Below are 115,343 nucleotides of genomic sequence, written 5' to 3'. Positions count from 1 at the left end.
GCTGCACAGCAAATCAAGCCTTTCCAACTGGAGAGCTTATATTAATGGCAAAAGCACCAAGGCGCTTGCTTCCGGAAGTCTATGGTCGCTTGCTATTCTCTCTTTCCTTGCTGTCTTTCGAGAGGGAACGGAAACCGTGCTCTTCTTTATCGGCATGGCTTCCTCCATTAGCCTGGTTAGTTTATTATCGGGTATTGCAATCGGGCTCTTGATTTTGATTGTTGTTGCATTCTTGATTATAAAAGTTGGCGTGAAAATTCCGATGAGACCTTTTTTCCTCGTCTCCAGCATTCTAGTATTTTACTTATGCTTCAAGTTTCTTGGCATGGGAATCCACGGACTGCAATTAGCAGGCGTATTGAAAGCTACGCACTCCGACAGTCTCCCGGTGGCCGATGTATTTGGCCTTTATCCAACTTGGGAAAATATCATTCCACAAGGTATCCTTCTGCTGGCTGCAATCCTTGTCGTTGTCTATAAACGAGTAAAAGAGTTAAAGATTCAACAGCAGACAAATATAAATCATATTTAATCGGGGGTTATTCATTTGAAAACGTTAAAAGGGTTAACAGTACTTATAAGTTTGGTTCTTGTTCTTGCAGCATGTTCGTCGAATTCGTCGAATTCGAGTTCTACCACAGACGGAGCAAAGAAAATGCAGGATACTTTAACGGAGATGCAGAAAAACGTGGAGGCGAACGATGCCGCAAAAGCAGCAAAGAACGCTGAAGAGCTTGAGTCGAGTTGGGAGAAGTTTGAAGATGATGTAAAGGCTAATCAAGCCGATGTATACGGTAAAGTTGAAGATCCATTGGGCGCGATTCAAACCGGAGTTAAAGAAACTCCGCTGGACCAAGCCGTGCTTAAAGAACAAATCGTCAAATTAAATGACGCCCTTAAAGAAATTAAATAATCAAAAAGGAGCCGGTTCCCGGCTCCTTTTTTTGCGTAATGGCTATAAATCTCCCCGATTCAATAGTCCATTATGCGCAAACGGTTGCTCATAATTTTATCGTTTCTGTCGAATAGTAAATTTCTTCTAACGGATTATTGACTGTAAAGCGTTTTCATAATAGGATGAGGGTAATGAACTTAAGCTGATAAATGCCTAATTTAAGGGCAATGCCTTCCGGTCTTTACTGCAAAAGCCGGAACAACCCCGCTATCTCTTCTAACCCAAGGGATAGCTTTTTTTATCAGCGGAAAGGAGCTTTTTTGCGTCTTGTTGTGCAATCGTTTGCCCAATTTAAAGGTACTAGGGAGGATTACGCGCATATGATGAAGCATGTGAGGAGCAGAAAACAGACAAGAGTATGGTCGCTGCTGCTGGCGATCATGATGGTTATTCAGGTGGTGGGGCTGATGCCCAAGCAGGTTCAAGCAAGCGCTGTCAGCGGAACCTATGCGGAGGGTAGCACGATTCATTTTGTTCTGCCGAGATCATCGGTCGGCATTACGGCCAAAGGCGATTTCAACGGCTGGAGCGATCCGGCCGTAACGCTTACCGATGGGGACGGTGACGGTACGTACACGGCAGAGGTGACGGGCGATGCGCCTAACAAGGCCTATGGCTACAAGTTTCTGGTGAACGGCAACTGGCTGGATAATCCGAACCTGAGCGTGACTTCGGACGAGAACAGCAAGATTCATCTAAGCTATACGCCGCATTTCAAGGTGGCGGGAAGCTTTGACGCGAATGCTTTTGACGATCAGCATGAAATGGTGCTAAGCGAGGGTAATTATACTTTTGCGGCTGAATCGCTAGCGGACGGGACTTATACGTATAAATTTATTTCGGCGGCTGACGGGCTGCCAAGCATTTGGTTCCAGGATCCTACGAATTCGGAAACGTCGAACGGAAACAGCAAGATTCTAGTTGGCGAACCTCCGGCAAACGCACCGGCCCGGGATGTATTCGCGAACCAGCCGGGAGGCAGCGCCAAATGGGTGGTTGCCGGTTCCTTCCAAGGATGGAATAACGCTTCGGCGGATACGCTCATGAGCCATCTCGTTGGCGAGTTTTACTCTTATTCGACCGTGCTGGACGCGGGCCATTACGAGTTCAAGCTGGTCCGACAAGGTACATGGGACGGTTATTCGGACAACGGCAATAACTTTGCTTTTGACCTGGCGGCTCCATCGAAAGTGAATTTCTATGTCAATGACGAGCTTGGCAAAGTTCGGATCAGCGTGCCGGGAGCAAGCGGCATTCCGCAATACACGCCGGTTCTTGACGCTGCGGAATGGCCGCGGCTTGTTGGCGACATTCAGACGCAGTTCGGCGAGGGCGCATGGGCGCCTGATCAAGCGAAGCAGCTCTTTGTCGATTACAACTTTGACGGCTCGGTCTATAAGCTGCAGCGTACGCTGCCTGCAGGCCGTTATGAGATGAAGGTGGTTCAGGGCGACGATTGGTCGGCGAATAATTACGGATCGGGCAATGACAATTTTATTTTGACGACACTGGATCCGGCCGACATCACGTTCAGCACCGTGCCTGCGGAGCGGACGATCGTGACGAATTACAAGCCGGCGGACAGCCAGTTTGACGGGATGATCAAGCGCGACAAGCTGCTGTTTGATTCCCGGTCGGTTACTTACAAGAAGCCGTTTGGCGCGATAAAAGAAGGCATAGAGGATGTAACGCTCCGCATCGCGACGGAAGCGGGCGACGCGCAGGTTGTACGGGTAGAGCTGAGCAATCCGGAAGGGCTTGCTTCGGCCTTTGATATGCACAAAGCGACTTCCTTTGACGACAAGGATTATTGGGAAGTGACGATCCCGGGCTCGACGTTCAAGGGCATCGGGGTATGGGGCTACAAATTTATCCTGATCGACGGAACGGCGAAGGTGGAATACGGCGATGACGGTTCGCGCGGCGGTACCGGCACAACGGCGGATGAAGGCGTGCTGCCTTACGATCTGACCGTTTACGATAAAGATTTTACGACGCCGGATTGGATGAAAAATGCGGTCGTGTATCAGATTTTCCCCGACCGGTTCTATGACGGCAACAAAGACAATAACCGGGCGAAGACGGAGGACGGCTACCGCGGTCCTGCCGATGGGGATGGCGCAACGGCCGGTGTGACTTCGAAGGGCGGCTATGAGCTGCAATATTTTGACGGCGGAGTGGCCAATGATCCAACGCCGGATCAGGTAGACGGAACCTGGTCGACCGTGCCGGAAAATCCGGACCGGATCTCGCCGGAGCAAAAGCCATACTTCCCGGATGCGAAATCGGACGGCGTATGGACGAACGAGTTCTACGGCGGCGATATTCAAGGGGCTTCGCAGAAGCTTGATTACCTGAAGTCCATTGGCGTAAACGTTATCTACTTCAACCCGGTTGCCTGGGCAGGCTCGAACCATAAGTACGATGCTACCGACTACGAGCATCTGGATCCGATGTTTGGCGAGCCGGTGTACAATACGCCCGGCGATCCAAGCTCCGGGCTGGATTACGAAGCGACGAGGGTAGCTTCCGACCGCATTTTCACCGAATTTGCGAAAAAAGCCCATCAGATGGGGATTATGCTCATTGTTGACGGTGTGTTTAACCATGTCGGCGATGATTCGATTTATTTTGACCGCTATGAGAAATACCCGGAGATCGGAGCTTACGAGTTCTGGGCAAAAGTGTACGACAAAGTAAATGACAATGGCCTGGCGCTTGATGTTGCGAAACAGCAGGTCATTGATTCCTTTACCGCCCAGATCAACCCGGCTACGGGCAAGCATTACGCGTATCCGGACGATTTTGATTTTACAACCTGGTTTACGGTAACCAATGAAAAGGTAGACGGCCACTACAAATACGAAGGCTGGTGGGGTTACGATTCCTTGCCTGTCATTGATGCGCCGACGCCTGCAGCCGGCGATACGGAAGGCCTTCCGGGCAACCATGAATGGAACGTTCAAGGTTACCGCGACCTCGTTATCGGCCATAATCTGACGGGCAAGACGGACGAAGAAGCTTCCGCGATGATGCAGAAGGCGAACTCGCAGCGCTGGGGCTGGATGGGGGCAAACGGCTGGCGGCTCGACGTTGCGCCGGATGTATCCGCGGGCACCTGGCAGAAGTTCCGCGAAGCGGTGAAGTCGACGGAAGGCCGCAAGGACAAGAGTGGCGAGACCATTCCGGAGCCGATTATTCTGGGCGAAGAGTGGGGCGTAGCAACGCGGTTCCTGCTTGGGGATCAGTTCGATTCGGTGATGAACTACCGTTTCCGCGGCGCGCTGCAAAGCTTTATCCTTGGCGGCAACGCCCAGCAGTTTAACGATGCGCTGGAGTCGATCCGCGAGGATTATCCGGCCGAGGCTTGGGAAGTGATGCTCAATCTGGTCGATTCCCATGATACGATCCGTTCGATAACGAAATACGATAAGCCGGAGTGGGAAGAGGAGCATTTGGCGATCGCGCCGGAGGCTTCGGACAAAGCGCTGAAGATGCAGGCGCTGACGGCCATTTTCCAAATGGGTTATCCGGGTGCGCCAACGATTTATTACGGGGATGAGGTTGGTCTTGCGGGTACAAAAGATCCCGACTCCCGCCGTACGTTCCCTTGGGAGCGCGTATCGGAATCCGGCGGAGAGTATACCGGGGTTGGGAAATATGCTTCTCTGTTCGACACGTATCAAAAGGCAGGCACTGTGCGCGAAAACAATGAAGTGTTCCGTACAGGCGAGCTGAAGACGGCTTATAATACGGGCGATGTCATTGCTTATGCCCGGAAAACGGGCAGCCAAGGCGGCCTTGTCGTGGTGAACCGAGGCTCTTCGGATGCGTCCATTCAAGCGGATGTGGCAGGCTTCCTGCCGGAAGGTCTGACGCTGAAAGACGAGCTTGGCAGCAATGTAGAAGCAGCCGTTGCCGGCGGTAAAGTGACGCTGACGATAAAAGCGATGAGCGGTCTCATGATGACGTCGACCTCGGAGCTGGTTCAGGTTCCGCAGGTGTTGAATATCCGTGCGACTGGCGGCAATGGGCAGGTAGCTTTGACTTGGGATGCGGTAGCCGGCGCTTCCGGCTATAACGTATACCGCGCGGCGATTGAAGGCGGGCAGTTGCAGCTGGCAGGACAGCCGGCAGACGCAAGCTGGACCGATACGAATGTCGTGAACGGCAAAAAATATTACTACACGGTGACGGCCGTGACGAAAGACGGTGAAAGCCCGCTCAGCGACTACGGCTCGGCTACGCCATCGTTCCCGGTCAGCAGCGTGGAAATTACGAAGCAGTCGGAGGAAGTAACGCTTGGCGTTGGCCATAAGACTTCCGATATTGAAGTAACGATTGATATTCCCGGTCTGACGGACAACGCGGCTTATGCCGGCAAGGAAGCGCCAAACGTCATCGGACGCCTTGCGTTCTATAAAGAGGGCACAGGCAAAGCAACGGCTGAGGATACCAAGCTTCGCTATAAATCCGATACGGAAGACGGCGGAAAGGTATACTGGGCTGCTTTTGAACCAACGGAAGCGGGCACGTATCATTATTTTGCGAGGGTATCTACGGATAACGGCGAGTCGTATACCGAATCGGCTGAGGCAGCGGTGCCTGTTCAGGCAGACAGCTCGGATACCGAGGCTCCGAAGGCTCCGGTGCTTGCGGAGATTGCGGTGGAATCCAACCGCGTGCTGCTGAACTGGACGGAGGATCCCGAGGAAACCACGGTGGATCATTACGAGATTTTCCGCAAGACGGCGGATTCGGGATTTGTGAAGATTGCAACGGCGGCCAAAACAGCTGTGTCTTATGTGGACTTTACGGTCAGCAACGATACGGCTTATACGTACAAGGTAGCTGCCGTAGACAGCGCGTATAACCGGGCTTACTCGGGCGAGCAATCGGTGACGCCAAAGCTTGTTATGGTTGATGTGAAGCTCCGCGTTCATTTGCCTAGCTATACGCCGGTTCAAGACGATATTTACTTGGCGGGCGATCTGAACGGCTGGAATTCGGCAGGCAACAAGCTGTCCGTTCCAAGCGGCGCCACAACCCGAGATGTGGTGGAATACAGCTTCAAAATGATGGCGGGCAAGTCCATTCAATACAAATATACCCGCGGCACCTGGGCGACAGAGGCATTTACCTCGCATGCCCGGCTGGCAAGCGATACCGTGGATGCCGGCAACTATGCGTACTCCTCGACGGATACGAATATGAGGCTGACGATTAAGAACCAGGGCGGCAATACGATGGTCGTCGACGATTACGTCCTGCGCTGGGTGGATATGCCGATGATCTTGACGATGCCGCGTATCTCTTACGGCGAGGATATCTCGTACGACACCAAGGAAGAGTCCTTTACGCTGCGTGCCAATGTGCCGTATGGCGTGGACTTTACGATTAACGATCAGCCGCTTGCTGACGGTGCAATGGATGCTTACGGCAACGTGTATGCGGACAATATTCCGCTTGAACCGGGCGAGAACCGCTTTACGCTTCACATTGAACCAAGCGCCGAAACCCTGGCGCAGGATTGGTACACGGATAAAGGCCGCGCCTCGCAAGCGACCAAAACGATGGAGCTTGTGATTACGAGAGACGGCGGCGATAGCGGAAACGGCAATGGTAACGGCAACGGAAATGGCAGTGGCAGCAGCGGCGGCGGAGTGACGCCGGGCAGCTCTTCGGTAACGGTGACCGAACAGCAGCTGAAGGATGCGGTTAAGCAAGCCGGCGACAGTAAAGTGACTGTTGCAGTTGAGGGTAAAACGGAAGTACTCCTGCCGGTGGGGGCTGCTGAGCTGTTGGGCAGCAAGCCGCTGGAGCTGAAGCAAGGAGATCTGACGCTGCTCATCCCAAGCGCGATGCTGCAAGAGCTGGTGAAGAAAGCGGGAGGCTCTGCGTCGAGTGCTGCTTCGCATATTGTCCTGCAGCTTAAGCCGCTTGATGCAGCGGCGCAGCAGGACTTGCTGAAAAAAGCTGCTGCATCAGACGGTGCGGAGTTAAGCCCGGGTTCCGCCGTAGTTGAATTCCGCCTGGCGCTAGTGGATGGCAATGGCAAGGAAGCGGCGGTATTAAGCAAGTTTGACGAGCCGCTGAAGCTGACATTTAAGCTGGATAGCGATGCCAACAAAAAGCTGACCGGTATTTACTATGTGGCAGACGAGGGCAAGCTGGAGTATGTCGGAGGAACGTTAAATGCAGACGGTACAATGACGGCAAATATTCAGCATTTCTCCAAGTATGCGGCATTGGAGTATGCGAAGACCTTTGGAGATGTTCCTGTGACTCATTGGGCATGGGAAATGATCAGAGAACTTGCATCTAAGCATGTTATAACTGGCGTAACGGCAGGCCGATTTGAGCCGGAACGCAGCGTGACCCGTGCTGAATTTGCAGCTCTGCTTGTTCGGGCAATGAGCCTGCAGGCGACCAAGCCGGCTGGCTTCGCGGATGTAGCAGCCAGCAGCTGGTATGCCGATAGCGTTGCAGCGGCGGCAGAAGCGGGCATAATCAAAGGGCGTACCGCTACAACCTTTGCGCCAAACGCAGTCATTACGCGCGAAGAGATGGCCGTTATGCTCATGCGCGCGTACGAAGCGAAAAGCGGCAAGAAAGTAGAGAGCAGCGTGGAGGGCAATACGGAAGGCAACACCTTCAATGATTCCGCCGCTATCCATGACTGGGCAAAAGCGTCCATTGATGCAGCCGTAAAGCTTGGCTTCATCAACGGCAAGGGCCAAGGCAAATTCGACCCGCAAGGCAACACTACCCGTGCCGAAAGCGCGAAGGTGATTTACAAGCTGCTAGGCTTGTAGCAGACGGAAAGCTGTCCCCAATGGGGCAGCTTTTTTGCGTCTTCATGGTGGAGCTGGGGCAATAGCAGGCAGAATGCCTGCTGCAAGAGATGGGAGGGGAAGCAGCCGGTTGCTGTTAGTTGAATAGCAGGCAAAAAGCCTGCTGCATGTGGAAAGATGAGAGGCAGCTGGCTGCTGGTGGTCCAGTAGCAGGCAAAAAGCCTGCTGCATGCGGAAGGATGAGAGGCAGCTGGCTGCTGGTGGTCCAGTAGCAGGCAAAAAGCCTGCTGCATGTGGAGAGACGAGAGGCAGCTGGCTGTTGGTAGTCCAGTAGCAGGCAAAAAGCCGGCTGCTCTAAGTTCAAAATAAGAGGAAAAAACCGACTTGCAGCGGATATGAGCTGGGATAGTAGGGTGCGAGAAGCGAAATAAGAGGAAAAACTCGACTTGCAGCGGATATGAGCTGGGATAGTAGGGCGCGATGAGCGAAATAAGAGGAAAAACCCGACTTGCAGAGGGAATGAGCTGGGATGGTAGGGTGCGATGAGGGAAGAGGCAATGAGCTGGGATAGCCGTATGCGAGGTTCTACCTCACATACGGATTCTGCCGGATCATCTGCACGAGGTTTATCGCCGAGGCGGGGAGCGGCTCGTTTTTGCGGGTGCAGATGGCGATGGTGTTCTTGAGCTCGATCCCTTCGACATAGACGCGGGCGAGCTCACCGCGTTCGACGTAATCGCGGACGACGAGGGAGGAGACGAAGTTGGCGCCGTAGCCTGCGATCACGGCAGTGATTGCTTCATGCAATCCGTTGAATTGCAGGGAGATGGTCGGAACCGCGGAATTGTAGGTGCGGCATAAGGACAGCAGGCGTTCGCGTGTCGAACTGCCTTCCTCGCGCATGACAAATGGCTCCTTCATCATCTCGGACAGCGTAACCTGCTGATTAGCATACCGGTGGCCTGGCGCTACAACAAACCATAATTCATCCTGAAACAATTCTTCCGCCTGAATCGTGTCCGGATAATTCTCGGCCATTCCGCCAAATATGGCGATATCGGCTTCGACGTCCAGCAGCAGCTGTAAGGCCCCGCTTGAGTTGGTTGTCGTGATATTCATTTCGACCTGCTCGAACTGCTGCTTGAACTTGGCGATCCAAGCCGGGATAAGGAAGTGGGCAGGCAAATAGGTAGCGGCAAGCCGGATGCTGCCGATAGTGCCGCTGCGGTAGTTCACGGCAAATTGCTCGATCTGATGCTCCACGGCAAACAGTCTTTTAGCCAGCACGGAAAGCTCCTCGCCTGCATCGGTTAACGCGATTCCTCTACCTTGAGGCTTGAAGAGATCGAGCATCAGCTCTTTCTCAAACTTCTTGATCTGGGCCGTAATCGCAGGCTGACTGATGTTCAGCAGCTCAGATGCGCGGGTTACGCTCCCCGCTGCGGCAATCGTATGAAACAAACGCAAGGCATGCAAATTCAAAACGCGGCTCCTCCAATCAATCTATATATGAAATATATAAGTTCAAGAAAAACATATATTATTCTTATCATTATAACTCGCTTACTATGGAAGCAGAAAGTCAATTCAAAGCGAGGAGAAGTGATTATGATGAGTACATTGCACACTTGGGAAAAAGTTGATGCCTACCTGACGGAGCAGCTCATTCAGCAGGACTCCATTCTGGAGCAGGTGCTGGCAAACAACAAAGAGGCCGATCTGCCCGCCATCGACGTGGCGCCGAATCAAGGGAAGCTGCTCAGCCTTTATGCTCAGATGATTGGCGCGGAACGGATATTGGAGATTGGTACGCTTGGCGGCTACAGCACGATCTGGATGGCAAGGGCACTGCCGGAGCACGGAAAGCTGATCACGCTGGAGCTTGATCCCCATCATGCGGTTGTCGCCGGTCAAAATATCGCATTAGCCGGACTTAGCGAAAAGGTAGAGATAAGGGTCGGTGAAGCGCTGGAGCAATTAGCAAAGCTGGAGGAGGAAGGGGCGGAGCCTTTTGACCTCATTTTCATTGATGCCGACAAACCGAATAACCCCCTTTATCTGCAATGGGCGCTGCGCCTCTCCCGTCCCGGCACGGTTATCGTTGGCGACAATGTCGTTCGCGAGGGAGAGGTAACAAACAGACACAGCACGGATCCCCGCGTTCAAGGCATACGCAAATTCATGGAACTGCTTGCTGAGGATCCGCGAATGACGGCAACGGCTATCCAGACGGTTGGAGCCAAAGGCTATGACGGCTTTGCGTTGGGCATCGTCAAGAGCTAATTAATCTTCCCCGATTTGGATGTGCCCTTCTCTTTCCGGTACAATGGAAGAAACGAAACCGAAGGAGTGGATGCAAGAATGGATCACTTCCGTGCTTTAGTAGCGGATAACAATGGGGAAGAAGCGCCAACGCTAACGATTAAAAATCTGACTACCGCCGATCTGCCCGAAGGAGAAGTAACCGTTCGAGTCGCCTACTCCAGCGTGAACTATAAAGACGGGATGGTTGGAATTTGGGGGCGAATGATAAAAAGCTATCCGCATATCCCGGGCATCGACCTTTCCGGCACCGTAACCGAATCTACGGATCCGCGTTATAAGCCGGGGGATGAAGTCATCGTAACAAGCTATGGTCTTGGCGTAACGCATTATGGGGGATACAGCGAGCTGGCACGGGTTCCCGCAAGCTGGGTTGTTCCTTTGCCAACCGGGCTTACGCAACGAGAGGCCATGATCCTGGGAACGGCGGGCTTTACGGCGGCGTTATCCGTTCAGCGGCTTGAGGATAACGGACTAACACCGGAGAAAGGTCCGGTCGTTGTCGCAGGTGCAAGCGGTGGGGTAGGCAGCGTTGCCGTCAACATACTTGCCAAACGGGGTTACGAGGTAACGGCCAGCACGGGAAGACTCAGCGAAGAGGCTTACTTGAAGGAGCTTGGCGCCAAGCATGTCATTCATAGGGATGAACTGACGGAAACGGAACAGAGGCCGATCCGGCGACCGCTCTGGGCGGCTGCCGTGGATCCGGTTGGGGGGAAAACACTTTCCTACCTGCTGAGCACGCTCCAATACGGAGGATCCGTTGCCACAAGCGGATTAACCGGCGGCGTTGAAGTTGAGACCTCGGTTTATCCTTTTATTCTTAGAGGGGTGAACTGGCTTGGCATCGACTCGGTGGAATGTCCGATGGAGCTCCGCAGCCGGGTTTGGGAGCGCCTCGCCTCAGACCTGAAGCCTACGATGCTAAGCAACACGATCGTAAACGAAATCCAGCTGGAGCAGCTGCCGGAGGAGCTTGCCCTTATTTTGCAAGGTCAAGTGCGCGGCCGGACAATCGTAAAGCTTGGATAAAAAGAAAACCCGCTTGCTTGCCGTATCGATTATAACGGCAGGCCAAGCGGGTTTCTTTTTGCGAAGACAACGATCATTTCCAGTTCTGCTCAATAAATTCGTCGCGTCCGGACTGGGCGCGGTCTTCTTTGTAATGCTTCGGATTCTTCTTGTGATAATCCTGATGATAATCCTCCGCCGGGTAGAACGTCTCCGCCTCCCGAATCTCCGTCACAATCGGCTTGTCGAAGCGACCGGATAACGCCAGCGCCTGCTTGGAAGCAAGGGCGAGATCCTTCTGCTCCTCGTTATAATAGAAGATTGCTGTGCGGTACTGGCTCCCGCGATCCTGGAACTGTCCTTCGTCATCGGTTGGGTCAATCTGCGGCCAGAATAGCTCAAGCAGGCGTTCATAAGGGAATACCGCCGGATCGAACGTAATCTGGACGACCTCGAGATGACCGGTTGTCCCTTTTTTAACCTCTTCGTAAGTCGGATTGGCCACATGGCCTCCCATATAACCGGATACGATCCCGTGAATGCCTGGAAGCTCCTCAAAAGGCGTAACCATACACCAGAAGCATCCTCCGGCAAAAGTTGCATGCGTAAGTGACATTTTACATAACCCTTTCTTTGCTTGCGTTGACTTGCCATTGTTTATTGTCTAAAAGTAACTTGTCCGGCGTAAGAAGTCAATTTCGCCGCTTCCGCACGCCAATAAGCCCCATAACCCTCCGCATACAGCCGGAAAGCAATGAGGCTTAAGATTTAAGCAATAGCTCCATCTCTAATATATAGGATTCGATCCGCGTACGAAGCTACCGCCTGATCATGGGTGATCAGGATAATCGTATGGCCTTCCGCATGCAGCTTGGTTAAAAGCGCCATGATTTCTTTTCCCGTATGCGAATCGAGCGCGCCCGTAGGTTCATCCGCGAGCAGTATCGAAGGATTTGTTGCAAGCGCTCTCGCAATTGCGACCCTTTGCTGCTGCCCCCCTGACAATTCCGCCGGGCGGTGGTGCAGATGTCCGCTCAGCCCAACCGATTCGAGCGTATCCAGCACCGCTTTTTTTCTCTGATGCCCGGGAATTCCCCGGTAGATTAACGGCAGCTCTACATTGTCGTAGGCCGACAAGGTTGGTATCAGATTATAGCTTTGAAAAATAAACCCGATCCTCCTGTTGCGCACATCCGCCAGTTGATTATCGTTCATTGCCGATACCCGTCTGCCCTCCAGCACATAAGTGCCGCTGTCGGCAGTGTCCAGGCAGCCCATGATATTCATGAGCGTAGATTTACCGGAGCCGGACGGCCCTTGAATGGCAACAAATTCGCCTTCCTGCACTTCCAGCGAAATATGCTGCAAGGCCGTGTAACGCTGCCCGCCCATGCGGTAATGCTTCGTAATCTGCTCCATTTGAACGATGGACATCCTGTTGAACCCTCCTCGTAAGCATTGGCTTAAGAAATCACAAGCAATTCTTGTTTTCGTAAGCATCGACCTACTATAGAAGTTATTCAAAAAGCTTGTTCAAAATATCAGAGCAAATAAGTTTTTCCTTGTTGCGCTTAAGTTCTGCGGGCATTCAATTTGCGCAAATGGAGAATGCGTTTGTACATTTTTAGCGTCGGGAGCTTCTTGAAGGGAATAGCCTCAGGGGTTGTATTCACTTCGAGAATCCAAGGATGCAGCTGCTGGTCCAGCGCAATGTCGAAGCCTAGCTCGGTCAAGAAGGGATACTGGGCTTTAAGTTGATGTGCGCATTCGATGCACATGCTATTCAACTGAGAAGCCACCTTGCGAACTAGCTCGGTCCCTCCATGCGATGCGATTACGGATCTAAAGGGGTAAACATCGGCGCCTTGCGCCCCGTTGGTTACGGCCATGCCTTGCTGGGCAACCCGGGCAAGCATGCCGGTAATCTGCCAGCGCCCGTACTCGTTTAATTGCACTTCGACCCGAAGGTCGTAAATCCGGTTTTTGAATCTGGACAAATGAATGCCGCGTTGAATAATGTACTTGGTGCCTTGGATTTTGTGCGTCAAGGAAGCGACAAGCTGCGCCCAGGTCAGATTGCTTCTCTTTTTTGCACCGAGCTGATAAGAATAGGTACCGTTCTTGTGTTCCACTCGCATAACCCCATCGCCGTGGGAGCCGGCATTTGGTTTGACATAAACCATTTGGTAGAGCCGCAGCATGCTCTTCAAAGATTTTTCGCTGAATAGGAGAGTATGCGGAACATGACTACGCGTTGAAGCTTTTCGGTTCAGAACAATGGTTTTGGCCCATTTGTTATATACGCCTCTTCTTTTTCTCATAGGGACACAATCTTCCTCCGTCTTCCTGACATGGTAGTCTTACAGAGTTAAGATATGCTTGCCTTTTCTGCTTCGAGTGGGCCTTATGCGGGGCGATTCTCTTTTGGGGCGCATAGGATGGTAGAATGATCGACTGAAATGGAGGATGCTTCATGCCTATTTCTATGAATTTACCTTCTCTACGCGCCAAATGGGAGGAAGTGAGACTGCTGTATCCTTGGTATAAAGAGATGACCGGGGATAATAAAAGCTTCAATTGGGAGGATGTTCCTCTTCTCACGCAGGACAGATTGCTGCCCTATTACGAGAGCGACGAGAAGGCTGTTCCGCTAGACTGGAATGTCTACCGGACTTCGGGTACAAGCGGCAATAAAAGAAAAGCTATCTATTATGATGCCAGCGACGAGGATGCTTATATTCAGTATAAAAAAGAAATGTTTGCACAGCTCCTCAAAAACTATGAAGTTTCCCGGGCATTAAGCGATATGGGGACGGGGCATGCGGAAGCTACGGCGGTGCAAATATTCGAAGAGCTAGGTCTTGCATGCGAATCGGTTCCATTTGGCTTGCCTGCAGCCGCCCATTTGATCCGTATTGCGGAGTATCAACCGGATGTGCTGTATACGATGCCTTCTCTGCTTGACGGGATGCTTCGCGTTGCGCCTCCGGATTTTAACTGGGGCGTGCGATGCGTCATTCTGGTTGGGGAGCCGGCACCGCCCGCGTGGCGTCAGCGGGTTGCGGAACGTCTTGGCATTACCGAACGGGACGTAATGGATACGCTGGGCAGCATCGAAATTGGAACAATTGCTTATTATGACCGGACGATCGAACGGTATGTGGTTATGGACGGCATTATAGCCGAGGGCGTGGAACCGGCTGAGGCAGGTCTGCCCGACGTCGAGCTTCCTGCCGGAGAGCAGCTCCTGGTGTTAACCTCGCTTGTGCGTCGGCGATTCCCGGCGCTTCGCTTCGTCACTTACGATGTTGTCCGCGATTTAAGGGTCGAAGAGCGGGACGGCAAGCGGATGACCACCTTTGATGCTATTGTGAAGCGGGTCGGACCGGAGCTCAAGCATGGGGAAAAAATCAGCATTTACGATATCGAAAATGCGATCTTCAAGCATGTCCGGCAGGCCGTAGTGAAGGTGCTTGTGAACGGCAATAAGCTGCAGGTCAACATTACGACTGCTGATGATTTAGATGAAGGTACGAGGACAGCGGTTCGCGATGAGCTGCATAGCACGATCCCCGCGATCGGCGCGATGATCCGGGGCGGTCTGCTGGAACAAATGGATGTTTTGTTTCTTGGCAAAGATACGGACTCCGCTATGCCGGAGGGAACGGGGAAAAAGCCGATTAAGCAGAAAAAGCTGTTTGTGCAGCAGGGCAGCGAAGGAAGGGATCATGGATGAGCGTTTACGATAATGTTGCGTCCATGATTGGCAATACCCCCATGGTGAAGCTTGGAAGACTGTTTGGTCATGCCGATTTTGAGGTATACGCGAAGCTGGAGATGCATAATCCCGGCGGAAGCGTAAAGGACCGTCCGGCAAAGGCTATGCTGGAGGCCGCGTTATTGGATGGCCGGATTAAACCCGGCTCCGTTATCGTGGAGTCCAGTTCGGGCAATCTCGCGGTAGGGCTTGCGCAGCTGTGCAACACGATGGGCTTTAAGTTTATATGCGTGGTAGATCCCAAAACAACGGAAGCGAATCTTCGCGTGCTCCGGGCTTACGGAGCAAGAATTGATCTGGTCGAGAAGCCTGATCCGGAGACGGGAGAATTCGTGCCCGCACGGCTTGCCCGCGTTCGCAGGTGGCTAAAGCGGCTGCCGGATGCTTTTTGGCCGAATCAATACGGCAACAAAAACAATGCCTTGTCCCATCAGCGGACGACTATGGCCGAGATGGCCGCCGATCTTCCCAAGTTGGATTATTTGTTCTGCGGCGTTAGCACCTGCGGAACGATTCGGGGCTGCGTGGACTACATCCGGGAAAACGGGCTGCAGACGAAGGTCATTGCGGTAGATGCGGAAGGCAGCATTATTTTTGGCGGGGAAAAGGGGAAGGTTACGCGTCTGCTGCCCGGACTTGGGGCAGGCATTAAGCCGGGGCTTTGTCCGGACGAGGGGATTCATGAGGTTGTACGCGTAAACGACCGAGATTGCATTGCCGGCTGCCGAAAGCTGGTTCGCATGGAATCCATTCTGGCCGGAGGCTCCTCTGGGGGAGTGATAGCGGCTGTAGAAAAATATAGTCCGTTCATCGAGCCCGGCTCAACCTGCGCGGTACTGCTGCCGGACCGGGGAGAACGCTATTTGAATACCGTTTATGACGATACGTGGGTAACACGGATATTCGGCGAAGCTTTTACGTCCGGACTGCATAAGTAAGGAGGAATCATTTCATGATTTATTTGAATGAACGAGATCTTGAGAGGATCGGCATTGACTGGCTGGCATTGGCCGAGCTTATTGGAGATGCGGCGGCTGCTTACGCCGCTGGCGAGTGCGCGCAGCCGATAAAGCCTTATCTGAAATACGGGGATGAGCGTAACCGGATCATTGCGATGCCTGCTTTTGTCAGCCGCCCGGTGCGTGCTGCCGGTCTCAAGTGGATTGCCAGCTTTCCGGGCAATATTGAGAATGGACTGCCGAGAGCAAACAGCGTTACGATTCTGAATGACCCGGATACCGGCGTTCCCGTTGCGATGGTGCAAGGCAGCCTCATTAGCGCTATCCGGACAGCGGCGGTGAGCGGTGCGATGCTGCGCAAGCTGGTTGCGGAGAAAGAGGTGCCGCTACAGGTGGCGTTGATCGGCATGGGGCCAATCGGGCGGATGCACGTGCATATGCTAAACGGCCTGCTTGGTGACCGGATCAGTCGAATTTCCGTTTTTGACCGTAGGGACATTGAGATTAATGAGTGGTTGGAGGGAGTGCCGGCCGTTATTCCGGTTGAGAAAGCAGCATCCTGGCAGGAGGCATACCGGGGAGCGGATGTGGTGTTTACTTGCACGGCTGCGCCGGAGCGCTATATCGATGAGCCTGCCAAGCCGGATGCGATTCTCATGCATGTTTCGCTGCGCGATTATCGATTGGAGGCATTATCTAACGTGGGCACTATTATTGTTGACAGCTGGGAGGAGATTTGCCGGGCGGATACGGATACGGAGCGTCTGCATTTGCATGCCGGCCTGCAGGCAGAAGATACGTTGACGCTGGCCGATGCACTGACGCTTCCTTTGGAGCAAATCATTCGACCTGCGGGACCAACGTTATTTACGCCAATGGGGCTTGCAATCTTTGATGTCGCCGTTGCGGCGCATTATGCCGAGGCTGCGGAGCGGCTTGTCGTGGGTCTGAGATTGGAATAGAAAGAAAAGGGCTGTTCCGGAAGGAACAGCCCTTTTTTCCGGAGCAGCGGAGTTTTAACGAAACGTCATATTCTTATTTGCGCTATAGAAGCGGATTCTGAGCTCTAATGAAACGTAGTATCGTTATTTAGATAGTTTGGGCTGATTTGGCAGGGGTTTTTCTTAAATAACGTTTCGATGTTTCGTTAGAATTTTGAAAGTCCTCTAATGAGCGGAATAAGAATATGAGGTTTCGTTAGAAATGGGGGTTAAAATACAGCAGCCCCGGAAAACTCTCCGGGGCTGCTGTATTTTATTATTTTACCGATCGCAGGTAGAAACGGCTCGAGTTCTCCCAAATGCCGCCCGGCTCCAGGCTGACGAGACCAATCTCATCGGCCGGCAGGTCAACGTTTGGCGCATTAACCAGGTTAAGCTGCGGCTCAGGGCAGAAGAAACCTTTAGTCGCGTTGTTATTCCATACCATCCATTGCTTGAAGGCTGTACCCGCGTCATACACGAGAGCAACCTGCTCGCGCGCATCCGTCAGCACCATTTGGTTGCGGCCGTTGCGTGGTTCTGCCGTGTAGTGGTTGTCCATCGCTTCCCAATAAGTAGGGACGCCAGTTGTTTGAATAGCCTGTTCGCCCTCGGAGAGCGGGAGGAACTGGCCGGTAGGCAGCATACGCTCGCTCATTTCCCAGCGCTTGCCGATCGTCAACGTGAAGGAGCAGTCCTCCGGCGTGCTGTTTGGCGCGAATGGCGCGTTAACCGCAGTATGGAAGGCAACCATGCAAGGCATGGCGTCTTGTCCTTCATTATGTACGGAAATATGCTGAAGAAGTCCGGTATCGTTCAAGGCGTAACGCAGACGAAGGGTAAACGCGTGCGGCAGGAATTCGAAGATCGGATGCTTCTCGTCTACCGACAGCTTCAGGGATACGTAGCTTTCCGTTTTGTTTACGCCGTAGTCCTCAACCGCCCAGACCGCCGTATGGGCAAAGCCGTGCAGATGGTTGCCTGTCTTAGGCTCGTTAATCGGGAACGTATACGTTTTGCCGCCCAACTCAAAGGTACCGTCTTCATAACGGTTCGGCGGGAACAATACCGGAATCCCGTGAACGCCGGGGTTTGCTTTAAACGCTTCCATTTCTTGCTCGGCTGGCTCGCGGAGAATATGATAGCCTTTGCTTGTGTCGCGGAATGCGATCAGATTCGCGCCAACGCCAGGAAGCACGGCCGCTTCGTAAGAGCCCCATTGCAGCCATACCGCAGGCTCGCCTTTATATTGTTCCTCGAATGCTTTTCCTTGCGTGCTCATTGATAATGCCTCCTTATAATCAACCTTCCCTTAGAATAACAGGATGAACTTGAACAGACAACCGCCGCATTCCAGGGCTGGAATGCGGCGGTTGTCCGTACAGGCAGAGCTTATGGTGTTATGCGCAGCTCGTTGTTAATCGTGCGTTGAGTGAAAAGCTGCTGCAGCACGTATTGTTTGCGCCTAGGTACCGGTACTTGCTTCGTCTCGTGATATTCCGAGCCAAAGTATACGACGCCGCCGGCAATGGACTTGATCTTGCCGATATTAATGTAGCAATTCGTATTCACCGGATAGAAGCTGCTATTTGCGGTGAGCTGCTGGATCTGTTCGGCAGTCATTCTCTTCTTTATGTTGTAGTTTCTGCCGTGGAAGCTGACTAGACCAAGAGTACCAAGCTTGAAGTAAAGCACATCCGATTCCAGTTCGAAATCCTCGTAGATATTTCGGCCGCTCAGCGTAGTATTCATCATTCCGATTCCCCCTTAGAAATGTGAACTACTGATTTGATAGCGCTTACATTATATCACGCCTATTCATGGTTGAAAAGACATTTTTTTATAGGCATCAGAATGTTTGTTTAAAAGCATTGTGAAGACGGATGGCTTATGCTATGTTCACTTTACTGTACTCTACCTAAAGAAAGGTTGTTGAGCAAATGAGCAAGAACCAGACTTTTGCTGGCATTTTATACGTTGGCTCTTATGGAGCCGCAACAGAACCGACGATTCGCGTATGTTCATTTGACGGCGCCGCGGGCAAAATTTCGGTCAAGCAGGAAGTGACTAAAGTTCAAAACGCATCCTATCTGGCCGTTGATTCGGCTGGCCGTCACTTGTATGCGGTAAGCGAAACGGGGCAGACCGGCGATGAAGCGGGAGGCTCGGTTGTATCCTTTGCGATTGAAGAAGGAAGCGGAGCGCTAACGGAGCTGAACCGCCAGCTGACGCATGGCGCGGATCCTTGTTACATAACGGTCGATTCCGCGAATAACGCTGTATTGGTTGCGAACTATACCGGAGGTAACGCAGCGCTTCTTCCTATTCATGAAGACGGCACGCTTGCGCCGGCATCTTCCGTAGTTCGGGAAGAGGCACCGCTTGGCTCAAACGCCGCGCGTCAGGAAGCACCTCATGCGCATGCCATTGTTGTAAACGGTAATTATGTTTATCTGAATGATCTTGGCACGGACCTGATCCATACCTTCCGGATCGAAGAAGGCAGCAAGCTTGTGATGAAAAGCTCCTGCAAGCTTCATTCGGGCGCCGGTCCGCGCCATATTGTATTTCATCAGAGCTTGTCCACGGCTTATGTTATGAATGAATTGGATTCGACGGTTACCTTGCTGAATGTATCGGCGAACGGGGAGCTAACGCCTGTTCAGACCGTATCCGCTCTGCCGGAGGGCTTCTCGGGCTACAATGATGCTGCGGATATTCATCTGTCGCCATGCGGCCGTTACCTGTACAGCTCGAACCGCGGTCATAACAGTATCGCTGTATTTTCGGTTGATCAAGCAGACGGAAGCTTAACGCTTCTGCAAAACGCTTCTTGCGAAGGCGATGCTCCGCGGAACTTCCTTGTTCTGCCGGATGGCAGCCAGCTGCTAGTCGCGAATCAGAAAACAGGCAATATCGTTTTGTTCTCCGTTAACGAAGAGACGGGTCATATCCACTCGGAAGGTACGATACTTGAAGTACCAAGTCCGGTGTGCATTCGTTTGGGTGCTGCCCGGTAAGCTTGGCATATAGAAAGAAGGAATCGGCATGTCCGGCAATTCGGCGAAAATTTCTCCGGCAGTCAAGCTGGGGACGGTATACTCTATTCTTTTTGCTATCAGCTCTGTCCATCTGCTTAACGATGCCATGCAATCGGTCGTATCGGCTTTATTCCCGATATTCGAGGATTCGCTTGGTTTAAAATTCGGCCAGATCGGCTGGATCGCTTTTACCCTTAATATGACGTCGTCGGTCCTGCAGCCTGCGGTAGGTTTATTATCGGACAAAAAGCCCGCGCCATGGATGCTCCCGGTGGGTATGGGATGCAGTCTGGTCGGGATGGTAGGCCTGGCTTACGCGCCAAGCTTCTGGATGCTGCTGCTTGCCGTCGTATTCGTAGGTTTTGGCTCGGCTGTCTTCCATCCGGAAGGCTCGCGCGTCGTATTTTTTGCCGCGGGCGAACGGCGCGGCCTTGCGCAATCGATCTATCAGGTTGGAGGCAACTTCGGCCAGGCGCTTGCTCCGCTGATGACGATTTATATTTTCGTCCCGCTTGGCCAACGCGGTGCCGTGCTTGGGACTTTCCTTGCGATAGCCGCTATTCTTGTGCTTCTCCGGGTTGTCCCTTGGTATGGAGCACAGCTGGCCGAGAAGGGTGCGCCGGTTAAGAAAAAAGCAGCCGGCAGCGCTCCGGCAGTATCGCCATACAACAAAAAAGTTATCGCGTTTGCCTTAACTTTGCTGCTTATTCTTGTTTTTGCACGCTCGTGGTATGCGGCGGGAATTGGAAGCTTTTATAATTTCTACATGCAGGACAAATACGGGTTATCTATCAAAGCAGCTCAAGTGCCGCTCTTTATCTTTATGGCGGCAGGCGTGCTGGGGACGTTCTTCGGCGGTATTCTGTCGGACCGGTTCGGCCGAAAGCGCATGATGCTGTTCTCGATAGCCGGCTCCGCGCCATTCGCTCTGCTGCTGCCGCATGTCTCGCTTGGCTGGGTGTATCCGGTTATTTTCGTGCTTGGATTTATCCTGCAGTCCGGCTTTTCGGTCAGCGTTGTTTACGCGCAGGAACTTCTGCCCGGCAAGGTAGGCATGGCATCCGGCTTGATTACGGGTCTTGCCTTTGGCATGGGCGGGCTTGGCTCGATTGTGCTTGGCACGGCAGCCGACCATTATGGCATTTTGGATACGATGGTGGCCTGCAGCTTCTTGCCTTTGATCGGATTGTTATCGGTTCTGCTTCCGAAGGACCGCAGAGAATAAGATGACAATAAATTGGCTTCAACTCAAAAATTCAGGTATTGCTTAAGATGCTTACCCGTTGATAAAGTTGCCTTAACGGCGCTTGCAACCGCTCTAATCCGGCGTGTGCAGGCGCTGTTTTTGTTTCTTGCGGCTGCCTTGGGAGGCATAATAAATCTTATTGGGGGAATGGAGATGGCTGGTCGATTAGGGGACGTATACGGATTCGTAAAACGCGCAGGTCAGAAAATCGTAAATGGAGCAGGCGATGAAATATTGCTGCGCGGTGTCGGATTCGGGAGCTGGCTGCTCCCTGAAGGATATATGTGGAAGTTTCCGGAAGCGGGTGACCGGCCAAGACGGATAGAGAAAATGGTACGCGAGCTGATCGGCGAGGAGAAGGCGGCTTCCTTTTGGGAGATCTATTATGATACATACATTGCTGAAGCAGATATCCGGCGCATTGCGGAGGAGGGCTTCAACTCGGTACGTTTTCCGATCAACTGGCGATTTCTGATGGCGGAAGGCACGGAGCAATATAATGAGAAGCATCTCGCGCTGCTGGACCGGGCGATTGGCTGGTGCCGGGAGCATAAGCTGTACGTCGTACTTGATTTGCATGGTGCTCCGGGCGGCCAGACCGGTGCCAATATCGACGACTCCGAGAACGATAAGCCCGAACTGTTCTTAAACGATGATTATAGGAAGTTAGCCATCGATATATGGCGCATGCTGGCGGAGCGTTACAAGGATGAGTGGATCGTAGCGGGATATGATCTCCTAAACGAGCCTCTGCCGGACTGGAATGCGCAATATAACGACAGGCTGATGCCATTGTATAAAGAGATGGCGGTGGCTATCCGCGAGGTTGATGAGCGGCATATGATTATTATAGAAGGCGCGCATTGGGCGACGGACTGGTCGGTATTTGACGAAGTGATCGACGATAATCTGATGCTGCAATTCCATAAGTATTGGAACAGCCCGGACACGGCAAGCATTCAGAAGTTTCTGGACAAGCGCGAAGAGCTGAACCTGCCGATCTATATGGGTGAAGGCGGAGAGAACAATATCGAATGGTACACGGGTGCATTCCGTCTGTATGAGGATCATAACATCTCCTGGAACTTCTGGACTTGGAAAAAGCTCGGCACAACCAATTCGCCATGCTCGGTTATGATGCCTGAAGGCTGGGATAAGCTTGTTGCATACTTGAACGGAGGCGAAAAGCCAAGCGCCGAAGAGGCGGAGCAGATCCTGTGGGCATATCTGGATAATCTAGCGTTTGACCGCTGCGTTTACCATCCGGAGGTTGTACGTTCGTTATTGTTCCGGACGCCAATCCGGATTCCGGCTATTTTCTACGGATACTACGGAGAAGGCATCAGCTATGGAGTAGGGGAACGAACCGTGCGGAAGCTGGGCTTCCGTGACGAGGACGGCACGGATATCCGCTTCACGGACAGCGAGCGGGAGACGGCGCATTTTCAGCATGGCGGAGGGCAGTCGTGGGAGCCGCAGGACTGGCTGCATGTGCGGTTGGCACCGGGGGATTGGCTGGTGTATGAGCTGTATTTGCCGGAGGGTACGGAATTAGAGCATGTCGTGACGGTACGCGCGAAGGCCATTGAAGGTGAGGCGGTGGCGGTTATCCGAGTGAATAACCATCTTGCGGGCATTTGTGCTTTTACCGGTACGGAGTGGCAGGAGACTGCCGCAATCGAACGCGTTACGCTGGCATCCGGCCGCTGTCGCGTAACCATTAAAGCCGAAGGCGGACCGCTTGCGGTAGAGTGGGTTAAGCTGGAATGTAATTAACGGAAACATTTGACAAAAAATGATATTTTACGATATTATAGAAATAATTTTTGAGCGAAGCACGCCAAAAGCCTTACGGGTTTTTTGTGTGCTTTTTTTCTATGCAAAATTGCGAATATGGGGGAAGCAGGCAAAAAACAGAGGCGTAATAGCGCTTAAAAATCATAGGGGAGATGATAGATTGTGAGGAAAAGATGGATTTCTATTGTTCTAGCTAGTGTCGTTACAGCAGGGAGTTTGGTTGGATTAGGATTAACCGGTAACGAGCGGAGTGTTGAAGCAGCTGCCAAACCTTCGTTCAAGGATATCGACGGGCATTGGGCGGAATCGTCCATTGAAACAGCGGTGCAGGCTGGGGTACTCAACGGTTATCCGGATGGATCGTTTAAGCCAAATAACACAATAACGAGGGCGGAGCTGCTCAAAGTTATGGCCATGACTTTCAAAATCGAAGTGGGCGCTGGCGGGTCCAATTGGTATGCGCCTTATCAGACTGCGCTGTCCAAGGCGGGCATTTACTTGGATGGGGATTATCCAGGCAACCTGAACAATCCCGCCACCCGCAACGAAATGGCGAAATTAGCGGTACGGGGCAAGTACGCGGAATATCGCGGGAAAAAGTTAAGCGCGGCGGAATTGATGTTCCGCGCGGTGAACAAAGGGATTTTGTCCCGTTCGGGGACAAAGGCGGAGACGATTAACACCGAAGGAACAACAACCCGAGCGGAGGCCGCAGTACTGGTGACAAGGCTGTTAAAGCTGGCTAATGGCGGAAAATTAACGGTTGACCAAGGGGCATCCAGCGCAGCGGAGATCGCTTGGCATCGGCATAATATGATTACGATGTTTGATCAGAATGATTTGGTGAAGCTGCCTTACTCCGTGGATATAAGCAAGAAGTATAACGTGACGATTGACAAGTTGATCATTTTGGATCCTGCGGATACGAAGGGGTTTTATGCGGAGTATTTGAGGGGGGCTAGTTATTATCCAGTTAATAAATCGGATAAGCCAAGTGATGGCTATGTATTTGCTTATAAAATTATCGGGAAAAGTTTAGTAGCAGACGGATCAGGTATTTCAATGAGTAGCAGCTTTTACACATATACAGAGGGGAATGCAGGTACGATTCTTCCTGCACCACAGTATATGTACGAAGATGGTAAATTAATTGAAAGAGAAGGCTTATTCTATAACCAAAAGGTTTTCACTTTTAATAAAATCAATAGCTTAGCACATAATTATCTGTTTGAACTGATGCCTAAAAAGTATATTCAATCTCAAATTGCAAAGTACGGTGGATTTCCAATACATTTAGTTCGGTATAATGTTCCATTTGGAAGTGGTGAACAAATCTACTTGACGGATGTGAAGGATCAATGGGCACATTAAACAAGATTTTGCCACAAATCCTTGTTTTCGCATTAGTATGTAGTCTATTTAGTTTTCAATATAAAGCAAGTGCAGCGACAGAATCGAACATTATCAAATCACAATCCATATCCTTCAAGGCTAGTGAAAAATATAATGAAGATTCCTCGTTATCTAATTTTTCTATGGATTTGAAGGTTCCATCCGGATATAAACCTAAGTTGTATCAGTTATGGATGATGGTTGCAGACAGTACTGGGAAATTAAAACTAACACAGCAATCAACAGGAGCTGTTACAAGTAGTAAGTTGCTGTTAAATAGAATTAATGGAACAAAAATAAAAGCTGTTGCTACTGGTGTGCAGTCAGATATGTATGCTGTAATAAATCGAAGATCTAATGGGAAACAGTGGGTGATCGAAGGTAACAGCGTTGGGCCATATAACGTAACGCCTAAATCGGTAGACGCTTGCTGGAGTGGAAATCTTTCTATATGTCCAGGACTCTTGTCAGGAAAAGATGATAATGGGGTAACAATTAACGGTAACCTTAAAGCAAGCGATGGATGGATTAAAGCTATTAGCGATGGAGTAGATGCCCCTGTTTACTTTACTTCACCAATTGATGGATCAAGTATTTATAAAACGGCTTTAATTCAATCCTCTGTCACTGTAACGAAGGCGACGCCTATCGGGATAGCTCAGCATAGAGTTGAAAGTAAAGGGAAAGGAATATCGGGTAAAGGTCAGTTGACTGTCGCTATACCTCCTGTTAAAGGTTCTATTCTTGATGAAGATGATTGTTTAGGATGCTCCGGAAATGCAATTGCGAAAAGATATACGATGCGGACAGCTTTAGATTGGTCTGCAGAGACTTATTATTACGAAGGAGAAGTCCGTGTAACGTATGAACCAATAGCTTCTCCTAATACGCCAACGGTTTCTTGCGATTGTTCTGCAGAACCAGACACTATCACCTTCGCTGACAAAGATGTCCCAGTCACAGCTATGCTGACTGCCTCTCTTTCAGGAAAAGGCACCAAAACCGTCAAGAACTGGACGATCTACGGCCGTGCCGATGATGGCAGCCAGTACACGACCTCAACCGTTGGGTATGGCTTGGACAAGATCGAGCAAAAGTTCAGCTTTACTATTCCCAAGGCTAAGTTAAATGGTATCGACAGCTACACCGAGACATGGGTCATGCGTGCCCGTGTAAACTTCACAGACGGTACTACGGCGGAGCAGCTAATAGAGTGTACAACAACGGTTACGAAGCCAGATGCCGCCACGCCGGATCCGGGAGGAACTCCAACTCCGCCTCCAGCCCCACCGGTCACCGCAGACGTTGAATTTATACCTAATACCATTATTACTGGCGATCAATCAACGCTGGATAACAATTCAGACGGATATACATCCATGAGTTGGACGTTTTCCAACAACTTGCAAGAATTAATACCGGATGATAGTCAATACCGCTACCCTAACTTAAAGTTTGATAAGCCAGGATTCTATCAAGCAAAAATCATGGTTACCAATGGATCAGAGACGAGATGGGATACGGCTTCCCTGCAAGTATTGGATCCTAAACCGGTTGCAGTGGTTACAGGGCCAACAAAGGTTATTCAAGGGAGAGATTTCTCAAACATCTTCCATCTGTATAATTCGTATACACCGCTTTCCGAGCGCGGGGTAACCGTTGATTTTACGAAGAATCAGACACGCTACAAAAAGGTTGAAGATTCTGAATATACGAATGGCTGGCCATCCAAGCGCCCAACAACTCTTGGTCAATACTCCGTAGAGGGCAAGGTTTTTGATTCACAGGGACGCGAGAGTGACTGGGGCACTCATATTTTTGAAGTGGTTCCCGATCAGCCGCCGATTGTAAGCATCATGAGCCCGGAACAGACCTATCGGTTTAACGAATCGATGATCTATATCGATGCTGCAAGCGTAGATGGCGATGTGCTTGCAAGCATGAAAATCGAAGAGCGTTACGATCATGATAATGACGGCAACTATGAAGAAGAGCCGTGGACAACCATTTACGAAGGGCCATTCAAGGATACGTATCCCGTTACTTATACAACCGTAGGGAAGAGGCAATACCGCGCAAGCGTGGCGGAGGATTACGGTCTAACGGCCATATCCGAAATTGCAGCAACCAACGTTCTCAACTATTCGCCATTTGTAAATTTTGATGTGTCTGGCCTGACGCAGCAGCCGGATCAGGGTGATGACAGCGCACCTGAGGATTTAGCTTACTCGGGCGAATCGATTATGCGTTCGTGGAAGCTAATTCAGCCATACACAACCAACACCAACAAAACGATAGGCTGGAAAACAAATAATGGAGCCCTACAAACCAAAAATGCAAAGATGGCTGACTTCTTTATTAAGTATCCGAACATGGGTTTAGGTGCCAATAGCCGCTCAAAATACGAAGTTGCTACAGATTTAACCAAGCTTCCTGTATGGGGGTTGCCCAAAAATGCGGTCGCAGTCCCATACATTTATGCCGGTCATCGCCTCTATTCACGCGAAGGCCAGGAAATGGTAGAACGCAGTGCAAAGAATGGTACGGAGATTAGCCGATTCTCTTTATCTGCAGTTAGTGGTTTAACTTATTTAGGCGCAGATAAGAACGAGAATTTTTATTATGGGGCTGGGTCATACGGAGCAACAAACTATGAGGTTAAAAAGATTAATAATCAAGGCCAACTCATAGGGAGCTATACCATACCGATATCAGGAGAAATGTCTTACATCATGTATTTCGAAGTTTCGGACGACGGACAAAATCTCTATATGGCCTACCGTGCAAGGACGGGGGCCTCTCAAGAATACTGGAACGTACATGCAGTAAAATATTCCGTTCAGGATAAGTCTGTGAAGTGGGATGTAAAAACACAAGATATAAGGTATAGCCCTACCTTCTTGCAGAATTATAAAGGAGTTATCGACTCTGACGGTGATTTATATTTAACATGGGCCACTCAAACCACTTATGATGGTTATGAGGTCTATGCGATGGCGGTTAATGGGGATACAGGAGTCATGGGTTATGGATCCAGAGGGGCTAGTAATTCCGATATCTCCTATATGACTGCGACGACAGAATATACTCGCGGCCGCACGGATAAATGGAAGACGCTATATTTCAATGTATCGGGCTATGTTCAATACTATAGTGGTGGAAGCAATATGAATACGACTATGTATGGATATCAATGGAATAGAACAACTGGTGCTCTTTCTAAAATCTTTTATGACAACATTAACGAACCTACGCAGTATGGCCTCGAATATTGGGAAACCTGTAAAACATGGTGTGACACAATGAGTTGGGAAGATACTTATGGTGTTGGTACCCCCATTATTTATCCAGACGGTACGGTATATGCAACAACTCGTTACCAAGGGGCAGAATATTACTTCGACCAGTATTTACAACAGATCAAACCAAAGGCAAGTGGAAATCTCGTTGCAAATACAAAGGCCTTTTTAATGCCTAGCGGGAATATCGCCTATCCAACGAATGGGGCCTTTGCGGATTATACAAATGCGATTTACAAGCCTTATGCTTCTATTGTTGTAAATGGAAGGGGCCCTATTGATCCCTATAATAACACCAAAGGCAGCATAAATTACTACAATGAAGTGACGGATACGAGCTATACGTGGACGAGTTCTTTCTTAAAAGATCCAACATTAAATACGAGCATATTACCGGATGGCTCTTTTTATGGATTCTCAGCGCCAGGTACGGCCTCGGGAATTCAATATGTCTTTCCGTTTGTGCCTTCTAGCGGTAGCGGCGATTATCCGAAAGTCATCGATGCTAATACCGTGGAAGTTGTTGACGCAACGTGGGCGGGATTATGGTACGATCCGGCAACTAAGCTGAAGAACGATCGTCTCTCCTTCAACGTCGCTGTTAACGATGCGGCTAACGATAAGCCGATTGGGGCTGCAATTCATATCCAGGACGGAAAAAAAATGTACGCAGCCGAGTGGACCAAGGACAAGCTTACGTTATTCAAAGTCGCAGCGGGTACGAAAACAGCTTTGCAATCGGTAGACTATCCGCGATCACCGTTTGTAACGTATCCCTTTGAGCTTGAAGCCAGTAACGGCACTTTGCGCGTCTATATCAACCATGCTAAATTGATTGAAATTTCAGACACTACGTACAGGCAAGGTTCAGTAGGCATCCTGTCTCTTGGCCAGCAGCAAGCTAAGTTTAGCGATGTAAAGGTTAAGAATTATGGGGATTATTATGTGGAAGAAACCCATCAATCCGTTCTGGTGGGAGAAGAGATCAAATACGAGACCATTTTTGACGATATCGAACAAGATCCCGAGTTGGCCGAAGAGTGGAGCTACCGTCATGATCCGAATTATTTTGCCAACTCGCTTGGGGAAAGTGCATTTGACGGCAAAGCCTTCGAGGTAAAGCTTCCATCGCTGGATAAGCCTGGCCTTTACAATATCACGTTTCGAGCAAAGGATAGTCCCGGCATGGATGAATATGAGTCGTGGTCGGAACCGGTAACCAAAGAACTTTATGTGCACCGCCGTCCAATTGCTCGGCCTGATGTCCGATTCACGGGTATTGTGTACCCCGAAGGGGAGACGCTTGATTATGCCGCATTTGACACCTCCTATGATCCGGATATCCCGGATTATTTGGCGGACCGCAAATTCCGGACCAGATGGGCCGATGAAACGGCGTGGACTGCCGGTAAGAGGGAGCTCTATACCCGCCCCGGGGTGGAACTTATTATTCAAGAGCAAGTGCAGGATGGCTTTGGCGTATGGTCCTACTGGGTAGAGACTCGCGTATACAAGGAAGCGCTCCCTGCTGCAAATCAACATAGGCCGCAGATGATTATCGCCTATCCGGGAGGAACTTTGGCTAGCCCGACTCTGCTTGGAGGAGAGCCAGTCTTGCGATGGACGTACAGCGATGCCGATCGAGATCCGCAAGAGAAGTTCTATCTGAAGGTCTCCTATGTTGATAATGGGACAGCCATTATGGAAGGGACTTTCCCCGGCAACGATACCTCGTTCATTCTTGATGAAGGAATCAAGCAGGGGCGAAAAGTAAAAGTGCAAGGCCGCGTCTATTCCAAAGGGTACTGGTCGGATGACAGCAATATCGTATATTTTATTTTGAACACGCCGCCAGTGACGCATCTGTTGTCTTTTAACGGGGCAAAAGCTTCTGAACCTATCTATACGAATAATAATCGCCCGCTGCTGAAAGTATCCGTTACCGATGTTGATAATCAGCCGGTGTCCAGGGTTGATTACGAGGTCTTTTACAACGCAGGTTCAGAGCTTGCGGTAGACACAAACAGTGCGGTTAGCGCAACCTCCTATACAACCCCGGCATTGCGGGAAGGACTTCATAACTGGAGGGCAAGAGCAAGCGACAGCTTTGCATGGGGCGGTTATTCAGAGAATGGCTATTTCTTTGTTGATACGGTTCCACCGAATGATACGAATGAGCAGCTTGAGATCAAGCCAACATCGGTAAAAGTTACGTTTAATCCGTTTAGTGATGCGGCACCGTCATCCGGTCATGCGTCTAGAGCCTTTTATATGCAAAAAGTGAATGAGGACGGTTCAACGACTAACATTGATTTGAACAACAACGGAACCGCGGAATACAGCATTTCTCTCTCTAATGCAACGACCAGCTACACGGTAGGAGGGCTGCTAGCTGGAGCGAAGTACCGGCTGATGGTGGTGGATTCGGACGTTGCAGGGAATATGGGCCAATACGAATATATTTATTTCTCAACGAACCGTCCGCCAACCGCAGATTTTGACTGGTCGCCAAAGCCGGTATACGAGGGGGATACGGTCGTGTTTACGACTGCCGCATCCGACCCGGATAACAATGATCTTGCTATAACGTATAAGCTGACTAGTCCAACCGGCGTAACCAGAACCTTCGCTTATAGCTTCAAAACACCTTATCCGTTAACGGGCCCAAGCCTGCGAATGACGGAAACGGGAGACTGGACGATGCTGCTCTCGGTCAGCGACGGCATGGAAACCGTTCAGACCGAGAAAAAGGTAAAGGTACTGGCGCTTGGATTAACGGGTTACGTGAAGCATACCGAGCAGTGGGATGAGAAACGGAAGGAATTCAACAAGAAGCAGAGCGGCAAGGAGGATTCGCCGCGGGGGTATAACGTATTTTGGGCCGGCGAGAAGTTCCTATTGTCAGCTTTAACGACAAACACCGGAACGGCAACAAAGGCAGACCGGGTCGAAGTTGCGATGAAAAGCTATTCCGCATCATTAACGTCTTCGAACAGTTCCCGTTCCGGCTGGCAAGGCGAGCTGTGGGAAAAAACATTCAACGATTTCAAGAAAGGGCCGCTAATCTTCGAGTTCACGGCTTATTACAATAATGGCATTGTGAAGCGGGATACGGTGACGGTACAGATTGAAGGCAATGTCTACGATATCGTAGGCGTTCATAGGGTGAAATAATACAAAAAGGCTGCCCATTCGAGGGCAGCCTTTCTTCGTTATCCGGTTTTGATTTTCGTAAAAAACTTGCTGATCGCATAATACGCGGCGCCTCGTACGGCCGACTGATCCTGCAGCTCTGCGAAAAGAATCCGAAGCCGCTCGCGATGGTAAGGCAATGTCCGGCGGGTAACGGAGGATTGCACCGCTTCCTCAAGCCATGTTTTTGCCCGGCTCATGCGATTGCCGATGATCACAACGTCGGGGTTGAACACGTTTACGATGTTCGAAATACCCGCACCCATATACTCGCCAATCTTATAGAATAACGCTCGAACCTCTTCGTTGCCAGCTTCCGCTGCGTCAAGAAGATCCTCTAAATTGTCGAAGCCAAGCGGAGCAGCTTGTTCAAGCAGCGCATTTTCGGAAGCATAAAGCTCCCAGCAGCCTTCATTGCCGCATCGGCAAGGCTTGCCGTTATATTCAATGGACAGATGCCCAAGCTCGCCGGAGAATCCGGTAGCCCCTTTATATAATTCTTTATTAAGAATGATCCCCGTACCGATACCAATCCCGACGCTGACATAGATCTGATGGGCGATGCCGCGGCCAATCCCGTATTTCTGCTCGCCTTGCGCGCCCGCGTTTGCTTCATTATCTATTGTAACCGGCAACTTGAACTCTTCCTCCAGCATGTGCTGAAGCTCGACATGCTGCCATTCCAGGTTCGGGGCAAACAGGATGGAGCCCTGGTCATCCACGATACCCGGTACGCCAATGCCAATTCCCACAATTCCATACGGACTGGCAGGCGCTTTGCCAATGAGTTCTTGTATACATTGAATCAGTTCCTTCAGGGTGAACTCAAGCTGATGCTTTTTGAGGCTTCGCTGAAGCTCGGCCACTACATTGCCCTCAAGGTCGGCAAGCACCCCGCGAATATAATTGACGCCAAGGTCGATGCCAACGGCATATCCGGCCATACCGTTAAACAAGAGCATAACCGGTTTGCGTCCGCCGCTTGATTCCCCGGGACCAATCTCTACCACAAGATCACTGTCGATCAAATCTTGAACCAAATTGGAGACAGTTGCTTTGTTCAGCCCCGTAAGCTCGGAAATTTGCGCTCTGGAGAGGGGGGCTTGTTTCAGCACGGCTTCCAGCACGATGGATGTATTTATTTTTTTAATAAGGGTCAAATCGCCTGTCGTAGTTACTTTCAACTGCAATTGCCTCCGTCCATGTCGTCCATTCAGCCTATTGTATCAGAATTTCCCCGTGTACGGCTGTAGTAAACATATTAACACAAAAACTTAGTTTGTTTAATATACAAACTAAGAGTGGGAGAAATGAAGATATAGATGTGGATTTGTGATTCGTCCATCGTTGGACAAACAGTAATGAGGTTATTAAACGATGCAGGGGAGAAAAAGGGGAAAGCCTGTTTGAGGTAAATTTGACTTCAAACCTACCTCTTATTTATGTTGACGCTTCGACAGGATAAAGCGTTTAAAAGCATTGATTTCATTTAATTCTTCCTCGGTCCAATCCTCGCCGTTTGTTTCTTCTTGATTAGGTTGAAACGTAAGATCCATTCCATTTTCTTCGATGAGATTACTCTTCTTGAGTCCAAATCTGTTCGCGATCTTCTCGATTGCGCCCATGCGAGGCTCTTTCAGGCCTGTCTCCCAGGCTGAAACAGCTTTATTCGTAACACCTGCAATATCAGCGAGATCCTGCTGCGTTAGGTCGTATTTTTCACGTAGCTTTTTTAAATTTGCGCTGATACTCAACGTAATCACTCCATACTTGTTTTAAGGTAATTGTACAAAAAAAGATCCATTAAGATCAACTTAAAGATAGATAAAACGGCAGTTCTAACATTGACAATCTACTTTAAGAAGAATATTATGGAAACACTTAGGCATACGAGAGGATGATGCAATTTGTAAAATGAATATCGCTGAAAGGAAGATATTTTTTTTGACTGCCAATCTACTTTAAGTAGATATATCCACTAATAGTGGATAATCAGTGTCTTAACCGGTAAAGCAGGGACTGCCTTGGGGTAGGAGCCAAGACAGTCTTAAGGCAAATCTAATTATTGATAGTATAGCAAATATTGCGAGATATGAAAGGTTCTAATCAAATATATATTAGGCCCGGCAAAGGAGAAATTGAGGATGAGTGAAAAAACAATGGAAGAAAAACAAGTTATTCATCAATTAAATAGATATAAGCAAATCCAGGCTAGAATCCAGGTTCTCGATCATTATCCGATAGGAGCCGGTTTGACGATGAGATGGCTTAATCAGGACGATAAGCTCCAGGCTTTGCATCAGAGATTGAGGGGAATGCCAAGTTATAAGTACTTAACGAAACACGAACAGAAATTGGAAAAAGCGGCAAACGCCTATTTGTCCAAACAACGGACTGGTCTCAAAAGTCAGCTTGCCGAGATTCCAAAGGAAGCGGAAAACGAAGAGGACGAGATGCTTCTGGCTGAGCTGCGCGGGAAAATCAAGAAGGTGATTGCCGCACGGGGATACGATGATACAAAAAATGATTTTGACGCCGTTCTTGATCGCATAACCGAGCTGCAGTATTTGCAGGAGGAGCTTAGTCAGATCGACACTATCCTTATGGCGCTCGAGTGCTATAAACCGAATTTATCCAAGCTTCTTCGCTTGAGGTATGTTGAGGGAGAAACGGTAGAAGAAACGATCAGCCTTCTGGGGATTGTGGAACGGACATATAAACGTTGGAGAAAGCAGGCGATTGAACAATATATTATTCTTTCGGCATAAAGTATAAAGTTGTCCCTAAGGTTGTCCCCTTGCATGTACTGTTTAGGCAAGTCAACCCGTGCTAATATGATAGTATCAAACGAAATGTTAACCAGTAGCCAGCCGCCCCCTAGGGCGGCTTTTTACTTGGATGCCAGGCTGCGGACAATAGTTCCGCAGCCTTTTATCGTAGGCTAACATTATCGGATGATGAAGGGGGAGGTTGATGCCATATGCGCTAACCAGCGGTTTGGGTAAAAATGAACTGGGAAGATTGGGCAAAGCTTTGCGAGAGCGCAGGGCTTTTTTTGTTGTCAGTAGAAATCGCGACTATGTCGAATTGATCGATTGGAGGCGAACGCAATGGAACAATCAGAAATTCTTCACCTGGCTGCCCTTGTGGCGGCTTTTGTTGGTGTAATTAAAGGTTATGGAGTCACGGCCAAGCATAGCTCAGTCATTGCAATTGGTATAGCTGCTATCTTGGTAATGGTACCTTCTGCTGTACGAGATACTATCGTTAACATTGCTACCATCGGGCTCACTGCATCTGGTGCCTACAGCTGCGTTAAAACGAAGAATAGTGGCAAGGATGCAAATTAAATCAGCCATTGACATAGAGAGGCTTTTTTTGAAATTATGCTGCTTATTCAGTATGGAGGTTTGTTTCGAACCCTATTTCCAAATTATTTTCAACTTGCAATAGGAACGTATGTTTGGTATATAATAGGAACACATGTTCTTATTAAATAGTCGGCCTATATAGAGCGAAGCGTATCGCTTGTTTTCTGGCATCTTCAAATATGAGGATCAGCTATTATCAGGAGGGTAGTGTGATTCGAGTGGTCTTTACATTTAAAGAAATTCGCCTTGCGAACCAACTGGAGGTTAGTGACGTTGCTGCACGAATAGGTGTTTCCAATGACTTGTTATTGGAGTACGAGAAGGACAGCCGCTTGATTCCATGCAGCATAGCCATGAGATTATGCGCTCTTTATCGCGTACCTACAATTGACCTGATTTATATCGGTAGGCTGCCGGACTAGAAATGGCAGTTTTTTATTTCCCTTTTACTTCAGTGTATTGAAGCAAACGAAGGGGAATATTACTCCTGAAAAAATGTTAAAAAATATCTTAGTTTGTTTAATAGACAAACTAAGTTACCCGTGCTATATTATTGGTGAGCGTTTTCAAAACACATTTAGCTAACGAGAAGATTGAACTTATACTCGTACATTTTAAAGGAGGATATTCATCTCATGACGTATTTCGCTAACATCGGCAAGATCCAATTCGAAGGCAAAGGCTCCGACAATCCGCTTGCATTCAAACACTACGATCCTAAACAAGTGGTTCTTGGCAAAACAATGGAAGAGCATCTTCGTTTCGCGGTTGCTTACTGGCACACTTTCAACGCTAACGGTACGGATCCGTTCGGTAACGCAACGATGGTCCGCGGCTGGGACAAATTCGACGGCCTGGACCGTTCGAAAGCTCGCGTAGAAGCTAACTTCGAATTCCTGGACAAAATCGGCGCGCCGTTCTATGCGTTCCATGACGTGGATATCGCTCCTGAAGGTGCTACGCTGCAAGAAACGAACAAAAACCTCGACGTTATCGTCGCTATGCTGAAAGACCAACAACAACAAACCGGCAAGAAATTGCTGTGGAATACGGTTAACATGTTCTCGAACCCGCGTTATGTACACGGCGCTGGCACAACTTGCAACGCTGACGTATACGCATACGCTGCTGCGCAACTGAAAAAAGGCCTTGAAGTCGGTAAAGAGCTGGGCGCTGAAAACTATGTATTCTGGGGCGGCCGCGAAGGCTACGAGAACCTTTTGAACACGGACATGGGCTTCGAGCTCGACAACCTTGCCCGTCTGTACCATATGGCTATCGCTTACGCGAAAGAAATCGGCTTCGACGCTCAATTCCTGATCGAGCCTAAGCCAAAAGAGCCAACTAAACACCAATACGACTTCGACTCTGCAACAACAATTGCATTCCTGCAAAAATACGGCCTGAAAGACTACTTCAAGCTGAACCTTGAAGCAAACCATGCAACGCTTGCCGGCCATACTTTCGAGCATGAAATCCGTACGGCTGCAATCAACGGCATGCTGGGCTCCCTTGACGCTAACCAAGGCGACCTGCTGCTCGGCTGGGATACCGACGAATTCCCAACTGACCTGTACTCGACTACACTGACGATGTTTGAAGTTCTGAAAGCCGGCGGTCTGACTCGCGGCGGTGTTAACTTCGACGCGAAAGTACGCCGTGGCTCGTTCGAAGATCAGGATCTCTTCCTGGCTCACATCGCTGGTATGGATTCCTTCGCTTGGGGTCTGAAAGCGGCTGCGAAGCTGATCGAAGAAAGAATCTTTGACCAAATCGTTGAAGACCGTTACAGCAGCTTTAAATCCGGCATCGGCGCTGACGTTGTTGCAGGTAAAGCTTCCCTGGCATCCCTTGAAGCTTACGCTTTGCAAAACAACCCGATCGTTAACAAATCCGGCAAGCAAGAGCGCATGAGACTGATGCTCAGCGAAGTTATTTTCAGCGTTTAATTAGCTGGGAAATAACTTAGGCAACGGGAGGATTATGTCAATGAGTTATGTAGTTGGTATAGATTTAGGCACAAGTGCCGTAAAGGCATTGCTCGTTGACAAGAACGGAACGGTAGCTGCGGAAGCATCCCGCAGCTATCCGCTGTTCCACGAGCATTCCGGCTGGAGCGAGCAAAAGCCGGAGGACTGGGTTCAAGCTACAATCGAAGCTTTAAACGAACTTGCTTCATCCAATGGCATCGCTGCCGACCAGATTGAAGGCATCAGCTTCTCCGGGCAGATGCATGGCCTTGTACTGCTGAACGCAGAGAACAAGCCTGTACGCAACGCAATCCTGTGGAACGATACGCGTACAACGGAGCAATGCCGCGAGATCGAGCGCACGCTTGGCGACAAGCTGCTTGGCATTACCCGCAACCCGGCGCTTGAAGGCTTCACGCTGCCGAAGATTCTGTGGGTTCGTCAATACGAGCCGCAAGCGTTCGAGCAAGCGAAGCTGTTTGTGCTGCCGAAGGACTATGTTCGTTATGCTCTGACTGGCGAGCTGCATATGGATTATTCCGATGCTGCGGGCACTTTGCTTCTTGATGTAGCGGGGAAAGAATGGAGTGGTGACGTGCTTGCCGCGTTTGGCCTTCCTTCTAGCTTCTGCCCGCCGCTGGTAGAATCCCATGGTCTCGTAGGCACTTTGCTGCCTGAGATTGCGGAACGCACCGGGCTTCAGTCCTCGACAAAAGTATTTGCCGGCGGCGCCGACAATGCTTGCGGAGCGATTGGCGCTGGCATCCTGTCCGAAGGACTCACATTGTCGAGTATTGGTACTTCGGGCGTTATTCTCGCTTACGAGAATGACAAGGACAAAGACTTCCAAGGCAAGGTCCATTTCTTCAATCACGGCAAAGAAAATTCCTTCTATGCGATGGGCGTAACGCTTGCTGCAGGCTACAGCCTGAGCTGGTTCAAGAAAACCTTCGCACCTAACGAATCGTTTGACGAAATGCTGCAGGGTGTAGGCGAAGTAAAACCGGGTGCGGGCGGATTGATCTTTACGCCTTACCTCGTTGGCGAGCGTACGCCTCATGCCGATCCGGCTATCCGCGCAAGCTTTATTGGCGTAGACGGCTCGCATGAACGCATTCATTTTGCCCGTGCGGTAATGGAAGGGATCACGTTCTCGCTTAACGAGTCCGTTGATCTGTTCCGCAGCGTTGGCAAAACGGTCGATAAAGTGGTTTCCATCGGCGGCGGCGCGCAAAATCCGGTATGGCTGCAAATGCAGGCTGATATCTTTAACGCAACGGTTGTTGCGCTTGAGAATGAACAAGGCCCGGGCCTTGGCGCGGCAATGCTCGCAGCTTACGGCTGCGGCTGGTTCGACAGCCTGGAAGCTTGCGCGGAGCAATTCGTGAAGCATGCGGCTTCGTATGAGCCTCAGCCTGAAGCGGTTGAGACGTACAAAGGTTTGTTCCGTATTTACCAGCAGGTTTACGCGCAGACGCGCGGCATGAACGAAGAGCTTGTTGCATACCGCGGTTAATTACCGCATCATATAACGCGAGTTGATACCGTTTCTTCCGGTTAACCGGGAGGAACGGTTCTTTTTTTGGTTTGGGACAAAAGAGAGGCCGTACCCGGTAGGAAGGGGTACGGCCTCTCTAAATGCTAGGACTTGCTCTCGGATACGACTTCTTCCTTCGTATCGGAGACAAGTTCTTTCGCCGACGACTTGAACTCGTGAAGAGTGCGGCCTACGGCCCGGCCTAGCTCAGGCAACTTGGAAGGACCAAAAATGATCAACACGACAACAAGAATCATCATAAGACCAGGGAATCCAACGTTTTGAAGCATACGATCATCTCCATTCTATTGTTATTTTGCATTTTAGCTCCAATAAAATTAGTCTTGGTTATGATTGCTTGGGTAAGCGGCAACGGCTTCGATCTCGATCAGCCAATCCGAGTTGACAAGGCTTGCGACACCAACGGTAGAACGCGCCGTTTTGACGGGGTTCTCTTTGGTATTGAAGTATTTGGCATAGGCTTTATTCCATCCGTCAAAGTCGAACTTGCCTCCTTTTGCGGCATCGGGCGCTATGTATACGCGCAGATACGTGACGTCCTTCATGGAGAGGCCTTGCTCTTTCAGCAGGGTCTCGATATTTTTAAGGACGCTGAGGCCTTGCTTTTCGGTATCGCCGTAACGATCGTAGATCGTTTTGCCTTCCTTGTTCACGACGGAAGGGACCGTGCCGCTTGTTTCGAACGTTGCCGTGCCTGCCGGCATCGCTACAGCGCTAGAGATCGCGGAAGAGGGATTGCCGTAAAATTCAGGCTCGTGAATAGGGGCGAGCGGGTATTTATTAGGCGTAACCGCCGCGTATACGCTGGCCGTTGCGGCGAGGCAGGAGATCACAATCGCCCCGGCGAGTACTTTCATTTTTCCAGTCATCTTCATTACAGGCTCCTCCTTTGTCTATTCCTTCATTACGCGCTCGTGAATGTCGGTAACAACCGAACGCGCGGATTCAATGCCGCCTGCCATCCAGGCCGTAATGTAGCTGATATGCTCGCCTGCCAGATAGACGCGGCGGTCAGGCTTGCAGAGCACCGGATAGTTGGTCTTGCGGTCGTCTTCCGAGTAGGAGACCCAGCTGCCTTCGTTGTATTTGATCGTTTTCCAGTTCACGGAGAACGAAGATTCAAATTCGTTATAGTATTGCGGGTGAATTTTACCGCCTTGTTCAAGCGCATGCGCTTCGCGTTCTTTGAAGGATAACGCGCCGATCTTGTCCGCGTTGGCGCCTTGGGCATAGTAGCCAAGCAGCAGACCCTTCTTCGCAAAATAATTCGTTGGCGGATAATAGATCGATGAGATATCCATATTCGTCAGCGTATTGCCGCCGTAGATTTGATCGTCTTCCTCCCAGAACCGCCGTTTGAACTGCAGACCGATTTTACCCGCGTTCGCATATTTCGTGTTGTTGATGGCCTTGGTCATCTCCGGAGACAAATCATGCTTGATGTTCTTCAGAACGGAGAGCGGAATCGTACAGATCAGGAAATCGCCTTCGATTTGCTTGGCTTCGCCGTTCAAGAGGTCGGTATAGGTCACCTGCACCTTATCTCCGACATGCTTGAACTCGGTTACTTCGGAGTGGAATTTAATCCGGTTGCCAAGCCTTTTCTCAAAAGCCTTCGGAATCGCGTCAATGCCGCCGACAGGATGGAACATCATCATTTGCTGATCATAGCTGTACTCGCTTGCGAAGAAGTTGCCGAAGCCGGAATTAATGATCGCCTTCATCTCGAATGGATCGCGGATAACGCCGGCATCAAGCCTTGAACCCGGTTCATCCTTATAGCCGCCGCGGGACGATCCCTTGTAGAAAAGATCGGCGTCGAGATTGCCTTCGGAGCGGAGATAAGCGACGATTTTCTCCTTTTCCTCCGTGGAAACCGGAAGGTCCAGTCCAGGCTGATTGATGGATTTGGCGAGCAGCTCGTTAACGTAGCCTCTTACATCGGCCTTTGCCGCCCGCTTGCGGACGCGGGTACCGGACAAAGCTCCGACGTTTTCATTGTAATAGTAGGCACTTTCGTTGACGTTGTTGAACGGCTCCATCGCAATGCCGAACTCGCGGCAGTAATCCATTGTGACGTGGAACTGCGGGATACGCATCGGACCCGCATTCAGGTACATACCGTCATCAAACCGCGCAACCTGCTTTTGTCCGCCAAGCTCAGTTACCGTCGTACCGCGGCGTACGGACCAGTTACGGCCCCCGGAACGGGCGCGGGCTTCAAGGATCGTACAATTATAGCCAGCTTTGCCGAGCTCATAAGCTGCTGTCAGGCCGGCGACGCCAGCGCCGAGGATAACGACTTTTTTGCCCGATCGGTTAGTGCCTTTCAGATCCCAGCTGGATGGAGGCTCATACTCCGCTGCTTTCAGCGTCTCCGGCGAAAATAACCCCATCGTCCCCATTACGCTAAACACGGCGGCGGCACCGCCGATTTTGCCGACCGTCGTCAGAAATTGTCTGCGCGACAGTTCATTTGGCGTCTCTTTTGTTTCCATGCCCGTCAACTCCTTCGCTTGATCGATTTGCTCGTCTCGGAAAGAAATGTAGCACGGTTTTTCAAGCCTTCGCCAACATTTTGTTAGAAACTCTTACATAAATAAAATTTATTACTAAGATAAAAATAATCAATCAAAAATAGATTATTAGGTAATTATAACCATTTATAGGTGCGAGCAGAGACTCCATATCTCATAAAAACGCAGGCTACTCCAGCATTTGAACACAAAGAATGTTCGTTTTGTTCGTTTGGGTTCATCTAATTCGAACAAGCATATCAGGGCTATCGGTCCCATTGACGAAGAAACAGACCGCTGATATATTTCGAATCAAAGAAGTTTATGTTAGAAAACATTACATAACCGTTAGGGAGGCGTGTGACGATGAAGGACAAAGTGATGGGTATTGGAATCGTTAGCGACTTAACTGGTTTGACGGAAAGACAAATTCGATATTACGAGGAGAAGCAGTTGGTTTTTCCGGTGAGGACCAAAGGCGGGGCACGGAAATATTCTTTTGACGATGTTGACCGCCTGAAGGAGATTAACGACAAGCTGAGGGACGGCTTCCATACCTTTGAGCTGAGAAAACCCGGAAGGTTGTGCAGCGAATGAAGGGAATTGAGGAGACTATGACGCTGCTTGGACATTTGACGGAGCTGCGCAGCCGGATCTGGAAGATTCTTATCGTGGTGCTGCTGTCGCTTGGAGGGGGACTATATCTATCGCCTAAAGTGCTTCGTTATTTGAAAAGCGTGCCGCCTGGCTCGGAAATGACATGGAACGTTTTCTCGCCATGGGACGGCATCCGCATGTATATGTCGGTTGCGCTCGTAATCGCCTTGGCGGTATCGCTGCCGTATATTTTGTACCAGCTGTGGGGCTTTGTGAAGCAGGGGCTCCATCCCGGAGAGCGGAACGCCGCTTTGCGGTATGTGCCGTACAGCGTGATCTGCTTCTTCACAGGGCTGGCCTTCGGTTACTTTGTGGTTTTCCCGATGAGCTTCTCCTTCACTTCCAAAATAACAAAAAGCATGGAGCTTGTAGAGACGTATGGGGTTGCTCAGTATTTCGGGTTTATGTTCAATATTGTGCTGCCGCTCGCTATTGCGTTCGAACTGCCGGTTATCGTTATGTTTCTGACCAAGATTGGAATCCTGACGCCCAAAGCTCTTCATAAAATGAGAAGATACGCGTATCTGGTGCTAGTCGTCGTAGCCAGCTTGATATCTCCGCCAGAGCTGATTTCCCATCTGCTGGTATTTGTTCCTCTGGTGGTTTTGTACGAGATTAGCGTTCTGCTCTCAAGAATGGTATACGGAAAAAGAAAGGCCGCGGCTCTTGCGGAAGTTTCCGGAGCATAAAGTTTATTCTATTGTTAACAGCCTTGGCTTATAGCCAAGGCTGTTTTTAATTCTAGAGCTTATAGGTTTTTATGAACATGGCTTAGAATCTTACCTTGTGCGGAAAAGATTAAAAGCTTTTGCTTTTTATCCGCTAATTGAACTGCCGCAGACAAAAAGCGAGCAAATACGGCAAAATCATGGATTTCCTGCATGCTTATGAAGTTGGTTGTTATTTACATGTAAGATATACTAACATCATAATCGAGCAAGTCCAGAGGAGGGCTTTATATGCCGCAAACATTCACAAACAAATGGAAGTGGAAAATCTCGGTAAGCCAGAGGCTGACGTTATCCTTCCTTGCAATCGTTATTATTTTGGCGGCGAACGGCGCGCTCAGCTTTAACCGGATGGGCAAGTTGACAAACAACGCGCAGGAGATCTCGCAGGTGTGGCTGGCTAATATCAAAAGCATTAACGAAATCAATTATCTGAACGAGCATATGCTGACCATCCAATACAAGATGGCGTGGGAAGGCAATCCGCTGAAGCGCAAGCTGCTGGAGGAAGACGGCGAATATACGATCGTTGTTCTGCAAAAGAAGCTGCAGGAATTTATGTCGCTTCCGAAATCGGGCGATGACATGAATTTGTCCCGTAATCTGGAGGGGGAGTGGAAGGCCTATCTGGCGTTATACCGGAATGTCATCCGTTACTCCAATCTGGAGGAGGAGAAGCAGGTCGGCGATTCCCTGATGTCATCGGAGCAGTCTTTCAGTACGATGCAGTCTTACATAAATACGCTTATCCGGATTAATGAGGAAGGGGCGAAGGCTGCCGAGCAATCCAGCGAAAAGATTAACCGCGAGGCGGTAGTGACCATTGCCATGAGTCTCGGTGCCGCGCTTGTTCTGGTTCTCGCCCTGCTCTATTACGTGCGCCGGACGATCTCCCTGCCAATCAAGCGCTCCTCGGATGTTATAGCCGAAGTGGCCAGGGGCTCGCTTTCGGTTGCTATTCCGAAGGTAAGGAACAGAGACGAGATAGGGGTTATGGTGCAAGCGCTGCAAGGGATGGTTGACTCTCTGCGGACCACGATGCAAAGCGTGCAGACGGCATCAACCAGCATCTCCGCGGCTTCGGAAGAGATGCTAGCGGCCTCCGAACTAAATGCTGGCACGGTCGAGCAAGCTTCCGCTATGTTCCGAGAAGCGGCATCGGGCTCGCAGGAGCAACTCCACAGCTTCGAGGAAATTTCCCGCTCAACGGAAGAGATGGCTCATGGAACGCAGCGAATTGCGGAAAGCAGTTCTATCGCGACAAAGCTGTCGGCAAATGCGGAACTGCAGGCGAAGGAAGGGGCGGAGGCAATAGGAGAAGCTGTCCGGACGATGACGGACATCGATGACACCGTTCAGTCAGCATCCGAGCATGTCGCGCTGCTCGAGAGCCGCATGAACAACATTGGCAGGATCACCGATTTTATCGGCTCTATATCCAAGCAGACTAATCTGCTCGCGCTTAATGCGGCAATCGAAGCGTCAAGAGCGGGTGAAGCGGGAAAAGGTTTTGCTGTTGTGGCGGAAGAGGTTCGCAAGCTGTCAGTCCAGACGGCGGCCTCCGTTTCCGATATTGCCGGTGCAATAGGCATGATCAAGGAAGATATGATCCTCACCGTTCAAAAAATGAGCGCGAGCCGAGCGGAAACGATAAAGGGTCTGGAAAAAGTAAACGCGGCGGGCCGCTCCTTCCGTCAAATTACGACCGCGGCAGGAGAAGTGTCCGGGAAAATCGGCGAGGTTGCGACCGCTGCCTTGCAGCTTGCCGCAAGCTCGGAGGAGGTGTCCGCCTCTATTGATCAACTGACCGAAATCGCGCGCCGTACCTACGATATTGCCAGGGAAGTAGCGCAAAGCGCGGACAAACAAACCGCCTCGGCTGAAGAAATTGCATCTGCCGCAGGCGGTTTGACCGGTATCGCTCAAGACTTGAACGACTTGGTTATGAAGTTCCGTTTCTAACGATCGTCTAATAACGTTTAAAGCCGCTCCATATCGATTCCGGCTTCACCCCCAGCTCTCCGGCTATCAATTCGGCCGTAAGACGCTGGGGCTTTTTGATTTTGCCATTGCGGATTTTGGAGATGGTCGTAAGCGAAATTAAGGTTGATTGCGCCAATGAGGTAGCCGTAATGTTTTTGCTCAGCATCAGCATGCGGAGCTTGTAGGCGGCATCCTCTTCCCGTACCGACTGAAGCGTGCCGGTCAGCAGAACGACATAACCCTTGAACTCTTTGTTTCCGTGGAAGAAGGGTTTGATAATAACGGTTGTCATCCGGAGCTGATCGCCGAGATACAGCCTCACATCGGTCTGCTCGGTAGTGCCGTGAGCACGCGCGTATTCCATGATGCGGCGGAGAGGTTTGCGGCTTTCGTCCGCGATATGGTCAAATACGGACTGATTCACCAGATTGATTGGTTTGAAGGGCGAATAATAGCGGGTTGCGTTTGTGATTCGGAACTGCTCGGATATTCCAACGCTCATCAGAACCTGGTTATCCATCGCGTATTCTTCGATGTATTTTTCCTCCGACAAATCCTTGCAGATTATAATGAAGCAAGTCTGTTCGCTTGAGGGCAGTCGGCGGCTGGTAAAGCGTACGGGAATGGGGGCGGTCGATTTGGAGATTAACTCCTGTTCGAGCGACTGTTCGTTATCCTCGCTAAGCTGGGTCATAAGTCCGCCGAAGGTAAAGCCTCTTCTTAACAGCCCGTCAGGGTCTGCATCGGTCAGCTCCGCTTTTTTGTATCCGGTCAATTTGGTAAAGGCATAATTAATGTCACGTATATACCATCGGTTATGCTCAAGCTCGACGATAAACATCGGATCAGCCAGCAAATAAAACACGTTCTCCATTATTTTGTCACCTTCCTGGGAGTTATTATGTGAATATTGTTTTAATGTGACGTATGGTGTAAATAAACCTAACGTATAAGAGTATAACTTAAATTATATAAAGTTTTGTTGAAATGACAACACCTTTCATTCATAAAAGTGGGGAATGTTAGGGAATCTTAATATATTGGAAGCCTATCGAAGGAGATGAGAAGATGAGTTCGGCTATTTTATTTGATTTCGCTGACTCCTTTAGCGCTGCGCTTGCGCGGGATACCCTGCAGGAGCTTGGATACGAGCCGTTAATGCACGAGGGAAACCGACTGCATATTCACGTGGACGGAAGCGACTTGACCTCGGCGTTGGAAATTGCCATGTCTCATGGCGGCCAGTTGGTGGATCAGTCTGCGATTCGGAACGAGGCTGTCACGGATACGGCTTATTCCCTGAATGCCATTACGATTCCGGCTCATATCGTGAATGAGGATTGGATTGGGGCAGAGGAAGCAACAGACCTGCACAACCGGGATGACGATGCGGATACGACCAATGAGTTTCTCCCGGATCCCGGGGAGTACAGTCATTTCTCCGGGGATGTGCATACGTAATAGAGGAGAAAAAGGAAAAGCGCGGCGTCAGCTGCTTAAAGCAGCCGATGCCGCGCTTGTTCCTGCGCTGTGGCCCGTAGTAAATGCGGCCGTAATATTGTAGCCTCCCGTGTAGCCGTGAATATCGAGCACTTCCCCGCAGAAGTAAAGCCCCTGGGCGAGCTTTGACTGCATCGTTTTTGGATCGATCTCCTTCAGATGCACCCCGCCGCCAGTAACGAATGCCTCTTCAATTGACAAAGTTCCGTTAACCGCAACAGGGAATTGCTTCATCCGTTTGGCCAGCTCGCGCCATGGTTCCTTCGGAATGTTGTCGTACGTGACATCGCCGTTAATCTCGCATTGGCGCAGAAGGAGCTCCAGCAATCTTTCCTGCACATAGCCTTTCAGCACGTTTTTGACAGCCTTCTTGGGATCAAGCTTGGCAAGCTTCAGCGTCTCGTCGAAGATTTCAGCCTCCGTACGACCCGGAAACAGATCGATGGTAACGAGAGCCGTCTGTCTGCTGCTCTCGGCTTCCGAAGCTTTCTTAAGTTCTTTAACGACAAACTGGCTGCAGCGCAGCGCCGCCGGTCCGGATAAACCGAAATGCGTAAAGATCATATCTCCTTCATGGGAAACAAGCTTTTTGTTCTTGGCATTCCATACGGTCAGTGTAACATCGCGGAGCGACAGGCCTTGCAGCTCCTTGCTGCGAATCCACGGCTCGGCCGAGGTGAGAGGCACTTCCGTCGGGTATAGATCGGTAATCGTATGCCCGGCTTTTTTCGCCCATGGGTAGCCGTCGCCCGTAGAACCCGTATGCGGAACGGATTTTCCGCCGGTAGCGACAACCACGGACTTGCTATGGATAATCTCGTTGGAAGCGAGTCTGATGCCGGTAACGGCGCCGTTCTCGTACAGCACTTCCTTCACCGGCATGTTCGTTCGGATCTCGACGCCTTGCTCCTTCACCTTCCGGATCAGAGCATCCACAACCGTCTTCGCCTTGTCCGATACCGGGAACATCCGTCCGCGGTCCTCTTCCTTCAAGGCAATGCCCATCCCTTCAAAGAAGGCGATGATCTCCCGGTTGCCGAATTGATTTAGAGCGCTGAACAGGAACCGCCCGTTTCCGGGAATATTACGGATCAGTTCATCCATTTCATTCGCGTTGGTTACGTTGCAGCGGCCTCCGCCGGAAATGCCCAGCTTGCGTCCAAGCTTGTCCCCTTTATCGATAAGCAGGGTAGACGCGCCAGCGCCGCTGGCGGCAACGGCAGCCATCAGACCGGACGGTCCGCCGCCGATAATAATTACATCAAACATCGTTACATTGCTCCTGACTCATACGTTTTCTTCTTTACGTATTGTAACATTCTTTTTCTTATTTATTGAAATATAATGAAGACAACTTTAAACCCATAAAGGAGCGAATAACGCATGGAGCGGACGGATTGGCGGTTCAGCGGGGCGAACGGCATCGAAATTTACGCAAGAGAATGGCTGCCGGATAACCGGGAGCCAAAAGCCGCGGTTTGCATTGTACACGGCATGGGAGAGCATGGAGAACGGTATTCGGCAGTTGCGGAGCGGCTGACAAGCGATGGTTATGCCGTGCTGGCTCACGACCAGGAGGGCCATGGCCGTTCCGAGGGGAAGCGCGGACATCTCTCTTCAATGGAAACAGCGGTCCGTAACACGGGACTGCTGCTTGAGCAGGCGAAAGAACGGCACCCGTTACTTCCTTGCTTTCTTTACGGCCACAGCATGGGCGGCAATGTAGCGCTCAATTCCGCGCTGCGCCTAAAACCTTCTATTGAAGGTCTCATTTTGAGCAGTCCGTGGCTGCGTCTTGCGAAAGGCCCCAATGCCGTTATGAAGGCACTGGCCAGACTGCTTGTAAGCATTATGCCCAAGCTGTCGCTGTCAACGGGGATCAGTCCTGATGATCTGTACCGCCCCGGTTATGATCAAGCGATAACGTTCCTCGGAGACCCTTTATGCCACAGCTCCATTACAATTAGGACCTTTCACATCATGACGGATGCCGGTGAATGGGCTATCATGCATAGTAACGAGCTTCAGGTTCCGGTATTGCTGGTGCACGGGACGGGAGATAAAGTGACCTCGTTCGAGGCAAGCAAAGAGGTTGCCGAGCGCCTCGGAGACCTCTGCAAATTCGTTAAATACGAGGGCGGATACCATGAATTGCATAACGATATTTACGCCGTTCATTTGTTAAATATTATTTCCAATTGGCTGGGAAGGCGATTGTAAAATAATGAGAGTTGTGATTTAATCGGACTATCAGGTGAATAGGTGAAGACAGGGTATTTTTTATAACATGACGTGTTTTCGTTGGGAGACTGATCGTTCGTGTTGAAAGAATTGCTGTTACAATTCTTTATTACGCTAGTACCTGCCTTTGCCTTTCAGTTATGGCATAATTCTAGCCGCCATTGGCGGAGAATTCCCGTTATTATAGGGCTGTCCAGCTGTATTGCGATGGCATTGTGCATGTTGTTTACGAAGGACTATTACGGCTGCGAACTTAATTTTCGGCTAATGCCTTTGTTAATCGGTTCTTTATACGGCGGACCATACTTTTTATTGCTGCTGAGCGGCGTATATACGGCACTAAGGATTGAATCACTCGACAGTATGGGAGAGACGGTTGTGTTTCTCTCCTTCATGCTTGTCTACGTTGTCTTTATGCCGTCCATTATAAAAGCGTTCCACCGGTCGGACCGGCGGCGCAAGATCAGCATCGTCATGAAGCTTATCGTGGGGATGTGCGCGTTTGTTATTTTGTCCTTCACGGTTGCCGTCATTACGGCGGGGATGCCGGTCGATCTTGAATTTGTGCTTCTGGCACTTCTTACTCTAGCGATGACGGTGTTTTCCTCTTGGATTTCGGTCTATACGATAGAGACGTTTAAAGAAAACGCTCAATTGCATTACGATGTGAAGCGGGTGTCGCAGAGCTACCGGCAGGAAGTGGAGAAGCTTGAGCAATTTATCAATCAGACGAAGATTGCGGTTGTTCTGGTTAACCAATACGGCAAAATCACGCATCTGAACGAGATGGGGGTTCAGATGCTCGCTGGCGGACAACATATCGTCGGCCAATATTTCTACGAGTTTTTTGATGACGGGATTGAGAACTCCAATGCGAAGCTGCTGCGCGAGGCGCTAAACGGGCAAAGTCTTGTTCATGAGTATCCGCAGGTGGAAAATGGAAGAACGCTGCTGAAGACCGCCTTTTGTATCCGGAACCTGCAAACGGATTCCATAACGGGGGCGGTCCTCACCGCGCATGACATAACGGAGCTGGCGCTGCTGCGCAGCGAGGTTGGGAGGATGGAACGGCTTAGCCTGATCGGGCAGATGGCGGCGAGCATTACGCACGAGATCCGTAATCCCATGGCGGTTATCCGCGGCTTTGTGCAACTGATGCGGGAACGGAGCCCGGATAATCAGCAGGCTTATTACGGTATCGTGATGGACGAGCTGGACCGGGCGAATACGATCATCAGCGATTTCCTGTCCTTGGCCCAGAACCGGGCGCTTACGATGGAAGCGGGTTCGCTGCATGATATTATCCGGGAAATGATTCCGTTATTAAATGCCGATGCCAATCTGCGGGGGCAGACGATCGAGGTTGAGCTGTGCGATTTTGTGCCTGCCATTCAACTGAACGAGAAGGAGATCAAGCAGCTGCTCCTGAATCTGGCCCGCAACGGGATGGAGGCGATGAGCGAGAAAGGCCGCTTGTCCATCCATACGGCATACATAGAAGAAAAAGAGGAGATCGTCCTTCGCATACAGGATCAAGGCGTGGGTATCTCCGACGAGCAGAAGCAGCGCATCTTTGATCCTTTCTTCTCGACCAAGACGCAGGGAACGGGCCTTGGTCTTCCTTTATGCGTCAGCATTGCGGAGCGCCATAACGGCCGCATCGACGTTGAATCCGAGCAGGGCGTCGGAACGACGTTTATCGTTTCGTTTTTCAAGCATTCGGCCTAAGGGAAGAGGAAACATAAAGCTTGTGCCGGACGCGCATACTATCGTAGTTCGTACAATCAGCTATACACGGGAGGACGACTACGATGGCGAAAAATAAACAAGGCAACTCGATAGAACAAACCCAGCAAGCAAGCAAAAATAAAGCCGGAGCAGCCGAACCTGGCGAAGCCGGCTACGATAAGAAGCTGGACGGGCCGAACCGCCCTTCGATCTAAAGGAACGAGCGATGGGCAAGGGCAAAGGGGACGATCCGTCGCTTGATCCGTTCGAAATCTCCTTTCTTCCGGAATTCCGCGAGGGAAGAGGCCCGCGCGAGCCGTTCGTCAATGAGCATGGCGTAGTGATTGGCGATCATGATTACGATTCGCCGAATTCGCCGCTTAATGAATGGAGCACCGATACGGATCCGGCCGTTATGGCCGGCGATCAATGGGTCCATCCTTTTAAGGATATCGGGTTTCTAACCGCCGAGAACCGGGACTATTTCGAACGGGGAATCGCGCCCCAGTCGGGGATCTTTATGCATCAGGACAAAAATAGCGCCTACCGTGCGGGGGAACCTGTTCCAGACTCGGAGGAAGCGCCGCAAAAGCAACCGGAGTGACATTTGCTCCGGTTGCTTTATTTTCATGGCGGGCGGTATAATAGTAACTAAATTTAGGTTATTACAAAGGAGAGTGTTTTCAAATGTCTATGTCATTTGAGAGATATATGTTGGATATGGTTCAACCTATGCGCGATGATCTGACCCGGATCGGGATTAAAGAGCTTCGCACGCCTGAGGAAGTTGCGGATGCGATTCCGGATGCAAAAGGAACTACGCTTGTCGTTGTTAACTCGGTTTGCGGCTGTGCGGCTGGTCAATGCCGTCCGGGCGTAGCCGAAGCGCTGCAGCACGATATTACGCCGGATCACCTGTATACCGTGTTTGCCGGTCAAGATAAAGAAGCAACGGCGAAAGCGCGCGAGTACTTTGCTCCGTATCCGCCGTCTTCGCCTTCTATTGCTCTGATGAAAGACGGCGAGTTGGTTCATTTCATCGAACGCCATCAAATCGAGAATCGTTCCGCTGCCGAAATCGCGGCTGATCTGACTGAAGCTTTTGACCGTTACTGCCGTTAATCGGCAGGTGGAGTAGGGGGAGCCTGGGCTATGAGTTTACAACAGGAAATAATCGAGCGTTTCGGCGTACAGCCGGAGATTGATCCCGCTGCGGAGATCCGCAAGCGCGTCGACTTCTTGAAGGAGTACGTGAAGAAGTCCGGTACAACGGGCCTTTTGATTGCGATCAGCGGCGGGATCGACAGCGCGGTTACGACTGGCCTCTGCAAGATGGCGACGGACGAATTGTCTGCCGAGACCGGCCGGGAGTATATGACGCTTGGCGTGTTTCAGCCTTACGGGGAGCAGGTCGATATAGAGGACAGTTATGCGACGGCGGAAGCGTTCCAGCTGAAGCATAAGGTGGAGACGAATATCGGCGAAGCGGTGGACGAAATCGCGCTGGAAACCGAGCATGCGCTTAAAGCGATCGGGATTCACCGCCATCTGAGTCGCGGCGGCAAAGGAAACGTAAAAGCCAGAACGCGGATGGTTGTCCAATACGCGCTTGCTTTTGATCTCAACCTGCTTGTTGTTGGCACGGACCATGCGTCTGAAGCCATCACCGGCTTCTTTACGAAATGGGGCGACGGCGCGGTTGACATTACGCCGCTCAGCTCGCTGAACAAGCGCCAGGTCCGCCAGCTTGCAGGCGTGCTTGGCGTGCCTCAGAGTATTCTGGATAAAGCGCCAACCGCCGGACTTTGGGAAGGGCAGACCGACGAATCGGAGCTTGGCATTCTGTATGACGAGAACAGCGCTTATCTCGAAGGCAAAGAGATCGGAGCGGAAGCGAAAGCGAAGCTCGAGAAGCAATATTTGCGTACCGAGCATAAGCGTTCCCCGATTCCGGGGATCTGATCCAAGCGATGATAGCAGGGGTCGGACATGATGTTACGGATATGGACCGGATCGAGGCACTGCTTGCGAGCAAAGCGGGAGCCCGGTTCCTAGACCGGATATTGACGAGTCGGGAGCGGGATCTGGCCGGCAGCTACGATGGCAAGCGTCTGGCGCAATTTGCGGCGGGGAGATTCGCGGCGAAAGAAGCCGTAGTGAAGGCTTTGGGCTGCGGGATCGGAGCCAAAGTCGGGTTTACCGATATCGATATTTTGCGCGGACCCGAAGGGAAGCCGGAGTGTACGTTGTCCGGCAGTGCTTGGGAGAGGCTTGAACTGACGCCGGAGAGGCATCGCATTCATATTACGATTACTCACGATCGCGCGATTGCGTCTGCGGTGGCGATTGTGGAACAGACGGCATAGAGGAATGAATAGAAAAGGCTGATCGGTATGCGGCTGTTTAAGCTGGATACCGGTTCAGCCTTTTCGTCTGCATGATTTACTCTTTTTTCTTGCCTGCCAGCCAGGCTGCGAGTCCCGCAATCTGCTCGTCCGTCAGACGATCCTCGAAAGGCGGCATCGAGGATCCCCCCTTCTTGATCTGCTCGACGATTTCGGGCTCGGTCATGCGTGCGCCTACCTGTTGAAGATTCGTTTGCGTTCCCATCCGCCCCTGCAGATCGGAGCCGTGACAGCTGACGCAGTTCGCTTTATATACAGCTCCGGTCTTCCCGGGAGCATCCATATGGCTGGTTGAGATCGCGGAGCCGGAACCGGAACCGCCGCTGCCGCAGGCAGCGAGAAGTACGGCGAGAACGGCGGATACAATTAATCCTTTTGCTAGCATGTTTTTCCTTCTTTCTTGTAACTTGGCTATAATGAATCCAACATAATGATAGAACTTCCAATATGATTTTATCTTTATTGCTTATATAATAGAGTAAATAATTTGCGAAAGCCAGACAACAGGGGTAGTCATGGATACGAAAATACAGATATTACAAAGACAATTCGATCATTTGAAGATCGACGTTATTATGGCTGCTTATTCGGAGAGGGAAGCCGGCTGGTTGAACAACAATGATGAAATCGATTATTACAGGGTTTTCTATTTAATGGAGGGACATGCCGTTCTCGAGACAAAGGGAGTAGGCTACGATCTGATACCGGGCAGAATTTACGTGCTTCGCCCAAAGCAGAAAGTTAGTTATAATATTGCTATCAAGCAAACGATTAAAGCGTATTGGTGCCATTTCCGTATTCGGAATGCCGACGATATGAAGTTTATGAAGCTTCCGAAGCTTCCTTTTTCCTCATCCGTTGCGATTCAGGACGAGTGTCATGTGGTTGGAATTATGCAAAAAATGATTCAGGCGCAAGAGTTTCCGACCGTATCGACCAATCTCAGGCTGCATTCCGGCATATTGGAGCTGATAGCGTATCTATTGGATCATAGCTCCTGGGATGATTTGAACGATGCTTATTTTATAGGCAATGAGGTTGGAAAAGAAAAATGGGATGATGTCCTCTTATACATCGAACAAAATTTGCATCATAACATTCAAATCGAGGATTTGGCTAAAGTCGCCTATCTTCATCCCAATTATTTGATTACCTCCTTCAAATCGATAATGGGCTGCTCGCCGATTCAATACGTGACCGAGCGGCGTCTTGAGCTGGCCAAAAAGCTGCTTAAGGAGACGGATTTGCCGATATCCGAAATTGCCGGCAAGGTAGGGATGCTGAATCATTACTTGCCAAGGCTGCTTAAGCGCCATACCGGAATAACGCCTAAGCAATACCGCCGGTTTATGAAGCTGGAGCTTCCGAAAGCTCTGGGGGCTGCCGAACACAAAGAGGTGAACAACTAGACAAATGGAAGCGATTTATAAGGAAGAGGCAAAGGCTTACTTCAGCCGCGAGCTGCTTACCTGGTACCGGAGAATCAAGAGGGACCTGCCGTGGCGGATGAATCAGGATCCATACCGCGTATGGGTATCGGAAATTATGCTGCAGCAGACCAGGGTGGACACGGTAATTCCTTACTACGAGCGGTTTATGAATAAATTCCCCACGGTACGCGCCCTTGCCGAAGCGCCGGAGCCGGAAGTGCTGAAGTGCTGGGAAGGACTCGGTTATTATTCGCGCGCCCGCAATTTGCAGGCCGGCGCACGCGAGGTCGTCGAGCGGTACGGCGGTGTTGTGCCGGATGACAAAGCGGCGGTGGCGGGACTTAAAGGCGTCGGCCCTTATACAACCGGCGCGATTATGAGCATTGCCTTTAACCGGCCGGAGCCTGCTGTAGACGGCAACGTCATGCGGGTTCTGTCGAGGTACTTCTGCCTGGAGGACGATATTGCGAAGCCTGCGACACGCGTTGGTATCGAAAAGCTTGCGGGATCGCTCATTCCGGAAGGGGCTGCCGGGGATTTCAACCAGGCGCTTATGGAGCTTGGGGCGCTTGTCTGTACGCCAAAAGCGCCAAGCTGCCTGCCATGTCCGGTAATGGAGCATTGCGAGGCGCGTCTTGCCGGCCGCGAAACGGAGCTGCCGATCAAGACGAAGGCGAAGCCACCTCGTCCGGAGAAGCGGGTTGCCGCGATTATCGCCGGTACGGGCGCGAATGAAGGCAAGATTCTGGTGCGTCAGCGTCCGGAGACCGGATTGCTCGCGCAGATGTGGGAGCTTCCTCATTTGCTTGTGCCGAAGGAACAGGAAAAAATCATTGATGCCGCTTCCGGGACAGACGGCAGTACGGCGGCTGCGGGCGAGTGGCTGACGCGGTCAATGGAAGAAGAGACGGGTCTCTTGATCCGACCGGAGCGCTGGTTTATGGATGCGGATCATGTATTCAGCCATATTCACTGGAAAATGAGAATTTACCTGGCTGACCTTGGTGCACTAGCGGGTGCGGCAGCTGCTGCTGCCGGTTCAAGCCTGGCTGCGGAGACTGCGGCCGCTTACGAAGCAGGCGGCAAGCAAGGCGAATACCGATGGATTGGTCCTGAGGATATGGACACATTGGCTTTTCCGAATTTATTCATTCGCATATTGCGGGAATATTGGACGTAAAGGGGACGGTTGAGATGAGTAAGATGCTGGATTTGCTGCTTGAGCACAAGATTGTGGCGATTTTGAGAGGCATTGAAGACCATCAAGCGGACGCTGCCGGACAAGCCATGATTGACGGCGGCATTCGTCTGATGGAAATTACGATGAACACGCCCGGCGCGGCCGTGATGATCGAGCGCTGGCGCAGCCGCTTTGACGGACAGGCTGCTGTAGGGGCGGGTACCGTGCTGGATGCGGAGATGGCGAAGACGGCCGTTGCCGCCGGCGCGCAATTCCTGATCTCGCCGAATCTGGATGAAGAAGTCATCGCCTACGGACAAGAAAGAGGAGTTTCGGTATGGCCGGGCGTTATGACCCCTACGGAAATCGTAAAAGCTTGGAAGGCAGGCGCCGAAGCGGTAAAGCTGTTCCCGATGGGAACGCTTGGTACCAAATACTTATCGGAAATCCGCGGACCGCTTGATTCCATACCGATTATGGCCACCGGCGGCGTAGATCTGCATAATATCGCCGATTATTTCGCCGCGGGTGCCAATGCCGTCGGAATGGGCGGCAAGCTGCTTAATCTCGACTGGGTGCGCGAGGGCAGATTCGATCTGATAACGGATCGCGCGCGCCAGTTTGTTGAGGCCGTAAGCAAGCTGTAGCCGCTGCCGAATATTAGTTTGCCCGAAGATGGCTGTCCAGCCATAGCTTGGCCTGCTCCAGCATCTTGAGCGTGATCTGATGGTTGACTCCGCCGTACTCGACCATACGGAGACGCTCGGGAGCGGCGCAGGCCTTTTTATCCATAAAATAACGCTGGCTGTGAATCGGTACCGTTGTATCCTCTTTTCCGTGCAGCAGCAACAATCCTCTCTCATCTTCAAAGGTTAATAAAGAGATCGGATCATGCTTCGCGAGAGCGGCGCGTTCTTCTTCGCTTAAGGCCGGCTTTCCGGCGTATTTCAGATACGATTCGTAAAATTCCGTCCACGCGCAGGAGCCGTTAATGACGACGGCTGCCGCAATATCCGTATTTTTCGCGAACGCTCCCGCTGCCACGAAACCTCCAGCCGAATGGCCAATAATGCCGATTTTGCCGCCGCTTGGCCCGCCAAGCTGTTCAGTCATTTCCACGGCTTCCTTGGAGCCTTGCAGAACAATCTCCAGGAAGGTCTGTTCGAGTACGGCGGGATCCGCGTAATTCAGAGTGCCCCGATAGCCGTGATGGAGGAGCTCCGGAACGATGACCGTATAACCCCAGCCCGAAACGATGGATGAGAAAAATAAATAGCTCTCCTGCGTGGAGCCCCATCCATGATATAAAAGGACGGTTCCGCCCGATTGCCCGATGGGATCAACCTGCAGACAGTCGACGCCTGCAAGACGGACTACCTTATGATTAGTGCCGCTCATTCTTTTACTGCCCCCGTTCTTATGTAAGCTCACCTCATTAGACTACCATGCTCTCCCTATAAAAACAAAGTGCCTGCGGCACGGGGCCGCAGGCTGCAAGAGAGAAATATAATAAAGGGGGGTCATGTCTATTAGTATAGATTGCGTAAATGAAAGGAGTCTGAGTGCAGTGTTACAAGAACATTACAATGCCGTGACTCTATGAGCATTTACTCAGACAGGGCCAAGAAAAAATAGATTTCTTTCATTTGGAAATAGATTTCTTTCATTTTCTAAGCGGCCAAGGATGGACGATCCGTTTTCCTTAACCGGAGGTTGCTGCCGACAATCCCGCTCAAAATAATGAAAACGCCAATCCACTGCGGCAAGCTAATCGGTTCCGCGAGCACGAAAGAGGAAAGAATAACGACAACCGGCAATTCGGATGCGGTCAGAATCGTTCCTAACCCCGAACCGACATGCGGCATGCCAATCGAGAACAAAAGGGGAGGAAGCACGACCCCGAATACGCCTAGCGCTAATCCGTAAGGGAACAGCCCCGTGACGATATGCCAATCCAATAAAAAGGTCGGCGGGAATACGATAAATATCGTGATAACGCCTCCCGTGGAAAGAAGCGCGCTTTTTAAGAGGGGAGGCGTTGATCTTTCGACCGTGCTGCTGAGAAACACAAAAGCTGAAAAGGTCAACGCGGCAAGCAATCCCCACAGGCATCCCGTCCATGACAGCAACATGTTCTCCTGAAACAGAATATTGGCGGCTAGAATGGAACCGAGCAACGTGAGCGTTATGGACAACAGCTTGTTTTTCGTCGGTTTTTTCTTAAGCAGCAGCCACTCCAGCAACGTTCCGATCCAGACGAATTGAAATAAAATGACGATAGCCAGCGAAGCATTAAGCGTCTGCAAGGCTTGATAATAAAAAATGCCCGTTAATCCAAAAGGTATTCCGGATAACATTAGTTTAAAGGTTTGTTTGCGGGTTGGCGCTTTCCTGTTAACGAGCAGTACGATCAGCCAGCTTAGGACCGCCCCGAAAAGATACTGGCCGCCGGTTACCGCGGAGACGGAAAAGCCTGCCGCATACGCCAGTTTTACAAAGGTGGACAAGACCCCGTAACAGCAGCCTCCCAAACATACGATTAACGCGTAATGCCATAATTTCATGATGATCCTCCTTTTTTGAACGCAAAAAACCACACAAATGACGCGTACCGGCAGTACGGGCCTTTGTGTGGCGAAAATAGAGATTGCTCTCCAGAAAAGTCCACAGCTTCCCTAATGAGTTTTAGTATTGACGTTTCGGTTACCAGTATAAAAACAGATCCCAAGCGTTGTCAATGTTTAATTCTTCCGAGGACGCGAAGCAGCAGGAATAGAGGCAGCCGCAGATTTTTCCGTTTCATGTGCGCGTACTTCCAAGCATGCTTATCGATTTGTTTGAGCTCCCAGCTTTTATGCTTCATCTGCTCTTCAAAGAAAAAAGGATGGTCTAACAACTCAGTCACTTCCCTTTACGATTAAGTTGATCGAACGAATGTTTCCATTATAAAAAAAGAAGTATGACAGCATCCTGTCACACTTCTTTATAACGGTTTAACATTTTTCCAATTTTTTCTTTGATTCGTTGCCTAAGCGCAGGCGGTTCCAGTACAAGGGCGTCCTCGCCAAAACCAAGCAGCTTCTCGATCAGCCAGTCCGTGTCGATTGCCTGAGTAATCGTCAGCGTAAGCGTGCCGTCATCGTTAAACTGCTTCTCGTCCAAATAAAACTCATCCAGCACCCTTGCAAGCGAACCGCCCGTAAAATGGATGATGGCATGGCTTATCTGCTCCTGCTCCTGACCGCCGCCGCCGGTGAGAACATCTTCGGTGTGGATGTTATGCTCACGCTGGAAGCCTTCCGGCAAGGTCAGCAGCTCCGACATTCTTGTTAGCTTAAACACCCGATAGTCATCCTTGGAGCGGCAGTAGCCGTACAAATACCAGGCGCCATATTTAAACAGGAGACTAACAGGCTCGACGACGCGGTTCTGACGTTCATCCTTCGCATTCGTATAATGGAATTGGACGAGCTGTCGGCCGTTTATGGCGGAGTGGAGCGCGCGAAGATGGGCCGCGTACGATCGCCAGCTGCCAAGATCCATCGTCAGGCTTGGAGCTCTGCCGTTATCGGTCTGAACAGTCTTCAGCCGATGAATCGTCTCATGGGCCCGCTCATCCTCGAATATGGTAGTCGTGCTCTTGAGAAGAGTAATTAGCGAGGCGATATCATCGGAGCTGAGCAGGCTTTTGTCCATCTTGTATTCCTTCATAATGCCGTATCCGCCGTTAACGCCCTGATAGGAGACAACGGGAATACCCGCCGCGCAGATCGCTTCGATGTCCCTGTAGATGGTTCTTTGCGAAACGCCGTATTTGCACGACAATTCCGAAGCGGACACGACTTCATTATTAAGCAGCATGTAGATGATCGATATCAATCTTTCCAGCTTCAAAACATACTCACCGCCCTATAGTATTGCGCTGTTAAGATCGTAGTGCACGGGGATTCGTTTGTCTATAAAAAATAGCCTCGGCCGGATAAAGGCCAAGGCTATTCGATTTAACGTTAGAAAGGAAGCTCGATGGCAACCTCGCGTTTGGCGGCAGAGGAGCGGAGCACTCCGTCGATAATGGCTTGCTGAATGACGATCTGCGAGCCCGGAATAGGGGCGGGACGTCCTTCGCGCACGGCTTCGGAGAAATCCCTCACCTTCTCGTTGAAGAGGTTAAGGTCGGTATTCGTAACCGGAATCGGCGTTTCAGTCTGTTTGCCCATAAAGTCATGGAACAGCTTCATCTCGCCGACGCGGCCATCCCATACGCCGGACCAATTGCCCGTTCCGTAAGGATTCACTTTCAGTCCGCCTTCCGTTCCGAGGAACATGGTGGAGCCAAGCGTATCCATATGCATAGCCCAAGAGATCTTGAATTGAAGCACCAGATCATTCTCGAAGCGTACAAGCGCTACTCCAAAATCCTCAACCTCGAATTTGCTCGCTTCCGGATGATGAACGGGATTCGTGCCGAAATAATTGGACGTATAAGCCGATACCGTAAGCGGCTTCGGATAACCAAGCGCATTAAGCGCCATATCGAGCGAGTAGCAGCCGATATCCGCCATAGCGCCGGCTCCGGCGAGCTGCTTGCTGATAAACGTGCCTCCCGGCATGCCGCGTCTGCGGCCGCCGCCGGTCTCCACGTAATAGACCTTGCCGAGCTTGCCGGATTGGACGATTTCGTTAACGACCTTCATGTTAGGGTCGTAACGGGGCTGAAAACCGATTGTCAGCATATTTCCCGTTTCGTTAGCGACTTGAACCATATCGATCGCTTCGTCCAAGGTAACGGACATCGGCTTTTCGAGCAGAACGTTTTTGCCTGCGCGCAGCGCGTCTACGGTGGTTACGTGATGGGAGGCATTTGGCGTGCAGATGCTGACCCCGTCCAGATCAAGCTCAAGGAGCCTGCGGTGATCATCGAAGCCGATGGCTCCCGGCAATTGCTCGCGCGTAACGAATTGATCCGCTTTGCCCGGAATGACATCGGCAACGGCGACAATCTCAACGTCGTGAAGCTGTTTGTAGGCTCTTACGTGAGCAGAAGCGATACCGCCGCTGCCGATAATTCCAATACGTTGCATTTTTGACATGAATCCAATCCCTGCCTTCTCATGAACTGTGTATCGGAAGCCTGATATTACTGCAGATTGATTTTTCTGATCTTCTCCATAGCAATCTTAGGCTCCCGGTTAATCGTAAGCAAGCCGTTAACCTCCTGCTGCACGTCCGTAATTTGCGTATAGCAGAATCCGCTTACATAATCGAGATTCTTGATTGCTTGGGTAATTCCTTCATAACGGGCCAAAAATTCTTCTTCATTTTTTACTTGGTTGCCGTAACCCCAGCCGGATTCGCTCGTAAATGCGATGCCGCCGTACTCGCTGATGATCACCGGCTGGCCTTTGTAGCTGTATCCGTTAGCGAACGGATAGCGGTGTTTGTCATGCGCGAAATCATTGCTGAGCAAGGCGTCCTTGTCCTTGTATCTGGCTTCGAGCACGGAGCCCAGCTCCTCGTAGTCATGTAGCGTAATAATATCCGAAATCGTATGCTCCCAGCCGTCGTTCACGACTACAGGCCTCATCTGATCGTAGGACTTGGTTAAATGATAGATCGATTCGGTGAATTGCTGCTGCTTCCGGTCGGTGAAGATTTGTCCGATTCCCCATGATTCGTTAAACGGAACCCACGTCACAATGGAAGGGTGGTTGTAATGCTGGCGGACAACCTCCATCCATTCCTTCGTGAACCGGTCTACGGCGTCGTCTCCGAATTCGTAAGTGGCGGCAATCTCCGACCAGACGAGAAAGCCCTTGCGGTCCGCCCAGTACAGGTATCTCGGATCCTCGAGCTTCTGGTGCTTGCGCACGCCGTTGAAGCCAAGCGCCAAGGTTTTATCGATATCCTCGATAATGGCTTCTTCGGAAGGCGGAGTCAGATGCGTATCTTCCCAATAGCCTTGATCGAGCAGAAGGCGTTGGTAGAGCGGCTGCTTGTTGAGCAGGATGCGGTCGCCTTTAATCTGAATGCGGCGCATGCCGAAGTAGGAGTATACGGTGTCTACCGGCTGGCCGTCTTTCTTCAGAACAACTTCCACATCGTACAGGTTCGGATGATTCGGATGCCAGGAATGAATTTTCCATTCGTTGACGTCGTTCATGACGCTTAGCTCCACTTTCAAGAACTTGCGGTCAACATTGGTTTCCGAGGAGCGGATCAGTTTCCCGTCGTAACGAATAACGGTCTGGAGCGTCAAGCCGTCGAAGGAACGTACCGTGCTGCCAAGCTCGTATTCGAACGTAACCGCTGCTTCTTCCAGCTTTGGCGTAATTTTAGCTCTGTTCACATGGTTGCCGTCGACATATTCCAGCCAGACGGACTGCCAGATGCCGGTTGTCTGCACGTACCAGCAGCCGTAGTTCTTCTCGATCCAGCGCTGCTTGCCGCGCGGCTGCATCGTGCTGTTGCTGTCTTCCACGCGGAGCGTGATGCGGTTTTCCCCGCCAATCTGCACGGCATCAGTAATATCAAAGGAGAATGCCGCATAACCGCCTTCATGCGAGCCGATATACACGCCGTTTACCCACAGCTTAGCCAAATAATCAACGGCCTGGAAATGGAGGATAACGCGTTTGTCTCCCGTTTCGGCCGGGATTGCAACATTCCGCTCATACCATACGCATGGATGGAAGGTTTCCTCGCCGATACCGCTGGCTTTGGTCTCATATGTAAACGGGACTTGAATCGTACGGTCCGCATCCAGCTTGCTGTACCATTTGCTGCGTTCGCCTTCAAACGAATCATCGAAGCGGAAGCCCCATTCGCCGTTTAACAATTGCCATTCGTCGCGTACCCACTGCGGACGCGGATAATCCTTCACATACTTGTGCGTACTAGCCATAATCTTCTTTTCTCTCCTTTTAGTTAACCGTTAGGTTAATTTAATAATGAAATTAAGATGATTCTAGTTCATATTATGTGGAAGGTTCGTTCTTATGTCAATACAAAGGTTAATTTATTAATGTTATAGTTAATTAATAATCCGATGTTGGTAGATAGATAAACTTTTACAAAATATGCTAGTATGAAAAAGGACTATCTTAAAGCGGAAGGAGACCCGAGTGATGATGAAACAACTTATTGTTGGGGATGCCGAACATGAACTGACGATTACGCGGCGTATTCTGGAGCGCTTGCCTGATGAGCATATGGCGTGGAAGCCGCATGAAAAATCAATGACATTGGGCGGACTTGCCACGCATTTGATCAACCTGTTGAACTGGCAGGCCGCTATTTTACATTCCCCGGAACTCGATATGTCCACTGTATCGGGGCGGCGGGAGGCTTTGCAAAAGCGCGAAGACGTGCTGTCGGAATACGATGCCAATGCGGCCAAGGTTATCGGGTTGATTACCGAATGCGACGAGAACAAGCTTAGCGAAGAATGGACGCTGCGAAACGGTGATTATATTATTCTGCGGCAGCCGCGGGCAATGGCGCTTCGCACCTTCGGATTAAGCCACATGATTCATCACCGTGCCCAGCTTGGGGTATATTTGCGGCTCCTGGATATTCCGGTTCCCGGCCTCTATGGCCCTTCGGCGGATGAATAAACCAACGGTTATTATAGTGAACGGATTCCCTGGAGCCGGAAAAACAACGCTCGCAGAGCGGCTGTCCAAGGATTTGAAGCTTCCCTTGCTGTCCCGGGACGGGATCTACGAGACTCTGTTTGACGCTTTGGATTGCAAGACGCACGGCTCTCCGCCGCTCTTGGCGCCGGCCGCTTTTACTTTTCTTTATTCCTTCGCGGGTAAGGTGCTGGCTGCCGGACAATCGCTTGTTATCGAAGGCTTCTTCGGCCGTCCGGAACTAAGAAGCGCGGAGTTTCTAAAGCTGAAGCGGGAGTACGACTTCGAGCCCTTCCAAATCATGTGCAGAGCCGATGGACGGGTGCTCTTGGAGCGCTATTATGCGCGTATGGGATCAGCGGATCGGCACAAGGGCCATAATGACAAGGAATGGATCGAACAGCAGGGCAACAAAGAACGGCTGTTGAACGAGACGCTTGCGCCATTGTCTATTGGCGGGACGGTCGTTGATATTGATACGGCGGCAGGGTTCGATTATGAAAGTTTGCTGAAGCAGATCCGCTCCGGATAAGAGAATAGAGGATCAAAAAGCCGCATGCATCGCATCGCGGCTTTTTTTTGCGTTCTTAACGGACACATCCGCAATAGTCGGTGTTACGGTTAAAAAAACGTTTTCTTATTTAAAGACTTTGCGTTAAAAATTCAATAAGATAGGTGTAACGAGTACTCGGAAATAGTTAAATCCCCTTTTCAAACGGAGGCTATTATGGAACGCAACATCGCCGGAATGGAGCGGCTATCGCCCTTTGTCCGCTCTGTAAAAATAACGAGATCGGACTACCTTGTGGGCGAATGGGTAGATTACGATCACGTGTATACCTATATCGAACAAGGAGAAGCCGAGATCCTGCTGGACGGCGTCCAGTATCGGTTAAAGGAAGGGGAAGCTATCCTTTTTCCGCCGATGAAGCTTCATTTTATCCGGTCAGCGTCCAGCGAGCCTTTGATTCAGTACATCTTTCATTTCGATTTATTCCATTGGGAGGATCAGAGCAAGTGGCAGGAGACCGGCGTTTCCAAAGGGCAGCAAGTCGAGATAAAGCCGGAAGAAGAGCTGTTATCGTCGCTGTATCCTATCTCGTTCATTCATCCGGCCCATAGACTAGAGGTGCACAAAAGATTTCATATCCTTCATCAGGAATTTCTGAGCAAACGCCCTTACCATCAGCTGTTTATGAAGTCGCTGGCGCTGGAGCTGCTCATTTACTTCTTAAGAAATCAGCACATGTCCTACGAAGGGAAAGGCAAGAAGACAAAAGGCTGGGCATCTATCGAAAAAGCCGTTCTTTATATTCAACAGGAGTTTGCCAATCCCCGTTTAGATCTGGAACAAATCAGCCTGCAGGCCGGGGTATCGACCAATCACTTATCGTATCTCTTTAAGGAGCAGCTTGGAGTTACTATTCATAAATACGTGACTTATGTTCGGATCGAGGAAGCAAAAAGAAAGCTGCTTGAGGGTAACCTCTCTATTACTCAAATATCGGAAGCGGCTGGCTTTGCATCCATCCATGCATTCAGCAGAACATTCAAAGCTATTGCCGGTTTGACAGCCAGCCAGTTTATTGAGGCATATTCGACAAGCGGCAGGGTAATGTCCAAGGAGGAGATTAATAATGAATAACAAGAAAATCGTCTTTACCGCCCCATGGCAGGTCGAGGTTCATGAGGATGCCTTCCATATAGCAAAGCTGGGGAAGCGCGAGTTATTGGTGAAGAAAAGATTTACCTTAATCAGTCCGGGAACGGAGCTGGCCTGTCTATCGGGTAATGAGGGATGGTTTGCCATGCCGGGAATTCCCGGTTATTCTTCCGTAAGCGAAGTCATCGAGATTGGCGAAGAGGTGCAGGGCTTTAAGCCGGGCGACTATGTGTTTCACTATGGAGACCATAGCTTGTACTCGGTCATTCCGTCAGGCGGAATACTTTTGAAAGCGCCGTCAGGCCTGCCCCTTCACTGGGTGCCGTTCACCCGAATGGCTTCCGTAGCGATAACGTCTATTCGGGTATCCGAGATTGAGCTTGGCGACTATGTGGCCGTAACCGGTTTAGGTCTAGTCGGGAATATGGCCGCGCAATTAGCCTCTCTGCAAGGCGCTTCCGTGATCGGAATCGATTTATCGGGACCGCGACTGGAGGCGGCGACAGCATCCGGAATCGGGCATGCATTGCCGTCAGACCCCAAGGTTCATGGGCATATAAACGAAATTACCGGCGGAAAAGGGGTATCAACGCTAATAGATGCCACAGGAATTCCAAAGGTCGTAACGGAAGGGCTGCCATGGGTTGCGAAATACGGAGAGGTTGTGCTGCTCGGAAGTCCGCGGGGCGAATATCAAGGGAATATTACGGAGCTGCTGAACTATATTCATTTGGACGGACAAGGCTGCCTAACGTTTAAAGGCGCTCACGAGTGGATATTCCCCGTTGAGCCTGACGCGTTTGTGAAGCATTCCTTAACCCGGAATTCCCAAATCATATTTGAGCTTATGAAACTCAAAAAACTGGCAATTGAGCCGTTAATCAGTCATATACTAAAGCCGGAACAAGCCGTTCAAGCCTATGAAGGGCTTAGAAACGACAAAGATCATTATCACGGGGTATTATTCGATTGGTCCTAAAAAGGATAGGAGGTTTGATAACGATGCCTAATCTTCCGGTCGCCGTACAGCCTTACACCGTCCGTGATCAACTGGACAAGGATTACAGGGGGACGTTAAGAAAAATAGCGGAGATTGGCTACAAAGCGATTGAGCTTGGGCCGCCTCCAGTGGGAATTACCGTTGCCGAGCAAAAATTGCTTCTGGACCAGCTTGGGTTAAAAGTGATCGGTTTTCACTCCTCGCTGGAGCAGCTTGAATCGGATCCGGAAAGCGTAGTTCAATATTTGGAAGAGGTAAATGCAGAAAAGTATGCAGCGTTGTCCCTCGGCTTCGAATCTAAGGAAGATTTGCTCGCGAAGGCCGGCAGGCTGAATGAGATAGGCGAACGATTGGGGCAAAGCGGCGTACAGCTTCTATACCATAATCATGATTGGGAATTCAGGAAATTCGACGGCGAATACATACTGGATATTTTGCTGCGGGAGACCGATCCTTCCTATGTGAAAATGGAGCTCGATACGTATTGGGTTCATCGCGGGGGCTTGAATCCGGCGGAATATCTGCTTAAGCTTCGCGGGCGTTGTCCGTTGCTGCATATCAAGGATGCGGAGGCTGGTGAAGAAGCGTTTTTTGCGGAGATTGGCGAGGGCGTATTGGATTTTGAAGCCATCTTCCAAGCGGCCGAGGAGATCGGGACAAAGTGGCTTGTGGTTGAGCAGGATTTGTGCCGCAGAGATCCGCTTGAAAGTCTGGCGATCAGTTACGGCAACCTGTATAAATAGTACGACGCGGGGAACAACGGCGAGCATCCGATGCTGCGGCATTTCGAAAGGGATCGTCACGATAAAGTGACGATCCCTTTGTTCGTTCATTTTGGCAATGGGGAAGCGATAATCACTTCTATATTGTGGTCTTGCAGCAGCTTATCGAAAGGAGCAGGCGGATTAACGTCCGTAATAAGCAGATCGATAGCGTCAAACGAGCATACGCGGTGATACAGGCTTTTATCGAATTTGGCCGAATCGGCCAGCATGATGACCTGATTCGCCCGTTTGATCATTTCCCGCTTGAGGTATGCTTCCTCCTCCGTTGGGGTGAACAACCCTTCGGACGTAAGGCCGCATGTGCCGAGAAAAAGCTTGTCTACCCGGATGTCGTTCAGCATCTCGACCGTACGCGGCCCAAAGGCGTACCGGTGCCAGGCATTAAGCATGCCGCCAAGCAAATGGATGGCGATTTGCGGCTTGTCGCAGAGCACGCCGGCAACGTCGATCGAGTTCGTGACAACCACATTTTCCGTTGTGGACATAAACTCGGCGACATATTGCGTTGTGGTTCCTGTATCCAGCATGACATGCTCTCCGTCCCGGATAAGGGAGGCGGCCGTCATCGCGATGGTACGCTTGCTTCCTGCTTCAGTTAATCGGTCTTTGTAGCTGCTCACCGATTTTGTCATGGTCGAGAGAATCGCTCCGCCCCTCACGCGGACAATCAGGCCATCGGCTTCCATCTTGACCAGATCGCGCCTTGCGGTATCGTAGGATACTTCGTATAAGGTACAGATATCCTCCATGCTAATTTTCCGGTTCAGCTTCATATAATCAACGATTGAGTTAATCCGTTCCTCTTGCGTCATCTTTTGCCCACCTTATTTGTCCATTCTTCTTCCATTATAAGCAACGGTACTTTTTAATGACAAGCAAAATACGGAGAATGTGCATGTTTCACTTGCTTAAAATCAGTTTATATAATTTTAATAATTATATTTATAAGTGAAATAATTAAATTGGCATTGAATTGCCGCATGTCATCTTTTATACTGGTTGAGACAGGACAGAGAACGGAGAGGGAGTGCAGAGCATGAGTAAGGTTAAGGTTGGATTGGTTGGCTTCGGATTATCAGGGCAAGTTTTCCACGCTCCACTTATACAATCGATTGAAGGAATGGAAATCGCAAAGGTCGTGTCCAGCAATCCCGAAAAGGTAGGACAATACTTGCCGGACACGGAGGTTATCGCCTCGCTTGCAGAGCTTCTCGCCGACGAAAGCATCGATCTGGTTGTGATTACATCGCCTAACCAGACGCATTATACCTTTGCGAAGCAAGCCTTGCTTGCGGGCAAGCATGTTGTTGTGGAGAAGCCGTTTGTTATTTCGTCGGAAGAAGCCGATGATTTGATCGAGACGGCACGGCAGCAAGACAAGCTGCTTAGCGTCTATCAGAACCGGAGATGGGATAACGACTTTCTTACCGTCAAGGGCCTTATCGAGGCTGGCGAGCTGGGAGAGATCGCATCCTACGAAGCGCATTATGACCGTTACCGTCCGGAAGTATCCAATAGATGGAGAGAAACGGCGGGTCCGGGCTCCGGCATGCTGTATGACTTAGGCTCGCATTTGATCGACCAGGCCCTGCATCTGTTCGGGAAGCCGGATACCGTATATGCCGATCTTATGGCGCAAAGGGCAGGCTCCGAGGTGACGGATTATTTCCACCTGATTCTGAGCTACGGCACGAAAAGAGTTATCCTGCACAGCGGTTCGCTTGTGTTGCAGCATGGTCCCAAATTCCAGGTGCATGGCAGCAAGGGCAGCTTTATCAAATACGGCCTGGATTCGCAGGAGGACATGCTGCGCAAGGGCGGCTTGCCGGGTCAGCCGGAGTGGGGCATGGATCGGGAAGAGCGGTACGGCGAGCTGACGGTAACGGTTGATGGCAAGACGGAGACCGGCAAGGTGAAGACGCTGCAGGGGAGCTATGAACGCTTTTACGAGGGAATGGTTCAGGCGATTACGGCGAATAAACCAGTACCCGTTGCGGCGGAAGATGCCAGAAACACGATTAAGATTATTGAGCTGGCCATTCAAAGCAGCGAGGAGAAGAAGGCTTTGCCTTTCCGGTAGAATTAAAAGTGCTTGGCATGAGATTGATCATGCCAAGCATTTTTTTTAGCGAATACATTGAAACCACTTTTTTACAAGATCGTATTGTAGTAAAGTAATTTTACCTATACTAGGAAGATAAGCACATAATGGAGGGAACTTTGTAAAGTGGAATCGGACAGGAATAAGGACAGTTTTTGGAGTTTATTGAAAAAAGGGAATACGTCTTCGGCAACGGCGGCAGTCGGGAATACGGCAGTGGCCATCGTAAAAGGCGTAGCTGCGGTGATGACGGGAAGCGGCGCGATGTTTGCCTCCACCATGCACTCCATTGCGGATGCGGTGAACCAAGGCTTCGTATTCGCGGGCAGCGTGCTTGCCGAGAAAAAGCCGACGCAAAGATTTCCGACCGGATTCGGCCGTGTAATTAACCTGTTTTGCATGATTGCGGTTATTGTCGTTACGGTTATGGCTTACGAAACGATCAGAGAGGGCTTTCACTTGCTGGCCCACCCGTCGGAATCGCATGGCTTCTGGATAAACTTTATTATCCTGCTTATCTCCATCGGCGTTGACGGCTTTGTTTTACATAAAGCAATGAAAGAAATTGTTCATGAATCGCGTTCGGAGGCGAAAGGTCTTGCCATTGTTGGGGCGGCGTTCAAGAATGTCGGACGGGCTGCACCTCCGACGCGCCTCGTATTTTATGAAGATCTGGTTGCCACGACCGGTGCGTTTCTTGCGCTGATTGCCGTCGTTGTCACCTCGCTTACCAGCTTCACGCTGCTGGATGGCGTGTCGACCATATTGATCGGGCTTCTTATGGTGGCGGTGGCGTTCCGCGTAGGCTACGATAACATGGTTGGCCTGATTGGCGTGGCCGCGCCGCGCGAAGTCGAAGAGAAGGTTGCGCAGTTGATTTTCTCCCATGGGGAAGTAACCGATCTTTATTCGATGCGAATTTTGCAGGAAGGCCGCTATTACCACGTTGAAGGTCTAATCGAGCTGAAGCCGGGGATGACGCTTGCGGAAGCCGATGATATCAAGTTTAAGGTGAGAGACACGCTTTTGCTTGATCCGGCGATCGCAGACGTTACGATAGGCATTATCGAAGATAACGGAGTCCGCAACTGGCAGCCGCAAGAGGCTGGCGTATAAACAATGGAAGGCGCTGTCCCGGGGGCAGCGTCTTTTTCTATACTCCTCTCTGGAGATAGGTAAGTTCGATCTGTTACAATAACCTCAAAGAGGTGAAGGCATGCTGGATTCCATCGATAATCATATTTTGCAGAGGCTGTCGCAGAACAGCCGGATTTCATATACCGATCTAGCCAAAGAAGTAGGGTTGTCGGGGGTGGCGGTGAAGGAGCGGATCGACAGGCTTGTGAATCAGGGCATTATCGAGCAGTTCTCGATTGTTATCAACGCTGAAAGACTGGGCAAAAAGATATCCGCTTACCTGGAGCTTGAGGTCGAGCCTGTCCATCTGGACGAGATTCTGGAATCGCTCAAGGCCAACGAACGCGTTGTTGTTCTTTACGAGATGACCGGTCCCTGCCTGCTTCACGTTCATTATCTAGTGGAAGATATGGACGAGGTGGACCGGTTCATGCACGAGTCGATCTATTCGCTAAAAGGGATACTGCGCGTTGAGAATCAGATTCTGCTCAAGCGCCATAAGAATCAGGACGGCCTTAATATTTAAGCTGCCGTGACAGGAAGAACCGCCGGGTGGCAGCCCGGCGGTTCTTTTTTCTGAGTAGAATAGGATGATGGCTTAATTGGTTTTGGACAGCTTGGATTGATAGAAGCTTGCGGAATAATCGCTGATGACCGCTGTTCCGCCTGACAGCTGCACGGGAGCGGTCAGCTTAATCTTTTCCCCGTTATAGGTTGCGGTTGTCTGGCCGATCGTCATGGCAAGTGTGTTGCCGTTATAGCTGATCGTTACGGTTTGCGTTGGCGTATTCCAGCGTACCTTGGCGCCAAAGCTTTCAAAGGCGCTTCGCAGTCCTACAGTCTTCTGCTCCGCTTCGCCGAACTGGCCTTTCGTAATGACGGCGTGAACGCCCCAGTTGCCGTCAACGACCTGCGTAATCCCAAAGTCGGTGGAGACTGACATTAGGGAGTAGGCTTCATCCTCCGTCAGATCCATTCCTTTCATCAGAAAATCCTTTGTTTTAAACGCGGCGTCCTTCATGGCCTTGTCGATCGAGGAATTGTTGTAGATATCCTTCTGGGCATTTGCTCCAAGCTCTGCCAGGTAGTTTGCGTAGCTGAAGCCGTGTACGACCCATTCATTCTCGCTCTCAAGGAGCGGGTAGCTGAGATTGTTCAGCTTCTTGTTCAAATCCGCTTTCTTGTGCAAAATCACTTGAATGTCGCCGGTCACGGATGTCTCGATGGCCGTTCCGTTAATTTCCGCATCCCCTTGGCCGGCATGCGGATCGCCAACCTGCAGCAGCGCGCCGGGTACGGATACCGGGTAATACATCGTAGCGCCTTCCGTTACGCGCCAGTCGTCGACATTGCCGCCGAAGTAGGACGGAGGGACGGAGTCAACAACGTCTGCTTCCTTTGGAGCAACGCCCATCGTGCCGAAATGGAGCCTGACCGGAACCTTGACGCCTTCCAGTACGTTGAAGTTCTCTTCGACGGTATCGTGGTCGACAATAACGCCCGGATAATCGATCGTTGGATGCACCTTACCGTCGGGATCGGTCTGCGGCGTCCACTTGAAGCTGTACAGCGCCGTAGCGTAATCCGTAACGCCGTCCGAACTCATCTCATAGATCGTGACGACTTCCCGTTTCTTTGGTTCCTCCGCCATATCTCCGTACAAGTAGCCCCAGTTGGCGGCAGCGTTGACGCCAAAGGTTTTGCCTGCGTATTTCTCGTTCCCGTTCGGCCGGAGCTTCATATCCAGTATTTTCACTTCCAGCACGTCGCCCGGTTCCGCTCCTTCAACCGCGATGGGTCCGGTCATAATATGTACGCCGGGTCCGCGCAGCGCTTCGTTCTTCTCGACATGATCCCAGTGGAAAATATCCTCTACACCCGCGTCGCCTTCAATCATTCTCTCGTAATCATCGCCGGAATGATGGGTAATAGCCTCGACCGTTACGATATCCCCGGAATTCACGGTAAGGACCGGATCCCCTTTCCCGATATTGCCCCAGCGTACATTCTCTGAATTTGCGGCAAGGTAATGCGTCTTGGGCTTCGCGTCAGCATTTGCAACATAAAGAGGCGAGCTAAACACCATCAAAGCAGATAAAGCTGTGCAAACCTTCCATGAAAATCGGTTTCTCATACTCATGTCTCCCTTTTGTTTTCTTTTGTGTAAGTTTTCCTAACATGTTAGTGAGACTGAGTATAGCAGAAGAATATGGGATTAACAATATAAAGTTTTTGTCTTATCTAAGTTTGATAATTTAAGTGGATTGTATTTTTCCATTTAAAAAGTTAATTGGCAGTCTGCAAGAGGGATAATTCCTGATCGTTATGGCAGTCCGAAATAAAGCACAATAGGTCAGTTCATAGCATGATAAGGGCTTATCAAGCCGCCTCTAGTACCGGATAATTGAAGCAAGAGCATGATACGCAGCAATTCTTCGAGGGGGACTAGCTCATGTCAGTAGAACAAGGGAAAAATCAGCCTTACGAGGCTTATCTGTTTGTGCATTTTACCGGCGAGCATGAGAATGGCGAGCAGGTTTATTTTTCGGTCAGCCGGGACGGGCTCCATTGGAATGATCTGAATGACAGCCAGCCGGTACTGCAATCCGGCATCGGCGAGAAGGGTGTGCGGGACCCGTTTATTATCCGCTCTCCGCTTGATAACAAGTTTTATATTATTGCGACGGATCTACGCATTGCGAATGACAAAGGCTGGGATACGGCGCAGCATCGCGGCAGCCGCTCGATTATCGTCTGGGAGTCTCCGGACCTGGTGAACTGGTCGAAGGAGAGAAGCGTGGAGATGGATCTTCCGGATGCGGGCTGCGTCTGGGCGCCGGAGTCGATCTTTGACGAGGAAGCGGGAGAGCATCTGATTTTCTGGGCTTCGATGACCAAGGAAGGAAATCAGGAGCCTAAGCAGATTATTTACAGCTCCCGGACGAAAGACTTTATTTCCTTCACGAAGCCGGAAAAATATATCGAACGCGGCAATCACGTAATCGATACGACGATTATCCGGGAAGGCAGCGCGTATTACCGTTATTCGAAGGACGAGACAACCAAATGCATAACGGTCGAGAGCAGCGATTCCTTATCCGCTTCTTCGTTCAGGGAGCTGCATTCGCCTGTATTGGAAGGACTGTTCGGAGTGGAAGGGCCGGAAGTATTCAAGTTCAACGACCGGAACGAATGGTGCCTGATGGTTGATCAGTATGCCGCCGGCAAGGGGTATCTGCCGCTTGTTACGGAAGACTTGTCCAGCGGACAGTTCCGTATTCTGAATGCGGAAGAGTATAACCTGGGGGCTGCGAAGAAGAGGCATGGATCGTTCCTGAATCTGACCGGAGCCGAATACGAGGCCTTGGCGGCAGTCTGGGGCACGCCCGGACAATAAGAGGGAAGCTTGGCATGGAGCCGTCCGTGCCAAGCTTTTTTATGTTGGAGTTGCCTTTATATTCTTTATCCATTACAATACTGAATAAATGTTCAGTATCGAAAATCGGTAGTTTAAGCGAGGTGAGTCGGGTGTGAACAAGAAGCAGCAGCAAACCGAGCATACAAAGAGAAAGATAGCGGATGCGGCGCGGAATTTGTTCGTGCAGAAGGGCTATAAAGCAACCTCCATCGAAGATATCGTCAAAGCGACAGGCTGCAGCGCCGGCAATATCTATTATCATTTCAAGAGCAAGGAAGGGCTGTTCCTGCATCTTATTGACGATTGGAATACGGAGTGGGAGGAAACTTGGCTGGCGAAGGAGCCGCAGTACAAGACCACCATCGAAAAACTGTACGGCATGGCCGAGCATCTGGCGCATGACCAGCTGAATCATCCGCTTACCAAAGCCGTTGACGAGTTCTTTAACAACGCCGAGAAAAATCCGGAAGTCGAGGAGCGCATTAACGAGATGGTTAAAGGTTATATTGACTTTAATCGGGATTTGCTGCAGCGGGGAATCGATAGCGGCGAATTCCAATCCTCGAATGTGACCGGCCTTGCGATTATATTGGACAGTCTGATGTACGGCCTGAATCAGCACACGCGAAGAATGGAACGGGAGGAAGCTCTGGCGGCTTACCGGCTGGCTATGGACGTGTTTTTGCACGGCATTGCCACACCGGCCCGCTAGGCCTTTTTTTCTGCAATAATCTAGAATGAATATTCAGTATTCGAACAGCTAGGAAATCGGGGGAATCATAAAATGACTTTATTGCTTAAAAATCGGGGTGCGCTGCTTATCCTGATGTTTAATTTGTTGCTAGTGTTCACGGGGATCGGGCTTGTTATCCCGATTATGCCGAAATTTATGGAGACGCTTGGCATTACGGGAGGGATTGTCGGCTTGCTCGTGGCGGCGTTCTCGCTGACGCAGCTTCTATTCTCGCCGCTTGCCGGGCGGTTGTCCGACAAATTCGGCAGGAAGAGGATGATCGTTATCGGCATGCTTGTGTTCGCCGTATCCGAGGCGATGTTCGGATTCGCGGAATCCTCGGTCCTATTATTCGTATCCAGGCTGCTTGGCGGGATTAGCGCCGCTATGATTATGCCGGCCGTTATGGCTTACGCGGCCGATATTACGACGAAGGAAGAGCGGGCTTCGGGCATGGGCTTTATTAACGCGGCCATTACGACCGGCTTTATTATCGGTCCCGGCATTGGCGGTTACATTGCCGAGTTCGGCATTCGGGCGCCGTTTTACGCTGCCGGCGCAGCGGGTGTCCTTGCAGCCGTGATCAATCTGATTATTCTTCCGGAGTCGAAGCCTGCGCAGGAAGACGCGGTTGAGACTGCGGCAGCAGCAGGGAAGGAACAACGCGGCTTTCTCACGCAGCTCCGTTATTCGTATCGCGAGCCGTATTTCCTGGCCTTGATTATCGTTTTTGTCATGTCGTTCGGGCTGGCCAACTTCGAGACGGTATTCGGATTGTTCGTCGATCACAAATTCGGCTATGAGCCGAAGGATATCGCCTTTATTATTACGTTTGGCTCCATTGCCGGCGCGGTCGTTCAGGTTACGATCTTCAGTTGGATTCTGAGGACGTTCGGCGAGCGGAGGGTCATATCCGTTTGTCTTCTGTTTGCCGGCTTGTTTATCGCATTGACGCTCTTTGTTCATAAGTTCTGGCTGGTGTTTGCCGTGACGTTTATTATCTTCCTGGCAATCGATATATTGCGCCCGGCAATCAGTACGCAAATGTCGATGGTGGCGAAGGACCAGCAGGGCTACGTGGCGGGTTTGAACTCGGCCTTTACGAGCCTTGGCAATATTGCCGGACCAATTATCGCCGGATTCCTGTTCGATGCGGATATTAATTACCCTTATACGCTTGCTTGCGTCGTTCTGCTTCTATGCTTCGTTTTGACGTTGAGCGAAAGAAAACGCGCCTTGCAGGAGGCCCGGACGTAATCGGGGAGGGCTTGATCAGCTGATGTCGGTTTTTTTTAACCGATGTCAGCTTTTTTATTTTAACGACATTATCAAAAAAAATAGGAACTTATCCCAAAAAAAGAGGCGCTTAACCGCAGTTTGGTAAGCGTTTACACTTTAAGTGTCGACAAGTTCAGCCGAGAGGGGGAGGGCTAACTGTTTCAAGCTTCGCCAGCAGCCTCCGTCAGTCACAATCAATTAATTGGGATGAATAGGATGGTGTCAGCATGGACAGTTCGAAGGGGATAAAAAGAAGAAAGACGGCTTCATTGTTGTTAGCCGGCACGCTGGTGTTCAGCAGTGTGGTGCAGATTCTTCCTAGCAAGGCATCGGCGGATGCATTAACCTTTCATACGCAGGTGGGAGGCATCTTTGACGGAATGCCTTTGTTTGACGGAGTGCCTTCTCACCTGGACGCTTTTGTGGATACTTATTTTAACTACGTCGGCCTTGAAGGTGCCGCGTTATATGCAACGGGCATCCGCGATAACTACACGTTTGTGATGGACGATAATCCGGTCAAAGGCAAGACGGTGCCGGGCGGCATCGCGGCGGCGGATAACGTATACGGCGTATCGACCGATTTTCCCGCTCTCGTAGGCCTTGGCCAATCCTGGAACAAGGAGCTGCTGACGCAGGTCGGGCAAGTGATGGGCAGCGAGAAAATAAGCCAGAACAATGTTAAGCAAGGCACGGCCAATATTCATAACGGTTCGAATGCATCCAAGCCGATCGCTTTTACCGCCTTGTCGGATTTGCGCATCAACCCGCTGAACGGACGTTTCCCGGAAGGATACGGGGAAGACCCTTATCTGTCGGCAACGATGATTGACAATATGGCGGCGGGGCTGTCCGGCACGGACCAGAACGAAAGCGACAACGGTTTCTGGATTCGGGCTATCGTGGGGACGAAGCACTTCTCCATGTACAATGCGGAATGGTTCCGGCAGTCCTCCAGCACCGCGGCGGGAGCAAGGGCGATTTACGAATACCAGACCTCGTCCGCGTTCAAAGGGCTGGAGTCCGGTTCCGTATCGGGTATTATGACTTCCTTCGGACGCACAAACGGCATTCCGAATATTATTTCTCCTTATATGATTCTGGGCGATAATGTTGCGCGCTACGGCATGTACTCGTCGCCGGACTTTAACGGGGAACAGCATCTGTACAACACAAGCTTTGGCAATGGCTACGACACGCAGTATACGCTCGACCGCAAGCATGCGCTGGCGCTTATGGTACTTGGTCATTCGGAATCCGTCCGCGCTTCCGGCACGGATAAAACGGATGTCGTGACGCTTGCTAACGCGGTAAAAGACGGCTTATACGGCATCACGCTGCAGGATGTGCGGGATGCGGGCAGACCGCTTGTTAATCAGCTGGTCCGCGTGGGGATTTTTAACGAAACGGACGTAAACGGCATTCCTAAATATTATCCGTTCGCCAGCCAGGCGAAGGATGTATCATCCAACCTTACAAGCTTCAGCACCGAGGCCCATCAGGAAGTAGCTCAGCAGGCCGCAAGGGAAACGGTTGTACTGCTGAAAAATACGGACGGCGCGCTGCCGCTCGACAAAACGAAAAAAGCAGCGGTTGTTGGAGCATACGCGGATATGCGCATGAAAGCCCAATATTCGGCAAGTACGCCAAGCCTTCCGGCTGCCGGCAAAACGCCGTTGTTCACCATTCTTAACACGATTGGCGCATCCAAGGTGCAGTTCAATACGGGCGGCGAAGTTATCGCGCTGAAGTCGAAGGTTAACGGCAAATACGTGACTGCCGGAACGACGGCAGGGGGGCAATTATGGGCGGACTATTCGACATCTGATAATACCTTCACTAACGCTCAGCTGTTCGAGGTCTATGATTGGGGCCAGCAGGCGGCAAGCCTTCTCTCCAAGGAAAACAGCCGGTGGGTTACCGCGCCAACAACGAATAATGCGGCAGTTGGCAATACCGCAACGGCAAACCTGCTGCTGACGGGTTTGGATTGGTCCAACCTGACGTCGGTCAGCAATAACAGCACGATTCCGGCTAAGCTGCGCATCGAAGGCAATTCGGACAATTCCGTCTCGATCATTTCCGGCGGCTTGGCATTCCAGACCGGCGTATACAGCGGCCGTTATGTCACTACGGCAGCGGACGGAAAGATTGCCACGGGAGCTGCGGCAATCGGCAATCTCGCGAACTATAACTCGCGCGGCACGGATGCCAAGTTTGAGAAAACAACGGTCAAGGAAGCCGGCGCGGATGCGGCAGCTTTGGCAGACACCCAGGATTATGCTCTCGTATTTATTGGCGCGCATCCAAGCAACAGCGCGGCGGAAGGCAATGACCGGGCAGACCTTTACTTAGGTGCCAACGACTACAAGCTGGTGAAAAACGTAGCAGCGGCTTTCGCAGCCAAGAACAAGAAAACAATCGTCGTTCTGCTAGCCAGCTCGCCGGTCATTATGGAAGAAATTCAGAATGATCCTAACGTATCGGCGATTGTGGAACAGCCTTATTCCGGCGAATTCGACGCGCAAGGGCTTACCGATGTGCTGTACGGCGACTATGCGCCAACCGGCAGATTGACTTCTACCTGGTACGCGGATATGTCGGCTTTGCCTGCAATCGATAAATACTCGATTCCGGAAGGCAGCGCAACAACGCTTAGCCAGATCGATCCGCGTTACACCGTGGATATGTCGAATGCCGATCCGGTAGAAACAAAGCTGACGTATATGTATACTTCGGCGCCTGTTACTTACCCGTTTGGCTACGGCTTGGGCTATGCGGACTTTACGTACAAGGATTTTTCGGCTCCATCAAGCGCAAGCAGCACTTCTCCGTTTAACGTATCCGTAGAGATTACAAACGAGGGCAGCATCGCAACTTCCGAGGTCGTGCAGCTGTATGCCCGGAAAAACGGCTCTGCTTACGGAGCCGAAGCTCCTCAGAAGAAGCTTATCGGCTATGAGAAAGTATCCCTTACGGCAGGCGAGCACAAGGTTGTTACCTTAACCGTCGATCCTAAGGATCTTGCGATCTGGGATGTGAACAAAGGCGATTACATCGTAGAGGATGGCTCGTATTCCCTGATGGTGGGTCATTCTTCAGACGATATCCGCTTTACGGGCAATATCGCAATCGGAGGCGACCAGCTTGCATCGCTCTCGGCGGTAAATAAGTTTAACGTTTTTGACCATGCGTTCGCGTCCAGCAATGTGGCGTATTCGGAAGCTTCCAAAGCCCGGACGGTGGCTAGCCTCAGCGAAGATAAGATCGCTGGCGAATACTACACCGTTAATTCGAAGAAGCAAGGAGCTTGGGTAGCTCTGCCTAAGACCGATTTTACGGGCGCCCAAAAGCTGGTTGCCAGCGTTGCAAGCAACGGCAGTGGCGGTCATATTACGCTTCGCGCGGATTCGCCGGAGAATGAGCCTTTTGCAACTATTGAAGTTCCCGTTACCTCCGTATCCACGTATACAATGCCAACCGCGGCGGATCAGACGGTACGCGAGCTTGGCTTTGCGGAGGTGGAAGAGGCGATTGATAACGCACCGGCCGGTCTTCATACGGTTTATGTGGTGTTTGATTCGCCGGATATCCGGATTGATACTTTGCAGGTTACAGAGAACGAGTTGACCATCAGCTCCCCGGCAGCGAATGCGGTGCTTCCAGGTGCGGAGGTAGGAACTCCTTATGAACAACAGTTGAATCTAAGCGCAATTGGCGGAACCAAACCTTACGCATGGAGCGTAACCGGGATGCCTGAGGGACTTTCCTTCGATCCTGATGCGGGCAAAATTACGGGTACGCCGGCGGAAGGAAGCAATAATGCCAGCCCGTATACCGTTACGATTACGGTAACCGATGCGAATAATACGGCAATTGCGGTGACCAACACTCTGGCCGTTCATAATGCGGGTGTCCTCACGGCATCCATTACGGGTGCGAGTCAGGTCTATTCCAATGCTCCGTTCAGCCTGACGGTTGGATTAAATCACGTATCCGTTCCGCTGCTCGCACAAGATATCCGGATCAGCTACGATTCCAGCGCCGTGGAATTCCTAAGCGCGGAATCGCTGGTAGAGGGAGTCAGCATTGTTGGCACAAACACGGATGAACCAGGCATCGTGCGCGTCCTTGTCGTCAGCGAAGGACCGGATCATGCGGTGACGGCTGCCGGCGACGTGATCAAGCTGAATATGAAAGCCAAGCAGGTATCGGGCAATAGGGCGGCGGTGTTTGCTATCGCCAGCGCGGAATTCTCCGATGCCGCAACCGAGATTACGGCTGAAGCGGGCGATGCCTTGAGTGTTCAAATTCTGTACGTGAATACGCAAGCCTTGCTGGATATCATCACCGAAGCGCAAGCCTTCCATGATGCGGCGGTTGAAGGTACGGCTGTTGGCCAATATCCGGCCGGATCCAAAGCTACCCTGCAAGCAGCCATTGACGCAGCGGCAACCGTTGCCGCCGGAGCGCCAACCGAGCAGCAGGTACAAGACGCGGCAGCGGCGCTTCATACGGCGCTTCAAGCGTTCAAGCAGCTTGTTATAACGCAGGTTGTCGGCGACGTCAACGGAGACAACAGAATCAGCGTGCTTGACCTTGCTCAAGTATCCGTCAATTACGGCAAAACTTCGCAATCCGCGGACTGGAGCTCCATTAAGCGGATGGACCTCAATAATGACGGCGTTATCGATATTTCCGATCTTGTTATCATTGCGCAAAAAATTCTGCATGCTTAATTAAAAATCATAGGCAAGCAGGAGGAGGGAAAGTCCCTTCTCCTGCTTTTATGGGGGAGAAGAAGGATGCTGCGGAAATGGTTCCTCTCGGCATTGGTATTAGGAATGTTGCTTGCCGGTTTGCCTGCTGCTTTAATGTCTGCCGCTGCGGCTTCTTACGAAATTAGCGCCGACCAGACAAGCGTTGGCGTGAATAAGGCGTTAACCGTGACAGTAAAAGCGACCGAGTTGAAAAACGTGTATGGTTACGAGATTGTTCTTTCATACGATACAACCAAGCTTTCCTTACAATCCGCAAATAACCTGCTGCCCAAAAACAGTGCTGCAGAACAAAACGGCTTTGCCATCTCTCCGATTAAATCCGGTAACAAAGTGACGTTTGCTTATACGAAAGTAGGCTCCGCTACAGGCTCGGAAGGGTCAAAAGCGCTGGCCGCGTTTACCTTTGGCGGCCTATCGGCGGGCAAAGCATCCGTCAAGATTGAATCGGTTAAGCTTGTCCGCACGGATCTGACTTCGGAGAAGCAAACGCCCGATAAATCGGTTCAGGTTTATGTTGTGAATGCGAGCAGAGAGTTTACGGATGTTACGGCCGGCTTCTGGGCGAGGGATGCCATTACGCGGGCTGCCCAAATGGGATTTGTGAACGGTTATCCGGACGGAACGTTTAAACCGCTCAAGCAGGTTACCCGGGCGGAGTTCGTAACGATGCTGGCGCGGGCTCTGGAGCTGCCAGTAGCGGAGCAGCAAGACACCGACTTCAAAGATAACGAAAGAATAGGCAATTGGGCGAAGCCTTCTATCGCAAGCGGAGTTGCCGCGGGCTGGATCAAGGGCTTCGAGGACGGGACCTTCCGTCCGGATCTTCCGATTACGCGGGCGGAGATGACGGTTATCGTCGTGCGTGCTCTTAAGCTGGATACGGTGCAGACTGGGCAGCTTGCATTCGCGGATGCCGCAAGCATTCCGTCATGGGCGAAGGATGCTGTAGCCGCGGCCGTAAAAGCAGGCCTCGTAAACGGACGGGGCAGCAACAAATTTGTTCCTGAGGATTCCGCCAACCGGGCGGAAGCGGTAACGTTGATCTTAAGAATGGTGGATGAGCGGAAATAACGCGCATTGATTTTCCGTTCCCCTTTGTCCCATAATAATAGCGGAAAGGGGAACGGAAGATGCGTTACCACTACGAGTTTGTCGAGACCCAGGACGATTTGCCGGTCCGGCTGTTTGTGAACAGCGTAAAGGACATCCGTTTTCATTGGCATAAAGAGATTGAGCTGATCTACGTTCTGCAGGGCGCCGTTACCGTCTATGTCGACCAGCGGCAATACCGCTTGGCCGAGGATGATATTATTGCAATTAACAGCATGTCCGTGCATAAGCTTGAATGCACGAACCTGGACAATGTCCTGCTGACGCTGCAGTTCGGACCGGAGCTGCTGGATGACGAGGGGACTTTGTTTGCGTGCAATTCCATGAGCCAGACGGAATACAACAGGTACCGCTATGACCGGCTCCGCCGTTGCCTTGCCCGGATGGTCTGGGAGTCGAACAAGAAAGGGCCCGGCCACCGCAATTATTCGATGGGAAGCCTGCAGACGCTCATTGGCCACCTGACCCGGTATTTCACTGCGGGAACCGGCGGCGGACCGCAGGAAAAAGGAAAAGACTATGACTATATGCGGCTTAACCGCATAATCCAATATGTAGACAAGCATTATAACGAGAAAATTACGCTTCAGACGATTGCCGACCAGGAGCACCTCAGCCTTCATTATTTTTCGCATTTTTTCAGCGATAAAATCGGCATTCCGTTTCAAAAGTATTTGACGCTTATCCGTCTGGAGAAAGCGGCAGCGCAGCTATCCGATACGGATAAAAGCATGACGCAAATTGCGCTGGATTGCGGCTTTGCGAATGTAAAGCTGTTCAACCAATACTTCAAAGGGAAATACGGAAGCACGCCGGGCGCTTACCGGGATACTCTCGCAAACGCCAAGATGCTGGACCCGGCTAGAAAGCCGCTGACGACGGAAGAGTCGTCGAGCGGCGACTACTACGAGACGGATACGATCTCGGCGATGGAGTCCTTGTACCGGTATTTGAACGACAGGGAAGGCAGTCCTCCGGTAGAGCATGATATGCCTTCCGATCAGCGGGATGTGGTCGACGTTCAGGCGGATGCCGGCATCCGGGAGGAGGCTTTCCTCAAGCATTGGAACCGGGTCACAACCGCGGGCCGCGCGGTGGAAGGGCTGCGGGAGGATTGGCGCCGGCAGTTTGCCGGCATGCAGGGTGAGTTTCCGTTTACCCATATCCGGTTTCACGGCATCTTTAATGACGAGATGATGGTGTATTCCGAGGATGAGGACGGCAAGCCCGTCTATAACTGGGCTTATGTAGACAAGCTGTACGATTTCCTGCTGCAGTCGGGCATTCATATTTTTGTCGAGCTCAGCTTTATGCCCGCGCTGCTGCGCCGTTCGAACGAGACGATCTTCTGGTGGAAGGGCGGCATCTCTCCTCCGGCGGATCAGGAGAAATGGAACGGGCTTGTCCGCGAATTCGTCAGGCATTGCGTGAACCGCTATGGTCTTGCGGAAGTAAAGAAGTGGTATTTCGAGGTGTGGAACGAACCGGATTTAACCGATGTCTGCTGGTCGGGGACGAAGGAAGAGTATTTCGCGTTCTATGAAGCGACGGCAAATACGATCAAGTCCGTCTCGCCGGCACTTACCGTAGGAGGGCCGGCGTTAGGCTATGGCTCGTTATGGAACGACAACTGGGCGGAGCAATTCATCGCGTATTGCCGCGACAGGGAAGTGCCGCTCGACTTTTTCTCGTTCCACGTGTATTCGGAGTATCCGTTCCAGAAGAAGGAGATCGGCAAGCTGACGACGATTATGCCGCCTTCTTATTTTTTGGACAGCATCAACCTGCTTAAGGAGAAGATCGGCTACGGTCAGCCGCATACGCCCAAGCTTCATATTACGGAATGGAATTTCTCGCTGTATGACCGCAATTTGCTGCATGATACGATGTTTATGGCGCCGTTTATCATTCATCATGCGCTGGCGACATTGGGAGCGGTGGATTCCATTGCTTATTGGTCGTTTACGGACGTATTCGAGGAAAGCCAAGTGCTGCCTTCGATGTTTTACGGCGGGTTTGGGCTCATAAATCGGGAAGGGCTTCGCAAGCCCGGCTATTACGCATTCCGACTGTTGTCCAGGCTGGGCAGCCGGATAATCGCGCAAGGGGATGGCTATATCGTTACGAAGAACGAGAATGAAGATGTGCAAATTTTGCTCTACCACTATGTTCACGTCGATTCGCTATACGCGAGCGGGGACAGAACCGGCTTAACCGAGCTGAACCGGTATTCGGTCTTTGAGGAGAAGGGGCATAAGCGGTTCCGGATTGCGCTGGAAGGCTTGTCGGGCAGCTACAAGCGGACCCGGCATGTGCTGGACCGGGAGCATGGCTCGGTATTCGACGAATGGATTCGCCTAGGCTCGCCGGCTTTTCCGACGGAGGAAGAGCTGAAGTACCTGCATAGCAGAAGTGGGCCGGCTATGCGGACGGACAGGCTGGAGCTCAGTGAGGGCTATGCGGAAGAGGCGGTTGTGCCTCCGCATGGGGTTCAGCTGATTATGCTGGAGAAGCAGTATCGATAAGGAGCTAATTACGCCCCCGGGGATTACCCGGGGGTGTTTTTTGTCGTATACGGAAGGCCTCCGGAGAACAAGATGGGAGTAAAGAAGGGGATACGGCAAGAAACAGACCTGATCCCGGCAAATAAGAACGCGAAAGCGTTTTGGATTGATTTTATACTAATAAAGCGGTTTCATAGACCGACTACAACGCAAGGGGGAGACAGAGATGGACCGGTTCATGAATTGGATGACCAAGAGGTTCGCTCCGAAGGTAGAAGCCTTCACCAAAAATATTTGGGTAGACTCGATCCAGTCCGCGATTATGGTAATTCTGCCTATGATCTTTATCGGCTCGCTCGTGACGCTCATTTCGATTCTGAATAATTACATCCCGGGCATGCCGGATTTGACGCCTTTTACGACTTTCAGCTTTGGACTGATCGGTATATTTATTGCCTTTCTTACGCCTTATTTCGTCATGCACAAGAAAGAACGCCACAACATCAAGCTGATTGCCGGCGCTACGGGCATATCGCTATTTCTGATGCTTCTTAAGCCAACAGTCGGCGATGACGGGACGATTAAGTTCATTCTGGAACGGTTCGGCCCGTCCGGCATGATTACCGCGCTGCTCGTCGGAGTTGGCGTAGCGGCGGTAATGAATTTGTTCCACCGCTTCTCGTTATTCAAGAAGGATACGAAGCTGCCGGATTTTATCGTCGAGTGGTTTGATTTTCTGGTTCCGATTGCTTTGTTGCTCGCGATTGGCTGGGTGCTGATCTATCAGCTGCACTTCGATATTTTCGAAATGATCGTCTCGGTGTTCGATCCGCTTAACGCGATCAGCCAAAGCCTGCTTGGCTTCGTTCTGTTCAACTTTATCGGGGTTGTCCTGTTTTCGTTTGGCGTCAGCCCGTGGGTCATGTCGCCGCTCTGGTATGCCATCTGGTTCCCGGCTATCGAGGAGAATGCCGCGCTGGTTGCCAAAGGTCTTGATCCGATCAACATCAATACGTTCGAAACCTTCTTCTCCGGCTGGGTAGGCGTGGGCGGCCTCGGCGCAACGCTGCCGCTAGTCGTGCTGTTCCTGTTCGCCAAATCGCAAAAGCTGAAATCCATCGGCAAAGCAACCATCGTGCCTTCGCTCTTCAACATTAACGAGCCGGTTGTGTACGGTGCGCCTGTTGCCTTCAACCCGATTCTGATGGTCCCGATGTGGATCAACGGCATCGTTATTCCGGTCATCGTCTATTTGGCGCTTGATTGGGGACTTGCCGCAATTCCGGCGCAGGTATTCCAGCTTTGGTATACGCCGCTTGGCTTGTCCACTTACCTGATCTCCGGCTTCAACGGGTTAATTCTGCTCGCCTTTGTATTGATCATTATGTTTATTATCTGGTTCCCGTTCTATAAGGTTTACGATCTGCAGGAGCTGAAGAAAGAGCAGCAACCGGAAGAGACTCCAAACGTTTAAACAAATTTGCACAGCAAGAAAAGGAGGTTTTCTACTCATGAAAACATCAGCGGAATTATTGTCTTTATTGACCTTGGAAGAAAAAGCTTCCCTTGTTGCAGGCTCGAATATGTGGATGACGAAAGGCATCGAACGCCTTGGCATCCCGGCGATTCATATGTACGACGGCACAAACGGCATCCGTAAAACGAACAGCGACGAAGAGATGGGGGTTACCGGGCAAAACCTTCCGGCCACCTGTTATCCGACAGGCTCGGCTATCGGCTCGTCCTGGAGCACGGAGCTGCTGCATGAGGTTGGCGTTGCGCTCGGCAAGGAAGGCCGGTCGATGGGCGTTGAGCTTTTGCTGGGCCCTGGCATTAACATGAAGCGCACGCCCCTTGGCGGCCGCAACTTCGAATATTATTCCGAAGATCCTTGCTTATCCGGGGAGCTTGGAGCCTCCTTCATCAACGGTCTGCAAAGCGAAGGCGTCGGCGCGTCGGTGAAGCATTTTGCCTGCAACAATCAGGAGTTCGAGAAGATGGTTACAAGCTCAGAGGTGGACGAGAGGACCCTGCGGGAAATTTACCTCAGCGCGTTCGAGCGGATCGTCAAAAAGGCGAAGCCTTGGACGCTCATGTGCTCTTACAATCTGCTTAACGGTTCGTATGCAAGCGAGAACGAGCATCTGCTTGATGATATTTTGCGCCGGGAGTGGGGTTACGACGGGGTTGTCATCTCCGACTGGACAGCCGTAAACGACCGGCTTCGCGGCCTCAAGGCGGGTCTCGATCTCGAGATGCCGGGACCTGCGGATTATAACACGAAAGCGATCGTTGAAGCGGTCAAAAAAGGTTCGCTGGAGGAAGCGGTATTGGATAGCAGCGTTCGCCGCATTCTTGACCTGGTTGCCAAAACAACGGAAGGCTCGGAGCAGGCAGCCGAGGCAGCGGACTATCATGAGCTTGCGCGCAAAGCCGCTGTTGAAAGCATCGTGCTGCTGAAGAACGATAACGGCATTCTTCCACTGGACCGGGAAACGCTTGGCAGCGTAGCGGTAATCGGCCGGTTCGCTAAGCAGCCGAGAATCCAAGGCGCCGGCAGCGCGAACGTTACGCCAACACGCGTAGATATTCCGTTTGATGAACTTGAGTCGCTTGCCGGATCCTCGGTCAAGCTGTCTTATGCCGAGGGCTATCCGCAGGAGGATATTATTGATGACCTTCTTATCGCGGAGAGCGTAGCGATTGCGGCGGCTTCCGAAGCAGCCATCCTGTTCGTGGGCCAGCCTGAATTCGCGGAATCGGAAATGCATGATCTGAAAGGCATTGAGCTGCCTGCTCATCAAGTGAAGCTGATTCAAGCGGTAGCCGCGGTTCAGCCCCGCTGTATCGTGGTGACCAGCAGCGGCAGCGCTTTGGCGATGCGGGCATGGGTGCAGCAGGTTCCGGGCGTTATCCACTCCTGGCTTGGCGGTCAAGGCAGCGGGAAAGCGATCGCCGACATTTTGCTTGGCGCGGCGAATCCTTCCGGCAAGCTGTCCGAGACGTTCCCGGTGAAGCTGTCGGACAATCCGTCCCATATGCGGATCCGCGGGGAGAACGGCAAGCTGCATTACCGGGAAGGCTTGTTCATCGGGTACCGGTATTACGATAAAAAAGAGCTGGCGCCCGAGTTCCCGTTCGGCCACGGCTTGTCGTACACTTCCTTTGCTTACTCCGGCTTGAAGACCGTTCAGCAGCCGGACGGCCAAGTAGCGGTAACGTTTACGGTTGCCAATACCGGTTCCGTTTCCGGCAAGGAAGTAGTGCAGCTGTACGTCCATGACGAGGAATGCAAGTGGACGCGGCCGGAGAAGGAACTAAAGGCTTTTGCCAAGGTTGAGCTGGCGCCGGGAGAGACGAAGGAAGTATCTTTTGTGCTGGAGGAACGCGACTTTGCTTATTACAACACGAAGTTCGGCAAATGGGTGGCCGAGACCGGGTACTTCCTGATTTCCGTGGGCAGCTCGTCGCGGGATATCCGGCTGCGCGGACGTCTGCATTGCGACTTTGGCGAAGAGAAAGCAACCTTCCATCCGTTCAGCTTGTTTATCGACTGGCTGAATGATCCCGTGGCGAAGAAGGTACTCGAGCGTTTCTTGGACGAGATGAACGCGAATATCGTGGACAAAATCCAGCTGAACGACGAGTTTGTCGGCTTCTGGGACGACTTCCCCGTCGTGAAGCTGATTCAGATGTTTGGCCAGAGCTGGCTTGGCGAACGCTCCCCGAATGAAGTCATCCAAGAGCTGATCGAACAGATTGAAGAGGAGCGCATGGCGCTAGGAAGCAAGTAAAGGTAAAGCCGCATTGCCGCGTTTGGCAATGCGGTTTTCTTTTTTACAGCAAGTCATTCAAATATAACCAAGCCATCATTGCAAATAAACGACCTCCTTGGCACAATGACGTTAATTGCGTTAGGGAAGAAGGCGTCTTTCATGAAGAGATTGATCAGGATATGGAAGAGTAAAGCATTTATTGTCATTGCGCTTGTTATCGTGCTCGTTTTTCTAAACAATACAACGTATTTCGCCAAACCGCTTGGCGGCGAGCCTTTGCTGCTTGCTCATCGCGGAATGGCGCAGATTTTTACGATGGAAGGCATTCAGAACGATACTTGCACCGCGGAGCGGATCTACGAGCCGGAATACCAGTACCTGGAAAATACGATTTCCTCGATGGAAGCCGCTTTCGAAGCCGGTGCGGATATCGTCGAGTTCGACGTGCATATCACGAAGGATGACCAATTTGCCGTGTTTCATGATTGGACTCTGGATTGCCGTACTAACGCCACGGGCGTTACCCGTGACTATACGATGGAGCAGTTAAAGCAGCTCGATATCGGTTACGGCTATACGGCCGACGGCGGAAAAACGTATCCTTTCCGTGGAAAAGGGGTTGGTCAAATGCCTTCGTTAACGGAGGTGTTGGAGCATTTTCCGGCTCAATCCCTTCTTATTGACGTTAAAAGCAATGATCCCGAGGAAGGAAGGCTGCTGGCGCAATATTTGTCTCAGCTTCCGGAAGAGAGAAGAAGTGATCTGGCCGTCTATGGAGGAGATGAACCGATTGCCGCTTTGAAGGAAGAGCTCCCGGACATGAGGGTGATGCCGAAGGCCACCCTGAAGAAATGCTTGATCCCTTACCTCGCCGTTGGATGGACAGGGTATGTGCCTTCGGCATGCAGCCATACGGAAGTGCATATACCCGAGAAGCTCGCTCCTTTCTTGTGGGGATGGCCGGACAAGTTTTTGGATCGCATGGCCAAGGCGGATAATCGCGTCGTGATCGTTGGCGGCGACGGCAGCGAATTTTCGAGCGGCTTTGACACGGTGGAAGATTTGAAACGCTTGCCTGAGGGATATTCGGGTGTCATCTGGACAAATCGGATTGACCGGATTGCTCCCCGATATAACCGGTAACGGTGGGATGATGAACAGCTTTGCTCTTTCGTTGAGCAGGGCTGTTTCTTTTTTTTGTATAATTCCGATTAATAAGGTTGGAAAAGGGAGAACAAGTTGAGCCCGGCTACATATGCTGATAGCAAGCAACACATTGTGGCAGCACGAGAGGGGCATGCGTACAGATGGGCAGAGAGTTTACAGCGCTGTTTGACGAATGGTCGGAATCTTATGATCGGACGGTTGCCGGGGAAGATGTGGAGTATCGGGAAGTATTCGCGGGATATGACCGCATCCTTGAAGCGGTAGCAGAGAGGGTTAGCGGCACGATTGTAGAGTTTGGTGTGGGCACGGGTAATTTGACGGAGAAGCTGCTTAAGCGGAGCGATAAAGTGTACGGCATTGAGCCCTCGGAAGGCATGCGCCGGGAGGTATCCAAGCGCGAACTGCCGATCCGGCTTCTGGACGGCGATTTCCTGGACTTTCCCGAGCTGCCGGAGCGGATGGACGCGATTGTCAGCACCTATGCTTTTCACCATTTGACGGATACGGAGAAGGACCAAGCGATTGCTTTGTATAGCCAATTGCTTGCGCCGGGCGGGCGCGTGGTGTTTGCGGATACGTCCTTTGCGAGCGCGGAAGAGCGTCATCAAATTGAGCAAACTGCCCTTGAAGCGGGCTTTCTAAATTTATATCAGGATTTGCGCACGGAGTATTATACCTCTCTCGATGTCTTGAATAAGCTGTTTACGAATCACGGTTTTACGGTCAGCTTCACCCGGCTCAACCGTTATGTCTGGCTGCTGGAAGCGGTCAAGCTGGCCTGAACCGATTGCACCTCTAGACGGGAACAGCAGAGGAGAGATGCTTGCATGGCTATTTATCGCAATGTCCGTGAGCTGATCGGAAATACGCCTATCGTTGAACTGACTCGTTTTCCGCTACCCGGAGGGGTCCGGTTATTTGCCAAGCTGGAGCTGATGAATCCCGGAGGGAGCGTCAAGGACCGCTTAGGTCTGGCGCTGCTGCGCGATGCGGCTGAGCGGGGCGAGCTGCAGCCCGGAGGAACCATTATCGAACCAACGGCAGGCAATACGGGGATTGGTCTCGCGCTTGCCGCGGTTGGAACGGACTATAAAGTCATATTTGTCGTACCTGAAAAATTCAGCATCGAAAAGCAGACGCTGATGCGCGCGCTTGGAGCGGAGGTCGTCAATACGCCTACCGAGGACGGAATGCTCGGGGCTATCCGCAAAGCGGAGGAGCTGGTGTCGTCTATTCCGGGAGCGTATTCACCGGCGCAATTCTCGAATCCGGCGAACCCTTTGGCTTATTATGACACGCTTGGTCCGGAGCTGTGGCAGGAGCTGGACGGGAGAGTGGATGTCTTTGTGGCGGGAGCGGGAACGGGCGGAACGTTTATGGGAACGGCGCGGTATTTGAAGGAGAAAAATCCGGCCGTAAAGACGGCAATCGTCGAGCCGGAGGGCTCGATATTGGCTGGCGGCAAGTCCGGACCGCACCGGACCGAAGGCATCGGCGTGGAGAAGCTGGCTCCGTTTATGGATCCTTCCTATTTCGATGCGATTCACACCATTACCGACGATATTGCGTTTGCCCGGGTGAAGGAGCTGGCAAGACTGGAAGGCCTGCTTGTCGGCAGCTCTTCCGGCGCGGCGCTTGAAGCTGCACTCCGGGAAGCGGAGCTTGCGCCATCGGGAAGCCGCATTGTGACGATATTCCCGGACGGAAGCGAGCGTTATCTGAGCAAGCAGATTTACGGGGGATAGAGGAGGCGGCTTGACGTTGAAGCGATTAACGAAGCTGATTCACGGAGGAACGCCGGTTGATCCGCATACCGGCGCCGTTAACGTACCGATCTACCAGACGAGTACGTATAAGCAGGATGATATTGGCGTACACCGCGGTTACGAGTATTCCCGCACGGGCAATCCGACAAGGCATGCACTGGAGGAGCTCATCAAGGAGCTCGAGGGAGGCGCGCGCGGACTGGCGTTCAGCTCCGGCATGGCGGCGATTCATACGGTGTTGTCACGCCTAGACAGCGGGGACCATCTGCTTGTGACCGACGATGTGTATGGCGGGACGTTCCGGATCGTTACCCGGGTGCTGGCGCGCCTTGGCATTGAGGCCACCTTTGTGGACACGGCAGATCTGGATGCATTAGGTGAGGCAGTGCGACCAAACACAAAAGCTTTGCTTGTTGAGACGCCAACCAATCCGCTGCTGAAGCTGACGGATATCGCGGCGGTTTCCGCGTGGACGAAGTCGCGCGGGTTGTTGTTTATTGTAGACAATACGTTTGGCACGCCGTATTGGCAGACGCCGATTGCGTTAGGCGCGGATGTCGTGGTCCATTCGGCGACCAAATATTTGGGCGGGCATAGCGACGTTGTTGCGGGGCTGGTCGTTACGGCGGACGAGAAGCTTGGCGAAGAGCTGCATTATATTCAGAATGCCGTTGGCGGCGTGCTTGGTCCGCATGATTCCTGGCTGTTGATCCGCGGCATGAAGACGCTAGGTCTTCGCATGGAAGCGCATGAGGCCAATGCGCGCGAGATCGCGGCGTTTCTTGCGGAGCATCCGGCTGTCCGGAAGGTCTACTATCCCGGGCTGCCGGACCATCCGCAGCATGAGCTGGCGAAGCGGCAGGCGCTTGGCTTCGGCGGGATGATCTCGTTTGATGTGGGAAGCAACGAGAAAGCAGCGGAGGTGCTGCGTAAGGTTCGGTACTTTACGCTAGCCGAAAGCCTCGGCGCCGTGGAAAGCCTCATCTCCGTTCCGGCCCGGATGACGCATGCGTCCATCCCGAAGGAACGGAGAGAGCTGCTTGGCATCACGGACGGTTTGATCCGCATCTCGGTTGGCATCGAGGACCGGGAGGATCTGATCTCTGATCTGGCTCAGAGCCTGGAAGGCTAGTAAAGCCGGTTCCGCTCCGATCGTACCGATCTTGCTTGAAGCCGCTCGCAGCACGAAATTCCCTCTACATCGACGCAGTGTCTCCAGATACGACCCCTAACTAACTAGAGTCCCGGCTCATCAACGGTCTTAACGATGTCGCACATCGTTAAGACCAGCGCAACTGACCAGCCCGAGCACCTTAACGATGCCGCACATCGTTAAGCGCATCAAAAACAGCGAAAAACCAGCCTCTAGGGCTGTTTTTCGGAACCTTAACGATGCGGCGCATCGTTAAGCCCAGCGCAGCTTGCAAATCCGGACACCTTAACGATGTCGCACATCGTTAAGCGCATCAAAAACAGCGAAAAACGAGCCCCTGGGGCTGTTTTTCGGAACCTTAACGATGCGCCGCATCGTTAAGCCCAGCGCAACAGGCAAATCTGGGCACCTTAACGATGCCGCACATCGTTAAGCGCACCAAAACAGCAAAAAACGAGCCCCTAGGGCTGCTTTTCGGAACTTAACGATGCGGCGCATCGTTAAGCCCTCTCCGAATGGGTAAGCCAATATAGCAAAAGAGGCTGTGCAGAGCTTACCTGCACAGCCTCTTTTGCTATGCGGCCACCTCCCACAAGTATTTTCTTGGTTATTGTTCTTTATTTGACAGGTAAGGGGATTCCTACGAGCAACGGCGATCGGAAGAACATAAAAACACGCAGTTTGCTCTTTAACCTAGGTAAGCTCAAATAAATACAATCCAAAAAATCCTGACACCCCACCTAAAAAAATGCGCCGTGATAAACGTCCCAAATTTCGTTTACAATGAAGGAAACATCTTATCGGGCCGGATCGGCGGCCAAGGAGCCAAAGCGGATGCGATCCTTTTCCTTATCCTCGCTTCTAAGGCAGTACCGTCCCCGCAGACTTCGCACCCGAATTCTGCTGGCCGTAGTGTTATTGTCGGTGCCGCCGTTAATCATTCTAGGATATATTTCCTTTAATATTTCGAAAAATACAATCGTGCATAACCATCTGGACAACAACAAGCATAATCTGCAGGCGGCAAGCGAAGTGGCGGATCTTCTGTTCCGGAACGTCATTAACATGCACCGGCTTATTCTCGCCAACGATCAGCTACGCGAAGAGTTGAAGGCAAGCGCGGCGGACGAAAGCCACGTGCTCGATATCCGGACCGCCAACCGCTTGCAAAATCTCGTTGTGCGCAACTTAATCGATACCCGCCACATCGACTCTATCTGCTTGTTTGACCGGGGCTTTCATTCCGTCTGTTACGGCAGCGTTGAAGCAAACGCGGGAATCTATGACGATGAGACAAGCCGTTCGGTGATAGGGCAGACGGATTGGTACAAGCGCGCGGAAGCGGCGAACGGCAGAGAAGTATTTTTCAGCTACAATGTCCTTCAGTCCATTAATTCGGGGAATGCCGGGACCTCGTTCTCCAGCGTGAAGCTGCTTCGCGATCCGGCAAGTTTCCGCGTCATCGGGCTGCTTATTATTAATTTGAAGAAAACGATATTCGAGCAGGCGATGGGGGACGACGGGGATTTTATTGTGCTGGATACCACAGGAAAGTTTTCCCGCAGCGTCTATGCCCAGAACGCTTCGATTGAGCATTTGATCGACCGCGAGGTTGGCGAAGACAGCGTCCTGCGCGAGCTGCATCAGCATGGTTATTTGACGGTTGGCTACCGCAACGCAACGACCAATTGGACCTTCCTTCATATCGTCAAAACTAACGTGCTGCTGCAGGATTCCAACCGGATCGGTACGGTAACGATGCTTATTGCGGGCTTTATCGCGCTTATTGCGATTATTCTGTCCATGTTTGTATCCGGAAGCATTACGCGGCCGCTCTTGCAGCTGAAAAAAATGATGGTGGACTGGTCAAAAGGTTCAGGCGCCTCGGTTCAGGTTATTTCCTTCGAAGAAGACGAGGTCGGGGCGATTGGCGAGACGTTCCGCAAGATCTCATCCGAGAATAAACAGCTGAACGAAAGGCTTATCCATTCGCGGCTAAAGGAGAGGGAAGCGGAGCTGAGGACGCTGCAGGCGCAGATTAAGCCTCATTTTCTCTATAACACGCTGGATTCGATCTATTGGATGGCTATTTTGCAAAACAACGCGGATATCGCCAAGATGACGGTTGCTCTGTCGGAGAGCTTTAAGATCAGCCTGAACAAAGGGAAGGAAACGATTCCGGTGTTCAAGGAGCTCCAGCATATCGAGCATTACATGACGATACAGAATCTCCGCTATAAGTCGCGGTTCCACTATATCGTTGATGTCGAGCAGGGACTGATGAGCATTGAGATTCTGAAGCTGATTTTGCAGCCGCTTGTCGAGAACGCCATCTACCACGGCCTGGAGCCCAAGGTTGGAGAAGGAACGATCAGGCTGACGGGTAGAATGGAGGATGGCACGGCTGTCTTTACGGTGGAGGACGACGGCGTTGGGATGGAGGATATCCAGGCAACGGAAACCGGGTACGGACTTGTCAACGTCAGGGAACGAATCATGCTCTACTATGGTCACAGAAGCTCGCTAACCGTTCGCAGCGAACCGGGGAAAGGAACAATCGTCGAGATCCGGTTCCGGCCAAATGAAATCAGAGAGGGTTGAGAGTCATGTTAAAAGCCGTTATTTTCGACGACGAGTATATCGTTACAGAGGGGCTTCAGATGATGGTTGACTGGTCCCGTTACGGCATAGAGCTGGCCGGTACGGCCGCCGACGGTCTCTCCGCTCTGCAGATGGTCCGGGAGCTTCAGCCCGATATCGTGATGACGGATATCCGCATGCCTGGCTTAACCGGATTGCAGCTGATTGAAGAGATTGCGAAGGAAATGCCGGATACCGCGTGTATCGTGTTCAGCGGCTTTAACGAGTTCGAATATATACGCAAGGCGCTAAAGCTTGGCGTGATTGATTATTTGGATAAGCCCATTACGCTTGAAAAAGTCGACGAAGCGATCGGCCGGACTATTGCCCGCATCGGCCATCAACTGGAGCATACGCAGCTGAAATCCCAAGTAGCCGCCAATAAAGAAGCTTTGCTGGAGAAGGCAACGCTTGATTTGCTGCTGCTTGGGGAGCAAGCCGTCGCCGATTGGAAGAAGGCGTTCGGGGAAGCTGACGCCAACCGGGTGAAAGGCGTCACCGTGTTTGCGGCTACGGGCAATACGGAACGGCTCGAAGAGCATCCGTCTTACCGATTGGTTTCTTTCTCATACGGAAAAGAGTGGGTGAGCGTCGCTTTTCATTACGATTTGCCGGCAGATCTGCTATGGGAACAGCTGACGCTCCGTTCACCGCAAATGGAGGAGTCGATTGGCTCCGGGCAGACCTATGCCGACGCGGCAGATGCAGCCAAAAGCTACAATGAAGCGGTACGCGCTCTCAGGTACGCCGTTTTTCTGGAGGAGAAAGGCTGGACCCGGTTCGAGCATGCGGAGGACAGCTTTCCGCATGGCTTAACCGGGTGCGAAGAAGAAATCGTCTTCAACATGCGAACAGGCAATAAGGAGGGCTTGCTGCGCCTATTGGATGAATACAAGCATTGCATGGAGGCCGAGCGGCTCAGTCCCGAGTCAGTCGAGCAGGAGGTTCTCAAGCTGGCTTATATCGGGTATCAGGTAGCCAAGGAATCCGGCGGGGATATGAAGCAGCAGGCAATTGTGCCGTACCGGGAGCTTGGCGAGATGTCGTCGAGAGACCGGATGTTCGAATGGCTTCGGGAGCAAATGGAGCTGCTCCATAACTTTATGAGGGAAGACAAGCATGCCGCGAAGCATAATGCGGTGGAGAAGGCGCTTGCTTTTATCGAGAAGCACTATCTGGAGTCGTTCACCCTGCAGGAGGTGGCCGAGCATGTCGGCATGAATGCCACCTATCTCAGCCTGCTGTTTAAGGAAAAGGTAGGAACCTCATATATTAAATACGTCACCAAGCTGCGGATGGAGCAGGCGAAGATACTGCTGCACAAAGGCATGCTGGTCAACGATGTGAGCAAGAAGGTAGGCTATTATAATTACAGGCATTTTACGGAGCTGTTCAAGAAATACGCGGGTGTAACGCCGGGGCAATTCCGTGAAGGGCATGTCGGCGGCAAAACGCATGAGCCAGCGCAGGAGGTGGAGCAGCATGAGTAGGCCGGCCGCGGCAATAGGCCTAATAACCGCGTTATGCGTATTTCTCGTATCCTGCTCGAGCGGCGGCTCGTACGGAACCAATGATGAGCAAATTACGGATCCGACCCGGGTTATTCATTATGTATCATCGGATCTGGAAGAGCAGCAGCCCCGGATTATCAGCGAGCAGGCTCGCGAATACGAGAAGCAGCATCCCAACATTAAATATGAATTCGAGAACGTCAACACCTCGGACCTCGTTCAGAAAATCCAGCTGTTAGCGGCAAGCAACGACCTGCCGGAGGTCTTCTCCTACGAATCGGGCAGACCGCTTGAACAGCTGGCGGATAACGGATTTATTTTGGATATCGAGAAGGTATTCCGCGAGCTCGGCTTGCAAAACGAATTAAATCCGGCAGCCGTGAAGCTGCTAAAGTCGATGGTCCGGGATAAAGGGCTGTACGCATTGCCTCTAGAGATTAATATCGAGGGCTTCTGGTACAATAAAAATCTATTCGACAAGTATGGCCTGGCTGTCCCGGAGACCTGGGATGATCTCCTCCAAGCGGCGGAGGTATTGCAGTCGCATGGCGTTCAGCCCTTCTCGCTGGCTGGCGGCAATAAATGGCCAATCACCCGGCTCATTAACAGCTATGTGATCCGGGTATACGGCTATGACGCGATGCAGCGGGTAGCCCGCAAGGAGCTGAAGGTAACGGATCCGGGCTTTGTTAAAGCGGCCGATACGATTCAGCAGATGGCCCAGCTTGGTTATTTCGGCAGGCATGTGAACACAACCGAGACGGACGAAGCGACAACGATGTTCCTCGAAGGGAAAACCGCCATGTATTACACGGGAAGCTGGAGTCTCAGGGATTTTAACAGCACGATCCGAAACAAGATCGGAACGGATGCCATCGGATTGTTTAACATTCCTTTGGTGAAGGGCGGAGCTGGAACGAAGGATGACTGGCTGATGAACGCGGGGCTGATCACTTCATTATCGGCGGCAGCGTATGACGATACGATGAAGGATTGGCTGAAAGCGGTGTTTACCGGCTACGGGGACAAGGCGATGCAGGAATACGGCGTAATTTCCGGCTTTAACGTGCAGAATATGCCTGACGATGAGCCTAAGCTGACGCAAATGGCGCAGGAGACCATCGATAGCGTCAAGAACGGCGCTTTATGGTTTGAGGCTTTATTCGATGCCGATACGCAGACGGTTGCCTGGAATAACGCCCAGCTCTTGATTGCAAGCAAAGATTATACGGGGAAGATGTATATGCAGGACTTGCAGGCGGCATTAGACAAGCAGCAATAAATTGGAATGGGAAATCCCGCAGACCTGATTTTGGTTTGCGGGATTTGTTGCGCTTATTAGCCTTTTACCGCACCGGCCGTCATGCCGGCAACGATTTTTTTGTTGAAAAAGATAAACAGAATAAGCGGCGGGAGAGAGATCAGAATAATATCCGCGAACAGCAGATTCCAGGACGTATTGTACATGCTGGTGAAGTTGTACAGGGTCAGCTGGATCGTAGCGTTTTTGGCACCCGGGAAGAAGTAGAGCGGATTCACGAAGTCGTTGTAAATGCCAACCGACGACAGCACGATAACCGTTGAGGTTACCGGCATAAGGAGCGGCAAAATCATCTGGAAAAACATCCGCATGCTGCCGCAGCCGTCCACGATAGCCGCTTCGTCGATTTCCCTCGGGATTGTCGCCATAAAGCTGCGGTACAGCATAACGGCGAACGAAATGCCAAGCGCAACCTCGACGAGGACTATTCCGGACATCGTCTTGAACAGATGGATCGAGTCCAGCACCCAGATCGTTGGTACGACGGCGGGAGGAATCATAAGGCCGGCCAACACAAGAAACTGAATGATGCCCGACCAACGGTCATTGCGGCGCTGCAGCACGTAACCGGTCATTGCGCTGACCACCACGAGGATAGCGATCGACAGCAGCGTGATAAGCGTACTGTTCACGAAGGACCGGATCACCATATGGTCTTGCGCGATAAGAACTTCCTTATAGTTCGACCATTGAAGGGACGTTGGCCAGCTTAGATCAAGCTGAGCGGCGTCCGTTTTATTTTTAAGCGAGTTGACAATGACAAAACAGAACGGGACCCAGAAAATAACGATGGACAAGACAATCGCGATAACCTCGAAAACGATTCGTTTCGTGCCTTTCAGCTTCATTAAAGATCAACCTCCCTTTTGGACAGAAGCTTAAGCAGAGGGAAGGCCAGCAGGGATACGCCGATAAAAAGAATCACGTTGCCCGCCGTTGAGAGGCCGTAGAAGCCGCCTTGATATTGTTTATAAATGATAGAAGCGATCAAGTCCGTGCTGAAGCCTGGCCCGCCTTTGGTCATCGCCCATACGAGGTCGAAGGAACGAAGTCCTCCGATAAAGGCAAGGATAATAACCGAGTTCATCGCGGGTGCCACAAGCGGATTCGTAATATGCTTGAACCGGTCCCAGGCGTTGCCGCCGTCGATCTGAAGCGCTTCGTAATATTCTTCGGGAATGGACATAATGCCCGCGATAAAAATAACAGTAGCCATGCCAACGCCCTTCCACACGTCAACGAAAGCGACGGACAAGAGGGCGATACTCGTGTCGCCAAGCCAGTCGGGACCAACGATGCCCGCAAGCGCCAGGCTTTTATTAATGAGGCCTTGCGTCGGATGCATCATGCTGCTGAACGCGATGCCTACGGCAATGGTAGAGAGCAGCGTCGGGAAGAAAACGACGGAGCGAAGATAGCCTTTGATCCGGAGACCGGACGTCAGTGCCACCCCCAGCAAGAGTCCGAATACGACCTTAAGGCCGCAGGTTACAACCGCATAGATCAAGGTGTTGCGGAAGCCGATATTAAGCGACGATTCCGAGAAAAACGTCTTATAGTTGTCCAGGCCGATGAAATCCCAGTCCACCAGATCCCATCTCGTCATACTGAAGAAGAAGGACATGATGGTGGGCAAGAGGAACAGCACGAAATAAATAATGCCCGCGGGCAGCAAAAACTTGTACGTATAAAACCTTTTGGAAGCCTTTGTTAGGGAAGCCTTCTGCATGGTGAATCTCTCCCATCTTACTATCTTTGCAAAAAGCCCTGTCCTGCCTTAAGGAGCAGGGCAGGGCTGCTATGACTGCCTACCACATCAGAAAATATAAGTATTTCGAGCTCGAAATACTCATTTTCTGATTGGCGATAAAACTACCATTGAAACGCGGTCGCTCATCTTCGGATGACTTCGATATAAGGTTTTATCACCAGCCTGCGATGCCAAGCTGCTTCGCTTGCTTCTCGACGTCTTTGTCATACGCTTTGGCATTGTCCTCCGGCGACTTCATGCCTGCGCCGACTTCAACCGTCAGCTGCGGCAGGCTTGGTCCTTTGAGCGGGGACAGGAACTCAAGGGCAGGCGCGTTGTTGCCGTTATCGAAGTAAGGCATCATTTCTTTGACGCCGGCGTAAGCATCGTTCGGCAGCGTTGCGCCTTTGATCACGTAAGGACCTTCCGGTTTTGCTTTTGTTGCCAGGAGGGCCATGCCTTCGGGCGAAGCGAAGAAGTTGATCCATTTTTTCGCGGCTTCCACGTTTTTGCCGTCCTTATAGATCGCGATTCCGGCAGGCATCCATACGGTCAGAGCGGTTTTGTCCGCGCTGTCGGCAGGCTGGGCGAATACGCCGATATCGTCGATTTTGTCCGGGTACGTTGCAAAAATATTCGAGAGAGCGAAGGTCAGCATCGGATACTGAACGCCAGTGCCGTCAACGAGCATTTTGAGCGCCTGGTCATACGTGGTGGCGAGGTAATCCTTGTTCATGTAATCCTTCATCTCGGCAAGCTTCTGGAAGCTGCGCAGAGCGGCAGGCGTATCGGCGAATTTCGCTTTGTTGTTCGTAAAATCATCGGCAAACGTTGGAGCGTCAGCCGTTACGTTAGCGTAGTCGGCCAGTACGATCAGCTGGGAGGTCCAGCTGTCCTTGTAGGAGCCGATGACCGCTGTTTTGCCCGCTGCTTTGATCTTCTCGTTATTGGCTTTCAGCTCATCCCAGGTTTTCGGAACGGATAAGCCAAGCTCCGCATAAACCTTTTTGTTGTAGAGCCAAGCCCCCGCCTGCGATGCGCCGCTTGGCGCCGCATACGTTTTGCCGTCAACGCTGACGGTTGGCAGGAAGGAATCCACAACGTTTTGCATAAACGGTTCGCTTGTCAGGTCAAGGAAATATTTCTCGGGCTGCAGCGCTTTGAACAGGGAGCCGGAGTTATAGAAGCTCAGGTCATCCATTTCGCCGGTTGCCAGTCTTGTTTTTACGAGGTTGTCGCCTTCGTCGCCGCCCGGGCGGAGGTCGAATTCGGTTTTGATGTTATAGCGCTTCTCGATTTCGTCGGCTACCGCTTTAATGCCTTCCGTAGAAGTCTGGTTGTCGATCATCAGCTTCAGCGTGACCGGCTTCTCGTAGCGTTCGGATGAGGCGTCGCTTGTTGCCGCCGGCGATTCGGTTGCTGCGTCCGGGGATTTATTCGCATTAGCGTTCGCTGCGTTGCCGTTATTATTGTTGCTGCCGCATGCCGTCAAAGCGGATGTAAGAAGCACGGCTCCTGTCAGGGCCAGAATTGTTTTCTTTTTAGATTGTGCCATTCAGATATACCCTCCTTGTTATGTTCGAGCGTAATCAAGCTGTTCCATTCGTTAGCGGTTCGGGTTTCCGGAGCCCTGTGGACCTAAGTGTAAAGGCTTTCATGACGGCTTGATAAGCGCTGCTTTTTTTGGCTCCCGTCTGATTTTTTTTGACAGTGCAGTAACGGCGCGGGGTATCGCGGGGCGATCCAAATTAATCGTACGCGGAACCCAAAAATCGCTGACATCCAGGCAAGGAGCATCTAAAAAAATCGGATGCGCATCCAAAAAGGCCGTCCTTGCTGGAAACGATGCAAGCGCATACGATTGAAGGTATAAGAAGGTAAGGCAGCAGGATACGGGAGGGTTTATAGATGTTAATCAATCAAACGATGGTCGATAAAGCCGAAGCGTTAATACCCGAATTAATGACAAGCGTGGTTGAGCCGAAATCCGTTGTTGAAATTGCGGCGGATGTGGAGGCTTTTCAAGGCTGGCGTGTCGAGCAGGCGGAGGATCAAGCTTGGAAGGAACGGGTGCTCGGAAAAGGAGACAATTTTATTCTGGACTTTGGGGATCACCTTGTTGGTTATGTGAGCTTGAAGGTCAAGTCCGTCGGCAGCCCGCCGGATGCACCGTTAAAGCTGAAGCTGACGATAGGGGAAATGCCCTGCGAGATTGCGGAGCCTTTTGAGACGTACAACGGCTGGCTGAGCAGCTCCTGGCTGCAGGAGGAGACGATCTTTATTGACGTGCTTCCCGCGGAAATCAAGCTGCCAAGACGGTATACGTTCCGTTATATCAAAGTGGAAGTTCTGGATACGTCGAAAAAATATAACGTGTCATTCGAGCAGGTAGCATGCACGGCGGTTACTTCCGGCGATATCGCCCGCGTTGTGCCGCTGCCGGGAAGCGTATCCGGTGAATGGTCGGAGATGGACCGCATTGCGGTCAAGACGCTGCAGGACTGCATGCAGACCGTATTTGAGGACGGGCCGAAGCGGGACCGCAGGCTGTGGATCGGAGATTTGAGGCTGCAGGCGCAGGCGAATTATTTGACGTTTAACAACCATGAACTGGTGAAGCGCTGCTTGTATTTGTTTGCCGGCATGCGGCTCCCGGACGGTGCGGTTGGGGCTTGCGTCTTTGAGAAACCGCATGCTCATGCGGATGATACAAGACTCTATGATTATGCGCTGTTTTTCGTGGCTTGCTTGTACGACTATTATGAGGCATCCGGGGACAAAGAAACGCTAGAAGAGCTCTGGCCGATTGCTATGGAGCAGCTGGAGATTGGCGTGGAGAGGCTGGATGAGCGGGGAATCGTGCGTGATGACGAGACCTGGTGGAGCTTTATCGACTGGCATCCGGAGCTGAACAAGCAGGCGCCATCGCAAGGCGTATTGATCTATTGCCTGAAGCGCGGCCTGGAGCTGGCCCGCACTCTTGGTCTGGCAGACAAGCAGCAGTATATAAAAGAACAGATTGCACGGACGGCTGAGGCGGCTGTTACTCAATTATGGGATGAGGACGCGGGCTTCTTCGTCAGCGGCTCCGATCGCCAGATTTCTTGGGCATCCCAAATCTGGCTAGTTCTCGCGGACGTATTGCCGGCGGAGGATAACGTTGCGTTGTTGGAGCGCCTGTTTGAGGAGCAGCCGGTGATCGGAATGACAACGCCGTATATGTACCACCATCTGATCGAGGCCTTGTTCACGGTTGGCAGCAGGGAGAAAGCCACTCGGCAGATGCAGGCTTATTGGGGCGAGATGATCAAGGACGGCGCGGATACGTTCTGGGAGCTGTACAACCCGGAGGACAAAAAGCTGTCGCCGTACGGCAGCAACCTGATCAACAGCTACTGCCACGCATGGAGCTGCACGCCAACGTATTTTATTCGGAAGTATCTGATTTAGTTGAGCAGCACCAAACAGAGAAAGACCGCTTCGCGGCTGGGTACAAACTACCCGGAGAGAAGCGGTCTCTTCTTTATTTATACGGAATGGTCACGGTAGACTGCTGGCCGTTGGCGCTGCTCGCATTGACGCGAAGCGAGGATGCCCCGTTGCCAATCGCGCTCCACACCTTAATCGTAATGGTGCCATTGTTCATGTTCGCGAAGGAGCCGGTAGCCGAGGTTGGTCCGCCGCCTTGCGTATAATCCTCCCAGCCGGTTACGTCATTGGTCGCGAAGTAACCGTAGGTTTCCACCCTCGTCGCGCTTCCGTTGCCGTTAAAATCATACGTGACCTGTACCTGAACGCCGTTGCCGACGCTAGTCCCGGAGTCCAGGAACAGATGGAAGGCGGTTGCTTTAGTCGCGTCGTAGGTGCCGGTAATGCCGGTAATCGTGTACGTAGTTGGGCTATGCGGATTACCGTCATAGTTTGCTCCGCCCGCACTAGCAATCGTATCGCTTGCTGCCGCCGTTCCTGCCGTAAAGCTTAAGCTGGAGCCCGATCTCGCATAAAGCACATTGCTTGAGAGGGATGCCCCCGCAACGGTGTAACTCGCTGCATTGCTGGTTCCGGCAGAGGTCGTTACGGTTACATTATAGCTTCCTGCCGCAAGACTCGAAGGAACGGTCGCCGTAATGGAAGTGTTCGACCAGCTTGTTACGGCAGCGGCCGCAGAGCCGAACTTAATAGACGATGTACCCTGCGAAGCTCCGAATCCGCTGCCCGTTACGGTAACCGTGCTTCCCGCTGAACCCGAAGAGGGGCTCAAGCTGGTAATTGACGGTCCGCTAGGCGTAACAACCGTTCCAAGCGAGGAAGCGACCGAGCCGGCAGGCACGCTCAAGGTAGCTCCGTCCGAGAACGTAACCGTAATGGCCGAAGTTCCCGGATTGTATGCGACGTAGTTGCGGGTTGAGCCTTTTTTGAATACGCCGTAGGTCGGCACGTTAGCCGTTACGGAAGTATCCACCTGACCAAGCGCCTGCATGTTATACAGGAAGCTGTACGTGTGCGCTTTGGTCTCGCCGTCCTCCGGCGTGTAGTTCGGATTCGCGTTAAACAGGCTGATCGCACCGTCCGCATCATACAAAGCTTGGTACTCCCAGAATATATCCGGCCACATGTTCCAGGCATTGCCCCCGCGTTCGGAGGCTGTCTGCGCCAGGAAGGCTGCGGAATAGGAAGGCTTGTAGCCAAGATACGCGGAAGCTGCGGTTACCGGCAAAATATTAATGCCGCGGATCGCCTGTACGTCCGCCGAGAACCAGGTTGCATAGACGGACTTGCCGCCCCAGATCATCGAGGAGTAGTTGTGGTTATAGCCGCTTTTGAAGTTGGTTCCATCGATATTAAACCAATATTCGTTTACCGCGTTGACCTCGGTCGTGTACAGGTAGATCCCCGCATCGCGGATAGCCGTATTGCCCGTAGCCTGCCCCCACAGGATCATCGCGGACCAAGCATTAATCGCCTCCGATGACGATTCCTGGTTATTGCCGTCCGCAAATTCGGAGTTGCCCGACGCCCAGGAATGGCCGGCATAAGGATCGAAGTTGCGCATGTAAGGGAAGCTGGTGTCGGAGCGGTCCCAGTTGGCGAAATCTTTGATCAGCATATTCACCATGCCGCCGTAGTTAGCGGTTGAAGCCCAGCTTGGATTGTTGCGGGCCACTTCAGCCGCTGCGCGAACCCAATAGCCGTAGTGGAAGTGATGGTCGTTCAAGGAATCATTCGAACCATAGCTGGCCGGGTAGCCGATAAGGGTGCCCCAATTGCTGTTGTAGTAGAACAGGTTGTTGGTTTTTGTCCCCGCAGTCAAATTGCTGCTCAGCGTTGTCTCGAGATAGTTCTCGAAATTCGCAACGGCTGCCGTGTTGCCAGCCTGCTGGGCGATTGGGAGCAGGTTGGCGATCCGGCCCAAATATTTGCCAAGCCAATACGTATCGGTTGCCCCAACGGTATGGTTCGCTTCGGTCCGGACGGACTCGATATAGTTGTTCAAGGTTGCGTTGTTATAGCTGCCAACGGCAGGCAGGTAAGGGAGAATGCCCTGATAAGTAAGCGATGTTGTAAAAGAGGACCCGGCTACCGTCTTCATCGTTCCCCTCACGCTGTCGTAGGTGTACGGGAGCAGCGAAGTTGATGTATTTTTCCACTGGCTGGGATAAAGCGCCATAATCGTGCCGGTCTGCGTGCCTTCCATAGCTTGCGTTGTGACAGAGTAGGTAGTTGACACCTTGCTGGTCGAAGAGTTGTAGGAGTAGTTCGAAGTTGTATTGGTTACGAAGGAGTAGGCGTATTGCTTATAGGCATTTAGAGTAGCCGCCGTATTGTCAGGAAGAACGGCTACCGAGAAGTAGCTTTTGCCGTTCAACGAGTTGGTAAGCGTAGAGGTTCCAATGCCGGACCAGGTGGAGCCGGTAGGTCCAAATAAACCGTAGTGATGGCCGTTAATCGTTACGCCCAGAACGCTGCTCGAAGCGCTGCCGGACCAGACGGTTGGAGCGGACGGGAAAGTGAGCTTAGGCAGGCCGCCGGCGTATGTACCGTAGATAAACGGCAGGCCGTGTCCGGTTGTAAACCGCATCGTTCCGCCGCTGCTGAACAGCATCGATACCGTCCAGTCGGAAAAGGCGTCTACCTTGGCATCCGGGAAGTTCGACTGGGCGGAATGGCCAAGGGTGAAATCGTTGACGTACGCGCCAAACATGGCGTCCGCGCTGCCGGATTGCACCGGATAGCCGATGCCAAGCCCGTCTGCTTTCGCCTGAACGGCAAGCGGGTGAGGGAACATCACGTCCGAGTAGGCCTTCCAGGCGAGGGAGCTCCACCAGTCATTGGTTGGCATGGCCCCAGTCACATTAGAGGTTTTGTAGATCGTTGCGGGAGGTCCCGTCTGTCCTGCAGGCAGGCTGTTCGTATAGCTTCCCGCGCCTACCGCGATCGTGGCGGCCGCTGCCGGAGAAGTAAACGAGCCTAGTATAGTGAATGCAAATAATGCGGTTAATACCATCCATTTGGTCCATTTCATATCCTTCTTCATCAAGCTCCTCCTCGAAAAAAGGTCTGTGTGTTCTGCATTCTTCACAGCTGCCATAAATCTGTACCCGACTCCCCGGTCAGGCAGCATCGCCTCCCTTCGTAGGTTAAGGACGACAAAAAAAGAAGACCTATTCTCCATAATCCAGTGATTGCGGAACCGTCTTCTGTCGTTTACAGCATGAGATAGATTCTGTGTTTAGATGTCTAAGATGAGGGCAATACGGAAGTGATTGCGATTGATGTGTGTACGAAGCGAAACAAAGAGGAGTGTGGTGATGCGATTTTCGAAAAATTTTCGTGATTGCATCTTGATTATGGTCGCGATCCGTTCATTTGTAAAGAGGAAAGTGGGTAATTTTACAAAAATAGGGCTTAAATCCTGTTTTGATAACGAAAGTTTTCGTAATATCACAAACACAAAACTATGGTATTTCCGAAAAATGACAGGTATGATAGGATGGATAAAAGAAGAGAAGAAGGGCAGATCTGCCCACGGAAGTGAGAGATTACGGTGAAAATAACGATTAAGACAATCGCCGAGCTGGCGGGGGTATCCGTGTCGACCGTCTCTAAAATCGTAAACAACTACAATGATGTCGGCACCGAAACGAGAGAGCGCGTGCTGCGGATTATGGAGGAGCACGGGTATGCGGCCTCCAATTCGTCGAAGGCTCCGAAACGCAAATCGCAGCTGGTCGGCGTTGTGTACGCGGGTAAAATAAATGCCGAGTTCAATCACCTTTTCTTTGTGGATGTAATCAACGCCTTCAAGAAAAGAATCGGTCTGTTAGGGTACGACCTGCTCTTCTTCTCAAATGAGAGACTGGATGATTCGGAAGGGGACTATCTGTCCCGCTGCCGGCATTATCAGGTGGACGGATGCATTATTATTTCCGGCGACGAGATTGACTCGGGCATCGGAGAGCTCGATCAAAGCGAAATTCCGTGCATCGGAATCGATCTTGAGCTGACCGGCAACCGGTCCGGTTACGTCATGTCGGACAACAGCCATATTTCGAACAGGGCTGTGGAGCACTTTTACCTGCAGGGATACAAGGAATTTGGCTTTATCGGCTGCTCGGGGACAAGCCGGATCTCGCAGTTCCGGGAGCAATCGTACAGGGAGGCCTTGCAGCGTTACGGCTTGCCTGTCACGGAGACGTTCTTCCGGAACGGGAGCGACTTTTTCGAGCATTCCGGTTATGAGGCGATGCTGGGGATGATTGAAGCGGGGCAAGTTCCGCGCGCGGTATTCGCGGCTTCCGATCTGCTTGCGATTGGGGCGATTCGGGCAATCAGGGAGAAGGGGCTGAACGTCCCGGGGGATGTTGCCGTTATCGGCTGCGACGATATCGAGGCATGCCAATACATCACTCCTCCGCTGACAACCGTAAGACAGGATAAGGAGAAGATTGGTTTACTGGCGGCTCTAATGCTGTATGACCTGATGAACGGCCAGCTGCAGTCGAGCTCGGTTATGGTTGCGCCGGAGCTGATCGTGCGGCAGAGCTGCGGTGCCGCCGGATCATGAATAAGAGCTGTCTCCAGGTTTCGGTCACGACCGGCCTGGAGACAGCTCTTTTGTTACCGCAATATCTTCGAGAGGCTTCGATAGAGATTTTCTTAGCGGCGGCGAAGGGCCGTCGTGTTAATGACGCCGTACCGGAACAGCAGCTTGCTGCCCAGCCAGCCGACGATGCGGTCGGTCAGGAAGCCCATCAGGCCAAGGCTGATCAATCCGACAAAGATCCAGTCTGTACGGAAGTAAAGTCTGGAGTTCCAGATGAGGAAGCCTACGCCTTCGTTCGCGGCAATCATCTCGGCGCCTATGATTGCCATGTACGAGGTACCCATAGCAAGCCGGATGCCGGTGAAAATATAAGGCGTGGTGGCCGGAATGACGACATGGAGCAAAATCTGCCATTCGGAAGCGCCCATGCTGCGGGCCGAGCGGATCCGGTCCTCTTCAATAGCGAGAACGCCGGTTAACGTATTAATAATGACGATAAATAGGGTCGCGTACATAATGAGAGCAATCTTCGACTGCTCGCCAATGCCGAACCATACGAGGAACAGCGTAATAAACGCGATAGGAGGGATAAACCGGACAAAGTTCAGGAACGGCTCCGCAAAGACGCGGATGGCGGTTACTTTGCCGATGGTAAGTCCAATCGGAATGGCAAGAAGGCTGCCAAGCGCCCAGCCGGCGAATACCCGGTAGAAGCTGATGCCGATATATTTCATTAATGAACCGTCACTGAGCAGCTCCCGCGCTCCTTGCCAGGTAGCGGCAGGACTCGGAATAATCTCAGGACCATAGATCCATGCGCCAACCTGCCAAACGATGAAGGTGATGACCCACAGCAGCGGAATCGTTACCCATTTCTTTTGCAAAACCTTCACGGGTACATGCCTCCTTCCAGCTCGGCGTCAAAGTGAGACTGGATATGGCGCTGAAGCTCGTTCAGCTCCGGGGAGGCCGGATCGCGCGGATAGCCGAGCGGAACCTGATAGATGCTGGAGATCTTGGCATTAGGTCCGGTAGACATAACGGCGATCCGTTGTCCCAGCAGCAGCGCTTCCTGAATATCGTGGGTGACGAAAATCACCGTCTTGCCGGTTTCCCGCCAAATCTGGCTTAATTCCTTCTGCATGATCCGTCTTGTCATGGCGTCCAAGGCGCCAAACGGTTCATCCATCAGCAGAATCGCCGGATCATTGGCTAATACGCGGGCAAGCTGAACGCGCTGCTTCATACCGCCGGACAATTCGCGCGGGAATTTGTTCTCATGGCCGTACAACCCGACAAGCCGGATATAGCGGTCCGATATTTCCTTGCGCTGGTCCTTTGGCATCTTTTTCATTTTCAGGCCGAACTCAACGTTTTGCCGGACCGTCAGCCAAGGGAAGAGGGAGGAGTCCGCCTGCTGGAAGACAACCGCTCTTTCCTTGCCGGGCTTGTCGACTTCATCGTTCCCGACGCGCAGGCTGCCTCCGGTCTTGGAGACAAAGCCTGCGATCATATTGAGCAGCGTGGATTTGCCGCAGCCGCTTGGACCCAGAAGAACGAAAAATTCCCCGCCCTTCACGACCAGATCGATATCTTTGATGATGTAATGAACGGAGCCGCCCGAGCCTGGCTTAACCTCCGAGTAACTCTTGTTGAGCCGTTCGATCGTAATCGTATTTGGAGATGGACTCGTATTCAACACCATTTGTCATCTCTCCTTATTTCTTATAGGTGAACTGATCGGGTACCGCCTGCTGCACGCTATCCAGACTCAGCTTATCGGCGAGGTTGAAGTCGTTCTTAATAATGCCGGCTCCCACCATGTAATTTTTCTGATTCGTAAGGCTGTCGAAGGATTGCTGGGTAAAGCCAACTTTCCAGTTGTTCGTAGCCAAATCCCGGATGGTTGCTTCCTTCGGCTGCTTGGTTTCCGCAAATAGGATGTCGGCTGTTTCGTCCGGATTAGCCGTAATATACTTCGAGGTCTCATCCAAGGCCTTCAGGAAGTTGGCGACCGCCTGCGGATGGTCCTTGATCAAGGAGTTAGGGGCGATAATGGTACCGCCGATCCGAACCGATGTTTTGGACATATCGGTCAGCTCGTGAACGCCTTCAATTGCCTTGAACTTATCGATCAGCGTAGCGCCTATGACCCAGCTGGCGTCGATTTCGCCCTTTTTGAGCGCAACGTAAGCCTCGTCGAAGCCGCCTTGCCCAATCTCCTTCGTATCGGCTACCGCTACGCCGTTATCCTTCAAATAAACATCCCACAAGTAAGGGAGGAACGTGCCGCGAAGGGTGCTTAGCTTTTTGCCCTTTAGATCGGCAGGGGACTGGATTTCATCCCGGACAAACAGCTTCCACTGGGCAGCGGATGCCTCGGTATCCGTGCCAGTCGCGGCAATAATCGAGAAGTCGCCTTTGCTTACCGCGTTCAGCGACGGGAAGTCTGCGCCCCAGCCGATATCCGCCTGCTTGATGAACAAGGAGTTAATACCCTCCGCAGGCGTAGCGAAGGTAATGATGTCGGCATCAATGCCGTATTTCTCGAGGAAGCCTTTGCTCTTCGCTACGCGGAGCACGGGGTTAGTTGCGGTGTCCGCGATTTTAATCTTAATCGGGTCAGCAGCTGCTTCAGCCTGCTGGCTGTTCGCCGAATTCGCTTCAGCCGCTGCCGGCTTATTATTATCCTTGCCGCCGCATGCGGCAAGGGTGAAGGTAACGGCCAGAACCGTTGCGAGAATACCGAACTTTTTCATCTAACTTCGCCTCAGCTTTCTTCTCCGGATTCGGCCGTGCTTGGGTTTTCTTCGACGGTTGCGACGCAGAAGGCGCCTTCGCCGTACTCTCCGGTGCCTACGACCTCCACAACCGAATCGGTTCCTTTTGCCGCTGCGCCCGGCACCCGGTAGTCGGCAACGTCAAGCGGAACAATCGCTTCTTCAACAGGCTTCTCGAGCTGAGGCACCCACTCGTAAGGGACGCGGTAAGCGCGGTAAACCATGTTGGCGTTAATTTTGTTCTTGTAAGGGGAGATGTACTCCCATACCAGTTCATGCTCGCTCGTCACCTCGAAAATCCGGCCGTCGGCGCCTTCGGTAATCAGCGTATTGCCGTTAGGCAGGCGCTGCGCGGAGCTGATGTACGGGCTGTAGAAACGATAGGAATCGAGCGGAGCCATAAAGCCGGCTTCCGTTGGCGTATATTGCCATTCAATCTCGAGAGTGACCGGATTGATCTCGAGAATACGGGAATGATCGCGGACGGCATTTTTGATGCCGTAAGGAGATGCAGGGTTCGGAAGACCGTAGCCGCCCCAGCCGCCGTTATCGAATACAAGCAGATTGCCTTCGCCAGGCAAGCCTTGCGGAATGATATGGGCATGATGCTGACCGATAATCCAGCCCAAATGCTTCACTTCCGGCTTCGAGTAGTCCGGGCCAAGCTGCCAGACGATTTTGCCGGTTTGGCGGTCCGTAATGGCGATAATATTGGATTCTCTCGCATCCCAGATAATGTTGTCCGGGTGGAAGCGCTCGTCGCCGGCATCGTAAAACTTGTTCGGACCTACCCACGACGCGGAGTTGATATGCATCCAGTCGCCGCCCGTATTGCCGCCGAAGTGACGTCCGTTAGGATCGCGGAACAGCACGTTTTTCGCCGCTTCGTCAAAGCCAAGCTCTTCGAAATGATCGCTTACCGCCCATTGCCACAGGATATTGCCTTCCCAGTCCACTTCGAGAATAACGTCGTCAAGCAGCAGTTTATCGGAGATCTCCGGCTTGGTTACGTTGCGGTGAGCAAGAATGAGGGTGCGTCCGCCGTTTGTCTGCGGTTCCTGTCCCGGAGCATAGTAGCCAACCGGATTGCCTTCGCGCTGGTAATCATGATGCGCGCGTGCCATCCACTCCGGCTCGTAGCCCGGATCCTCTATGTATTCGAGGCGGTTGAATTTCCATACGATATTGCCGTTCCAATCCACTTGCACCAGATCGGCTTCATCCTGGAAGCCGTATTTCGGATCGCGTTCCTTCGTGCTGCCTACCACGTAACCGCCCGGCAAAATTTTGTTCGGGAAGCCTCGCAGACCTTTCCACAAGTGAACCTCTTTGCCGCTCATATCAATCAGCAGGGCGCCAACGTTGGCCGCCTGGAAAATCGTATAACCGCTCCATGCTTTCTCGGGCAAATATACCGTTGCCCCGGTTGGATAAATAGTGGGATGTCCCATGCTCAACACTCCTTAAATGAATTGTGATGGTTAAATTAATAATTCAGAAAATAATTTTGATTGGGTTTAGCGGCCGGATTATTTTTTGGTTTTTCTTCCGTTTTCTCTTCCGCATTTTGCTCTTCGTATTCCTTGACCATCGCCATGTAGCGCTCCGAGAAGCCTTCCAGATTGGCATAAATACGCTCGAAAATTTCCTTCTGGCAGGCCAGCTCTACCTCGTTAAAGCTGCCAAACAGGAGACTTACTCCCCGCTTGCCAAGCTCAGGGTACCGATTTAGCAACTGCCGGCCTTCCTCCGTAATGTCCAGCCATACGTTCCTGCGGTCGCCTTGCAGGCGCTGCCGCTCAGCGAAGCCTTTCGCTTCCAGCTTGTCGCATAGAGCCGTGATTGCACCGGAGGTCAGATCGAGCTGCTCCGCCAGGTCTCCAAGCTTCTGCGCGCCGCCCAGCTGAATGCTCCGGAGAATTAGGAAGCCGGGCAGGGCAATGTCCTCCACGGAGATTTTGTCGCGTTCCTTAACGAATCTGCGGACCATTCTCCTGAACAGCCAATCGTTTTCTTCCATTTGGGTTATGAAGTCTTTCATGTTGTTCTCGCGTTACCTCCTAAAAGAATGTTCACTTAAAGTGCCTGATACAGGGCCACTCGTGATGATTCTTGCTTCGAAAGCATAATCCGAAGAAAACAAAAAAGACCGCAACAGACGTCCCGTGATCGGGTACGTGAGTTGGGCCTTTGGTTATCCAATCGGCTTTATGAAATTAGTTCAACGTTAAAAGAATGAACGTTGAAGGATTATGGATTGATATTAACCCCATAATTCCGACAAGTCAAGTGGTATTTAGTAATAATTTTACGCCTTATGCCTTTCCCTGAATTGAAGCGGGGTCATGCCTTCCTGATCGCGAAAGCATTTGCTGAAATAGCTGGTTTGCGAAAAGCCGGTTTCGAGCGCAATAAGCTTCACCGATAGGGCGGTTGAGGCAAGAAGCTGCTTCGCCCGGAGTATACGTGCTTCGGTCAGAAAGTCGGAGAAGGACTTGCCAAAGGTTTGATTAAATTTCCGGCTGAAATAATGGGAGCTGTACCCGGCAATCGCGGCCGCCTGCTCCAGGGTGAAAGGCTGATTGCAATGGGCGCGCACGTAATTGGCAGCCGCCCGGATTTTGTCCGCGGCTTGATGGACGGACACGTTAAGCTGGCTGGCGGTAGTCTGAATTCTGCTGAGCAGCTCGTACAATGTAGAAGCAGCCGCGTATTCGTCATCTACTTCGTAGCTTCTGCCAAGCTCAAGGAGTCGCTCCATCAAGGCTTGAGCAGGGGCAAGATCAGGCAAATGAAAGAGCCAAGGCTCATCGAGACCTTTTCCGTCCAAAAACTCCTCCGGCCTTACGCCATAAAAATGGACCCACCGGATACTCCAGGGCTCCCGGACATCCGAATGATACGTCTGTCTAACGCCGGGGCCGTATAGGAAGCCTTGCCCTTGCGTCAGCTCGTAGGTCATGTTGTCCGTGTGCAGATAACCTTTGCCGGCCAGCACAATGTGCAAGTTGTAATAACGGTCCAGGTTGTTTTCGGTTGTGGCAAATTCACGATTGACGGCATGCTCAGGGAAGTCGCTATAGCCGCCGATGAAGTCGGGAAAGCAGATATGACGGGGGAAAATCGGCTTGGGAAGGAAGATATGTTCTTTCATTTTAATCACCTCAGAATAACGCAATATTTTTATACGATAGGTATTATCAGGAGATAAAACAGTCATTATCAAAAAAATCATATGACAATATTTTAATATAGTTCGCATCTTTTTGTCATATCCTTCTGCCCGGGCGTCCACTAAAATGGAGGTAGAAGCAAGATACGCTAAGGAGGATGTCGCTATGGCAAAATCGATCCAAATGGACGAGTTAACATTAGGAGTCTGTTATTATCCGGAGCATTGGCCGGTGGGGTTGTGGGAGGATGATTTCCGGCGCATGCGGGAGATGAATATCTCGGTGATCCGGATGGCGGAATTTTCGTGGGCGATGCTCGAGCCGCAGGAAGGGGTGTTTGACTTCAGCTTTTTCACGCGGGTGATGGATCTGGCGCACCGTTTCGGTCTGAGAGTCATACTGGGTACGCCTACCGCAACGCCGCCGGCTTGGCTGACGCATAAATATCCTGAGGTGCTGAATGCAACGAAGGAAGGCGTATTGATCAAACACGGCATGCGCCGCCATTACAATTATTCCAGCGCGAAATACCGGGAGCTTTCCCAGCGAATCGTGCGCAATATGGTGAACGCTTACAAAGACCATCCTGCGGTTATAGGGTGGCAGATCGATAACGAATTTAACTGCGAGAAAAACGTGTTTTATGCCGAAGCCGACCATGCCGCATTCCGGGTATGGCTTAAAGAAAAGTATGGGACGTTGAACAATCTCAATAAAGCTTGGGGTACGGTATTCTGGAGCCAGACTTATACGGATTGGGAGCAGCTGCACCTGTCGCAGACGGATACGCCGAACCCGCATCTGGCATTGGATGAGAAGAGATTCATTTCGGATAACGTCATTTCGTTCGCCAAGCTGCAGGCTGATATTATCCGCGAGCTGGCGCCGCAGCATTGGGTAACGACTAACGGACTGTTCGGCCATCTCGATAATCATAAGATGACGGATGAGCTGCTCGATTTCTTCTCGTATGATTCGTATCCGCAGTTCAGCAGCGTTTTCTATAACGATAATGAGATCGCTCCGCTGCTCGATCGCCAATGGAGCATTAACCTGACTACCGTCAGGTCTATCTCTCAGAACTTCTGCGTCATGGAGCAGCAGTCCGGCCCCGGCGGCTGGGTTGACCGGATTGAGATGGGAACGCCAAGACCGGGTCAAATCCGCTTATGGTCGTATCAATCGGTGCTTCACGGAACCGATCTGCTTGTCTATTTCCGCTGGCGCACGGCAACGTTCGGTACCGAAATTTATTGGCATGGCATCAATGACTACCACAACCAGCCGAACAGGAGAGTCAAGGAAGTAGCTCAAGTAGGCGGCGAGTTCGCGAAGATCGGATCTCTTATTGCAGGGACAACCTATCAAGCGGAAGTAGCTTTTATGCAGGATTACAACAATAACTGGGATGGGGAAATGGATGTATGGCATGGCCCTCTGCAGTGGCAGAGCATGCGTTCCTGGTTCAAGCAGCTGCAATACCGGCATATTCCGGCAGATTCCATTTTCTTGCGTTCCAATACAACTCTCGAGGATTTGGCCAAGTACAAAGTCATCGTCTATCCTCATTCGGCGATTATGACCGATGAGACCGCCGAGCTTCTGACCCGCTATGTGGAGCAGGGTGGGAAGCTGTTCCTGGGTGCCCGTACGGGGTACAAGGATGTGAACGGACAATGCTACATGCGTCCATTCCCGGGTCCGGTTGCCGGACTATGCGGCATTACGGTTGAGGACTTTACGCTTGTCAAAGGTAAAGTGAACGCGGCGGAGCTGCAATGGGAAGGACGATTGTCCGCGGGAACGAAGGCGGTTGGCTTCAACGAGGTGCTTAGCGTTCAGAACCCGGAAGCGGAAGTTGTCGCCCGTTACTCGACCGAATATTATCAAGGGGAGCCGGCTCTAACCCGCCGGAACGTTGGGGAAGGACAAGTCTGGTACTTAGGGGCTGCTTATAGCGAGACGGTAGTCGACGGAATTTTGGATGAGCTTGGTTTAAGCTCGCCTCTCGCAGACCGGATCTCCGCGCCGGCCGAAGTCGAGATCGGAATTCGCGCTTCCAAGGATGCTTCATACGCCTTCCTGCTGAACTATTCGGATAAGCCGGTAACGGTTCAAGTGAAGCAGCGCGTTACGGACCTCCTGACAGGGACAGCACTGGAAAACGATGTAGCGATGCCGGCATACGGCGTTATGGTGTTGGAGCTTTAATGTACTCAGCCCCCGCGGGAATAGTCCTGCGGGGGCTTCTTGCTAGGCAAACAAAAAGCCTGCGGCAATCAGCCGCAGGCAACAATAGAGAATATATAAAGGGGGGTCTTGTCTCTTATTATAGTAGCCGATAATGAAAGGAACCTGAGCGGAATATTACAGGAAGGTTACAAGTAAGGTAGTTCCCCTTCACAGGTACAATGAGCTGGTGTGGGAAAACAAAGTTCTTTAATTGTAAATAAAGTTGTTTAATGAGAAATAAAGTTCTTTAACTGATAAGGAATAACTAACATTCTGTGAAAATAAAGTTCTTTAATACTTCTTGTAAGTGGGAATTTCCCACGCTCACGGAAACAGAGTAAGCTGTCCGTCGAGAACCAGAACATCTACATACCGCCGGGAGTCGCATAAACTGCGACTTTTTATTTTTATAATATGTTTGTTTATCATTTCGTTGCTAAACAATCCCTGTCGATGCGTAACCCCTTCGAACTGAATGTATCGGATTTAAACATATGGGCTTAAGGTTACGTATAGGCAGCCCTCTAATGTAGTTCTTTTGGGCCTTAAGAATGGTATAATAGACACATGTAAACATTGAGAGAGGAGTTATTTATTGGACTAAGGAGGGTGACAACATGACAACTAACATTAATTTCTCTTATAAACACCTTCTTCAAGTAAGTTACATTTTGTCCGGAGTGTTGCGCAGGTAAATATTACCGGCAATACTCCCCACGGTAACATTGGATATATTCGTCTATTGGCGTTTATATATAAAATCATCTGGGGGTTTAGGCATGTTGTCAAGGAACACAGCTAAGAAATACTTAGCAAGCATTATGGTTTTTGCACTTATTTTTACCATGCTTAGCAGCATCGCGTCTGCTAACGCCGTATTGGTGTCGGTCTATACGAACAAGGAAACGTCAACCATTGATGTTGGTACTTCCGAAATGTTCACTTTGACCGCGTACTACGGAGGCTCTGTTACGGATGACGTAACGCAATTGGCAGACTGGTCATCGGATGATACTAGTGTTGCAACTGTCGACGTGAACGGTCAAGTCACCGCTGTTAGTGGCGGTACGGCTACGATTACAGGGGCATACGGAGGTTATTCTGCGACGATTGAGATCACAGTTCCGGGAGCTCTTCCAATTATCACAAGTCTTACCGCAACTCCAAGCTCTTTAGCATTGCATATGGATGATACGGCTCAACCTATCACCATTACTGCAAATTGGAGTAACAACACTACAACCAATGTGACGGGTTTGGTTGATTGGACAATTTCTAATTCTGATGTAGTTGATTTTGATAGCGCAAGCACTTTCTTGCCTATTAGTGTTGGAACAGCTACGATCAATGCTGTCTACAATAATGTATCGGTAGACATTCCTGTAACCGTTAATCCAGTTCAGGCTCCTACGTTGAATTACATAACGTTGAACACCGATAACACGACAACTATGGCTGTTGGAGATTCGATAACTCTTGTTGTTACAGGTCACTATTCAGATAATTCTACTGCTGATTTGACTTCCCAAGCGACTTTCGTCAGCAACTTCCCGAATTCTCTTTCGGTAGGTCCTGCGGGTGTAATGACAGCTCTGTCTACAAATTTCTTACCACCGGTCGTTACAGTAAGTGTTGGTGATGTGCAAGCATCGGTAATGGTAACAATTAATTCCGGTTCACCAGTTCTTCAAGGGATTACTGCGGGTCCTTCCGCTCCTTCTTTGATCGTTGGACAAACACAACAATTAACTGTTACTGGGAATTACTTGACTGGAGGTCTTCCTAGCGTTGTAGATGTTACAAATTCGTCTGCATATGTTTCTTCTGACGAAGATGTTGCTACAGTTTCTAGCGCA

At 51.4% G+C, this 115,343-nt stretch carries 89 protein-coding genes (2 of these 89 cut by a window edge); 58 read left to right on the top strand and 31 right to left on the bottom strand.

Annotated features, from left to right (window positions below; all coding sequences use genetic code 11):
* The 3 genes from PGL01S_RS04620 to PGL01S_RS04610 all read left to right on the top strand — a co-directional run.
* A protein-coding gene (locus PGL01S_RS04620) for an FTR1 family iron permease (RefSeq protein ID WP_127491893.1) crosses the window boundary here: on the top strand, positions 1-532 show its end. It extends 950 nt beyond the left edge of the window; only the last 532 of its 1,482 coding nucleotides appear in the window; its start codon lies beyond the left edge, outside the window; the stop codon is at positions 530-532.
* Between the two features lie 15 nt (positions 533-547).
* Positions 548-913 carry a hypothetical protein gene (locus tag PGL01S_RS04615; RefSeq protein WP_127491891.1) on the top strand — a complete coding sequence of 122 codons (366 nt, stop codon included), beginning with the start codon at positions 548-550 and terminating at the stop codon, positions 911-913.
* Positions 914-1,275: 362 nt separating this feature from the next.
* Complete coding sequence (locus PGL01S_RS04610) at positions 1,276-7,770, top strand: alpha-amylase family glycosyl hydrolase (RefSeq protein ID WP_127491889.1); 6,495 nt, start codon at positions 1,276-1,278, stop codon at positions 7,768-7,770.
* Between the two features lie 564 nt (positions 7,771-8,334).
* On the opposite strand, the gene PGL01S_RS04605 is transcribed toward PGL01S_RS04610, so the two are convergent.
* Positions 8,335-9,231, bottom strand: a complete 897-nt coding sequence (locus PGL01S_RS04605) for a LysR substrate-binding domain-containing protein (protein WP_127491887.1) — start codon at positions 9,229-9,231, stop codon at positions 8,335-8,337.
* 126 nt (positions 9,232-9,357) lie between these two features.
* Here PGL01S_RS04605 and PGL01S_RS04600 point away from each other — a divergent pair, with 126 nt between their 5' ends.
* Both PGL01S_RS04600 and PGL01S_RS04595 read left to right on the top strand, forming a co-directional pair.
* Positions 9,358-10,032, top strand: a complete 675-nt coding sequence (locus PGL01S_RS04600) for an O-methyltransferase (RefSeq protein ID WP_244935505.1) — start codon at positions 9,358-9,360, stop codon at positions 10,030-10,032.
* Between the two features lie 78 nt (positions 10,033-10,110).
* Positions 10,111-11,103 carry an NADPH:quinone oxidoreductase family protein gene (locus PGL01S_RS04595; RefSeq protein WP_127491885.1) on the top strand — a complete coding sequence of 331 codons (993 nt, stop codon included), beginning with the start codon at positions 10,111-10,113 and terminating at the stop codon, positions 11,101-11,103.
* 73 nt (positions 11,104-11,176) lie between these two features.
* Here the strand turns inward: PGL01S_RS04595 and msrA are convergent, their stop codons facing one another.
* The 3 genes from msrA to PGL01S_RS04580 all read right to left on the bottom strand — a co-directional run bounded on the left by msrA (position 11,177) and on the right by PGL01S_RS04580 (position 13,403).
* Positions 11,177-11,698 carry a peptide-methionine (S)-S-oxide reductase MsrA gene (gene msrA / locus PGL01S_RS04590; protein ID WP_127491883.1) on the bottom strand — a complete coding sequence of 174 codons (522 nt, stop codon included), beginning with the start codon at positions 11,696-11,698 and terminating at the stop codon, positions 11,177-11,179.
* A 152-nt stretch (positions 11,699-11,850) separates the two neighbouring features.
* Positions 11,851-12,516: an ABC transporter ATP-binding protein gene (locus PGL01S_RS04585; protein WP_127491881.1), complete on the bottom strand. Its 666-nt coding sequence runs from the start codon at positions 12,514-12,516 to the stop codon at positions 11,851-11,853.
* A 137-nt stretch (positions 12,517-12,653) separates the two neighbouring features.
* A complete protein-coding gene (locus tag PGL01S_RS04580; protein ID WP_127491879.1) occupies positions 12,654-13,403 on the bottom strand; it encodes a YheC/YheD family protein in 750 nt (249 codons plus the stop codon).
* Positions 13,404-13,555: 152 nt separating this feature from the next.
* On the opposite strand from PGL01S_RS04580, the gene PGL01S_RS04575 reads away from it, so the two are divergent.
* Genes PGL01S_RS04575 through sbnB form a run of 3 tightly spaced genes read left to right on the top strand, consistent with a single transcriptional unit; the run spans position 13,556 to position 16,781 of the window.
* The gene (locus PGL01S_RS04575; protein WP_127491877.1) at positions 13,556-14,818 is read left to right on the top strand and encodes a phenylacetate--CoA ligase family protein; all 1,263 of its coding nucleotides are present in this window, start codon (positions 13,556-13,558) and stop codon (positions 14,816-14,818) included.
* Positions 14,815-15,798 (top strand): 2,3-diaminopropionate biosynthesis protein SbnA, encoded by a 984-nt coding sequence (gene sbnA / locus PGL01S_RS04570; protein ID WP_127491875.1) that lies wholly within the window; start codon positions 14,815-14,817, stop codon positions 15,796-15,798. The genes PGL01S_RS04575 and sbnA overlap by 4 nt, the downstream gene beginning before the upstream one ends.
* A 14-nt stretch (positions 15,799-15,812) precedes the next feature.
* A complete protein-coding gene (sbnB, locus tag PGL01S_RS04565; protein WP_127491873.1) occupies positions 15,813-16,781 on the top strand; it encodes a 2,3-diaminopropionate biosynthesis protein SbnB in 969 nt (322 codons plus the stop codon).
* Positions 16,782-17,076: 295 nt separating this feature from the next.
* Here the strand turns inward: sbnB and PGL01S_RS04560 are convergent, their stop codons facing one another.
* Positions 17,077-18,081 (bottom strand): aldose 1-epimerase, encoded by a 1,005-nt coding sequence (locus tag PGL01S_RS04560; protein ID WP_127491871.1) that lies wholly within the window; start codon positions 18,079-18,081, stop codon positions 17,077-17,079.
* A 110-nt stretch (positions 18,082-18,191) separates the two neighbouring features.
* Positions 18,192-18,554, bottom strand: a complete 363-nt coding sequence (locus PGL01S_RS04555; RefSeq protein WP_127491869.1) for a LytTR family transcriptional regulator DNA-binding domain-containing protein — start codon at positions 18,552-18,554, stop codon at positions 18,192-18,194.
* Between the two features lie 185 nt (positions 18,555-18,739).
* Between PGL01S_RS04555 and PGL01S_RS04550 the strand changes: the two genes are divergently transcribed.
* The 5 genes from PGL01S_RS04550 (at position 18,740) to PGL01S_RS04530 (ending at position 30,748) form a co-directional block, all read left to right on the top strand.
* Complete coding sequence (locus PGL01S_RS04550; RefSeq protein ID WP_127491867.1) at positions 18,740-19,819, top strand: lactonase family protein; 1,080 nt, start codon at positions 18,740-18,742, stop codon at positions 19,817-19,819.
* Between the two features lie 28 nt (positions 19,820-19,847).
* The gene (locus tag PGL01S_RS04545) at positions 19,848-21,065 is read left to right on the top strand and encodes an MFS transporter (RefSeq protein WP_127491865.1); all 1,218 of its coding nucleotides are present in this window, start codon (positions 19,848-19,850) and stop codon (positions 21,063-21,065) included.
* A gap of 174 nt (positions 21,066-21,239) precedes the next feature.
* A complete protein-coding gene (locus PGL01S_RS04540) occupies positions 21,240-22,862 on the top strand; it encodes a cellulase family glycosylhydrolase (RefSeq protein WP_127491863.1) in 1,623 nt (540 codons plus the stop codon).
* A gap of 183 nt (positions 22,863-23,045) precedes the next feature.
* A complete protein-coding gene (locus tag PGL01S_RS04535; protein ID WP_164775378.1) occupies positions 23,046-24,254 on the top strand; it encodes an S-layer homology domain-containing protein in 1,209 nt (402 codons plus the stop codon).
* Complete coding sequence (locus PGL01S_RS04530) at positions 24,242-30,748, top strand: hypothetical protein (RefSeq protein ID WP_127491859.1); 6,507 nt, start codon at positions 24,242-24,244, stop codon at positions 30,746-30,748. Before PGL01S_RS04535 ends, PGL01S_RS04530 begins: the two co-directional genes overlap by 13 nt.
* 38 nt (positions 30,749-30,786) lie before the next feature.
* Here the strand turns inward: PGL01S_RS04530 and PGL01S_RS04525 are convergent, their stop codons facing one another.
* Positions 30,787-31,950, bottom strand: a complete 1,164-nt coding sequence (locus PGL01S_RS04525) for an ROK family transcriptional regulator (protein WP_127491857.1) — start codon at positions 31,948-31,950, stop codon at positions 30,787-30,789.
* 252 nt (positions 31,951-32,202) lie between these two features.
* Positions 32,203-32,520: a helix-turn-helix transcriptional regulator gene (locus PGL01S_RS04520; protein WP_127491855.1), complete on the bottom strand. Its 318-nt coding sequence runs from the start codon at positions 32,518-32,520 to the stop codon at positions 32,203-32,205.
* Positions 32,521-32,910: 390 nt separating this feature from the next.
* Between PGL01S_RS04520 and PGL01S_RS04515 the strand changes: the two genes are divergently transcribed.
* From PGL01S_RS04515 to xylB, 4 genes are all read left to right on the top strand, one after another.
* Positions 32,911-33,534 (top strand): ECF-type sigma factor, encoded by a 624-nt coding sequence (locus PGL01S_RS04515; RefSeq protein ID WP_127491853.1) that lies wholly within the window; start codon positions 32,911-32,913, stop codon positions 33,532-33,534.
* Between the two features lie 342 nt (positions 33,535-33,876).
* Complete coding sequence (locus PGL01S_RS04510; protein ID WP_127491851.1) at positions 33,877-34,116, top strand: hypothetical protein; 240 nt, start codon at positions 33,877-33,879, stop codon at positions 34,114-34,116.
* Between the two features lie 656 nt (positions 34,117-34,772).
* Positions 34,773-36,086, top strand: coding sequence for a xylose isomerase (gene xylA, locus PGL01S_RS04505; RefSeq protein WP_127491849.1), 1,314 nt, complete (start codon positions 34,773-34,775; stop codon positions 36,084-36,086).
* A 40-nt stretch (positions 36,087-36,126) separates the two neighbouring features.
* Positions 36,127-37,623, top strand: a complete 1,497-nt coding sequence (xylB, locus tag PGL01S_RS04500; protein ID WP_127491847.1) for a xylulokinase — start codon at positions 36,127-36,129, stop codon at positions 37,621-37,623.
* A gap of 125 nt (positions 37,624-37,748) precedes the next feature.
* Here xylB and PGL01S_RS04495 read toward each other — a convergent pair whose 3' ends face one another.
* The 3 genes from PGL01S_RS04495 to PGL01S_RS04485 are packed head-to-tail and all read right to left on the bottom strand — an operon-like array spanning position 37,749 to position 40,163.
* Positions 37,749-37,934 carry a twin-arginine translocase TatA/TatE family subunit gene (locus PGL01S_RS04495; RefSeq protein WP_015846706.1) on the bottom strand — a complete coding sequence of 62 codons (186 nt, stop codon included), beginning with the start codon at positions 37,932-37,934 and terminating at the stop codon, positions 37,749-37,751.
* Positions 37,935-37,982: 48 nt separating this feature from the next.
* Positions 37,983-38,540, bottom strand: coding sequence for a RidA family protein (locus tag PGL01S_RS04490; protein WP_127491845.1), 558 nt, complete (start codon positions 38,538-38,540; stop codon positions 37,983-37,985).
* Between the two features lie 18 nt (positions 38,541-38,558).
* Positions 38,559-40,163, bottom strand: coding sequence for a flavin monoamine oxidase family protein (locus tag PGL01S_RS04485; protein WP_127491843.1), 1,605 nt, complete (start codon positions 40,161-40,163; stop codon positions 38,559-38,561).
* Between the two features lie 384 nt (positions 40,164-40,547).
* Between PGL01S_RS04485 and PGL01S_RS04480 the strand changes: the two genes are divergently transcribed.
* From PGL01S_RS04480 to PGL01S_RS04470, 3 genes are all read left to right on the top strand, one after another.
* Positions 40,548-40,778 (top strand): MerR family transcriptional regulator, encoded by a 231-nt coding sequence (locus PGL01S_RS04480; RefSeq protein WP_127491841.1) that lies wholly within the window; start codon positions 40,548-40,550, stop codon positions 40,776-40,778.
* Positions 40,775-41,527, top strand: coding sequence for a twin-arginine translocase subunit TatC (gene tatC / locus PGL01S_RS04475; protein WP_127491838.1), 753 nt, complete (start codon positions 40,775-40,777; stop codon positions 41,525-41,527). Before PGL01S_RS04480 ends, tatC begins: the two co-directional genes overlap by 4 nt.
* A 270-nt stretch (positions 41,528-41,797) precedes the next feature.
* Positions 41,798-43,528: a methyl-accepting chemotaxis protein gene (locus tag PGL01S_RS04470; protein WP_127491836.1), complete on the top strand. Its 1,731-nt coding sequence runs from the start codon at positions 41,798-41,800 to the stop codon at positions 43,526-43,528.
* Positions 43,529-43,535: 7 nt separating this feature from the next.
* Here the strand turns inward: PGL01S_RS04470 and PGL01S_RS04465 are convergent, their stop codons facing one another.
* Positions 43,536-44,423 (bottom strand): helix-turn-helix domain-containing protein, encoded by an 888-nt coding sequence (locus tag PGL01S_RS04465; protein ID WP_127491834.1) that lies wholly within the window; start codon positions 44,421-44,423, stop codon positions 43,536-43,538.
* Between the two features lie 194 nt (positions 44,424-44,617).
* Here PGL01S_RS04465 and PGL01S_RS04460 point away from each other — a divergent pair, with 194 nt between their 5' ends.
* Complete coding sequence (locus PGL01S_RS04460) at positions 44,618-45,010, top strand: hypothetical protein (RefSeq protein ID WP_127491832.1); 393 nt, start codon at positions 44,618-44,620, stop codon at positions 45,008-45,010.
* A 27-nt stretch (positions 45,011-45,037) separates the two neighbouring features.
* Here the strand turns inward: PGL01S_RS04460 and PGL01S_RS04455 are convergent, their stop codons facing one another.
* A complete protein-coding gene (locus tag PGL01S_RS04455) occupies positions 45,038-46,318 on the bottom strand; it encodes a BaiN/RdsA family NAD(P)/FAD-dependent oxidoreductase (protein WP_127491830.1) in 1,281 nt (426 codons plus the stop codon).
* Positions 46,319-46,432: 114 nt separating this feature from the next.
* Here PGL01S_RS04455 and PGL01S_RS04450 point away from each other — a divergent pair, with 114 nt between their 5' ends.
* The 7 genes from PGL01S_RS04450 (at position 46,433) to acpS (ending at position 51,384) form a co-directional block, all read left to right on the top strand.
* Positions 46,433-47,269, top strand: coding sequence for an alpha/beta hydrolase (locus PGL01S_RS04450; protein WP_127491828.1), 837 nt, complete (start codon positions 46,433-46,435; stop codon positions 47,267-47,269).
* Positions 47,270-47,368: 99 nt separating this feature from the next.
* A complete protein-coding gene (locus PGL01S_RS04445) occupies positions 47,369-49,018 on the top strand; it encodes an ATP-binding protein (protein WP_244935504.1) in 1,650 nt (549 codons plus the stop codon).
* Positions 49,019-49,101: 83 nt separating this feature from the next.
* Complete coding sequence (locus PGL01S_RS31425) at positions 49,102-49,233, top strand: hypothetical protein (protein WP_268960376.1); 132 nt, start codon at positions 49,102-49,104, stop codon at positions 49,231-49,233.
* Between the two features lie 11 nt (positions 49,234-49,244).
* Complete coding sequence (locus PGL01S_RS04440) at positions 49,245-49,622, top strand: DUF3905 domain-containing protein (RefSeq protein ID WP_127491826.1); 378 nt, start codon at positions 49,245-49,247, stop codon at positions 49,620-49,622.
* Between the two features lie 83 nt (positions 49,623-49,705).
* Entirely contained in the window at positions 49,706-50,140 is a 435-nt protein-coding gene (locus tag PGL01S_RS04435) for a BrxA/BrxB family bacilliredoxin (RefSeq protein ID WP_127491824.1), read from the top strand.
* Between the two features lie 30 nt (positions 50,141-50,170).
* Entirely contained in the window at positions 50,171-50,980 is an 810-nt protein-coding gene (nadE, locus tag PGL01S_RS04430) for an NAD(+) synthase (protein ID WP_127491822.1), read from the top strand.
* A gap of 8 nt (positions 50,981-50,988) precedes the next feature.
* Positions 50,989-51,384 carry a holo-ACP synthase gene (acpS, locus tag PGL01S_RS04425; protein ID WP_127491820.1) on the top strand — a complete coding sequence of 132 codons (396 nt, stop codon included), beginning with the start codon at positions 50,989-50,991 and terminating at the stop codon, positions 51,382-51,384.
* Positions 51,385-51,460: 76 nt separating this feature from the next.
* Here the strand turns inward: acpS and PGL01S_RS04420 are convergent, their stop codons facing one another.
* A complete protein-coding gene (locus PGL01S_RS04420) occupies positions 51,461-51,808 on the bottom strand; it encodes a c-type cytochrome (protein WP_127491818.1) in 348 nt (115 codons plus the stop codon).
* A 130-nt stretch (positions 51,809-51,938) separates the two neighbouring features.
* Here PGL01S_RS04420 and PGL01S_RS04415 point away from each other — a divergent pair, with 130 nt between their 5' ends.
* Genes PGL01S_RS04415 through PGL01S_RS04405 form a run of 3 tightly spaced genes read left to right on the top strand, consistent with a single transcriptional unit; the run spans position 51,939 to position 54,680 of the window.
* On the top strand, positions 51,939-52,832 hold the full coding sequence (locus PGL01S_RS04415) for a helix-turn-helix transcriptional regulator (RefSeq protein WP_127491816.1): 894 nt from the start codon (positions 51,939-51,941) through the stop codon (positions 52,830-52,832).
* Between the two features lie 4 nt (positions 52,833-52,836).
* The gene (mutY, locus tag PGL01S_RS04410) at positions 52,837-54,033 is read left to right on the top strand and encodes an A/G-specific adenine glycosylase (RefSeq protein WP_174806526.1); all 1,197 of its coding nucleotides are present in this window, start codon (positions 52,837-52,839) and stop codon (positions 54,031-54,033) included.
* Positions 54,034-54,047: 14 nt separating this feature from the next.
* Entirely contained in the window at positions 54,048-54,680 is a 633-nt protein-coding gene (locus PGL01S_RS04405; protein ID WP_127491814.1) for a bifunctional 4-hydroxy-2-oxoglutarate aldolase/2-dehydro-3-deoxy-phosphogluconate aldolase, read from the top strand.
* A 13-nt stretch (positions 54,681-54,693) separates the two neighbouring features.
* Here PGL01S_RS04405 and PGL01S_RS04400 read toward each other — a convergent pair whose 3' ends face one another.
* From PGL01S_RS04400 to PGL01S_RS04380, 5 genes are all read right to left on the bottom strand, one after another.
* On the bottom strand, positions 54,694-55,431 hold the full coding sequence (locus tag PGL01S_RS04400; RefSeq protein ID WP_127491812.1) for an alpha/beta hydrolase family protein: 738 nt from the start codon (positions 55,429-55,431) through the stop codon (positions 54,694-54,696).
* A gap of 272 nt (positions 55,432-55,703) precedes the next feature.
* Positions 55,704-56,597: an EamA family transporter gene (locus PGL01S_RS04395; RefSeq protein ID WP_127491810.1), complete on the bottom strand. Its 894-nt coding sequence runs from the start codon at positions 56,595-56,597 to the stop codon at positions 55,704-55,706.
* A 409-nt stretch (positions 56,598-57,006) separates the two neighbouring features.
* Positions 57,007-57,927 (bottom strand): helix-turn-helix transcriptional regulator, encoded by a 921-nt coding sequence (locus PGL01S_RS04390; protein WP_127491808.1) that lies wholly within the window; start codon positions 57,925-57,927, stop codon positions 57,007-57,009.
* Between the two features lie 113 nt (positions 57,928-58,040).
* Entirely contained in the window at positions 58,041-59,123 is a 1,083-nt protein-coding gene (locus PGL01S_RS04385) for a Gfo/Idh/MocA family protein (protein WP_127491806.1), read from the bottom strand.
* A gap of 47 nt (positions 59,124-59,170) precedes the next feature.
* The gene (locus tag PGL01S_RS04380; protein WP_127491804.1) at positions 59,171-60,934 is read right to left on the bottom strand and encodes a glycoside hydrolase family 2 protein; all 1,764 of its coding nucleotides are present in this window, start codon (positions 60,932-60,934) and stop codon (positions 59,171-59,173) included.
* A gap of 223 nt (positions 60,935-61,157) precedes the next feature.
* Between PGL01S_RS04380 and PGL01S_RS04375 the strand changes: the two genes are divergently transcribed.
* From PGL01S_RS04375 to PGL01S_RS04355, 5 genes are all read left to right on the top strand, one after another.
* Positions 61,158-61,646 carry a DinB family protein gene (locus PGL01S_RS04375; RefSeq protein ID WP_127491802.1) on the top strand — a complete coding sequence of 163 codons (489 nt, stop codon included), beginning with the start codon at positions 61,158-61,160 and terminating at the stop codon, positions 61,644-61,646.
* Positions 61,639-62,196 carry a P-loop nucleotide/nucleoside kinase family protein gene (locus tag PGL01S_RS04370; RefSeq protein ID WP_127491800.1) on the top strand — a complete coding sequence of 186 codons (558 nt, stop codon included), beginning with the start codon at positions 61,639-61,641 and terminating at the stop codon, positions 62,194-62,196. The genes PGL01S_RS04375 and PGL01S_RS04370 overlap by 8 nt, the downstream gene beginning before the upstream one ends.
* Before the next feature lie 195 nt (positions 62,197-62,391).
* Complete coding sequence (locus PGL01S_RS04365; protein WP_127491798.1) at positions 62,392-63,309, top strand: AraC family transcriptional regulator; 918 nt, start codon at positions 62,392-62,394, stop codon at positions 63,307-63,309.
* The gene (locus tag PGL01S_RS04360) at positions 63,302-64,306 is read left to right on the top strand and encodes a zinc-dependent alcohol dehydrogenase (RefSeq protein WP_127491796.1); all 1,005 of its coding nucleotides are present in this window, start codon (positions 63,302-63,304) and stop codon (positions 64,304-64,306) included. Before PGL01S_RS04365 ends, PGL01S_RS04360 begins: the two co-directional genes overlap by 8 nt.
* 23 nt (positions 64,307-64,329) lie before the next feature.
* On the top strand, positions 64,330-65,070 hold the full coding sequence (locus tag PGL01S_RS04355; RefSeq protein ID WP_127491794.1) for a sugar phosphate isomerase/epimerase family protein: 741 nt from the start codon (positions 64,330-64,332) through the stop codon (positions 65,068-65,070).
* An 86-nt stretch (positions 65,071-65,156) separates the two neighbouring features.
* On the opposite strand, the gene PGL01S_RS04350 is transcribed toward PGL01S_RS04355, so the two are convergent.
* Entirely contained in the window at positions 65,157-65,924 is a 768-nt protein-coding gene (locus PGL01S_RS04350) for a DeoR/GlpR family DNA-binding transcription regulator (protein WP_127491792.1), read from the bottom strand.
* 224 nt (positions 65,925-66,148) lie between these two features.
* Here PGL01S_RS04350 and PGL01S_RS04345 point away from each other — a divergent pair, with 224 nt between their 5' ends.
* The 3 genes from PGL01S_RS04345 to PGL01S_RS04335 all read left to right on the top strand — a co-directional run bounded on the left by PGL01S_RS04345 (position 66,149) and on the right by PGL01S_RS04335 (position 68,876).
* Complete coding sequence (locus tag PGL01S_RS04345; protein ID WP_127491790.1) at positions 66,149-67,192, top strand: oxidoreductase; 1,044 nt, start codon at positions 66,149-66,151, stop codon at positions 67,190-67,192.
* Positions 67,193-67,339: 147 nt separating this feature from the next.
* Entirely contained in the window at positions 67,340-68,329 is a 990-nt protein-coding gene (locus PGL01S_RS04340) for a cation diffusion facilitator family transporter (RefSeq protein WP_127491788.1), read from the top strand.
* Between the two features lie 100 nt (positions 68,330-68,429).
* Positions 68,430-68,876: an Lrp/AsnC family transcriptional regulator gene (locus tag PGL01S_RS04335; RefSeq protein WP_127491785.1), complete on the top strand. Its 447-nt coding sequence runs from the start codon at positions 68,430-68,432 to the stop codon at positions 68,874-68,876.
* 72 nt (positions 68,877-68,948) lie between these two features.
* Here PGL01S_RS04335 and PGL01S_RS04330 read toward each other — a convergent pair whose 3' ends face one another.
* Positions 68,949-70,484 carry an acetamidase/formamidase family protein gene (locus PGL01S_RS04330; protein ID WP_127491783.1) on the bottom strand — a complete coding sequence of 512 codons (1,536 nt, stop codon included), beginning with the start codon at positions 70,482-70,484 and terminating at the stop codon, positions 68,949-68,951.
* A 318-nt stretch (positions 70,485-70,802) separates the two neighbouring features.
* On the opposite strand from PGL01S_RS04330, the gene PGL01S_RS04325 reads away from it, so the two are divergent.
* The 15 genes from PGL01S_RS04325 (at position 70,803) to PGL01S_RS04255 (ending at position 95,469) form a co-directional block, all read left to right on the top strand.
* Complete coding sequence (locus tag PGL01S_RS04325) at positions 70,803-71,747, top strand: glycoside hydrolase family 43 protein (protein WP_127491781.1); 945 nt, start codon at positions 70,803-70,805, stop codon at positions 71,745-71,747.
* 133 nt (positions 71,748-71,880) lie between these two features.
* Positions 71,881-72,480, top strand: coding sequence for a TetR/AcrR family transcriptional regulator (locus PGL01S_RS04320; protein WP_127491779.1), 600 nt, complete (start codon positions 71,881-71,883; stop codon positions 72,478-72,480).
* A 72-nt stretch (positions 72,481-72,552) separates the two neighbouring features.
* Complete coding sequence (locus PGL01S_RS04315) at positions 72,553-73,758, top strand: MFS transporter (RefSeq protein WP_127491777.1); 1,206 nt, start codon at positions 72,553-72,555, stop codon at positions 73,756-73,758.
* Positions 73,759-74,006: 248 nt separating this feature from the next.
* Entirely contained in the window at positions 74,007-78,518 is a 4,512-nt protein-coding gene (locus tag PGL01S_RS04310; RefSeq protein ID WP_127491775.1) for a glycoside hydrolase family 3 C-terminal domain-containing protein, read from the top strand.
* Positions 78,519-78,584: 66 nt separating this feature from the next.
* Positions 78,585-79,631: an S-layer homology domain-containing protein gene (locus PGL01S_RS04305; RefSeq protein ID WP_127491773.1), complete on the top strand. Its 1,047-nt coding sequence runs from the start codon at positions 78,585-78,587 to the stop codon at positions 79,629-79,631.
* 59 nt (positions 79,632-79,690) lie between these two features.
* Positions 79,691-82,195 carry a GH39 family glycosyl hydrolase gene (locus PGL01S_RS04300; RefSeq protein ID WP_127491771.1) on the top strand — a complete coding sequence of 835 codons (2,505 nt, stop codon included), beginning with the start codon at positions 79,691-79,693 and terminating at the stop codon, positions 82,193-82,195.
* Between the two features lie 205 nt (positions 82,196-82,400).
* Complete coding sequence (locus PGL01S_RS04295) at positions 82,401-83,648, top strand: PTS sugar transporter subunit IIC (protein ID WP_127491769.1); 1,248 nt, start codon at positions 82,401-82,403, stop codon at positions 83,646-83,648.
* A 37-nt stretch (positions 83,649-83,685) separates the two neighbouring features.
* The gene (locus tag PGL01S_RS04290) at positions 83,686-85,968 is read left to right on the top strand and encodes a beta-glucosidase family protein (RefSeq protein ID WP_127491766.1); all 2,283 of its coding nucleotides are present in this window, start codon (positions 83,686-83,688) and stop codon (positions 85,966-85,968) included.
* 141 nt (positions 85,969-86,109) lie between these two features.
* The gene (locus tag PGL01S_RS04285) at positions 86,110-87,093 is read left to right on the top strand and encodes a glycerophosphodiester phosphodiesterase family protein (RefSeq protein ID WP_127491764.1); all 984 of its coding nucleotides are present in this window, start codon (positions 86,110-86,112) and stop codon (positions 87,091-87,093) included.
* 164 nt (positions 87,094-87,257) lie between these two features.
* Positions 87,258-87,899, top strand: coding sequence for a class I SAM-dependent DNA methyltransferase (locus tag PGL01S_RS04280; protein ID WP_127491762.1), 642 nt, complete (start codon positions 87,258-87,260; stop codon positions 87,897-87,899).
* 45 nt (positions 87,900-87,944) lie between these two features.
* On the top strand, positions 87,945-88,862 hold the full coding sequence (locus PGL01S_RS04275) for a PLP-dependent cysteine synthase family protein (protein ID WP_127491760.1): 918 nt from the start codon (positions 87,945-87,947) through the stop codon (positions 88,860-88,862).
* A 16-nt stretch (positions 88,863-88,878) separates the two neighbouring features.
* A complete protein-coding gene (locus tag PGL01S_RS04270; RefSeq protein ID WP_127491758.1) occupies positions 88,879-90,015 on the top strand; it encodes a bifunctional cystathionine gamma-lyase/homocysteine desulfhydrase in 1,137 nt (378 codons plus the stop codon).
* 855 nt (positions 90,016-90,870) lie between these two features.
* Positions 90,871-92,637 carry a sensor histidine kinase gene (locus tag PGL01S_RS04265; RefSeq protein ID WP_127491756.1) on the top strand — a complete coding sequence of 589 codons (1,767 nt, stop codon included), beginning with the start codon at positions 90,871-90,873 and terminating at the stop codon, positions 92,635-92,637.
* 5 nt (positions 92,638-92,642) lie between these two features.
* Entirely contained in the window at positions 92,643-94,166 is a 1,524-nt protein-coding gene (locus PGL01S_RS04260) for a response regulator (protein ID WP_127491754.1), read from the top strand.
* Positions 94,159-95,469 (top strand): ABC transporter substrate-binding protein, encoded by a 1,311-nt coding sequence (locus PGL01S_RS04255; RefSeq protein ID WP_127491752.1) that lies wholly within the window; start codon positions 94,159-94,161, stop codon positions 95,467-95,469. Before PGL01S_RS04260 ends, PGL01S_RS04255 begins: the two co-directional genes overlap by 8 nt.
* 56 nt (positions 95,470-95,525) lie before the next feature.
* On the opposite strand, the gene PGL01S_RS04250 is transcribed toward PGL01S_RS04255, so the two are convergent.
* The 3 genes from PGL01S_RS04250 to PGL01S_RS04240 all read right to left on the bottom strand — a co-directional run bounded on the left by PGL01S_RS04250 (position 95,526) and on the right by PGL01S_RS04240 (position 98,813).
* Positions 95,526-96,356: a carbohydrate ABC transporter permease gene (locus PGL01S_RS04250; protein ID WP_127491750.1), complete on the bottom strand. Its 831-nt coding sequence runs from the start codon at positions 96,354-96,356 to the stop codon at positions 95,526-95,528.
* Positions 96,356-97,237: a carbohydrate ABC transporter permease gene (locus tag PGL01S_RS04245; protein WP_015846648.1), complete on the bottom strand. Its 882-nt coding sequence runs from the start codon at positions 97,235-97,237 to the stop codon at positions 96,356-96,358. The genes PGL01S_RS04250 and PGL01S_RS04245 overlap by 1 nt, the downstream gene beginning before the upstream one ends.
* Positions 97,238-97,433: 196 nt before the next feature.
* Positions 97,434-98,813 carry an ABC transporter substrate-binding protein gene (locus PGL01S_RS04240; protein WP_127491748.1) on the bottom strand — a complete coding sequence of 460 codons (1,380 nt, stop codon included), beginning with the start codon at positions 98,811-98,813 and terminating at the stop codon, positions 97,434-97,436.
* Between the two features lie 353 nt (positions 98,814-99,166).
* On the opposite strand from PGL01S_RS04240, the gene PGL01S_RS04235 reads away from it, so the two are divergent.
* Positions 99,167-100,708, top strand: a complete 1,542-nt coding sequence (locus PGL01S_RS04235; protein WP_127491746.1) for an alpha-L-rhamnosidase-related protein — start codon at positions 99,167-99,169, stop codon at positions 100,706-100,708.
* A 73-nt stretch (positions 100,709-100,781) separates the two neighbouring features.
* Here the strand turns inward: PGL01S_RS04235 and PGL01S_RS04230 are convergent, their stop codons facing one another.
* The gene (locus PGL01S_RS04230; RefSeq protein ID WP_164775377.1) at positions 100,782-103,793 is read right to left on the bottom strand and encodes a glycosyl hydrolase; all 3,012 of its coding nucleotides are present in this window, start codon (positions 103,791-103,793) and stop codon (positions 100,782-100,784) included.
* Positions 103,794-104,309: 516 nt separating this feature from the next.
* Here PGL01S_RS04230 and PGL01S_RS04225 point away from each other — a divergent pair.
* Positions 104,310-105,323 carry a LacI family DNA-binding transcriptional regulator gene (locus PGL01S_RS04225; protein WP_127491934.1) on the top strand — a complete coding sequence of 338 codons (1,014 nt, stop codon included), beginning with the start codon at positions 104,310-104,312 and terminating at the stop codon, positions 105,321-105,323.
* Positions 105,324-105,415: 92 nt separating this feature from the next.
* Here PGL01S_RS04225 and PGL01S_RS04220 read toward each other — a convergent pair whose 3' ends face one another.
* The 6 genes from PGL01S_RS04220 to PGL01S_RS04195 form a co-directional block, all read right to left on the bottom strand.
* On the bottom strand, positions 105,416-106,195 hold the full coding sequence (locus tag PGL01S_RS04220) for an ABC transporter permease (protein WP_127491742.1): 780 nt from the start codon (positions 106,193-106,195) through the stop codon (positions 105,416-105,418).
* Positions 106,192-107,007, bottom strand: a complete 816-nt coding sequence (locus tag PGL01S_RS04215; protein WP_127491740.1) for an ABC transporter ATP-binding protein — start codon at positions 107,005-107,007, stop codon at positions 106,192-106,194. Before PGL01S_RS04215 ends, PGL01S_RS04220 begins: the two co-directional genes overlap by 4 nt.
* Before the next feature lie 13 nt (positions 107,008-107,020).
* Positions 107,021-108,061, bottom strand: coding sequence for an ABC transporter substrate-binding protein (locus PGL01S_RS04210; protein WP_127491738.1), 1,041 nt, complete (start codon positions 108,059-108,061; stop codon positions 107,021-107,023).
* 11 nt (positions 108,062-108,072) lie between these two features.
* Positions 108,073-109,533, bottom strand: coding sequence for an aryl-sulfate sulfotransferase (locus PGL01S_RS04205; protein WP_127491736.1), 1,461 nt, complete (start codon positions 109,531-109,533; stop codon positions 108,073-108,075).
* Positions 109,534-109,568: 35 nt separating this feature from the next.
* Positions 109,569-110,123 (bottom strand): MarR family winged helix-turn-helix transcriptional regulator, encoded by a 555-nt coding sequence (locus PGL01S_RS04200; protein ID WP_127491733.1) that lies wholly within the window; start codon positions 110,121-110,123, stop codon positions 109,569-109,571.
* 267 nt (positions 110,124-110,390) lie between these two features.
* Positions 110,391-111,236 carry a helix-turn-helix domain-containing protein gene (locus PGL01S_RS04195; RefSeq protein ID WP_127491731.1) on the bottom strand — a complete coding sequence of 282 codons (846 nt, stop codon included), beginning with the start codon at positions 111,234-111,236 and terminating at the stop codon, positions 110,391-110,393.
* Between the two features lie 184 nt (positions 111,237-111,420).
* On the opposite strand from PGL01S_RS04195, the gene PGL01S_RS04190 reads away from it, so the two are divergent.
* The gene (locus tag PGL01S_RS04190) at positions 111,421-113,466 is read left to right on the top strand and encodes a beta-galactosidase (RefSeq protein ID WP_127491729.1); all 2,046 of its coding nucleotides are present in this window, start codon (positions 111,421-111,423) and stop codon (positions 113,464-113,466) included.
* A gap of 800 nt (positions 113,467-114,266) precedes the next feature.
* Positions 114,267-115,343, top strand: the 5' end (the start) of a protein-coding gene (locus PGL01S_RS04185) for an Ig-like domain-containing protein (protein ID WP_127491726.1). The gene runs 1,869 nt beyond the window's last position; the window shows 1,077 of its 2,946 coding nt (coding positions 1-1,077); the start codon lies at positions 114,267-114,269; the stop codon falls past the right edge of the window.

Origin of the sequence: Paenibacillus glycanilyticus NBRC 16618 (assembly GCF_004000805.1) — a bacterium.
In the GTDB taxonomy this organism is placed as follows: Bacteria; Bacillota; Bacilli; order Paenibacillales; family Paenibacillaceae; genus Pristimantibacillus; species Pristimantibacillus glycanilyticus.
Note: the sequence above shows the minus strand (reverse complement) of the source record. Positions and strands in the feature narration are given on the sequence as shown.

Bases quoted from the DNA above. Each gene is read 5' to 3' on its own strand.
- PGL01S_RS04255 (WP_127491752.1), top strand. From the start codon at position 94,159: ATGAGTAGGCCGGCCGCGGCAATAGGCCTAATAACCGCGTTATGCGTA.
- xylA (WP_127491849.1), top strand. From the start codon at position 34,773: ATGACGTATTTCGCTAACATCGGCAAGATCCAATTCGAAGGCAAAGGC.
- PGL01S_RS04440 (WP_127491826.1), top strand. From the start codon at position 49,245: ATGGGCAAGGGCAAAGGGGACGATCCGTCGCTTGATCCGTTCGAAATC.
- PGL01S_RS04375 (WP_127491802.1), top strand. From the start codon at position 61,158: ATGATGAAACAACTTATTGTTGGGGATGCCGAACATGAACTGACGATT.
- PGL01S_RS04495 (WP_015846706.1), bottom strand. From the start codon at position 37,934: ATGCTTCAAAACGTTGGATTCCCTGGTCTTATGATGATTCTTGTTGTC.
- nadE (WP_127491822.1), top strand. From the start codon at position 50,171: ATGAGTTTACAACAGGAAATAATCGAGCGTTTCGGCGTACAGCCGGAG.
- PGL01S_RS04555 (WP_127491869.1), bottom strand. From the start codon at position 18,554: ATGATGAATACTACGCTGAGCGGCCGAAATATCTACGAGGATTTCGAA.
- PGL01S_RS04295 (WP_127491769.1), top strand. From the start codon at position 82,401: ATGGACCGGTTCATGAATTGGATGACCAAGAGGTTCGCTCCGAAGGTA.
- PGL01S_RS04310 (WP_127491775.1), top strand. From the start codon at position 74,007: ATGGACAGTTCGAAGGGGATAAAAAGAAGAAAGACGGCTTCATTGTTG.
- sbnB (WP_127491873.1), top strand. From the start codon at position 15,813: ATGATTTATTTGAATGAACGAGATCTTGAGAGGATCGGCATTGACTGG.
- PGL01S_RS04265 (WP_127491756.1), top strand. From the start codon at position 90,871: ATGCGATCCTTTTCCTTATCCTCGCTTCTAAGGCAGTACCGTCCCCGC.
- PGL01S_RS04200 (WP_127491733.1), bottom strand. From the start codon at position 110,123: ATGAAAGACTTCATAACCCAAATGGAAGAAAACGATTGGCTGTTCAGG.
- PGL01S_RS04285 (WP_127491764.1), top strand. From the start codon at position 86,110: ATGAAGAGATTGATCAGGATATGGAAGAGTAAAGCATTTATTGTCATT.
- acpS (WP_127491820.1), top strand. From the start codon at position 50,989: ATGATAGCAGGGGTCGGACATGATGTTACGGATATGGACCGGATCGAG.
- xylB (WP_127491847.1), top strand. From the start codon at position 36,127: ATGAGTTATGTAGTTGGTATAGATTTAGGCACAAGTGCCGTAAAGGCA.
- PGL01S_RS04530 (WP_127491859.1), top strand. From the start codon at position 24,242: ATGGGCACATTAAACAAGATTTTGCCACAAATCCTTGTTTTCGCATTA.
- sbnA (WP_127491875.1), top strand. From the start codon at position 14,815: ATGAGCGTTTACGATAATGTTGCGTCCATGATTGGCAATACCCCCATG.
- PGL01S_RS04450 (WP_127491828.1), top strand. From the start codon at position 46,433: ATGGAGCGGACGGATTGGCGGTTCAGCGGGGCGAACGGCATCGAAATT.
- PGL01S_RS04195 (WP_127491731.1), bottom strand. From the start codon at position 111,236: ATGAAAGAACATATCTTCCTTCCCAAGCCGATTTTCCCCCGTCATATC.
- PGL01S_RS04325 (WP_127491781.1), top strand. From the start codon at position 70,803: ATGTCAGTAGAACAAGGGAAAAATCAGCCTTACGAGGCTTATCTGTTT.
- PGL01S_RS04550 (WP_127491867.1), top strand. From the start codon at position 18,740: ATGAGCAAGAACCAGACTTTTGCTGGCATTTTATACGTTGGCTCTTAT.
- PGL01S_RS04455 (WP_127491830.1), bottom strand. From the start codon at position 46,318: ATGTTTGATGTAATTATTATCGGCGGCGGACCGTCCGGTCTGATGGCT.
- PGL01S_RS04480 (WP_127491841.1), top strand. From the start codon at position 40,548: ATGAAGGACAAAGTGATGGGTATTGGAATCGTTAGCGACTTAACTGGT.
- tatC (WP_127491838.1), top strand. From the start codon at position 40,775: ATGAAGGGAATTGAGGAGACTATGACGCTGCTTGGACATTTGACGGAG.
- PGL01S_RS04600 (WP_244935505.1), top strand. From the start codon at position 9,358: ATGATGAGTACATTGCACACTTGGGAAAAAGTTGATGCCTACCTGACG.
- PGL01S_RS04395 (WP_127491810.1), bottom strand. From the start codon at position 56,597: ATGAAATTATGGCATTACGCGTTAATCGTATGTTTGGGAGGCTGCTGT.
- PGL01S_RS04215 (WP_127491740.1), bottom strand. From the start codon at position 107,007: ATGGTGTTGAATACGAGTCCATCTCCAAATACGATTACGATCGAACGG.
- PGL01S_RS04230 (WP_164775377.1), bottom strand. From the start codon at position 103,793: ATGAAGAAGGATATGAAATGGACCAAATGGATGGTATTAACCGCATTA.
- msrA (WP_127491883.1), bottom strand. From the start codon at position 11,698: ATGTCACTTACGCATGCAACTTTTGCCGGAGGATGCTTCTGGTGTATG.
- mutY (WP_174806526.1), top strand. From the start codon at position 52,837: ATGGAAGCGATTTATAAGGAAGAGGCAAAGGCTTACTTCAGCCGCGAG.
- PGL01S_RS04460 (WP_127491832.1), top strand. From the start codon at position 44,618: ATGAGTTCGGCTATTTTATTTGATTTCGCTGACTCCTTTAGCGCTGCG.
- PGL01S_RS04280 (WP_127491762.1), top strand. From the start codon at position 87,258: ATGGGCAGAGAGTTTACAGCGCTGTTTGACGAATGGTCGGAATCTTAT.
- PGL01S_RS04205 (WP_127491736.1), bottom strand. From the start codon at position 109,533: ATGGGACATCCCACTATTTATCCAACCGGGGCAACGGTATATTTGCCC.
- PGL01S_RS04315 (WP_127491777.1), top strand. From the start codon at position 72,553: ATGACTTTATTGCTTAAAAATCGGGGTGCGCTGCTTATCCTGATGTTT.
- PGL01S_RS04275 (WP_127491760.1), top strand. From the start codon at position 87,945: ATGGCTATTTATCGCAATGTCCGTGAGCTGATCGGAAATACGCCTATC.
- PGL01S_RS04415 (WP_127491816.1), top strand. From the start codon at position 51,939: ATGGATACGAAAATACAGATATTACAAAGACAATTCGATCATTTGAAG.
- PGL01S_RS04235 (WP_127491746.1), top strand. From the start codon at position 99,167: ATGTTAATCAATCAAACGATGGTCGATAAAGCCGAAGCGTTAATACCC.
- PGL01S_RS04560 (WP_127491871.1), bottom strand. From the start codon at position 18,081: ATGAGCACGCAAGGAAAAGCATTCGAGGAACAATATAAAGGCGAGCCT.
- PGL01S_RS04585 (WP_127491881.1), bottom strand. From the start codon at position 12,516: ATGTCCATCGTTCAAATGGAGCAGATTACGAAGCATTACCGCATGGGC.
- PGL01S_RS04470 (WP_127491836.1), top strand. From the start codon at position 41,798: ATGCCGCAAACATTCACAAACAAATGGAAGTGGAAAATCTCGGTAAGC.
- PGL01S_RS04360 (WP_127491796.1), top strand. From the start codon at position 63,302: ATGAATAACAAGAAAATCGTCTTTACCGCCCCATGGCAGGTCGAGGTT.
- PGL01S_RS04245 (WP_015846648.1), bottom strand. From the start codon at position 97,237: ATGCAGAAGGCTTCCCTAACAAAGGCTTCCAAAAGGTTTTATACGTAC.
- PGL01S_RS04330 (WP_127491783.1), bottom strand. From the start codon at position 70,484: ATGAGAAACCGATTTTCATGGAAGGTTTGCACAGCTTTATCTGCTTTG.
- PGL01S_RS04575 (WP_127491877.1), top strand. From the start codon at position 13,556: ATGCCTATTTCTATGAATTTACCTTCTCTACGCGCCAAATGGGAGGAA.
- PGL01S_RS04540 (WP_127491863.1), top strand. From the start codon at position 21,240: ATGGCTGGTCGATTAGGGGACGTATACGGATTCGTAAAACGCGCAGGT.
- PGL01S_RS04365 (WP_127491798.1), top strand. From the start codon at position 62,392: ATGGAACGCAACATCGCCGGAATGGAGCGGCTATCGCCCTTTGTCCGC.
- PGL01S_RS04545 (WP_127491865.1), top strand. From the start codon at position 19,848: ATGTCCGGCAATTCGGCGAAAATTTCTCCGGCAGTCAAGCTGGGGACG.
- PGL01S_RS04595 (WP_127491885.1), top strand. From the start codon at position 10,111: ATGGATCACTTCCGTGCTTTAGTAGCGGATAACAATGGGGAAGAAGCG.
- PGL01S_RS04345 (WP_127491790.1), top strand. From the start codon at position 66,149: ATGAGTAAGGTTAAGGTTGGATTGGTTGGCTTCGGATTATCAGGGCAA.
- PGL01S_RS04515 (WP_127491853.1), top strand. From the start codon at position 32,911: ATGAGTGAAAAAACAATGGAAGAAAAACAAGTTATTCATCAATTAAAT.
- PGL01S_RS04300 (WP_127491771.1), top strand. From the start codon at position 79,691: ATGCGTTACCACTACGAGTTTGTCGAGACCCAGGACGATTTGCCGGTC.
- PGL01S_RS04510 (WP_127491851.1), top strand. From the start codon at position 33,877: ATGGAACAATCAGAAATTCTTCACCTGGCTGCCCTTGTGGCGGCTTTT.
- PGL01S_RS04405 (WP_127491814.1), top strand. From the start codon at position 54,048: ATGAGTAAGATGCTGGATTTGCTGCTTGAGCACAAGATTGTGGCGATT.
- PGL01S_RS04385 (WP_127491806.1), bottom strand. From the start codon at position 59,123: ATGTCAAAAATGCAACGTATTGGAATTATCGGCAGCGGCGGTATCGCT.
- PGL01S_RS04210 (WP_127491738.1), bottom strand. From the start codon at position 108,061: ATGAAAAAGTTCGGTATTCTCGCAACGGTTCTGGCCGTTACCTTCACC.
- PGL01S_RS31425 (WP_268960376.1), top strand. From the start codon at position 49,102: ATGGCGAAAAATAAACAAGGCAACTCGATAGAACAAACCCAGCAAGCA.
- PGL01S_RS04610 (WP_127491889.1), top strand. From the start codon at position 1,276: ATGATGAAGCATGTGAGGAGCAGAAAACAGACAAGAGTATGGTCGCTG.
- PGL01S_RS04465 (WP_127491834.1), bottom strand. From the start codon at position 44,423: ATGGAGAACGTGTTTTATTTGCTGGCTGATCCGATGTTTATCGTCGAG.
- PGL01S_RS04290 (WP_127491766.1), top strand. From the start codon at position 83,686: ATGAAAACATCAGCGGAATTATTGTCTTTATTGACCTTGGAAGAAAAA.
- PGL01S_RS04435 (WP_127491824.1), top strand. From the start codon at position 49,706: ATGTCTATGTCATTTGAGAGATATATGTTGGATATGGTTCAACCTATG.
- PGL01S_RS04305 (WP_127491773.1), top strand. From the start codon at position 78,585: ATGCTGCGGAAATGGTTCCTCTCGGCATTGGTATTAGGAATGTTGCTT.
- PGL01S_RS04335 (WP_127491785.1), top strand. From the start codon at position 68,430: ATGCTGGATTCCATCGATAATCATATTTTGCAGAGGCTGTCGCAGAAC.
- PGL01S_RS04190 (WP_127491729.1), top strand. From the start codon at position 111,421: ATGGCAAAATCGATCCAAATGGACGAGTTAACATTAGGAGTCTGTTAT.
- PGL01S_RS04580 (WP_127491879.1), bottom strand. From the start codon at position 13,403: ATGAGAAAAAGAAGAGGCGTATATAACAAATGGGCCAAAACCATTGTT.
- PGL01S_RS04350 (WP_127491792.1), bottom strand. From the start codon at position 65,924: ATGACGCAAGAGGAACGGATTAACTCAATCGTTGATTATATGAAGCTG.
- PGL01S_RS04240 (WP_127491748.1), bottom strand. From the start codon at position 98,813: ATGGCACAATCTAAAAAGAAAACAATTCTGGCCCTGACAGGAGCCGTG.
- PGL01S_RS04485 (WP_127491843.1), bottom strand. From the start codon at position 40,163: ATGGAAACAAAAGAGACGCCAAATGAACTGTCGCGCAGACAATTTCTG.
- PGL01S_RS04260 (WP_127491754.1), top strand. From the start codon at position 92,643: ATGTTAAAAGCCGTTATTTTCGACGACGAGTATATCGTTACAGAGGGG.
- PGL01S_RS04400 (WP_127491812.1), bottom strand. From the start codon at position 55,431: ATGAGCGGCACTAATCATAAGGTAGTCCGTCTTGCAGGCGTCGACTGT.
- PGL01S_RS04250 (WP_127491750.1), bottom strand. From the start codon at position 96,356: ATGAAGCTGAAAGGCACGAAACGAATCGTTTTCGAGGTTATCGCGATT.
- PGL01S_RS04355 (WP_127491794.1), top strand. From the start codon at position 64,330: ATGCCTAATCTTCCGGTCGCCGTACAGCCTTACACCGTCCGTGATCAA.
- PGL01S_RS04370 (WP_127491800.1), top strand. From the start codon at position 61,639: ATGAATAAACCAACGGTTATTATAGTGAACGGATTCCCTGGAGCCGGA.
- PGL01S_RS04380 (WP_127491804.1), bottom strand. From the start codon at position 60,934: ATGGCTAGTACGCACAAGTATGTGAAGGATTATCCGCGTCCGCAGTGG.
- PGL01S_RS04490 (WP_127491845.1), bottom strand. From the start codon at position 38,540: ATGAAGATGACTGGAAAAATGAAAGTACTCGCCGGGGCGATTGTGATC.
- PGL01S_RS04420 (WP_127491818.1), bottom strand. From the start codon at position 51,808: ATGCTAGCAAAAGGATTAATTGTATCCGCCGTTCTCGCCGTACTTCTC.